Genomic DNA, 115343 nt, shown 5'->3' with positions numbered 1-115343 from the left:
TGCGCAGGCAGGATGGGCCGTGTGGCAAGGAAGGCCCGCCCTGCAGCGCCGCTCAGACATGGGTCAATCCAGCTGGATGCGACCAATGGTGCCCGTGTCGGCCCCGAACCAGATCGTGTTGCTGGGGCCGTGGTAGGTGATGTGGCGCACGATCCCGCCACCATCGGCGAGCTCCAGTGCCGGCAGAAAGGTCTCGGTACTGGGGTCGAACGCGATCAGCCGGTTGGGCGAGTGGGCCGTCTCCGAGAACCAGACCCGCCCCTCGCCGTCGGTGGTGATGGCGTAGGGGGCACCGGCCGCTCCGCCCGGCGTGATCCATTCCTCGATCTCGCCGCTGGCAGGGTCATAGGCGCCGAGGTAGCCATCCGCGAAATCGACATACCAGACGCGGCCGTCGTCGGTCACCGTGGGTCTGCGCGGGCGCGCGTCGTCGCGCGGCAGTTCGATCTCCTCGACGGCTTCGCCAACGCCCGCCACTGTGGCGAGCTTGTGGGTGCCGAACAAGGTGACCCAGGGCTGTTCGTTGCCATCCAGCATGAGTCCATACGGGCGGGAGCCGTCGGTGGGCACCTCGTGCAGCGTGATGTCCCCGCTGGTTACGTCGAGATATCCGATCTGGTTGCCGTGCTGGACCGTGAACCAGATGTTGCCGTCCTCGGTGAAATCCATGGTGTGCGGGTCGCGTCTTCCTTCACCTGGCAATTCGAAGCGTTCGATCTCGCCGGTTTCCGGGTCGATGCGCCCGATGTGGTCGGCGCGGTTTCCGGCATACCAGGCGCCGCTTTCGTTGGTGATGACCGTATGCGGACCCGCGCCGGATTCCAGGTCGAAGCGTTCGAATTCCCCGGTTTCGGGATCGAGGGTCGCGACGTAGTGGCCTGTTTGCCCCACGAACCAGACGCGCCCATCGGGGCCCATCCAGGGGTCGCGCGGGCGCGTATTCGGCCAGGGGACCTCCCATTCCTGAATCGAGCCAATGGGTTCGGCATCGTCCGCCGCCATCGCGGTATGGCCCATGGCCAGGGCCGGAACCGCCAGTGCTGCCGCCACGAATCTGAACATGTTTGCCACTCCTGAACGGCTCACTTGCCGAACGTTGGTTATAGCACCTGGAGGAATCGTCGTTGCCAGGAGCGAAGGGCAGGTCGGCCACGGGAGGCAGACGCCACCAAACCCGGTTACGCGGTAGACGGCCCGCGTGACGGAATGGTTCACCGGGCGATCGCCCGCCCCGTCGCAATGCCGGGGACGGGCCGGGTGGTTGGGGTCAGGCGCGGTCGGCGCGAACGCCCGGGTGGGCGTGTCGGTGGTAATTCGCTCGATCTGGGATCACGTTGCGGATGCCGCCACGGGGGTCTTCCACATCGCCTTCGTAGCGGGGCAGCACAATCACGTGCAGGTGATCGATGCTGCGCCCGGCCATGCGGCCGTCGTTGTTGCCGACGGTGTAGGCATCGGGCCGATTGCCCAGAAAGGGGAGTTCCAGCACGCCCTCGATATGGTCCTTGGGGCGCTCGCTCAGGTCCTCGCGGACCAGCATGCTGCGGTACAGGCTGGCCAGGTCGGTCGACTCGATCACCCGGCGTACGCCATGAACGGCGTCGAAGTAGTCCGACTGCTCGTCCTCGTTGAGTTCGAACAGGGAGACCACGTGCCGCCGCGGGATGACGAGGGCATGTCCGGGGTTGACCGGGTTGGTGTCGAACAGGGCGACGAACGAGCGGTTCTCGTAGATGAGGGGATCGGCCAGTCCGGCCGCGACGCGGCAGAAGTAACAATCCTTGTTGGCTGCTGTGGCACTGGTCATCGAACCGCCTGGTTGATCGGTTTGTTTTGTAAGTCAACGATCTTACTGGATTTTCACTTGTTCGTTCTCCTGCGGCCGATGAAGTTCACCTGGCGGTATGCCCCGGTCGATGCTCTTTAAGGCGCCTTTCGCGCGCGGTTTGCATCCACCGCGCTTGACGCCCTGCAAGTCACCACGTAAGTTCCCTAGCATTGTAAGGGGTTTTTGCGGTCCTTCCTTCGAGCCCATTTGCGGCCAGACCCATCATCCCCCGATACGTTTGTCGAGGCTGTACGCCCCGCGCCAGCGGAGGCCGCGCGCCTTGACCGTCGCGCGGATGCGCGGCGCCAGCACAAACCGGATGCCCGGATTCGCGCCGGGCGGCCGTGTCGTGTCGACAGCCTGCCTGTCGGCCGCCGCGGGTGCCCGACGTTCCGGATGTTTTGTGTCACGACGTATCGAAGGGGGAGTCCATGTCCATGCCATTTTTCGGCCTCGTGTTTGCGCTGCTGTGCGGCGTTGCCGCGCTGGCCTATGGTCTGTTTTCCATCCGCTGGGTGCTCTCGAAGTCGGAGGGGAGCCAGGAGATGCAGCGCATTGCCCGTGCCGTACAGGAAGGCGCATCGGCCTACATGAAGCGGCAGTACACGACCATTGCGGTGGTCGGGGTGGTTCTGTTCGTCGGGTTGTGGCTGGTGATCGGCGTGGGCTCCGCGATCGGGTTCCTGATCGGTGCGGTGCTTTCGGGTGCGGCGGGCTTTATTGGCATGCACGTGGCGGTGCGGGCCAACGTGCGAACCGCGGCGGCCGCGAAGTCGGGGCTGGAAGCGGCGATGGACGTGGCCTTCCGCGGGGGCGCGGTGACCGGCCTGCTGGTGGTCGGGCTCGGGCTGCTGGGAGTGGCAGGCTATTTCGCCGTGCTCTGGTGGCTCACACCCGAGGGCGGCGACGTCGGGCTCTCGCCGCTGGTGGGGCTGGCGCTGGGCGGCTCGCTGATCTCGATTTTCGCGCGTGTCGGCGGTGGTATCTTCACCAAGGGTGCGGATGTCGGCGCGGACCTGGTGGGCAAGGTCGAGGCGGGCATCCCCGAGGATGATCCCCGCAACCCGGCCGTGATCGCGGACAACGTGGGCGATAACGTCGGGGACTGCGCGGGCATGGCCGCGGATCTGTTCGAGACCTACGCGGTGACCATCATCGCGACGATGATCCTGGGGACCCTGCTGATCCCCGAGCTGGGGCTCATGGCCTCGGTGTATCCGCTGGTGCTGGGTGGCGGGGCGATCCTCGCGTCGATCGTGGGCACCTTTGCGGTCAAGGCGCGCGAGGGCTCGGAGATCATCAAGGGGCTGTACAAGGGCCTCATGGTGTCCGGCGGGCTTGCTGCGGTGGCCTTCCTGCCGATTACGCTGGTGCTGGTGCCGGACAACGCGCTGGCCACCAGCATGGGCATCGAGAGTGGCGCGGCGCTGCGACTGTATGGCGCGGCACTGGTGGGCCTGGTACTAACCGGGGTGATCATGGTCGCCACCGACTACTACACCTCCACGGTGTTCCGTCCGGTCCGCCATCTGGCCGAGGCCTCGACCACCGGGCACGCGACCAACATCATCGCCGGTCTGGCGCTGTCGATGAAGGCGACCACCGCGCCGGTGCTGGCGGTCTGCGCGGCGATTCTGGTGGCCTACGCCTTTGGTGGTCTGTACGGCATCGCCATTGCCGCGACCACCATGCTGTCGATGACCGGGATCATCGTGGCGATGGATGCGTACGGCCCGATCACCGACAACGCGGGCGGCATCGCGGAGATGGCCGATCTGCCCTCCGAGGTGCGCGAGACCACCGATGCGCTGGACGCGGTGGGTAACACGACCAAGGCGGTTACCAAGGGGTATGCGATCGGCTCGGCCGGGCTGGCGGCCCTGGTGCTGTTCGCCGACTACACCCACGAGCTGGCGCGCCACACGGGTGGTGTACACAACTTCGAGCTCAGCAATCCGAATGTCATCGTGGGCCTGTTCATTGGGGGGCTGGTCCCGTTCCTGTTCGCCGCGATGACCATGGAGTCCGTGGGCCGGGCGGCTTCGGGGATCGTGAACGAGGTGCGGCGGCAGTTCCGCGAGATCAGCGGGATCATGGAGGGCACCACCAAGCCGGACTACACCCGGGCAGTGGACATGCTGACCAGCGCCGCAATCCGCGAAATGATCCTGCCCTCGCTGCTGCCGGTGCTGGTGCCGGTACTGGTCGGCGTGTTCCTCGGTACCGAGGCGCTGGGCGGGCTGCTGATCGGGACGATCGTGACCGGTCTGTTCGTGGCCATCTCCCAGACCGCCGGGGGCGGGGCCTGGGACAACGCGAAGAAGTACATTGAGGATGGACACCATGGCGGCAAGGGTTCCGAGGCACACCATGCCGCCGTGACCGGCGACACGGTCGGCGACCCGTACAAGGACACCTCGGGCCCGGCAATCAACCCGCTGATCAAGGTCATCAACATCATGGCGCTGCTGCTCGTGCCTGTTCTGTAGGGCGTCACGAACCGGAAGGAGAACCGACATGCCGACAATCCGCGTGCAAATGGCCCCGGATCTGGAGTTCAACATGGAACTCGACGTCGAGGGCGTTGATTGCGACAGCCGCGACTGGGACGTTCAGCAGCACAAGGCCGAGATCTACGCCGAGTTCGAGCGGCGGCTCAAGGCCGCGTTTCCCGAGGGCTTCAAAATCCATACCTTCGAGTTCGGCCTGGCCTGCAAGCCGCGCTAGCGGAGGGGGAGAACACGCACATCGGCGTGTTCTCCCGAACCGCGGGGTGGACCTTGGGGCGAGCGCGCGGCGTGTTGCCCCCTGACACCATGCACAAGAGCCGACTCGGAAACCTCGTGATTGACTGCCGGACGCAGGATCTGGCCGCCCAGGCGCGTTTTTGGGCCAGTGCACTGGGCTTCCCGATGCCCGAGGACTTCGATGCGGCCAGTGGCTTCATCCAGCTCGTCACGCCGCCCGGGGAGGTGCAGGTCATCATCCAGCGCGTGGATCACGATCCGCGCGTGCACCTGGATATCGATTCCGACTCGATCGAGGCCGAAGTCGCGCGTTTGCAGAGTCTGGGCGCGACTGTTGTGTCCCGGCACGAGGCCTGGGTGGTGATGCAGGCACCCAGTGGGCATCGTTTTTGTGTGGGTAGCCCCTATCGGGGCGGCTTCGAGCAGGGAGCCAACACGTGGGAGTAAGGTCAGAGTAGTAGGGCCCGGGCCTTGCGGGAGATACGTGATGGCAACCATTCGGCAGAAACTCGTTCCGCACCTGTGGTTCGACCACCAGGCCAGAGAGGCGGCCGAGTTCTACGCCTCGGTCTTCGAGAACTCGTGGGTCGAGAGCTCGGTCACCCTGGAGGGGACCCCGTCTGGCTCGGTGGAGGTCGTCACCTTCTTCGTACTGGGGCAGGAGTTCCAGGCGATCAGCGCGGGCCCGCTGGTCCCGTTCAACGAATCGATCTCGTTCATGGTCAAGTGCGACACGCAGCAGGAGATCGACTACTACTGGGACAAGCTGACGGCCGATGGCGGGCAGGAGGTGGAATGCGGCTGGCTGAAGGACAAGTTCGGCCTGTCCTGGCAGATCGTCCCCACAGTGATGGACGAGATGATGCAGTCTGGTGATCCGGTGGCGCTGGCGCGGATCACGCAGGCGTTCCTGAAGATGAAGAAGTTCGACATCGCGGCCCTGGTTCGAGCCTTTGAGGGCCGGTGAAATGGACGCCCGCGGGCCCAGGATGGCCGAGGTACTGCACCTGACCGTATCCATCGCGCGCACTCCCGCGGATGTCTATGCCTTTGCCGCCGATCCGAGAAACCTCCCGTTATGGGCCGAAGGGCTCGCCCGCTCGGACGTTCGGCAGCAGGGGGATGCGTGGGTCGTGGAAGGACCCGCTGGGAGGGTGACGGTGCGGTTTGCACCGCCCAACGATTTCGGTGTGATGGATCACGATGTCGAGCTTCCCTCGGGCGTGATTGTTCACAACCCCATGCGCGTCCTGCCGAACGGCGAGGGCAGCGAGCTGGTGTTCAGCCTTTTCCGGCAGCCGGGGATGTCCGACGAACAGTTTGTTGCGGACCGGTCCGCGGTAGAGAAGGACCTGGACCAACTGAAAAGTCTCCTGGAAGAAAACCCGGCCCTTCCTAGTCGGGACGGAGCCAGCGGGTAAACCAGTCCGTTGCCAGATCGGCCGCCTGCTCCAGGGTGCCCGGTTCCTCGAACAGGTGAGTGGTGCCCGGGATGATCGCGAGTCTGCAGGTGGCCTGCATACGGGCCTGCGCCTGACGGTTGAGCTCGATCACCATGGTGTCGTCGCCCCCGACAATCAGCAGGGTGGGCGACGCCACCCGCGGCAGGGCCTCGCCCGCCAGATCCGGTCGCCCGCCGCGGGAGACGACGGCGCGGATGGTATCGGGGGCCGCCCCTGCCGCTTGTAATGCGGCCGCCGCCCCGGTGCTGGCGCCAAACAGGCCCATCGGGAGCCCTGCGAGTCGGGGTTGCGAAGCGGCCCATTCGCAGGCCTGTACGAGCCGTCGGGCCAGTAGCGGGATGTCGAACCGGTTCTCGTAGGTGCGATCCTCGATCTCGGTCAGGAGGTCGAACATCAGCGTGGCAAGATTGGCTGCCTGCAGCACGTGGGCCACCTGATGGTTGCGCCGGCTGAGGCGGCTGCTGCCGCTTCCATGCGCGAACACGACCAGCCCGGCGGGCGCCTCGGGCAGGCCGAGGATCCCCTGATGGGGATGCCCGTCCAGGGCGAGGGTTACATCCTGTTGCTCAGCGCGAGACATCGGGTTTGCGGGTGCGGTGGGCGGTGGCGAGGAGGTCGATCACCTCGTCGTCCGAGGTCTGTTCGAAGGATTCGTAGTAGGAGCCGACCGAGCCCCGGTAGTACACCGGGCGGTCCAGGGTCACCACGTGGTCGACCTCGGCCTCGAGCAGCTCCGCCGTATCGGCCGGGGCCACGGGGATTGCCACGACGATCTGGCTGGGGCGGCGTAGCCGGGCGTCGCGGATGGCTGCGCGCATGGTCAGGCCGGTGGCAATGCCATCATCGACGATGATCGCCAGTTTGCCGGCGACGTCCGGGGCGGGCGTGGTGCAGTACAGTTCGCGCCGTCGCCGGGCCTCGGCACGTGCGCGGGCTTCGGCGTGTTCCAGCCATTCGGGGTCGATGCGTTCCTCCTCGCGGCGGTTGCAGACGCGCTCGCCCTGTTCCGGAACCGCGCAGATCGCGTATTCGGGGTGGAACGGGTGGCCGATCTTGCGCAGGATCAGCAGATCCAGCGGCATGTCCAGGTGACGCGCGACCTCGGCCCCAAGCGGGACACCGCCGCGCGGCAGGGCATACACCACGCCGGGCTGGCCACGGAAGCGGTCCAGCGCCTGCGCGAGCCGCCGGCCGGCGTCGGTACGGTCCCGAAAACGCATGGGCCCTCCGATCAGTACGCAATTGAACTGACCTGAAGTGTAGGCCCGAGAGGGCAGGAATACGGGGAGGTCTGAGCAAAATAGGAGACCTCGGCGCGGCCCCTCTTGCGCTGTTCGGCCTAGCGGATCTCGAGATTGTGGTAGCGGATCACGCGGTCGAGTTCGGCGGGGTGCAGTTCCAGGCTGTAATTCAGGCGCAGGCGTTCGATCAGCTCTACACGGTGGCTGGGCGGTGGGTCCATCTGCTGGATGAACTGGCCGACGTCCTCGACGACCGCCCAGGGATAGAGCAGCCAGCGCCACTCGCGGACGGTGTGGCTGCGGAAGTCGGCCGGACAGGTGGTCGTGGTCTTTTCGTGCAGGACGGCGGTACGCACCGCCTCGGGCTTGAAGGTCTCCAGGTAGGGGCGTGCCGCGGTCAGGGTATCGCCGCTGTCGTTGACGTCGTCCACTAGCAGGACGCGTTCACCGCGGACCTCGCCACTTAGCGGCACCGTCACGGCCGCAGCCTGCTTCTTGCGGGCGCCGGAAGTGTAGTGCTCCACCTTGAGGCTCAGCAGTTTGTGGACCTGCAGGAAGTCGCACAGAAATCGCGCTGGCATGAAGCCGCCACGGGCAATGGCGACGATCGAGTCCGGCCGGAAGCCGCTGTCCAGGACCTGGCGGGCGAGGGTGTCCGAGGCGTCGACCACCGCGTCCACACTGATCAGTTCTACCGGCATCTTGCGGGCTTCAGACATCGCGGGCGCTCTCCATCGCGGCTTCAGCAAGGATGTTATCGGCCGACCAGAAAGAGCAAGCGTGCGATGAAGGCGATGGTCAGGATGATCCATCCGATGGGATAGGGCAGTACGCCGGTAAAGAATGCGGCCAGGCTGGCGACCAGCAGGAGGCCAAGGATAAGTAACGGGGTGTCCATACCGGTAGGATTGGGGGATGCGGCGTTGGTTCGCAGACGAGGCCTTCGAGGGCAAGCGAACGGAACGACGGGCCCTGGCGCCGGACGATTGAGAGAGGCTTGATGACTCAGACTAGTAACAATCCCGTCCACTCCCTGGAGATCGGCACGGTTCGCCTGCCCGGGGGCGGAACGATCGGGATGACGCTTTGCCCCGGCAAGTGCGAGCCGGGTGCGCCCGGTGGCCAGCGGGACCTGGAGGCGGATCTGGCAGCGATCCGGGACTGGGGAGCGACCGCCGTGGTCACGCTGAACCAGGGGCATGAACTGGACGCGCTGGGGGTACCCGAGCTTGGCGAGGCCGTGGATGCGGCGGGGATGGCGTGGCTGCACCTGCCGATCGGTGACATGGCGGCCCCGGATCGCCCATGGGAGTTGCGATGGGGCGAGGTCGGCCCCGAGGTGCACCGGCGGCTGGATGCGGGTGAGGGGGTGATTTTTCACTGCGGTGGCGGGTTTGGCCGCGCGGGGACGATTGCGGCCTTGACGCTGATTGAGCAGGGCCTCGCTCCCGAGGAGGCCATCGCAACCGTGCGCGGGGCGCGCCCCGGCGCGATCGAGAGCCCGGACCAGCAGCGCTATTTGTTGAGCCTGTCCGCTACCGGGGTCTAATGATCCGGGCGTGGACGCTGCCGGTCTGCGGTTTTTCGCGGTGACTTCTGCAGCTTCGCCTCCACGTTGTCGATGATTTCCCGGCTCAGGGTCTGGATCAGCGGTTTGGCCGCCTGGCGGACCGTCTCTTCGAGCAGCGGATTGTCCAGCTCGTACTCCAGACGCAAGTGAATCGTCGTCCCGTCTCTCGCGGGTGTCAGGTAATAGGTGCCGCGATTCTGCACGCCGGTCAGCGATTGCCAGGAAAAGCGCTCCGGTGGTTCCGATTCTGTGATCTCGACATCGAAATTCAGAGGGATGCCAGCGATGCGGACGACCCATCGGTAGCGGCCCTCCCCGACGCGCGCTATGGTTTCGATGGCCTCGCTGTAATGGACGAACTCCTCGACCCGCGTGATCAGGGCGAATACATCGGGTCGGTCCGCGCGGATGTGGGCCTGGTGCTCGATCGTGGGCATGGTCAGAGACGGGGTTCGGAGGAATTCGAGTATGCAGGGAGGCAACCCGGTATGCACCACGTGCCCCGTCCCGGGTGGTAGTGGTTGCGAGGCGCTTTCCGGGAGCTACTGCGCATGAAGGTGCTCGTGATCCTGGGCCACCCGCGTACCGACAGCCTGTGCGGCGCGCTGGCCGCGGCCTACCGTGATGGCGCCCGGTCCTCCGGGGCGGAAGTCCGCTCCCTGGAGCTGGCAAATCTCGAGTTCGATCCGCACGTTCACACGCCTTCGCCGAATGAGCAGGCGCTGGAAGACGACCTGGACGCAGCGCGCGAACTGGTCGCCTGGGCCGATCACCTCGTATTCGTCTTCCCCACCTGGTGGGGCACCATGCCGGCGCTGCTCAAGGGTTTCCTCGATCGGGTGATGACGCCCGAGTTCGCCTTTCGCAGTTGCGAGGGCGGTACCGGATACGAGGGACTGCTGCCGGGCCGATCCGCACAGCTGATCACCACGATGGATACCCCGGTACTGATCCATCGGTTGCTGTATCGCCAGCCGGGGATCAACGCGATGGCGCGGGCTACCCTGGGCTTTTGCGGCATCCGCCCGGTGCGCTCGCTGATGCTGGGCTCGGTGCGCGAGGCTGACGCCCGTCAGCGCGAGGTGTGGCTCGAGCGTGCACGACAGGAAGGGCTGCGCCTGCAGCACGGGCGCGAGAGCCTGCGCGAGCAGGCCGCCTTCAAGCTGGGGGGCTGGCTGCAGGCCCTGCGCCTGCAGTTCTACCCGATGACCTTTGTGGCCTACACCGCAGGGGCCCTGGCAGCGGCCCCGGACGGTGGTGTGCTGCGCAATCCGGCTTTCTGGCTGGGCTATCTGTGCCTGTTCCTGCTCGAGGTGGCGACGGTCCTGGTCAATGAACGGGTGGATTTCGGCTCCGATCGCCAGAACCGTTTCTACAGCCCGTTTACCGGCGGGTCGCGGGTGCTGGTGGAGGGGCGGCTGTCCCTGCGCGAGCTCAACGCCGGTACGGCGGTGGCGCTGGGGGGCTTCGCGGCGGCTTTTGCCGCACTGGTCGCCGTTGCGCCCGGCGATGCCGGTCCCATGCTGTGGGTGACGGGTGTGCTGGCGGTGCTCGCGATCGGGTATACGGCGCCGCCCCTGAAGCTCAGCTATCGCGGGCTGGGGGAGGTGGATGTCGCGCTGACTCACAGCCTGGGCGTGTTGCTGTGCGGGTATGTGTTTCTCGCGGGGGACTGGACGGACCCCTTGCCCTGGTGGCTGAGCCTGCCGCTGTTCCTGGCCATCATCCCGTCGATTACGCTTTCCGGTATACCCGATCGTGAGGCGGACGCCGCCGTGGCCAAACGTACCCTGGCGGTGCGACTGGGGAATGGTGGTGCCCTCGTTGTGGCGCTGGTGTTCACCGTTCTGGCGGCGGTTGCCGGAGCGGCATTCCACCTGACCGGTTGGGCTCAGGGGGCCTATGCAGGGATTGCCTATTTCGTCGTGCCGCATGCGGCGTGGCTGACGTGGCTCCTGTGGCGCGAGCGGCAGCGCGGGGCACCCGGCGGACGTATCGACGGGCTGATGGCGGTATCGCTAGCCTATGTCCTGTGGTTTGGCCTGGTGCCGCTGGTGAATCTCGCCGCGGCTTGAGTAAGTGGATTCCGGCCTCCGGCTGATTCAGAGGCCGGGCGGTGCGGTGTGGAGGATGTGAGCGATGTTGGGACGGCTGTTAGCGGGTATTGCGGTTTTGGGCATGTTGTCGGTGCCGACGGTTGCGGACGAGCGCGAGGCGTTTCATATCGCGGGTGATCAAGACGAGGCGCCGTATGGGTACATCAACCGCGACGGGCGCTTTGTCGGTCACTACGTGCAGTTGATGCAGGAGGCCTTTGCCCACTTGTGGGTGCCACTGCGCCACGAGCCTTACGAATGGGAAGAGGCGCAGCGCCTGGTGAAGGAGGGCAAGGCCGACGCGATCATTACCACCATGACGCCGGAGCGCGAGGAGTATCTGATCGCGAGCGAGGTCGCCCTGGCAGAGCCGGAATGGGTGGCCTTCGTGCGTGAGGATCACCCCGAGCGCGATGTGTTGCTGGCCAAGGAACGCCTGGAGGACTTTGCCGGCTACCGCGTGCTGGACTACGCCGGGAATGGCTGGGGCAAGGCCAACCTGGAGGGCCTGGACGTGCAGCGCGAGGGCACACTGTCGGAGAACCTGCGCCGCCTGGCGGCTGGCGAGGGAGACGTACTGATCAACATGAGCGAGGTGACGGAGCACACGATCCGGGAGCTGAAACGGGCCTACCCCGACGAGGCGAATGCCCTGGATCGACTGGTCGCCTCCTCGAACGTGCTGGATGTGACCTCGATGCGTCTGCTGGTGCGCAAGGACTCGCCACATGTGCATCTGGTGCCGCGTATCGACAAGGTCCTGCGCGAGCTGGGCATCTGACGCCTGCCCGGAAGAGGTGTTAATCCTGAGGGGTGATGCGAGGGGCAGACCGGCTCTCGCCCCGCCAGTCGAACAGGGTCTGCAGAATCGGTTCGATCGCGGGCGGGTATTCCGTCAGCGGACCGGGAACCAGAAGACCTCGATGGGAGGCCTCCAGGATCAAGGGTTCGGGGTGTCCCTCCAGTGACAGGGCATCGATCGGCACGACCCCGTCTCCCAGTCCTTCGCTGGTGCCCTCCCACCAGTCTTCGATGCGTTCGGGCAGATCCTCGATACCGAGCTGCTCGCTCAGGGACTGCAGGCTGGCTTCCATCGCCGGGGTGGGCTCGGGTACCACGCCGCCGATGATCCGCACGGGAATGTCCTCTGGCCAGGGGCGCTGATTCAGGTCCGCCAGAAACTCGCTGCCGGGCCGCAGATCGATCTTGGCCGCGCCCGTGCCGTCGCGCAGGCCAGCGAACAGCGAAAAGCGCTGCTCACGTATGTCGGCCAGCCATTCGCGCACCTCAAGCCAGACACGCAGGCGTGCCCAGTCCGAGCCCTGGTTGGGGGTGGCGACCAGGATCACGCCGACAATCGGTGGTCCTTCGACCCCTGGGTCTTCGCCCGCCGGGTGTCGCCAGCGGGTGACAAAGTCCCGGATCACCAGCCCACCCATGCTGTGCCCCACCAGGATCACGGGCTGGTCGGTCTCCAGCGTTTCCCAGTACTCGGCCAGGAGATCGGCGCTGTGATCAATCGCCTGGTCGTTCGGATAGCGAAACTCCCAGCCGTTGATCCCTGCGGTATCGAGGGCGGACGCCAGCGTGTCCCAGATATCGCCGGGCTCGTCGAGCCCGTGCAGCATCACGACTTCGGGGGGGGCGCTGTCATCGAATACCGTGGATCGCGGGACAAAGCCGCGAAGCTCGTCGGGCAGTTCCATGACCTCCGGAAACCATTCGTGCAGGCGGTCCTGGACCTCCACACGCAGCTCGCGCTCCTGCTCCGGGTGCTGTTCCGTCCAGGTCACCCAGGCGATGAACGCGAGAAGCGGCAAGCCGAACAGGACGGCGGCGGCGTACAGCCGCTTGCGGGAGAGTCTTTGGCGGCGCGGGTGGCGGTTCATATTCCCTAACGATTGAGCATGCGGGGGTGGATCGCAAGCCTGGCGCGGTGTCGGATGTGGCGAACGGGGCACGGGGTATGCGAGGCGTGATGTGTATCATGCCCCGTACGATTTTTGTCGGAGTGTCCGCATGCGTCATTCGCCGCTTTTGTTGTTGCTGTTTCTGCCGTTCTTTCTCTCCGCCTGTGCGGGCCTGGATGTCCGCGACTTTGGCCTGAATGGGGAGGGGAGTGGTGGTGACCGGGCGGAAGACGCGATCCGCGAGGCCCTGCGAGTCGGCACCGAACGGACCGTGGAGCGTACGGGGCAGGAAGACGGCTACTGGGGCAACCAGGCCATCCGGATCGGTCTGCCACAGGAGTTGCGGCAGGCCGGGGATATGCTGCGCAGCGCCGGGCTGGGCAGCCAGGTCGACGATCTCGAGCGGCGCATGAACCGGGCCGCCGAGGCGGCTGCACGGGAGGCAGCCCCGGTGTTCGTGAGCGCGATTCGCGGCATGCAGCCGTCCGATGTTCACGCGGTACTGCGCGGTGATGATGATGCCGCGACTCAGTACCTGCGCGGTGCGTCCGAGTCGGATCTGCGCGAGCGCTATGCGCCCGTGGTCCGCGAGCACATGGAGGGCGCCGGGGTGTACCGGGTGTACCAGCCGCTGCGCGATGCGGCCCGTCGTATCCCCGGCCTGGCCGATCTGGATGTGGATCTGGATCGCTATGTGACCGACCACGCACTGGACGGTCTGTTTACCATCCTGGCGGACGAGGAACGTCGCATTCGCGAGGACCCGGCCGCGCGCACGACGCAACTTCTGCGGGAGTACTTCGGCCCAAGCTAAACCTGACGCCGAGCAGAACGGTGGGCCCCGTGGCATTGCGCCTGGGGCTTTTTTGCAGGTGAAGGACCTTGTCGGTGTTGACCGAGGCGGGGAGTGGGTCGGAGCGACACGGGTCGGGGCGATGCATGTGTCTGAATGACCCACTTCTGGATGTGATGGAGTTCCATTCGGTCAAGGCATCCAAGTGCGGGAACCGCATGAGGGCGCGATATGCAGCATTCAGGACAAGTTGGCACGGAGGCTGCAGCGTTTCAGACCAGACGGCCCGTGCATGGCGACGGGCTATCGCAATCCAACCGATCTGATGAAGCAGGAGGCGCAGCATGGGACACAAGACCGCTACCGCATATTCGATCGCCCTGGCTTTCGGGCTCGCATTGGGTGGCACGGGCATCGTGGCGGCGGATGATCCGAATGTGTTCGAGCAGGAATGGACCGATGATCCCCAGATGTCTGCCGAGGACGTCAGTGAGAGCGACCTGGAAAGCTTTCTGGCCGCCGCGGAAGCCGCCCAGGACATCCGCGCGGAATACGCAGATGACATCGCGGAAGCAGAAGGCGAGGAAGCCCAGGAGCTGCGCGACGAGGCCAATGACGAGATGGTCGCCGCGATTGAGGATGAAGGGCTGACCGTCGAGGAATACCAGGAGATTGCCTACCTGATCGATAACGACAGCGACCTCGGTGAGCAATTCGCCGAGATCGCGGAGGGTTCGTAACCTCCGGGAGTACTACGCCCGATATCTCCCAGGACCCCGGCGGCGCCGCTGTGCCCGCCGGGTTTTTTTACGCGCGTGTTGCCTCCGGCGTTGGGGGATGGTCCGGATCGACGTTGTCGATCATCAGGAGCGAGGGGATCTGGTCTGCGGTCAGCGGCCGCGCAAAATAGAACCCCTGAATCAGATCGAAGCCGAGTTCCTGGCCGCGCTCGACCTGTTCGAGGGTTTCGATGCCCTCGGCGACCATCTTCAGCCCGAGGGAACTGGCCAGCAGTACGATGCCTCGTGCGAGATCTTCGGCCGAAGGGTCATGACCGAGACGGGACACCAGCTGCCGGTCGAGTTTAAGCGTGTCGATCGGGAAGCGGTTGAGGTAGGCGAGGGACGAATACCCAGTGCCGAAATCATCGATGGCAAGATGCACCCCCAGATGTTTCAGGGCCTCGAGGGCGGGCTCGGCATCCTCCAGGGCGAGAACGCTCTCGGTGAGTTCGATGGTTAGCAGTTCAGGCGGCAGGTGGTGGCGATTGAGTGCCGACGCGACGTCGTATGCGAGCTCGGGGCGAACCAGGTCCCGGGCGGAGAGATTGATCGCGGTGTACCAGGGTCCGCGGCCCTGCTCCCGCGCGAGGGTCGCCCATTCCTCGGCCTGCCGGCAGCCTTCGGCGATTACCAGTTCGCCGATGTCATGGATCAGGGAGGAGTCCTCCGCCACGTCGAGAAAGTCCGCTGGAGCGAGTTCGCCGTGTGCGGGGTGCTGCCAGCGAATCAGCGCCTCGACCCCGACAAAACGGCGCTGGCGGAGCGAATAGATCGGCTGGTAGCGCAGAAAGAATTCGTTGTGTTTCAGCCCTCGGCGGATGTCGAACTCCTGGCGCATGCGCCGGAGCTCTTCGGTGACCGGGTGCAGCGCGGGAATGACCAGCCAGGCCATCAATTGCCCGATGCCGACGAAGAAGGCAGTGCGCGTCAGCCAGCGTTCCGTCTCCTGTGCGGTAGCGGCCGCGACATCGACATAGGTCAGCGGACCGGCGAGTACGCCGGCCACCAGTGCCACGATGAGGGCGGCGCCGGGACCAAAGCGCGCGGCGGCAAACAGGATCGGCACGTAGTAGAAGTGCGGCACGATGCTGTCGGCGCCACCCGCCAGGTACGGCATTAACCAGGAGATCAACAGGCCGGCGACGATGATCAGCGTCGCGGATAAAAAGGACATCCCGACCCAGGCGCGAAGCGTGGTTCGAGCCAGATAGTCGGAATACCGGATATTCGCGGCCAACGGTTGTACCGACTCGAACCTGGACATCGCGAGGCATCCTTTGGCCTTCCTGGCCGGCGTTGCGCCCTGTCGGGGCAGAGCAAGTATGGCGGTGCGGTCGCGGATCCTCAGCGATAACCGCCCTGGCCGTTATAGGCAGTTGTAAGCCGTTGTTCTGGAGTGTAGTTCATAGGAACAGGAAAGGGACGCCCTGGCCGCTCAGCGATCGGTCCGGGTGTCCTGGTTTGAGGCCTCGGGGACGCGGCGCGGAGTGGGAGGCCTCGCGCCAAGGCCGCCAGGGACACGCTGGTTGAATCGCGTGTCCGCGCTCGAGTCGCTTTTGCGTGCGTTTAATGCGCGGTGACTGTCGTGCAGTCATTCTGCACAAAGGAGCCGCAACGCCGTTCCCACGCCCGTTTCTGATAACAACGGGCGGCCGAGCCCCTGCTTTCAATGGCGCGCGGGGCTTCGGCCGTCAGGAGCAACCCGCGGCCCGGATGGTTCTGCATGGCGGATGTGCGTGGCCTCGTGCAGGCCGGGTCAGATGCGCGGGATCGAGGAAACCGATTGAACAACATGGCTGGCGCCTTCGCGAATTTCGGCCATGATCTGCTGTACCGACAGGACCTGTTGGCGCCCTTGTTCCGCCACCTTGTTCACAGTGTCGATACGCTCGGCGATCGCCTGGGTGCCTTGCAGGTTGCCATGAATGACCTCGGCGATCTGACTGGTGGCGTCGCGTGTATCGGACGCGAGCTTGCGGACCTCCTGTGCCACCACGGCAAAGCCGCGCCCTTGCTCGCCGGCACGCGCGGCCTCGATAGCGGCATTGAGGGACAGCATCTTGGTGGTCTCCGCCACGCTGCGGATGGTCTCGATGATTGATTCGATGCTGCGCGCCTCGGCATTGAGTCGATCGATCGCCGATTTGGTTTCGGCCACATGCTGGCGGATCTGTTCGGAGTTGGTCGCGTTGGCCTCCAGCGAGGCCTCCCCACGTTGCGCGCCATCCGCCGTTTTCTGGGCCATTTCGCAGGCGATGGCGGAGGCCTCCCGGGTGCGCTCGGCCATGTGCACGCTGGCGGTGATGTCTGTGGCGAACTTGATGACCTTCACGGTGCGGCCCTGGTCATCGAGGATCGGGTTGTAGGTGGCCTCCAGCCAGATCTCCTCGCCGGAGGACTTGAAACGGCGGAATTTGCCGCTCATGAAGCGCCCGCCGGCGAGGTCTCGCCAGAAATTCGGGTTCTCGCGGTAGAAGGCGTCGTCGCAGAACATCCGGTGGTGCTGGCCCTGAATGTGTTCGAGCGGGTAACCGACGGCCTGCAGGAAGTTGTCGTTGGCCTTGAGGATGGTGCCGTCCGGCGTGAACTCAATGACCGCCTGGGAGCGATCCAGCGCCTCGAATACGGCTGCCTGGTCGTGGAGCGTCTCCATCTTGCCGGTCACATTCGATGCGATTTTGACGACCTTGTACACCTCGCCCCGGGCATCGCGTACCGGAAAGTAGGTGGCCTCCAGCCAGATGGTTTCGCCAGCTCGCGTGACCCTGGGGAAGGTGCCGGCGTGGGACTCGCCCGCAGCCAGCTGCTGCCAGAACTGCCGGTATTCCATGGAGCGAACATAGGCCGGGTCGCAGAACATCCGATGGTGCTGGCCGATCACATCCTCGCGGGGGTGACCGACGGTCTCGAGGAAGTGCGAGTTGGCGTCGAGCACCGTACCGTTCGGCGCAAATTCGATATAGGCGACGGCATCGCGGACGGCCGCGAGTATCGCCGTGGCGTCGTCGCGGGAAACCGCAAGGGGTGCCCCCTGGGTGGGGAGCCGGGTGGCATTTGCACACATGGGCACATCCTGAGCGGTTGGTTGATGACGCCCTATTGAACTCCATGTACATACATTGTACAAGATCTGTACATAAAGAAAGTTCGAGGGTGCAGAAATGGAGAAAAAGAACAAGACCACATTGCCGGTGTACCGTGCGAGCGCATGGGTAGCGCCGCTGCTGGTTTTTTCTGTACTGCTGCTGGCGGGTTGCGCCACTACCTTCCCGGATCCTGATGACGACCGGGCTTTCGCGGACGGGATGACGGCCCAGGAACTGTTCGACCGGACCATGGCCGCTCACGGCGGGGACCTTCGCGAGTACGACGGCGACCTGAACCAGGCTACGGACGGGGAGTGGGGGCGAATGGTGCAGCGCGTGCAGCCGCTGGTGGCGGATGGTGGGTACCGTGGCCAGGGCGAGGAGCGCTACCGCCCGGCGGACGAGCTGTATGCGGTGCATTACACGGGGCCGGAGGGCACCAAGACGGTCATCCGCCAGCGTGACGAGATTCGCGTGTACTACAACGGCGAACGCAGCGAAGACGAGGACCGGATTCGTGCCACGGCGATGACGACCGATGCCGGCAAGCTGTTCCACTATGGGCCGACCTTCGTGAAACACCGGGCGACATCGATGACGCGGCTGGAAGATCGCCGTGAGGGTGGCGTGGACTACCGTCGCGTGCTGGCCACGATCCAGCCCGGTTTCGGCAAGGCCGACGAAGACCAGGTGGTGATGTGGATCCACCCCGAAACGGATCGCCTCTACCGGGTGCACATCACCCTGACCGGCTTCGAGCCGACCCGGAATGCCCATGTCGATACCACCTTCCTGGAGTACGAGGAGGTCGGACCGTATACGCTGCCATCGCGCTTCGAGGAGCGCGTGCTCGGGCCGATTCGGCTGTTTGTGCACGAATGGTGGGTGACGGGTCGTGACCAGGACCGTGGCTGGACCGACGATGATGTCCGGGGGGCGGAGTTCTCCGGCGCGGCTGCGCGGCCGGCAGGAGAGTAGGGACGCCTCGCCCCTGGTTACTGGAGCAGGCGCAGGAAGGTCTGCGGTAGCGCGTTGGCCTGAACGAGCACGGCGACTCCGGCCTGTTGCAGGATCTGGGCGCGCACGAGGCGGGTGACCTCGGCCGCGTAATCGGCATCCAGGATACGGCTGCGGGCGGCCGCCAGGTTGTCACTGGTAATGCCCAGGTTGGTAATCGTCGACTCGAAGCGGTTCTGGATGGCCCCGAACTGGCTGCGCCGCGCGTTGACCGCGTCCAGTGCGGCATCCAGACGTGAGAGGGCATCGCTGGCCCCTTGGCGCGTGGTCAGGTCGACATCGTTCAGGCTCCCCCCGGTTTCGGTGGTGGCCGGCAGCCCGAGCGTGTCGATGGCGGTCTCACCCGAGATCGTCAGGGTCTCGCGGGCGATCAGATTCAGCCGGCCGTCGTCGGTCAGGACCGCGCGTCCGGTGGATCCGAGGGCGCGGTCGATCGCGGCCGTCAGTTCCTGGGGCGTGCGATAGTGGCCTGCAGGGATCTCCACCGGGTCGCGCTCGCCCACACGGATGAAGAAATCCTGATCCACCTCCAGCGGATCGCTGGCGAAGGCGGCCTCCAGTTCGCCGGAATAGGCGCTGGCAATGGCACCCACGAAGCGGTTGCGCATGCTGTCGCCGAGGTCGATGGCGAGCGTCTGCCCGGCATTGGGGCCGATCTGGAAGAAAGCGGTGCCCATGGATCCGTCCAGCAGTGAACGGCCGTTAAAGGTTGTCTGGGTCGCGATACGGTCGTTCTCGGCCAGGAGCTGGCGAACCTCGCGGTCGATGGCGCCACGATCCGAGGCCGACAGGGTGGCGTTGGCCGCCTGTACCGCCAGCTGGCGGATACGTTGCAGGTTGCCGGTCATGGAGCCCAGGGCGCCCTCGGCGGTCTGGGCCAGCGAGATGCCGTCCTGCGCGTTGCGCATGGCCTGGTTCAGGCCGCGGATCTGGGTTGTGAAGCGTTCGGAGATGGCCAGCCCGGCGGCGTCGTCGCGCGCCGAATTGATGCGCTGGCCCGAAGCGAGGCGCTGAAAGGCCGTCTGCAGGGCGGCCTGCGACTGGCGCAGGTGGCGCTGGGCATTGAGCGACAGGAGGTTGGTGGCAACACTCAGCACCTGGGCCATTTTGTCGGGTCTCGCGCGCCACAAGGGCGATCCGGCGAAGGGCCAGATTCCGCAGCCGGAAGTTCCCGTCTACAGCTGCTTAACGGCCGCGTTTGAGGAAACTTGAGGGCAGGGGTTCCGGTTAGATACGCCAGGTGGTGGGCCCTGGCGTGCACATCGGCGCGTGTTTGCTTAGGCTGCGCCGATTGGACTGGATTGGAGAAGGGTATGGCCGATACGCAACCCGAACGCAGGCATTCGCTGTTCTGGCGCACGCTGATCGCGATCCTGCTCGGGGTCGGGCTGGGGATCGTCTGGCTGTATGTGACCGCCCTGCTGGGGCTCGGCGGCGGGATCGACTTCATGCCCGGACCGTTGGCCCGGACCTTCGAGTGGGGTACGCCGCTGTTGCTGCTGGGCGGTGTCGTCGGGTTTGCGCTGGGCTGGCGGCGGGTGGCGGCTACGCTGTTCGGCCTGGCGGGGGTACTGCTGCTGGCGGCCCTGGCCTTCGAGGGGGCACGTGTGATCCTGCAGGACCCCGAGGCGCGCAGCTACGAGCACCAAATGGCGCAAACGGCGCGGGAAGGGGCGCTGCAGATCGCCGAGTGCGACAACGGCGAGACGCTACTGGTGCGCGAGGACCGAGTGACGTCGGAGGGGGTCGCCGTACTGCAGATCCAGCGCATCCATGTGGATGGGCGTCTGGACCCGGAGTTGCTGGCGAGCACGGGAGTAGGGTTTACGCCGACTATTAGCGAGGGCATGCGACCGTATCTCGATGGCTCGGTCGAATGTGGCCTGGAAGGCTTTTCCAGTGCTGGCGAGGTGCTTGGCCGGTTGGAGGCGTTTATTCAGGAACATCTGCCGCGGCACTCCAGTGCCGTGGCGCCGGTGGAGCCGGAGTAGCTGCATCGGCATTGGGCTGGCGAACGCGGCAAGTCCAGTAGATACCGTGGAATTCGAGCATGGCGGCTTCGCCCTTGGTCCAGAACACGATCTGCTCGCCGGGGTTGGCGTAGCGCGCCCCGGAGGCCACCTCGGTCGCCTGTAATACGGCCCTGGAGCGGCCAAAACGCAACTCGGCCTCGTTGCCACTGAAGCTCGCCATCAGGTTCGGGCCACGGTCACAGCTGTAGGGCACATCGCGTGCCTGTTCAGCGGTCGGGGGCAGGGTGCCGCAGGCCGCCAGTGCCAGCGTGGCGCTGATGACAATCCAGGTTCTCACGCGCCGGTGCTCCCGCGGGAAGAATGGACTTTTCATCATACGCGTAACAGGCTGGCGCACGTGAAGGAACACTGTGACTCCGGGTTCGAACCGTTATAGTGAGGGCCCGGCCCCGTCAGGCGATTACGCTTTGTTTCCTCGCTGGTTTCTGGTTGTCTACCTGCTGTTTGTCTGCGTCCTGGTGCCGGTCTACGCGGTCCAGTATGGCTGGCTCAATTTCCTCTGGCTGTCCAATCTCGCGCTGATCGCCGGGTGCGCGGCGGCGTGGCTGGAGAGCCGGCGTCTGGCGAGCATGCTGGCGGTAGGCGTGGTGCTGCTGGAGATGGGGTGGGTGATCGACTTCCTGCTGGGGCTTGTGTTGCTGGGCAACCCGCCCTTCGGCTTTGTCGCCTACATGTTCGATCCGGAGATTCCGCTCTACCTGCGGCTGTTTTCCCTTTACCACCTGCCGCTGCCCTTTGTCCTGCTGTGGATGGTCTGGCGCCTGGGGTACGACCCGCTGGCGGGGCGTTTGTGGATACTGGTGGGCTGGGCCGTCTTGCTGGTGTCGTACCTTCTCTCGACCCCTGAGGCGAACGTGAACTGGGTGCTTGGACCGTGGGCGCGCCCTCAGGAGCTGGTGCATCCGTACGTGTGGCTCGCAGCCCTGATGGCCGGCTGCGCCCTGGTCTGGTGGCTGAGCCATCGCATGCTGTGGTGGGGCATGGGTCGTTTCGGGCATGTTCATCCGCGCCGGGAAGATGAGCGCGGTTGATCTGACGCAGTGGGCCCCGGCCCGGGACAGGCGATACTCTCCCGGGAACGCTTTTTCGAGGATCGCGCGCGCATGACGCTTTTCTGGGTGGCCCTGGTGCCGTTCGTGGTGCTGTTTGTCTGGCTGGTGCCGCTGCGTCGGCCGGCCTACGAGGCCGCGCCACTGGCGTATCTGGCGACACTGATCATTGCCCTGTGGGTCTGGCAGATGCCGGGGGCCGTGCTGGGTGCCAGCCTGCTGGATGCGGGGGTGGTGTTTGTCGAGGTCATGCTGATCGTGGCCGTCGCGCTGTTGGTGCTGAACGTGATGATCGCGACGGGCCACATGGATGCGATCCAGTCGGTGATCGCCAGTGTGTCGCGCGACCCGCGCGTGCTGGCGATGTTGCTGGGGTGGGGCCTGGTCGGATTCGTGGAGGGTATCGCCGGGTTCGGGACCCCGGCCGTGCTGGCCGCACCGCTGCTCGTCTATTTCGGGATGAAGCCACTGAAGGCCGTGGCGATCGCGCTGATCGGCAACAGCACGGCCGTGCCGTTTGGCGCGGCGGGCACTCCCGTGGTGATCGGCTTCGCGGGGCTGGGGCTGGACGATGCGGTGGTGCAGGAGGCGGTGGTTCGCACGGCATTCATTCTGGCGCTGCTGGCCGTTTTTATCACCACCTTCATGATCTGGGTCACCACGCTGGGCGAAGAGAAGGGGCGTTTTCGCGAGTTTGTGCCGTTCGCGGTGCTCTCCGCACTCGCGTTCGGTATTCCGTATGCCCTGGTGGCGTGGCTGATTGGCCCGGAACTGCCCTCGATCGTGGGGGGCATCGTCGCGATGGGGGTCATCGCGCTGGCAGCGCACAAGGGCTTTCTGCTTCCCGCTGGGCAGCGCAGCGCCGAGGCCGATCCTGCCCCGATCGGGCGCGTGCTGCTCGCCTTCGTGCCGTTTGCCGTGATGTCGGTGTCACTGATCGCTTCGCGCACGGTGATGCCGCTGCGCGAGGCCCTGCAATCGGTGCGCTGGTCGCTGGGCGAGTTTCAGGGGGTGGAGCTGGGGCAGAGCCTGGCCCCGCTGTACACGCCTTATTTCTACTTTGCCCTGGCGCTGGTCACCGCGCTGATCTTGTTTCGCGTGGGGCGCGCCGCGCTGGGCGAGGCCGTGGTGGCCACCGGGCGCAAGCTGCGGGTGGCCGCGATTGTGCTGATCTTCATCATCGCGCTCACCCAGGTCCTGCTGATGTCCGAGCTTAACGCGGCGGGGCTGCCCTCGATGCCTCAGGTACTGGGGCAGGGCCTGGCGGAGTGGCTGGGGGGTACGTTCGTGCTGTTCAGCGGATTCCTGGGGGCGCTGGGGTCGTTCATGACCGGAAGCGCGACGGTCTCCAATCTGCTCTTTGCTCGTCTGCAGGCGGATACCGCGGAGGCGTTGGCGTTGTCGTTACCGTCGATTCTCGCCCTGCAGTTGATCGGCTCAGGTGTGGGCAACATGATCTCTTTGCACAACATCGCGATGGCGGCCGCCGCCTGCGGCCTCCAGGCGCGCGAAGGGCAGGTGGTGCGGGAGACGATTGTGCCCGTGGTCGTGGTCTGTCTCGGGGCCGGGTTGCTGGCTTTTGTCTGGTAAGCCTCCGGCCCCGAGTACGGTTCAAAAGTTGTAGCCAAGCCCCAGGGTGTACGCGAATGCGCCGTCGCGGAAGGCATCTTCGGCATCGCTCGAGCGGCGGAAGAACCACTGGTATTCCACGCGGCCCAGCACGTTGAAGTGGTCCAATGACAGCGGACACCCCAGTTAAGCCACACTAGATGGGTAACTGGAGGTGAATGTGAGCAAGCAGAGACGAGCGCGATACAGCCGGGAGTTCAAGGCCAACGCGATTGCGATGGTCGAGAGCCAGGGCTATGGCTGCACGGAGGCGGCCCGGCGGCTCGGGATCAACCGGAGCATGCTGTCCCGCTGGCAGCGTGAGGCGCGGCGCAAGGCGGCCGGCGAAGCCGTTACTGAGCCGGCCTCGAACGGTCAGGAACAGGAGTTGCGGCGGCTGCGCGAGGAGAATCGGCGGCTGCGGGAAGAGCGGGCCATCTTAAAAAAGGCGGCGGCCTTCTTCGCCAACGAGTCGGACTGAGATATCGGTTCATTGAGGCGGAGAAGGCGAACCATGCGGTGACCCTGCTGTGCCGGACCCTGCGGGTCTCCCGGAGTGGATTCTACCAATGGCGCCAGCGCGAGGATGCGGCTGATCCGATCCATGCCGAGCTGCTGTGGCATGTGCGTTCGGTGGACCAGCACTTACGCCACCGAGCGGGGAGCCGCCGGATGGCATATGAGCTGCGCCAACGGGACTTTGCCGTGGGACGGCACCGGGCTCGGAGCCTGATGCGGGAAGCCGGTCTCGAGTGTCAGCAGCGCCGTCGGCGGTGGATCTCGACGACCGACAGTCAGCACCGCTTACCGGTGGCCCCGAACGTGCTGCGGCGCCAGTTCCGGGCTGAAGGGCCCAACGAGATCTGGGTGGCCGATATCACGGCGCTGTGGACCTTCGAAGGCTGGGTCTATCTGGCGGCGATCCTGGACCTGTATGACCACCAGGTCATCGGTTATGCCCTGGCCGACGGCATGCCGGTGGAGCTGACCCTGGAGGCGCTGGAGATGGCGGTCCGGCACCGGCGACCGGCGCCGGGGCTCATCCATCACTCGGATCAGGGTAGCCAGTATGCCGCCACGCGCTACCAGGAACGGCTGGATGCGTTGGGCTTCGTGCCCTCCATGAGCCGCAAGGGCAACTGCTGGGACAACGCGGTGATGGAGCGCTTCTTCGGCGCACTGAAAAGCGAGTGGACCGACGCCCGGACCTACCGTACCCGCGAGGCCGCCCGACTGGATGTCGTGGAGTACATCGAAATGCAGTACAACAGCGTCCGACCCCACACGGCCCTGGGCCAACTTACCCCCCGGGAGTGGGAAAAGGCTGTTGCTTAGAATGGGTGTCCGTTCTCACTTGACCAGAACACGTAGGTGTTTTCCAGGACGTAGTACTTGAGTCCGCCCTCCAGACCGGCAAAGCCGCTGTCGCGGACGCCATCACCGTAGATCACGCCGAGACTGCCACCCCCGAATGGGCGCAGGCGGCCGTCGCGGGTCTGCAAATTGGCATAGCCGCGGGTCGATCCGTTCCAGAAATCATCACGCAGCGATTCGCCCTCGATACTGGCGTAATTGACGCTTTGGCGGACCCCGAGGATGAAGTGGTCGCGCAGGTACCATCCCATCTCGCCGGACACGCCGAAATTGGTGTTGTCGAACTTGCGGTCGCTGCTGCCGGTACCGGACAGCGAGAACTCGCGATCGCCCTGAGAAGGACCGAAGTTCGCTGCCGATCCCTGCTGGGCCTGCGCGGCCGCCAAGGGAAGGGCACCGGCCAGGCAGAGCGTGAGCGCCAGTAGTTTTTTCATGATGCAGGCCTCCGTGTTGCACCCCGTCCAGGCTGGATCGCGGGCGTCTCCGGGGACAGGCGCCAGCGAGGCCGACGCTTGTCCCTGCGGACAGATTGCATGCGGATACCGGTATGGTTCTGTACGGCGGCGCACACAGAAGCCGCTCATTGCTAAAGGAAACACTGATCCATGTGCACACTCGCGTTGGCACCCCAGGTTGTCCGAGACAAGGCGCGCTGTGCAGCGGGTAGTGGTTCTACCCGCAAGCGGTGCAGCACAGGATCGGGGCCCCCGGGGTACCAACCCCACAGTCCAATAAACGATGGGGCGCGGCCGCCCGTTGTTATCAAAAACGGGCGCGGGAACGGCGTTGCGGTTCCTTTGTGCAGAATGACTGCGCGGCGGTCACCGCGCCTTGCTCGCACGCAAAAGCGACGAAGCAGCGAGCGTGTACATGGATCAGTTTTTCTTAACGGAAACCGAGAAAGCTCAGGATTACCAGCACAATGACGACAAAGCCGACGATCCAAATGATGTTGTTCATCATGGGTAGATGACCTGACTGGGTGGGTGGAGGCTCCAGTGGGTCACACGAGGGAGTGGGAAGTCTGTGCGTCGTCGCACAGACGCCCCCCGGGCCGTCTGTCTACGCTCGGGAGTGGATCAGCACTGTCGCTGGTCAGCGACTAGACGAGGATTGCAAATGAACTGGGATATCGTTAAAGGGAACTGGAAGCAGTTCAAGGGGAAGGTCAAGGCTCGCTGGGGGAAGTTGACGGACGACGAACTCGACACCGTGGCCGGCAAGCGGGAAGAGCTGGCCGGCCGCATTCAGGAACGCTATGGCGTGACGAAGGACGAAGCGGAGAAGCAGCTGGCGGAATTCGAGAAGAAGATCGACCGGGATGAACACTGATCGAAGTAGCCCTTTGGCGGCGTCGCGGGACTAGTACTGGGACGCCGCCGGTTCGCCAAGGAGTCGCGCATATTCGCTTGCGATCACCCCATAGCACTCGCAGCTGCGATTCTCGAGCCCTGGGCGGTCCAGAATGACCAGGCGGCCCCGGTGGTAGGTGATCAAACCCGATTTTTGCAACCTCCCGGCGGCCTCGGTGACTCCTTCTCGCCGCACCCCCAGCATGCTCGCAATGAGTTCGTGCGTCATTTTAAGTTCCCGGTGTGGCGAGCGGTCGTCGCTTAACAACAGCCAGCGACAAAGCTGCTGCTCCACCGAATGGTGTCGATTGCAGGCGGAGGTCTGTGCGATTTGCGTGAACAAGGCCTGCGTGTAGCGCAGCATGAGTCGTTGCAGTTCGCCCGCTTGGGAAAAGGCCTCGTTGATGATGGTGCTGCGGATTCGATAGGCGTGCCCAGCCATGCGTACCGTGGCTCGGGTCGGTGTTGTGTAGCCGCCCATTAACAGGGAGATTCCAACCAGTCCCTCCCGGCCGGCCACCGCGATCTCGCCCGATTTCCCATCCTCCATCACACACATCAAGGCGATGATGGCTTCGGTGGGAAAGTAGACGTAGTGGGTCTCCGACGGACCCTCATAAAGGCTGGTGCCCAGTGGCAGCAGGACCGAATTCAGATGTGGGTGCAGCGATTCGTATTCACTGTCCGGCAGGGCCGCGAGCAGTCCATTGTCGAGGGGCATTCGCCCGATCGGTCGGGTTAAGGGCACCGGTGGGTCCGTTTGTTGATCGAGAGAGTTCGAAGGTCCGAAAGATTCGGATTATGAATAGCTTAAGGATAGCCCTTCGAGGTGGGTCAAGCCCCGTATCTCCGACTGAAATCTTCCAGACCGGCGGACCATTTTCGCGTTAAGGCACTTGGCGTAGCGACGCCCAACGTTTGGCAACGGTCAGGTCGCGGTGGAGAGGAGCCGACCCGAGGGAGGCGATGTCCCTCGGGTCGGGTATAGCCAGCCCTAGTCGCGTTCGTACTCGGGCGCTTCTTTCAGGGTGTCCTCGTCCATGTCGATGTACAGCTTGACCTCGTCGCCTTCGGTGGAGCGGTCAATCCGGTCCCAGGCGATTGCGATGTCCTTCTCGCCCATACCCAGAACACCGCCGGTGCCGATTACGACGGCGATGATCCGACCATCCTGGTCGATGACGAGGTCGTTGATCTCGCCGATCTCATCATCGTCGGTCCGGCTATGGATTTTCTTGTCCATCAGATCGGAGGCATGCAGTCCCTGCGCCGGCATACGGTCAATATGAGGGGCATCATGACGTTCTTCGGCATCGCGCTCCTCCATTGCGTTGCGGTCATTGCCGTTCATCTCGTGTTCGCCCGCCATGGCGGCGCTCATGCCAAAGGCGAGGACGGGGATCATCGCGGCTGCGAGTTTGAGTGAGGTGCGTTTCTTCATGGTTATGCTCCTTGAAGGGGCCGGCGTTGACGCCGAGTTACTGTCAAAAGTGGTGTACGGGGGGATTGAGGAAGGCGGCGTATCCGGCTGGAATGGAAGTGCGACCAACCAGCCAGCCAGAGGAGATACGCCAACATGGCTCACGATACGACAGAGAACCCGAACGGACCAGAGGACCCGTTGACCGATCTGCTGCGCCGCGGGGCGCGGGATCTGATCCAGCAAGCGGTGGAGGCAGAGTTGCGGACGTTCATGGAGACCTACGCGGAGGATCGCATGCCGGACGGTCGCCGGGCGGTCGTACGCAATGGCTATCAGCCCCAGCGCCGGGTTCAGACCGGCATCGGCGATGTACCGGTGCAGGTGCCGAAGACCCGGGATCGGTCCGGCGGTGGCCGGCACTTCACGTCGAGCCTGCTGCCCCCGTATCTGCGCCGGGCGCGCTCGGTCGAGGAGCTGCTGCCCTGGCTCTATCTCAAGGGGGTGTCCTCGGGCGACTTCCAGGAGGCGCTGAGCGCGCTGCTGGGCGAGCAGGCCCAGGGGCTGTCGGCCTCGACACTGGGCCGCCTCAAGCAGCAGTGGCTGACCGAGCACGCCGAATGGCGCGAGCGTGATCTCCGCGCCTACCGCTACAGCTACTGGTGGGCGGACGGTATCCACTTCAACCTGCGCGGGGAGGACGACGAACGCGCCTGTGTGCTGGTCATCATCGGGGTCCTGCCCGACGGGACCAAGGAGTTTGTTGCCCTCGACGACGGGATGCGCGAGTCCGAGCAGAGCTGGTACGAACTGCTGGTGCGCCTGCGGGATCATCAGGGCCTCGCGAACGGCCCGAAGCTCGCCATCGGCGATGGCGCGCTGGGCTTCTGGAAGGCCCTGGCCCGGGTCTACCCGGACACCCGCCGCCAGCGCTGCTGGGTCCACAAGACCGCCAATGTGCTGAACCGGCTGCCCAAGCGCAGTCAGCCCAAGGCCAAGTCCGCCTTGCAGGCGATCTGGATGGCCGAGACCCGCGCCGACGCCGAACAGGCCTTCGACGCCTTCCTGACCGCCTACGGCGACAAGTACCCGAAAGCCGCCGAGACGCTGGCCAAGGACCGGGAAGACCTGCTCGCGTTCTACGACTTCCCAGCCGCGCACTGGCAGTCGATCCGGACCACCAATCCGATCGAATCGACCTTCGCCACCGTGCGGCTGCGCACCGACAAGACCCGGGGCTGCGTGACCCGCAACACCGTCTTGAGCCTGACGTTCAAGCTCGGTCAGAGCACGCAGAAGCGCTGGCGTCGGCTCCGGGGTTACGAATGGCTCGACAAGCTCGAGCGCGGGGTCAAGTTCATCGACGGCATCGAGCAGACCGAACCGACCAACGACGAGGCATCCTCCATCACCGACCGGAGCGCCGCCTGAACCCGCCATCGCTCATACACCAGACTTGACCATAACTCGTTGACGCCGGAGGTCAGTGTCACGCTCATCGCCAGGGTTTCGCCCCGCACGATGCATACGCGTCCCCGATCATGTGGTCGGTTGCAATGTCGGTCTGTACGCCGGACCACAAATGGCCGCAATAGGGACCAGGAGTGCGATGAACGTTGGGTTATTGGCAGGACGATTCGAGCTGTGCAGGCAACTGGATGTTATCCGCCGGTCGTTTGCCCGACGGGGTGCTAGGCTCAGCAGGAGGGCCGGCACGCAAGCGCCCGTCGATCCGAGAGACGCCGATGACGCTCGTCCAGAACCGTGGCTTTCGTAGCCAATGCTTTTGGCTTGGCTTCGGGGGACTGTTGTGGCTGTTCCTCTCCATCCCCGTTTGCGCCAGCTCGCAGACGTTGTCTCATGCCGGAGTCTTTCTGCAGGGCAGCGATGCCCAGGGTCACCTGGTCCCTTGGCGGCTGCCGGGGTCCGGTGGGCCGGAGCCGCCGTGGGGCAGGGAATCGATTCCGCCCCAGGGGACACGGAATGCGTTTGACCGGTTGGATGATCAGGATGCCGGCCGGCGTGTGCTCTACCAGGACAGGCCAAACCTGCCGAGCGAGCACGCGGCACGCGTGGAACTCGATCAGGCATGGTGGTACCGGATTGCACTGATCGCAGGCGCTACCTTGCTTCTGGTGACTCTGCTTCTGCTGCATTACGTGCGCGTAAGCCGCCGTCTGCGGCAGGAGGCCGCCCTGCGCCAGGAGGTTGAGGCAACACTGCGTCAGCAGCAGGAGGAACTGGTGCGTCTGGCCAGTACGGACGCCTTGACGGGGGTGTGGAACCGCCAGAAGTTCAAGACCGAGGCGGAACACGAGGTGGCTCGGGCGGAGCGTTACAATCTGCCACTTTCGTTGATTTTCCTCGATCTGGACTATTTCAAGGAGGTTAACGACCGCTACGGTCATGCGACGGGGGATGCCATCCTGCGGGAGATGTGTCAGCGGCTGCAGGCGTGCCTGCGCGAATCGGACCGTCTCGGCCGGTGGGGCGGCGAGGAGTTCCTGATTCTCGTGCCGCACGCCGACTCGGACCGTGCAGCGTTGCTGGCGGAAAAACTCCGCCAGGCCATTGCGGACACACCGGCGGCCCATGGCCAGCCGATGTCGATCAGCCTGGGGGTGGTGTCACGCGAGCCCGGAGATGCCCTGGAAGATCTTGTGCGCAAGGCGGATGCGGCGCTCTACCGCGCCAAGGCGCGTGGTCGAAATCGTGTTGAGGTCCACCGCGCGGATGGAACGCCAGACGCTTTGTGAATCAGGTGGCCGTGAGTGGTTCCACGCGTAGCTCCACGCGGCGGTTCAGGGCGCGCCCATGTGGCGTGTCGTTATCGGCAATGGGGCGGTCCGGTCCGTAGCCGATCGCAATGATGCGCGCCTCTCCGACACCATTGTCGTGCAGGTGACGCCCGACCGACAGTGCCCGTTGTTCCGACAGGTGCTGGTTGTAACCGCGTGCACCGGCGGAATCGGTATGCCCGGCGATCGTCACCAGGCTGGCGTCGTACTCTTCGAGCACCTGCCCCAGGGCATCGAGGGTGGATACCATGTCCGGGTGAATCTCCGCGCTGTTGGTCTCGAAGGCCTTGGCGCCCGGAAATATCAGGGTGATGATTCGCCCTTCGCGTTCCATTTCCACGTCGTGACCCGCCAGCTTCTGGCGCAAGCGTGCGGTCAATACGTCCATATAGAAGCCCACCCGATCCAGGGCGACGGATTCATGCCCCTCGTCCAGCAGGTGCTGGCGACGTGCACTGACGGCGTCGTCATCGCGCGCCAGATAGACCGCGTTCCGGGGCGCCGCGTGAGAATCGTCCCGGTGGGCGGTATCGCGAGCGTCGCGCGCCGGCTCGCCGTTGGCGTTGGCGGCTTCGTCAGGCGCGCGTTCTCCCTGGGTGGGAATGACGTTACACCCGGTCAACAACAGTGTCGCGACGATGGCGGCAAGCATGTTGTGGCGAATAATCGCGTTCACTTCGAGTCCCCGGCTTGTTGGCACCAATCACGGAATGCGCGCGCTGAGAGGGGGCGGCTGAAGCGATAACCTTGCCCGAATCCAACCCCTTGCTGGCGCAGCCACTCGACCTGATGCCTGGACTCGATGCCTTCGGCGACGATGTTCAGCTTCAGCGAGCGGGCCATCACGATGATATGGCTAATGATGTTGCTGGTCACCGCTTCGTGGCCAATGGCGTCGGCAAATGTTTTGTCAATCTTGAGGGTGTCCAGTTCGAAGCTCTCGAGGTAGGCCAGGCTGGAGTAGCCAGTGCCAAAATCGTCAATGGCGATGCGATGGCCGCGGGCGCGCAAATCCTGGATTCTCTTGCGAACGTCATCCGTGTTAAGCAGCGAGCGCTCTGTAATCTCGAGTTTGATCGCGCGGGCCGGCACCTTGGCACGCTCCAACTCGCGCTGGAGGGCTTCGCTAAAGCGAGTCGAGGCCAGATCCTGCCCGGTGATGTTCAGGTTGACCGGGCAATCGGGCCGCTCGCGCAGTTGTGGCCCCAGCTCGCGGAGAACACAGCGCAGGATCGCGAGGGTCAAGTCGGTTCCCTGTTCGGTATCTTCGGCCAGGGGCACGAAGACATCCGGGCCAATGGTTTCCCGGTTATCGCGCCGCCAGCGCGCCAGGGCCTCGGCACCCTGGCAGGCGCCTGACTCCAAATGAACGATGGGCTGAAATACCACCTGCAGCTGGTCCTGCGCGATGGCCTGGCGTAGCTCCTGAGCCAGACTGAGCTGGTGGCGGAAATAGCGCAGGATCAGAAACAGCCACAGCCCAACCAGTAATAGGCCAAAGGCCCCGGCCCCGGCCAGCGTGGGCAGATAGCGCTGCCAGAACTGCGCCATCGGCTGCACGGCGATGATGTCGATGGGCAGGATCGTGTCCAGCGACGACCGGCTGACCAGCCGCTGTTCGGCGCGATCCACCGTGAGTCCGGGTGCGAATGACTGGGGATCCGGGACTTCGGCACCCGGGGGATGGGTGATCATCGGCATGGACTCGACCCAGAGCCCGACTTCCTGATCCTCCAGCATGCCCGGGTTCACCAGCAGGCGCGGATCGATGGCCACGTCGTGCTGGCCATAGCGCATCAGGAAGAGTTCTACGCCGCCGATTGCCGTCGTGGGGCCGGGCCACCAGGCCACCAGGCCGCTGTCGTAGATACGGCTCGCCTGGGGGGGGGGTGAGCGCATCGCCCTGGACAAAGCCGGCGCCGCATTCGCGTTCTACCGCTCGCCAGTAACCCACAGCCCGAATATGGGGCCGCGAAATCGCGGCTTCCTGCAACTGGTTGAGGTGCTGCGGCGAGCAGGGAGTCACATCGAGGGCGTTGAGTTCGTCGAGCAGGTCGCGCGCGTCGAGGATCGCCTGCTCGGTTTGCTGGCCGAGCTTCTGCGCGAGTTCATCCAGACGCTGTTCCTCCGCGACCACGGAGCCCTGCCAGAGATACCAGCCCAGGAGGAACAGCGGTAGCAGGAGCCCCAGGACGGTTACGCCAAAGACGGCAAACAGCAGCTTGTCGCGCCGTGTAGCCATGGCGTTCCATCCTCCGCGAGCCCCGAATAGACGGGATTTCAAGAGTGTAGCATGGGGTTATTGGGATCCTGCCGCATCCGGGAGGATGGTGAGAAGGATGGCCACACCGTGAGGAATCACGATGAACAAAAAGGTCGCTGCGAGGGAAAAATCGGGGTTGTCACTCAGCCAGCACGAAGGCGTGTCGGTGGCCTGCGACTGTTGCTCGTGCGAGGCGGAGCCCTATTGGTGGGAGGTTGCCGCGGAAATGGGGATCGATCCGCAGTCGGACAAGCCGGACCGGGCGGCAAGTGCCGCCCGGCCGGGAGGTGATTACTCGACCTCGACGGAGCCTTCGGCACCGCCTTCAGCGCCGGCTTCGGCACCACCGTCGTCGCCTTCGGCTTCACCGCCCGCACCGGCTCCGGCACCTGCATCGGCGCCCACGCCACCACGGGCATCGTCGTCCTGACGAACATCACCGCTGGCGCCGGCACCGCCGCTCGCGCCAGCACCCCCCTCGGCACCCGGGGCCTGGCCTTCGGCCGCCGCACCGCCGGCGCTCCCGCCACTGGCTTCGCTGCCCATTTCGGAGCCGCCGGCGGCTCCACCGCTGGCTTCGGCGCCGGTCTCGGCGGCGCCTTCGGCAGCCGCACCCAGGTTTTGCGCCTGTGCGGTGGCGAGACCACCCAGCGCGAACATCGAGGCGAGGGCAAAGGCAATTGCAGTCTTGCGATAGCTATACATCAGTACAACCTCCTGTTTCGGATTTAGGAACGGTACTTCCGTGCCTCGCGACCGACCGATCGGCCATCGGCTCGTGTCGGTCTGCGTGTACAGGTCTAGCTCCCCGGGCAGGGGAACGAAAGGGGATGGGCGGGAAGGTGCGAACGCCTTCACTGCACAGACGGGAGGAATCGTACGTCGGTCAAATTATTGTCCGGTACGGTCAGTCGGTCGCGCTGGATGCGCAATGGCCAACGGAGCCTGCCGCGCAGATGCGCCCATCAATCCAGATGGCGCGGTCCAGTCGAGCCCCTTCCAGCCGGGCGTCGGTCAGATCCGCGCCGGAAAGGTCGGCATGGCGCAGGTCCGCATCTTCCAGACGGGTGCCCCGGAGTCGAGCGTTCCGCAGGTCGGCACCAGTTAATTGGCCGCGTGAAAGATCGGCCCCGTCCAGGCGGGCTCGGTCGAGGCTTGCGTAGCGCAAATCGGCATCCGCGAGTTGCGCGCGTTCCAGCCGCGCGGCGCTCAGGTGGGCGTCATACAGGCTGGCACCGGCCAGGTCAGCTCCGCGCAGCGCAGCGCCGGCCTTGTTGCAGTAGTTCCAGTTCACCGAGGGCCCGGGTGGCGCATTGCAATCCGGTGCCGGCGTGATTTCCTGTTGCAGCGCAAACCAGACCAGCAGGCCCGTGGCAAGCAAAAGCGCAATGCCAGACAGGATCCAGGGGCGTGGACCCTGTACCCATTGCCGCCAGGGAAATGGCGTACGGTCGAGCAGGGCGGCCCATAGCTGGCGATGGCTCAACGTCTCCAGGTTCTCGGGACAGCGGCGGTCGCCCTTGCGCTGCTCGCGGTAGAACGGTTCCGATGCCCGCGAACGGCGTTCCCGCAGGCGTTCGTCCTCGCGCAGCCGGGCGCGCTCCAGGCGTTCCTTGCCACCCGGGGTGTTGGCCAGACGCACTTCCTCGGGAATCAGGTGGGGGCGTTCGGCGATCCGTACCCAGAACTCCCGGTCCTGGCTGATCTCGTCCTGTTCGGTCAGGCGTCCCAGGATCAGGAAACGGCCGATCTGGCGCGCCGGGTAGGGCCCGCAGACGCCATCCGGGCGGCGCAGGAACCAGCGTTCGTGGCGCACGGCCTCGGGCGAGGAGGCGGGCGGGTCCGTGGACCCGGTGGCCGCGTCCGATGGATCGGAAGGCTGCGTGGTCATTGTCGGGCGCCCTGATCACGCGTGACAGAGTCGCTGGGTAGCCAGTCCTTCAGGTGCTGGCGCAGCTCGGCGGCGCTCGGCTGGGCGGCCTCCAGGATCAGGTGAATGCGGTTGAAGTGGAGCAGCTGCGCGCCGCCGGTATCGGGGGCCAGGTAAAGGTCCGGTTGTTCACGCCGCATCATCTCGCGGATCAGCGATTTCTGCATGATGCTGAAGGTCTTGAACAGGAGGTCGGTCAGCCCGGGGGGTGGCCGGTCGGTGGCATTCCATGCGCCGGATACGTCGACCGCGATCACGATGTCGACCTTGTCGCGGAGTCGGTCGTACGGCAGTGGATTGGAGGCCCCGCCGTCGATCAGCAACCGGCCGTCGTCCGACGGTACGGGCTCGAACAGACCGGGCACCGCCATGCTCGCTGCAATGGCCGGAAAGAGCTCGCCCTCCTGGAGCGTGACCGTCTGGCTGGTCCAGTAGTCGGTCGCCACCACGGTCAGCGGGATGCGCAGTTCGTCGAAGCGGCGGGTCGGGGTGTGCGTGGCGAGAAAACGCAGGAAGGTGTCGGCGTCCAGCAGGGCGTTGCGGCCCAGGCGCAGGGGGATGAGTTCGAACAGCTCGAGATCCGAGCGCGCCAGGCGCGAGAGGGCGTCCATCTCCGATCCGGCGAAGTCGTCAAAGATGTCGAGGATCTCTTCCGCACTGAGACCGGCGGCATACAGGCCGCCGATGATCGCGCCAATGCTGGTCCCCGCGATATGGTCCGGTTGCAGACCCAGGTCATCGAAGGCCTGCAGTATTGCGATGTGGGCCAGACCGCCCGCACCGCCGGAGCCCAGGGCCAGACCAATAGTCGGACGGGTATCGCTGGCTGATTCCGTGTCGTCGGCGTTCGCCGGCATGGCCACCCACGCCAGCAGCATCAGGGCCAGCAGCAGAACCAGGCCAGGGCGGGTCTTCGAGATGCGGCGCTGGAGGGATTTGATCGCGAACACGCGGATGCTCCGGCAGATACTGTTGGCAGTATAGCGGTCGGTGTCGCATGGCGTGGCTTGCTACCCTGAATGTCCTGCATATCCATCCGCATGGCAGATGAATCCGCACCCAACCCCCAATCTCGGCGTGTCGCAGTGTTTGCTCGGCGAACCCGTGCGCTACGACGGCGGCCATCGGCGGGAGGCCTTTCTGGTCGAACGGCTGGCACGCCATGTCACCTGGGTACCTGTCTGCCCGGAGGCGGTGCTGGGCACGCCGCGCGAGCCGATGCACCTGGTTCGTGAAGGGGGACGCCTGGCGCTGCGCGGGAACGAAACGGGTGGTGACTGCACAGGACCCGTGCAGGACTTTGTTCAAGGGCGTGTGCCGGCCCTCGCGGACGCCGGACTGGATGGCTACATATTCAAGGCACGATCGCCCAGTTGCGGGCTGGAGGTTCGGGTGGCGAACGAGGCCGAGCCTGCTGCGGGCCTGTTCGCCGCCGCACTGACCGATGCGCTACCTGACCTGCCCGTCGTCGAGGAGGCCGGGATGGCCATCTCCAATACCCGCGAGGCCTTTGTCGAGCGCATTTTCGCGCATGCGCGGGTGCGCGAGTTGTTTGCCGCGCCGTGGACTCCGGCGGATCTGGTGCGTTTCCATACGCGCGAAAAGATGCTCCTGCTCAGCCACGACCGTGTCGGCTACGACCAGCTGGGGCGCTTTGTCGCGAAAGCCGCCGGGCAACCGCGAAACGAGGTCGCGCACGGATACCTGCAGCGGTTTATGCGGGTGCTGGCCACACCGGTGTCGGTTGGCCAACATGTGAACGTGTTGCAGCATATGGCCGGGCATTTTCGCGAGCATCTCGATCCGTCCCGTCAGGCGAGCCTGCACGGCGCGATCGACGCCTGTCGGCGCGGCGAGTGCCCGCCACGCGACATTTACGCACGGATTCGCGCGATCGCCCGGGAACTGGACATCCAGTGGGTGCGCGAGCAAAGCATCCTGAACCCGTTTCCCCAGGAACTCCTGAACGAAGAGATCCATGACTGACGTCGCCGCCACCCCGATCATCGTACGCCTGGCCCCCGAGATTCACCTGAAGTCGCCCAGCACCCGGCGCCACTTCACGCGGGTCCTGCGGCGGAACCTCAAGCGTGCGCTGACCGGCATCCCGCATGACTTGCGGACCCACCAGGGCCGGCTGGTGCTCTATACGCCCAAGCCGGAGGCGGCGCAGTCGATCCTGCACAAGACCTTCGGGGTCAGCACCTTCTCGCCGGTCGAGGTGGTGCTCAAGGAGGTCTCGGTGGAACGCCTTTGCGAGGTCGTGGGCGCTCATTTCACGGAGGCCGTGCGCGGGCGCCGGTATGCCGTTCGCTGCAAGCGCCATGGCCGCAAGGATATCTCGGCAACGGAGGTCGAGCGGCGGGTGGGTGCGGTTCTGGACGGGCCCGGCCGGGTCGATCTCGACCGCCCCGAGGTCGTCGTCCGCATCGATCTGGACCGCGAACAGGCCTGGGTCTATTCCAGGCGCGAGCAGGGGGGCGGGGGATTGCCGCTGGGGGTGCAGGGGCGCGCCATGGTGCTGATCTCGGGCGGGTTCGATTCGGCGGTCGCGGCCTGGTACATCATGCGCCGCGGGACCGCCGTGGACTTTGTATTCTGCAACCTCGGCGGGACCGTGCACGAGGAGATGGTGCTCGCGGTCTGTCGCCGCCTGGTCAGCGACTGGGGCGCGGGCATTCGCCCCAGGATGTTCAGTGTCGACTTTTCCGGCGTGGTCGATGACCTGCGCGCGAAGGTGCCGGGCGATGCCTGGCAGATCGTGCTGAAACGGCTGATGTATCGGGCCGCCGAGCCGATCGCGCGCGAGCGCGGCGCAGAGGCGCTGGTGACCGGCGAAGCACTCAGCCAGGTCTCTTCGCAGACGTTGTCGAATCTGGAAACAATCGATGCCGCGGCGGATCTCCCGGTGTTGCGGCCACTGATCGGTTTCGACAAGACGGAAATCATGAATCGTGCGCGCGCGATCGGCACATTCGAGCTGTGCGAGAAGGTCCCCGAGTTCTGCGCGATTGCGAACCAGCGGCCGATGGTGACCAGCACGCGCGCTCACATCGAAAAGCTGGAAGCCGTGCTCAGTGACGACTGTCTCGACCGCGCCGTCGCCAAGGCGCGGATGCATGACCTGGGGACGCCGGCGCCATCCGCGGCTCGCGCGAGCCCGGTACTGGTCGAGCGCATCCCCGCGGCGGCGGAGATCATCGATTGTCAGCCGCCCGATCTGTATCGGGACTGGCACCTGCCGGGCGCGGTGAACCACCCGGCCGATGAACTCGCGGCGAGCTTCGAGCAGCTCCCGCGCGACCGCGCGTACGTGCTCTACTGCTTTCGCGGTACGCAGTCCGCGGTACTGGCCGAACGCATGCGTGCGGCGGGCTATGACGCGCGCGCCTTTGCGGGCGACGTGAGCAGGCTGCGCCGGCATTGGGACAGGCAGCCCGCGACCGAGGTGGATGTCTGAGCGCTCTCGTCAGTGGTCGGTTGGACGGACGAGGACCCGTCCGCGGACCTGACCGGCCAGCAGCGCCTCCGCGCGTTCCGGGAGCTGAGACAGGCCGATCTCTTCTGCCAGGCACCGCTCGAGCGTCTCGGTTGAGAGGAGGCGGCCGATGCGTTGCCAGACCCGTTCGCGGTCGTTCGCGGGATACTGCACCGAGTCGATGCCCTGCAGCCGAATGCCGCGCAGCAGGAACGGGATGACCGTGGTCGTCAGCCCCGCACCGCCCGCGAGTCCGCAGGCTGCGACGACGCCGCGGGCCCGCGTTTCGGCGAGTGCGTGGGCCAGGGTGTCGCCCCCCACGCTGTCGATCACGCCCGCCCAGCGTTCGGACAGCAGCGGGCGGTCGGGCCGCTCGGCGAGCTCGCCTCGGGGCACGATCGAACGGGCGCCCAGGGCCTGCAGGTGCTGGGCGTTTTCCGGCCGGCCGGTGGCGGCCGCGACGCGATAGCCCAGCGCGGCAAGGAGTGCGATCGCCAGGTTTCCCACGCCGCCGGAGGCGCCTGTGACCAGGATCTCTCCGCTCTCGGGGGTGATGCCACCGTGCTCCAGCGCCTCGATCGCCAGCATGGCGGTAAACCCGGCCGTGCCCACGATCATCGCGCCACGCGCATCCTGGGTGTCCGGCATCGGGGTCAGCCAGTCGCCCTGGACCCGAGCGTATTCCGCGAAGCCGCCCCAGTGGCGTTCCCCGACATGCCAGCCGGTCAGCAGGACGCGATCCCCCGAACGATAACGTTCGTCGGTCGATTCGCTCACGGTGCCCGCCAGGTCGATCCCCGGCACATGGGGGTACTCCCGTACCAGGCGACCCAGTCCGTTGAGGATCATCGCATCCTTGTAGTTCAGCCCCGAGTACTCAACGGCGACCAGTACTTCCCCTGCCGGGAGATCGGTCGGGTTCAGGGTGGATACCTCGGCGATCGGTCGTGGATCGCCCGCTTGCAACAGCAATGCGTTGAAGGTGTCGTTCGGGGTCATTGGGGGGTGTAATCAGGGTTTGACGATGTGTGGTTCCGCTACGGGGAAAGCAGGCCGGCGCGGAACAACTCGTCATAGGTCGTCAGGCCGCGTTCGGCCTTGTCCATCCCGTTATCAAGGAGCATGCGCTGGCCCTTGTCGGCCAGGCGCTGGCGCAGGCCTCTGTCGTCGTGGTGGTCGAGGATGGCCGCGCTGTCGGACTCGTCCAGGTGCCAGACCTCGAAGATACCGATGCGGCCGTGGTAGCCCAGATTGTTGCAGGCGGAGCAGCCGCGCGCGGCCCAGACCGCCTCGGGCGCCTTGCGCCCGCTGATGCCGAGCCACTGTTGTTCTCGGTCGTTCGGCGCCCGGCGCTCATGGCAATGCGGGCACAGACGCCGCACAAGCCGTTGTGCGATCACCAGCTCGAGTGTCGGCGCGATCTCGAAGTCTTCAAGGCCCATGTTGCGCAGGGAGGCGACGGTACCGACTGCATCACGACTGTGCAGGGTGGCCATCAGGGAACGCCCGCTGGTGGCGATGTTGATCGCGCCGCGGGCGGATGGCCCGTCGCGGACCTCCCCGACCAGTACATAATCCGGATCGAGTCGCAGCAGGGTCTGGGTGCCTTGTTCGAAGTCGAGCCCCTGGTCGGTATTGATCTGGATCTGGTTCACGCCCGGGATGGCGTACTCGACTGGGTCCTCGAGCGTGATGATCTGCTGGGGTGTCTGCCCGATTTCGTGCAGAAGGGCGTACAGGGTCGTGGTCTTTCCGCTGCCGGTGGGGCCGGTCACCAGCAGTACGCCACCGGCTGTCTGTGTCCACTGGCGAATGGCCTCGACTTCCTGTTCCGGCAGCCCCAGGTCGCTGATGTCCTGGAAGGCATCGGGCTCTGCCAGGATGCGCACGGACAGCTTGTCGCCGTTGACGCAGGGTACGGCCGTCACACGCAGATCCATGTGCCCCGTGTCTTCGTCGCGCCAGGCGAAGCTGCCTTCCGCGGAGTTCAGGGTGGGCATTGGATCGAGACTGGCCAGGGTCTTGAGCTGATTGGACAGCAGTTCCCCCAGGCCGGTCTCGAGTGTTGTGGCGTCCACCATCAGGCCATCGATGCGCAACCGAATGCGGTAGCCGTCAGGCTCGGGGTCGAGATGGATGTCGGAGGCGCGTACGGCGACGGCGTCTTCGATCAGGGCATGGGCCTCGAGTCGGCCCTCGGCGTGTTCGTCCTCGTTGAGGTAGTCGCGCAGGCCGGGGACCAGATGGGGTTTCAGTGCGCGCCCGTCACCGGGCGTTGGTCGGAGCGATTCCGGCATTCAGCCCCCGGTGAAAGGGTTGGGGAGGTTGCGATACCGGCCGAAGCCGGCAAGAGCTACCGTTGCGGGCGTTCGCGCAGGTCACTCGCGGAACGGGTGACCTGGGCTTCGCGGTCCAGCATGATCAGGGCCTGCGTCTCCTCAGTCTCCTCGCTCACCATCTGGTCACCTTCGACCCCGGGCGGCGGGCTTTGAGGCCGCATTTCCATGACCTGCGCGAGGGTGGGCAGCTCGACCTTCGAGACCAGCTCGGCAGTGGCGTCCTGGGCCTGCGGATTCTGCATCGTCAGCACGAAGCCGGTCGCCAGCACGAGCAGCGACAGGATAAACGGGTGCTGTTGTTGGGCCGTATGCAGCGGACGGGTATCGAACATCGATGCAGCCTGGGTCAGGTTCCTGATCCATGGACAATACCCGCGGGAGCGGGTTCCTTCAAGCAACCACGCTCCGGCCGAGAGTGCGCGCCTCAGGTCACTCGGCGGCAGACCAGAAAGACCTCGCCGACGTCTTCTGTGGGGATCATGCCCGGGTAGAGCTGGAGCGCCTTTTGCCGCTTCAGGGCCAGCGGCATGAAGTAGCGGTTGTAGTAATGCATGGCCGTATCGCGGTGATGCTGCAGGAACCACATGCCCAGGCGGGTGAGGAGTGACGAGCGTGGTTTCATGCCGAACACGCCGCTTTGGTCGATGGTAAGACCGTGGCGTTCCAGCAACGCGAACAGGCTGTTGGGCGTGTAGCGGCGATAGTGCCCCACGATTTCGTCGAAGCGGGTCCAGTATTCCGGATGGAGGGGCGTCGAGAGCAGGATGCGCGCCCCCGGCGCGGCGACACGCGTCAGTTCGCGCATGGCCTGCTCGTCATTCTCGACGTGCTCGATGATGTCGAGTGCAGAGATCAGGTCGAAGCGGCCGTCTTCGTAGGGAAGGTCGCCGATGACGGCAGATTCCGTGTGACCGCCTTCGGCGCGCAACGTGCGCAGGGCGGGCTCGCTGATATCGGCGAAGTGCGTGCCGGCGATGGGCAGCCGTGGACGCATGCCGGGCCCGACTTCAAGGCGCTCGAAGCCGTCGCGATTCAGCCGACAGACCAGCGGCCAGGTATTGAACTGATCGGGCGACACCAGTTGCGAATCTTTCCACAAGTCATTGTAGAAACGGCGATTGGTGTCGAGCAGCCGATCGTGATCGGCGGTATGCGGGGAGGCTGGATCAGACAAGCAGAATACCGGGAGCGAATATGTGACGAGTATAGGGGTTCTGTCTGGCGCCATGGCGGTTACCCGGGGGCGCATGTGGGAAGCTGTGAACGGGTCCGGGTTTCTAAAGACGCTTGTGCAGCAGCGGGGTGAGGGCATCCGCCGGCATGGCGCGACCAAAGTAATAGCCCTGGCCATAGGTGCAGTCCATCGAGGCCAGCATGCGCGCCGCTTCCGGGTGCTCGATGCCCTCGGCGGTCACTTGCAAATCCAGCGCCTGGGCCAGACCAATGATCGAGCGAACAAGATTGCTGTAGTAGGGGTCCTGGCCGAGTGGCTGAACGAAGCTCTTGTCGATCTTGAGGGTGTCCAGGCGTAGCCATTGCAGGTAGCCGAGGGCCGAGTACCCGGTACCGAAATCGTCGAGCGCGATATGTACCCCGCGCTCGCTGATGGCCGCGATCCGGTCGCGGATGCTGGAGTCGCCCTCCAGATACACATTTTCGGTGACCTCCAGGCAGACGCACTCGGCGGGCAGGCCCGTGTTGGCCAGGGCTTGGTCCAGCACGGTAAGAAAGTGGTCGCGCTTGAGCTGTACCGGCGAGACGTTCACCGAGATGCGCTGAAACTCGTGTCCCGCCGCGCGCCAGTCGGCGGCCTGCTGCATCGCGGTGTGCAACACTTGGTCGCCGACCTCCAGCATCAAGCCGAGTTCTTCCAGTATCGGTACGAACTGATCCGGCCCGGGTGCCCCGGCGCGCTGCCAGCGTAGCAGGGCCTCGGCCCCGATAATGCGCCCACCGGGCAGGGCTACGATCGGCTGAAACCAGGGGGTTAGTTCGCCGTTGCTCACGGCAGCACGGACTTCCTGTTCCAGCTCACGCCGCCGCGCGCTGCGCTCGGCCAGTGCGGGGTCGAATACGGTCAGGCGGGCTCCACCCTCTGTCTTGGAACGCTGCAGGGCGGTTTCCGCACAGCGGGTCAGGGCCTCGGCGTTAGGGGCATCCCCGGGAAATACCGCAACACCCGCACTCAATCGGGGATGGAATTCTTCGGCTGTGTGCATGGAATGGTGGTGATGCAAGGCCTTCAACACGCGCTGACAAAGCCCCTCGACATCCTCTGAGGAGTCGATCCCGTCGAATACCACTACAAACTCGTCGCCGCCGATGCGCGCCGCCGTATCGGTCTCGCGGATGACGTCCTGCAGGCCTTGCGCGAGTGTGATCAGGAGCTGATCGCCGGCCTGCTTCCCGACCATGTCGTTGATGTCGCGGAAGCGGTCGATGTTGAGTGCCAGAACCGCTACGCATTGATCGGCTCGTCGTGCGCGGCGCAGGGCGAGCTCAAGGCGGTCGAAGAACAGGGCGCGGTTACCCAGCCCGGTCAGGCTGTCGAAGTAGGCCATGTGCTCGATCACGCGGCGATCGTGTTCCCGCTTGTACACATGGCCGAGTGCCTGGGCGATCCCCTCGATGACCTCGCGGCTAAGGTCCGGGTCGATATCCGGGGTGTCGGCGAATGCCTCGATCAACCCATAGCAATGACCATGGACATAAATGCTGCAGATGCAGCAGCGTTCCGGGCGGTTGGGGTGTTAGCTGGCGAGCCCAAGCTGGCTCTCGATGCCGCAGGCCGAGTCCAGTAGTGCGCGACCGGCCGGCGTGGGCTCGACCTCGTCATCCCGTGCCGGCAGGTTCAGGTTGGCGATTCGGCGTAGCTGACCCGCCGGGTCGCGGTAAAGGGCGTGAGCGCGCCGCCAGACGGTGTGGTCAGCGAGCTGTTGCAGGCCCTGGGTAGTGGTGTCCTCCAGGCTGTCGCTGGCATTGGCTAGTCGAGTGACTTCCAGGATCGTCTCGAGCTTGACCTGTTCCCGATACAGACGCCGGGTTGCGTCTTCGGCGATTCGCTCGGCTTCCTGGCGAGCTTGGCGCTCGCGTTCCAGGCGGCGGTCGCGCAGTGCTGGCGCCTTGGCACGATCCTGGTGGTAGGAGTCAGCCAACGTTTGGCTCGACGTGGATCTGGAAATGGCAACGGCCGTCGCCTCGATGCTGGCACTCCGGGTGCTCGACGTGGACGGTCTGCCCATAGCGGTCGCCCGTGCCCAGTATCAACCCGTGCGCCAGTGAACAAAGTCCCCGTTCCGAGCGGTAGTCCATCGCCAGCTCTTGCGGCCCCGTCCGCGTGCAGTCAAAAACGGGGACCCGAGCGCCCGGATAGAGCTTCACGACTTCGGGATGGATCACATCGTTCAGGGCCTGGAGCAGCCCAATCGAGTCTGGGTAGTGATCGAAGACGCCTGGATAGGCCTGCTCGAAGCGCGGAAGCATCTCGCGTCCGATCCACTGCAAACAGTCGGCGGTATTGAGGCCCGTAACCTCGCAGGCGGCGCCGACCAGTCGCATCATCTCGTCGTCCTCGTAGTTTCCGAGCGAGGTGTAGGCGCCGGTAACCTGCGCCCGGTCCAGGAGATCCTCCCAGCCTTCCTCGCCGTAGTGTTCCGTCACGATTTCTTCAAGGACGTTGAATACGATGCCTTTCATTCCATTGTTCCCGTTCGCGTGTCCGTCCCGTGACCCTAAAGGATTGAACCCGCGGAAAACAGAGTGGGCGACGCGAGTGGCTCAGCCGTAGTATTCCGCGGCAGAGTTGTGATGCTTTCCGGGTAGGGAGACGACGCAGTTCCGCCCCTGGGCCTTGGCGTTGTAGACCGCCTCGTCGGCTGCGCGGAACAGGTCGTTGAGTTCGGCATCACTCCCGGGCTCTCGGCTGGTGACTCCGAAGGACGCGGTGAGCGGCAGGCCCGCCGGGTGCAGATCCTGGACCCGCTGGCGCAGGTCCTCGGCACGGGTATGGGCATCGAACAAGTCGCTGCCTGGCATTAGCATCAGCAACTCCTCGCCGCCGAAGCGGACGGGGATCTCGCCGGGCGCGGCAACCGCGCGCAGCAGTTGGCCAATGGCCGCGAGGACCTCGTCGCCGACCAGGTGGCCGTGACGGTCATTGATGTCCTTGAAGTGGTCGAGGTCCATCAGGATCAGGGCCAGCGGTTGGTCGTGGCTGCAGGGTTCATCGAAGAATCGGCTGGCGAACTCCGTCAGGGCATTGCGATTGCTCAGACCGGTCAGTGGATCAACCATCGCCATCTCGTAGTGCTTCTGGCGCTGAAGGCGGACCTCTTCCATCAGGCGTTTGTTGTTCAACAGGTTGTACAGGCGCGCCCGAAGTTCATCTCCCTGGAAAGGTTTGGTAACGAAGTCATTGACACCGAGTCGAAAAATTTCCGCCCGTCGATGCTGGTCATCCAGGCCCGACATGGCGACGATTGGCATCTCGGTCATGTCCGGGCATTGCTGCCGGATGCAACCCACAAGCCCCATTCCGCTCAGCTCTCCCTCAACCAGGATGTCGCTCAGGACCAGGTCAAACTGCGAGGGGTCGAAGGCCGCGAGGGCATCGGAGGCACTGGTGTAGTGCACGATATCGAGGCCCATGGGCTCCAGGGCGCGACGCAGGTAGCGTGCGGCAGTGGGGCTGTCCTCCACATACAGAATCCGTCCGCTGAGGAGGCTCTCCAGCGGCTGCGCGTAGCGTTCGGCCTGCTGGAACAGTTCCCCAATGTTGGTTCGGTCATGGACATCGGTCGCGCCCGCGGCGAAGGCGCGTTCGCGAATGCGCATATCAGGGTTGGACGTAAGGATGATCAGCGGGAGCCCGCGGCCGTAACGCCTCTTGCGCGCCGCGCGGCAGAATTCCAGGCCATCCATGTCGGGCAGGCTTAGCGAAACGCAGGCCAGCTCTGCGCGGAAGATGTCCAGACGTGCGAGCCCCTCGGCGCCGGTGCCGGCCATGCTGGCTTCATGCCCGGCGGTGCCCACCATGCGGCTCCACAGTGCCCGGAACACGCGCGAGCGATCGACGACCAGGATCCTCATGATCCCGGCTCCCGTTGGCGATCCGGCCGTGGCCCCCTGTGCCCGCGCATGTCCTTGCTCCCATTCCGTCCAGCAACCGCAGCGTCCGTGCTGCCGCTCCGTATAGTGCGCGTTGCCAGCGTTTGCAACAACTGCGGCACTTTGGCTGTGGTGCCGGGGCATGAATGGCGTGTGGGTCGCCTGACTGCGTAAGCGAACCCACGGTACAGTTCCCTCATGAAAGGAGACGACGCTGGCCAGACCCCGGGAGCGCGCGAGTATCACCAATTGGATGCCTGCGCCTGTGCGGCGGCCGTGCGTGACGGGGAGGTCGTTCCCGAGTCCCTGCTGCGGTGCGCGCTGGGGCGCCTGGATGCGGTGAACCCCGTGCTCAATGCGGTTTGCATCGATGCCCGATCGCGTGCCAAGGCACGAATCGACGAGGGCGTTAAGGGACCATTCGCCGGGGTCCCGTACCTGGTCAAGGACCTCCTGCAGGACGTCAAGGGGCTTCCTTCGACCCTGGGTAGTCGATCCTGCCGTCAGGTGATTGCGCCGGCGAGTGCCGACACCGTAAAACGAGCCGAAGCGGCGGGGCTGGTAATTCTGGGCAAGACCACGACGCCCGAATTCGGGCTCAAGGGGATTACGGAGTCCGCGCTCTGGGGGGCAACCCGCAATCCTTGGGATACCGAGCGCTCGCCCGGCGGTTCCAGTGGTGGCGCGGCGGCGGCCGTGGCGGCCGGGATTGTGCCCATGGCGGGTGCCAATGACGGCGCCGGGTCGATTCGCATACCGGCCTCGTACTGCGGCCTGTTCGGACTGAAACCTTCGCGCGGTCGGGTGCCGGTGACGCCGCTGGCGGGCGAGGCCTGGGAAGGCGCGGTGAGCGAGGGGGTGCTTTCGCGCAGTGTGCGCGACAGTGCTCGAATGCTCGATGTCTTGTCCTCCGGACACAGTGCTTCCGCGCCCTTTCGGGTGGAGCCCCCTCCGGCAAGCTTCGAGGCGCTCGCCCGGCACGAGGCGGGACGCCTGCGGATCGGCTGGAACGTCGATTCGCCCGTGGACGGACGGGTCGATCGCGACTGTGTGGAGGCGGTCGAGCGGACCGCCGGTTTACTGGAAGCCCAAGGGCACGTCGTTGAGCGTGTGACCAACTGGCCGGTGGATGGCCGGCATGTGGCGCGGTCGGTACTGGCGTTGTTGTACGGGCAGGTGGCGGCATTCGTGGCGCGTGCGCGCGAACGGGGTGCGCGCTGGGACGACTTCGAGCTGGATACACGCACACTGGCGCGGCTGGGGCGGGCTTTGACCGCGGGGGAATACGCCCGCGCGCGGCAGGGCTGGCATCGCGTCAGTCTGGCGCTGGCGACGCTATTCGAGCGCCATGACCTCCTGCTACTACCGACCGTGGCGATGCCGCCGCCGCGGATCGGCGAGCTGGAGCCAGCGCCCCTGGTTCGTGCCCTGCAGGAGCTCGCCCTGTACCTGCCGGTGGGGCGCTGGATGCTGAACAGCCGCTTTCTGGAGCGGATGACCTTCGAGAACCTGGAGCGTACCCCGTTCACCCTGACGGCCAACCTGGCCGGGATCCCCGCGATGTCGGTACCGCTGCACTGGGATCGTGCCGGGCTGCCTGTGGGCGTGCAGTTCATGGCGCCCTGGGGCGAGGAAGGGCGGCTGCTGTCGCTGGCGACTCAGCTGGAGGCCGTGCAGCCCTGGTTTGACCGGGTGCCGCCACCCCTGCCGGGCACAGGGCAGGGCTGAAGCATCATCCTTGCGTCCGATTCCGGTCAGGCGACGCTGCGGCGCCAGTCCGTGATTTCGTCGTGCAGGTGCTGGCGGGCCGGATCGTCCAGGAAGGCGGCTTCGACCGCGTTGCGGGCGAGCTGTTCCAGGTCGTCGATCGACAGTGCCAGCGCTTCGGTGGTCGCGCGGAAGTTCTCGCCGATGTAGCCGCCGAAGTAGGCGGGATCATCGGAGTTGATAGTGACCCGCAGCCCGGCATCGAGCAGGCGCTTCAGGTTGTGGTCCTCGAGCCGGTCGAACACGCAGAGTTTGATGTTCGACAGCGGGCAGACGGTCAGCGGGATCTGTTCCTGCGCAAGCCGGCGCAGCAGGGAGGGGTCCTGCTCGGCCTGCACGCCGTGATCAATGCGGTGGACCTGCAGCACGTCCAGGGCCTGGCGGATGTATTCGGGCGGGCCCTCCTCACCGGCGTGGGCGACAACCCGGAAGCCAGCATCGCGCACGCGATCGAACACCGCCCGGAATTTCTCCGGCGGGTGGCCCTGTTCGGCCGAGTCCAGGCCGAATGCCGCAATGCGGTCGCGGTAGGGCCGGGACGCCTCGAAGGTCTCCATCGCGGCCTCGGCGCTCAGGTGGCGCAGAAAGCACAGGATCAGGCGGCTGGAGATGCCCAGCTCGCGTTCGCCATCGTCCAGGGCGCGGGTGATGCCATCGATCACCGTCGCGAACGCCACGCCACGTTCAGTATGCGTCTGGGGATCGAAGAAGATCTCGGTGTGGCGTACGTGATCCTGCTGGCAGCGCTGCAGATAGGCCCACGTCAGGTCGTAGAAGTCCTGCTCGGTCAGCAGGACACAGGCCCCCGCATAGTAGATATCCAGAAACGACTGCAGGTCCTGGAACTGGTAGGCCGCGCGCACCTCGTCGATCGAACGATAGGGCAGATCCACGTCGTTGCGTTCGGCCAGCCGGAACAGGAGTTCCGGCTCCAGGGTGCCCTCGATGTGCAGGTGCAGTTCCACCTTGGGGAGGCGGGCGATCGCGTCTTGCATGCTGGCTTCCTGTAGTCCGCACGTGGGCGAGGAATGGTAACGGCTTGGTCCGAGTGGCGCTCAATGATGCCGCGATTACGGGTCGATACGTGTCTCGCTGGCGCCGCCATGCTCGATCCAGCCGTGGATCATGCGCGGGGTGGTGGTGCCGGCCGCACAGCGCCCCGCGTGGTCGATCACGATCGCCCCGCCGTAGCCGTCCAGTCGGTCGCGCAGCCGCCGCAGGCTCGCGGCCAGGGCCTCGGTGCCACCGAGATCCAGCAGTTCGATACGGTCGGCCAAGTCCTTGGCGAAGACACTGCGCAGGAAATGCTCGCCGAGGCCGGTCGCGGAGATGGCGGCAGTGTGATCGTCCGCGTAGACGCCCGCGCCCGCAATGGGCGAATCCCCGACGCGCCCGGGACGCTGGCCATTCATGCCTCCGGTGGAAGTCGCCGCCGCCAGGTGGCCGCGCTGATCGCGGGCGACGGCGCCGATGGTCCCCGGGGCGGACTCGTCATGGTCCAGCGTGACTGTGCCGCGTCGTAGTGTTCGTTCCAGTTGCTCCCGCCGTTGCGCCGTGATCAGTCGGCTTTCGTCGATCGGGGGCAGCCCGGCCTGCCGGGCAAAGTTTGCGGCCCCCTCCGCAACCAGCAGCACATGCGCGCCGTCCTCCAGGATTGCGCGGGCCAGGCGGATGGGATTGGCGATCCCGCGCACCGCGCCCACGGCCCCCACTCCGAGGGTTGTGCCGTCCATGATCGCGGCGTCCAGCTCGACCGTGCCCGCGCGCGTCAACGCGGCTCCCGTACCGGCGTTGAACAGCGGGTCGTCCTCGAGCAGCGCCGCGCAGTATTCAACGGTATCCAGCGCACGTTCGCCACGGGCCAGGCGCTCGCGGCCGGCCTCCAGTACCCGCAGCATCGCGGCGTGGTACTGCTCGGCAACCAGCGGGTCCTGCACCTCGCGGATGCGTCCGGCCCCGCCGTGGATCATCAACGAAAAGGCCTTCGAGGCCATCAGCGGTCCTGCGCCTGTCCGCGGATCAACAGGATGTCGCTGTGGCTACCGGGGACAAAGCGGCTCTGGGCAATCGCGATCTCGCCAGCCGCGTTGACCGCCATCCGCCGTTTCAGCTGCCCCTGAAGCCCGCCGCTGTAGGGCCGGTCGACGGTCCCCGGGACGGGCTCGACGCGCGCGAACTCCAGGGTGTCCAGTGGGGCGTGGGTAAACGCGAGGCCGTACGGGCGGTCGGTCGGGTGTTGATAGCGCTGCCAGACGAGATAGAGCCGGTCGGCGGAGCGGGCCAGCGTAGGGAAGCCGCCCGCCCAGTCGTCCGCGTCCAGTTTCTTCGCCGAGGTGAACTCCAGGCTGTCGGCATCGGCCTGGGCGAGATGCAGTCGGCGGTGGTAGGGCTGGCGGTAGTCTTCCAGGTCGTTTGCGGGGATCGCGCCGAAGGCGAGGTGCACGGTGCCGTCATCATCCACCACGAGCGAAGGCGCATCGGCATGACCCGGGGTTTCCAGGGCTGTTGTGGGAGCGGAAAAGCCTTGGCCCATCTCCTCCGAGGTGGCAATGCGGAGGTCGGCATACGGATCGTCGCCCTCCGACCAGACCAGCAGGACGCGCCCGGAGGGGGTCTGGGCCAGACTCGGTGCGCGGGCCGGTTTTTCGGCGCCGTCGTTGACCGTCTCGGGTTCCGCGAAGCTCTCGCCGTTGTCGGACGAATAGGTGACGCGCAACGGACCCCGGTATTCGGTCCAGGCCGCGACGACCTGACCCTCCGCGGCCAGCAGCAGATCCAGGCTGCCGTTGTCCCAGCGATGTGCGGTGATGCGTCCCTTGCCGGCCCCGTCGCGCGAGTTCGACAGGTTTTGATGATCCTCGAACGAGCGGCCGCCGTCCCGGGAGCGGGCATAGAGGATCTCCCCGCCGTGGTCGCCACCGGTAAACAGGATCTCCTGCCAGAGCAGGTGAACGGTGAATTCGTCCTCGTCATCCGGCACCGGCTCGATCGCGACGCGCGGCAGCCAGGAGAAGGTGTCGGGCTCGCCGCCGATGCGAGTGGGTTCGTCCAGGACCGCCTGACCGTCGCGGTCGTAGCGTTGCAGCAAGATCGCCTGCTCCACCTGGTCAACCCAGACGACGACCACGTCGCCGTGGTCGTTGATCGCCACCGAGGCATCGTCCACATAGCGAAAGTCGGAGGCATTCATGCGCCAGGGGCCTCGGTAGGCTTCGCCACGGGCGACCTCGACGGGATCCTGCCAGAGGATTCGGGTGTGGGGCTCCTCGTCCGCGAGGGTGGGTGTGGGCCCAAACGCGAGAGCCAACCCGGCAAGGATGCCGAGGGCGGGCCAGGCGTGTATGTACGTGGTTCGAGGCATGCGACCTCCTGTGGCGAAATACGGCCCGGTTTCGTGCAGTGGCGCTTTATGGGACCACCGGGTGCCCGGAAGGATTCACGTCCAGGAGCCTGTCGGATTTTGGCGGTCGTCGCGAGCGTGGGGCAGGAGAGCGGTCCCTTTTCCGCTCTCCCGCACGCGCAGCCGATCAGCCCCAGTCCAACTGGCTCCTAGCCCCCAAGCGGCGACAGGAGTTCCTGCACGAAGCGACCGAACAGGGCCGGCTCGAGTAGAAGCATGAAGCCCACGCCCCAGGCACCGCCCCAGAGGTGGGCGCTGTGATTCACGTTGTCGCGCGCCTGCCGCTGCGCCCAGAACGAATAGGCCACGTAGGCGGCCGCGAACACGATCGCCGGCATCGGGATGAAGAACACGAACAGCATCGACCAGGGCTGAAGCAGGATATAGGCGAACAAAACGGCCGAGACCGCACCCGAGGCCCCCAGGCTGCGATAGAAGCGGTTGTTCCGGTGACGCAGGTGGGTGGGCAGGATCGCCAGCACGATGCCGGCCAGGTAGAACGCCACAAAGCCGAGTACGCCAATCTCTGGGACCAGCACACGCTCCATGGCCATGCCGAAGAAGAACAGCGTAATCATGTTGAACGCGAGATGGGTGCCGTCCGCGTGGATGAACCCGTGGGTGATCAGCCGCCAGTATTCGCCGCGGGCCACCGCCGGTGGCCAGTAGATCATCCGCTCGAGTACGCGCGGGCGCTGCCAGGCCCAGACGGAGGTCGCGACGGTACCCGCGATGATGAACAGCGTGATGTAAAAGTCCTGTTCCATTGATGATCGGCTGCTCCCGAGGGCCGGTTTTTCTCAAGGCTTCGGCCCGGATCTTGAAAACTTCTGTCGACTTCCTACCTATTGGGGTAGGAGCCCTGAATGCAAGTGCTCACGACACACGATACGAGGAGGTGACTGCATGGACCTGCAAAAGCTGAAGCCGTGGAACTGGTTCAAGCGCGAGGAACAGGAACAGCCCGAGGTCCTGCCCGCGCGGCGCGATGACGCCACGGGCGACCCGCTGCTGCGGATGCACCAGGAGATGGACCGGATGTTCGACCAGTTCCTTGGCCGTGTGCCAGGCAGCGCCCTCGCGGGCCGTACCGGCTCGCTGTGGCTGAAGCCCAGCGTGGATATCGCCGAGGGACGCAAGGCCTACCGGATATCGGTGGAGGTGCCCGGGATCTCGGAGGACGAGATCGACCTTTCCATCGATGGGGACGATCTGATCATCTCGGGCGAGAAACGCCAGGAACACGAGGAAGACGAGGAGGGCTACCACCGGATCGAGCGCAGTTACGGGCAGTTTCGTCGGGTCCTGAGCCTTCCCGGTGATGCCGACACGGATCGTATATCGGCCCGCTTCAAGAACGGGGTGCTGGATGTCCAAGTCCCTCGCCGCAAGGATGGTGAGCGCCCCGGGGTGCGGCGAATCGAGATTGAACGTTAGCGTGACCGGAACGAGGCAGTCGGGATATGCGGATCGGCTCGGCGCCGTCTAGGCTGAAGGAAGGGTAGGCGGCAGGGAGGCCGATAATGACGCGTCGTATCGTGATCTGCGCGGACGGGACCTGGAACCGTCCGGAGGAGGACGTCGAATCCGACGTCCCCACCAACGTCTTGCGCCTGGCCCGCGCGGTAGCGCCCGTGGACGCCGCCGGCGATACCCAGCAGGTGTTCTATGACTGGGGTGTGGGGTCGTACCACGCCCGGATCAGTGGCGGCGTGACCGGGCGGGGCATCCACAAGAACATCACCGATGCCTACCGCTACATCGTGCAGAACTACGCCTCGGGGACCGAGCTTTTCCTGTTTGGATTCAGCCGGGGTGCGTACACCGTGCGCAGCCTGTGCGGTCTGATCAACAACTGCGGGATTCTCCGGCGTCCGGATGCGCGTCTGATCGAGGAGGCCTTTCGCCTGTACAAACGCACGGGGGCGGCGTACAAGCCCGAAGGCAAGCACTCGCGCGCCTTTCGCGAGGCGCACAGCCACCCCTCGCGGGAGATCCGTTTCGTGGGTGCCTGGGATACCGTCGGGGCACTGGGCATCCCGTTTTCGGTGCTCGGACTGTTCGACCGCACGGACGAGTTCTACGACACCAAGTTGGGCCCGAACGTCCGCATCGCGCGCCATGCACTGGCCATCGACGAGCGCCGGGCAGATTTCGAACCCACCCTGTGGGAGCCGCGCGAAGGACTGGACCTGGACCAGCAGTGGTTCGCCGGGGTGCACGCGGATATCGGGGGCGGCTATCCACCCGATGCCCAGGGGCTGCGGGTCGCCGATATTGCCCTGGACTGGATGCTGGAGCAGGCATCCGCCGGAGGACTGGAGTTCGAGCCGCACCTTCCGGCCAGCCTGCGCCCCGACTCTCGCGCCGCGATCCACCAGTCGCGGCGTCACATCTATCGCTTGCGCCGCACACTGGTCCGGGACCTCGACCAGGGGGATTCTCCGACGCGGCTGCACCCGTCGGTCGAAGCACGCTACCGGCAGTCCCGCGACTACCGTCCTCCAAACCTCAAGGCCTATCTCGACAAGCGATCCCGCGACAGGTGACCTCACTGGCGCCGGGTCGTGTCATCATGAATGCACCGGCACGAGGGCGTTTGGAGGTATAGCCCCCGGTTTGGCGGGGGTGCCGGACTCGGGACGAAAGGGTAGCAAGGACTCCGTGGAGGGAGCATGGCGAGGTCGCGTGACGCGAGCCAGGAACGCTGGATCGATCGGTTTCGTGTGCTGGAGACACTGGGGGAGAGTGCGCGCGACGGCCTGTATGTCGCGCATGACGGCGTACTGGACCGACGCGTGATGGTACGTACGCTGACGCACCAGGCTCTGGGCGATGCCGAGGCGCGTGATGACCTGATGCGCGCGGCCCGCGCGGTGAGCCGTTTCCGGCATCCCCACAGCGCGGCGATCTTCGAAGCGGGGCCCTGGGACGAGGGTCTCTATCTCGTATGCGAGTACATCGAGGGCGAAACGCTGGATGCCCTGCTCGCCAGGGGACGGCTGCCGCTGGACCGCGCCCTGGCGCTGATGCGCGAGATTGTCGATGCCCTGGCGGCTGCGCACGAGCAGGGGATTGTTCATGGGTCGCTGCAGCCTGCGAACATCACGGTTGGTGCGGACGGTCATGCGCGAGTCACCGGTCTGGGGCTCGCGTTGCCTGAGGGTAGCGAACAGGCCGCGGGGCATCAGACACAGACGCGCCATTACCTGGCCCGGGAGCAGCTGTGTGGAGGGCCGCCGACAGTGGCAGCGGACGTGTTCTCGCTGGGCGCGCTGTTCTACGAACTCCTGGCGGGACGGCGGGCCTTTTCCGGGGACGCCGACCGGGATGCGCCGGGTGAGATGGAAGCCGATGTTCCCGAACCGCCGTCGAAGCACACAGGCGAGGGCGACGAACGCCTGGATGCCATCGCCCTGAGGGCACTGCGCCCCGATCCGCACGAGCGTTACGCATCGGCCCAGGCGCTGCGCGAGGCGTTTCTCGCCGTGACCGAGGGCCGCGAGACCGAGGCGGGGGATCCGGGCGATTTCATCCTTCGCCGGATCCGGCGCAAGCCGGATTTCCCGGGGATCTCGGCCCACATTCGCGAGATTACGCAGTGCTCGGGCGACAGCCAGCAGCGCTCGGTCGCCGAGTTGTCGAATGCGGTGCTGAAGGACTACGCGACCACACAAAAGCTTCTGCGGCTGGCCAATTCCCCTTTCTACAGCAACTTCGGCGGCAACATCCGCACGGTCTCCCGGGCGGTCGTCCTGCTGGGATTCGAGCAGGTGCGCACGGCGGCGCTTGGCCTCGTGCTGCTGGAGAACCTCAAGGGCGGCAGCCAGTCCGCTCGCCTGATGCAGGCGATGGTGCAAACGCTGTTCAGCGCGATGCTGGCACGCACGCTGGCCCGGCAGCTCGGCGGGGTCGAAAGCGAACAGGCGTTTGTCTGCGCACTGTTCCACGACATCGGTCGGATGCTGGCCCTCTACTACCTCCCCGAGGAGGCCGACGAGATTCAGATCCGGCAGACGCAGGGCGTTTCCGAGGGCAGTGCGGCGCGCCAGGTGCTTGGCCTCTCGTACGAGGCACTGGCGCGTGCCGTGCTGGAGGACTGGAACTTCCCGCGCGAGATCGTGCAGGCGGTCGAACGGGCGCCCGAGGGCACGCTGCCGGCCGTACGCGACCCGGACCAGCGTCTGCATCGGATCGTAACCCTGGCCAGCGAGATGGCGGGTCGCATTATCCACCAGGACCCGGCGGAGCAGGATCTCGCCCTGGCCGAACTACGGCGCCGCTACAAGGCGTCGCTGGACGTCGAAGCTACGGGTATGCGGCGGGCCATTCAGGGCGGGCGCGAGCATCTCGAGCAGTTTCTGAGCGTGGTCAAGCTGCCGCGTGAGGGGCAGGAACATCTGCGGCAACTGCGGCGGAATCTGGGGGTTGGCGAGACCGCGCAGGGTGGCGATGTTCCGGACGAGGAGGCCCTGCTGGATGCCAATGGCGGCCTGGCGGCCGACGGCCCGGGTTCCGGGGCGGCGTCACCGGCCGAGCAGGCGGCGGCCCTGATGGAGTCGCTGACGGACATGCTCGATGCGATGGTCGAGGGGTTCGAGCTGAACCCGCTGGTCCAGGCGACGCTGGAGAATATCTACCAGGTGCTCGGACTGCGCCGCGCGATGCTGATGCTGGCGGATCGGGAACGCCGCACGCTGGTGGCCCATACCGCGTTCGGGCATGAGGCGGAATCCCTGTCCGGGCGTCTGCGCCTGTCGCTGAGTGGCTCGGGCAATGTGCTCTCGCTGGCCATGACACAGCGCAAGGACATGGTGATCAGCGACAGTTCGGACCCGGCGATCAGCCGCTACATTCCGGCGGAGTTCCGTGATGCGCTGGATGCGCGCAGTTTTCTCTTGCTGCCTCTGGGTGTGCGTGAGCGCTGTGTGGGGCTGCTGTACCTGGAGTTGGCGCCGGGCAGTACGGAACTGGACCCGCTGGTGCTGCGCGCGCTGAAATCGGTTCGGAATCAGCTGGCCCTGGCGATCTGCGAGGCGCGGTCCTGACGCGATTCAAGGCGACCCCTCGCCGGCGAGTACGCCGATGCGGTAGTCGGGGAGCATGTCGTGGGCACGGCGGCTGTGGGGGCGGCCGGTGCCTTTCGTATCCCATCCGTGCGAGGCATCCGTTCCGCAGTCGTCCTCGATCGGCGTCGGATGGCGCGGCAGGTACTCCGTGAGGTCATAGACCACGCCATGGATTGCCATCCAGCAGTTGTCTTCGCTGGCGTGGCGGGCCAGTTCCTCGTACGTGATGCCCTCGTCGCCCTCCACGACCGGTGGAGTGGTGTCCGGGCCCAGCAGATGCACGGCCAGGAGGGTCAGCAGGCTCGCGATGAAGGCGACTAGGAGCGTATAGACAGTCTGGCCGGTTCTTGTCATGGCGTGCTCACAGTAGATGGAAGGCCTCTGAGTGGATACGCGAGTTCGGCACGCCTTCGGCATGCAGGAGTCCGCGGACGTAACGATCGACAACCCCCGGACCACAGACCCAGAACTCGGCGGATGCGAAATCCGCACCGTGCTGCCGCAGGAAATCGGCGTTGAGCAGGCCGTCCCGTTCGCGCAGGTGCAATGTCAGGTCCAGATCCTCGATCGTGTTGGCGAGACGCTCGAGTTCGTCATGGTAGGCCGCCGCCTCCCGCCGATCGGCCAGCTGGAAAAGGTGCACGGGAGGGTTGGCCGAACGTCCTTCGCGCGCCAGCGCGCGTACCGCGGACACAAAGGGGGTGATACCGACTCCCGCGCCCAGCCAGACCGCCTGCCGCTTGCGGTTATGCCCCTGCAGGAAGGTTCCGTACGGGCCTTCGACCTGGATTGGGCTGCCCGGAGCGATCTCCTGCAACGCGCGCGACCCGTCCCCCAGCGCCTTGATCCCGATGCGCAGGTGCTCCTCGCCCGGTGCGGAGGCAATGGTGAATGGGTGTTCCTCACCCTGGCCGTTGGCCAGTCCCGGGTCGAGCGGTGTCAGATAGACAAACTGCGCCGGGTGGTAATCCAGTGGCTTTTCTTCGGGGCGCAGACACAGCTCGACCATGCTCGAGGTCAGCCGGTCCAGGCGCTCCACGCGATAGGTGTACCGCCCGATTCGGGGTGACAGCAGCTTGCGCCAGAGGTAGGCGGCGAGGGCCAGTAGTCCAAGTACCCACCAGGGCCAGGTGGCCTGAGCCAGAGGCCAGGCATGGACAATCCCCAACAAAAGCGCGAGCCCCGAGAATGCGTGCAGGCGTTTCCAGCGGGCGTAGCCGGGTTCGCCGAAGAACTTGAAGGTTGGCGCCAGCACGATGACCAGCACGATCAGTGCCGCCCAGCCGGCGAGGATGGGCCAGTGATCGGGGCCCGGGAACAGGCGGTGAACGGCGGATGCTACCGAGTGCCCCAGACCCCCGGCGGCGACGAGCCAGACATGGGCGATGGCCAGGAGCAGGGAGGCGGCGCCCAGGGCATGGTGGCGTCTCCAGAGATCGATCAGCCCGCCGAACAGGCGGTCGCTGTGCGGGAGCCGGATGCTCAGGATGCCGGCCAGCAGCATGCTGGTGAGGGCGAGTACCCCGGAGACCTGCGTCAGCCAGCGGATGACCTCGTCGCGCTCCCAGATGATGGGCGCCAGGTGGCCACCGGCCCAGAGTGGGACGAGCAGCGCCAGCAGTAACAGAAAATCGCCCCGGTGGAGTCGGTTCACGGCGGCGCCCTTGAGAATGTCCGTTAAGGAAATCGCTGCAAGTGGGTGTTAGAGCTTGCGCCGGTACCAGTGGATCACGATCCAGTCGTACAGCGCGTGGGTAATGATGACCACCAGCAGGTTGTCCGTCAGATAATAGACGAGCCCCAGATAAAGGCCGATGGCTGTCGCAAAGGCGAAATAGAGCCGCGTGATCGCATGGGCCAGGCCGAAGATCACCCCGGCGATCAGGATGGCCAGGAACGCCGGGAGGTGGGTGTCCAGCCAGGTCTGCAGCACGCCGCGAATCAGGAGCTCCTCGCCGAGCCCGGCCAGCAGCGAGATCAGCAGGATGGCCCCCGGCCAGGCGTTACCGAACAGCCGCGCGATGAAGTCGCGCACCTGGCCCGAAAGGGTGTCATAGGCGGACCCGCCGAAATGCGCGACCAGCCCCAGCATCGCCAGCATCGGCAGGACCGCGATCACCCCGATCAGCGCATGATCCGGATCCCAGTGCAGGTGCTCGCCGAGCGGAATCCCGGCGATTGCGGCCAGGAAGAATGCCAGGGGGATCAGAGCGGCCTGGAACATCAGGCCGATCAAGAGGGGGTGGCTGCGCAGGTTCATGGGCGCAGGGTAGCGCACCATGGGGTGGTTACGTGGTTTCCGTCAGCGCATGCACATGGCTGCGTACGCTGCGTCCCAGCGCCGCGAGATCGTAGCCACCTTCCAGCACCGAGACCAGGCGGCCACCCGCGAGCCGCTCGGCAATCGCGACCAGCTTGCGCGTGATCCACTCGAAGTCACTCTCGAGCAGATTGAGCCCAGCGAGCGGGTCGTCCCGGTGGGCATCGAACCCGGCCGATACCAGGATCAGCTCGGGCCGGAATCGCTCCAGGGCGGACAGCCAGTCGCGTTCGATCGCCATACGAAAGGCGGGGCCGTCTGTCCCCGCCGCAAGCGGTGTATGGACGAGGTGCTCGCGGCGGGACAGCGGGCGGTTCGGATAGAACGGATGCTGGAAGCTGGAGCAGAACAGCACCCGGGGGTCATCGCGAAAGATGTCCTCGGTCCCGTTGCCGTGATGGACGTCGAAGTCCGCGATTGCAACACGGCTCAGGCCGTGTACGTCCAGGGCCCATCGCGCCGCGATCGCGACGTTGTTGAACAGGCAAAAGCCCATCGCCTGGTCCCGCTCCGCGTGGTGTCCCGGAGGGCGAACTGCGCAGAAGGCATTGGTGGACTTGCCATCAAGGACCTGGCGCGTCCCTTCGATTGCCGCGCCGGCTGCATGGTGGGCCGCGCGAATGGAATGTTCGTTGATGTGCGTGTCGGGGTCCACGGCAACGCGAACGCCCGGGTCGGGTTGTGCCGCGTAGATCGCGTCCACATGGGCGCGGGTGTGGGCGCGCAAAAGGTCCTCGTCGGTGGCCGCCGGCGGGTCCTCGATGCGTTCCAGTCCATTCAGGTTTTGCAGTGCCGCATCGATCGCGGCCAGGCGCTGCGGGCACTCCGGGTGTCCGGGCCCGCCATCGTGAAGCCGGCAGGCGGGGTGGGTGATGTACAGGGTGCGGGCCATCGGCATCGACCTCGGCATAGTGGCCGCGGGGAACGGCAGTGTTCAGCGCAACTGGCTGTCCTTGGAGGCGCGCCGGTTGTAGGGGCTGAAGGCCGCGTTCGCCTCGTCATGCGCTTCCTGGCAGGGGACGCACAGGCGTACGCCGGGCAGGGCACGGCGGCGGGCCTCGGGGATCGTGGCCCCGCATTCCTCGCACGTCTCCAGGCTCTCGCCCTCGGGGAGCTGGCTGCGCACACGTGCCAGCGCGTCCTCGACGGTGTTGTCGATCTGCTCCTGTTCCGCGCCGTCTTTGGACCAGCCACCCGCCATCACACCGCTCCGTCAAAACCTGTGGGTGTTAGATACCCAGGCCCTGGGAGGGAGTTCCCGAGGCGTTAGTCGCCGTGGCCGAATTCGCGGGTGACGTAGTCGATGTCCTTGTCGCCCCGGCCGGACAGGTTGGCGAGGATCGTGACGCCGGGATTCTCGCGGCCATATTTCATCGCCCAGGCGACGGCATGGGCACTCTCCAGCGCCGGAATGATGCCCTCGGCGCGCGACAGTCGATAGAAGGCCTCCAGCGTTTCGTCGTCGCTGATCGCATGGTAGGCCACGCGCTCGATGGTCTTCAGGTAGGAGTGCTCCGGGCCGACGCCGGGGTAGTCGAGGCCCGAGGCGATGGAGTGGACCGGGGCCGGGTTGCCTTCCTCGTCGGCCAGCAACATGCACTTGAACCCGTGGATCATGCCGGGCTTGCCGTAGGTCATGGTGGCGGAGTGCTCGCCCAGCGTCGTGCCGCGTCCGAGTGGCTCGACCCCGTTCAGCTGGACGCCGGCGTCCTCGATGAAGCCGGCAAACATGCCCATCGCGTTGGATCCGCCGCCAACGCAGGCGACCACGTGGTCGGGCAGTTCCCCGCCGGTCATCTCCATGAACTGCTCGCGCGCCTTGATGCCGACCACCGACTGGAAGTTGCGCACCATCAGCGGGAAGGGGTGCGGACCCACCACGGAGCCGATCGCGAACAGCGCCTGCTCGGCTTGCGACAGGTAGGACTGGAAGGCGGAGTCCACGGCCTCCTTGAGCGAGCGCCCGCCGAAGGACACCGGCACGACCTGTGCGCCCATGAGCTTCATGCGGGTGACGTTGGGCGCTTCCTTGGCGATGTCGATCTCGCCCATGTGGATCTCGCATTCCATGCCGAAGTAGGCAGCTGCCGTGGCCAGCGCGACCCCGTGCTGGCCGGCGCCGGTCTCGGCGATCAGCTTGCGCTTGCCCATGTGCTTGGCCAGCAGGGCCTCGCCCATGCAGTGGTTCAGCTTGTGTGCTCCGGAGTGGTTCAGGTCTTCGCGCTTGAGATAGATATGTGCGCCGGCCTCGCGGCTCAGGTTGTGGGCGTAGTACACCGGGGTGGGGCGACCCTGATAGTGCTTGCGGATGTAGCGCAGCTCGTTCAGGAAATCGGCCGAGCGGGCGAGGGCGAGGTAGGCCCGGTTGATCTCGGCAAAATGCGGTTCCAGTTCGGGGGGCAGGAACGCACCCCCGAACTCGCCGAAAAAGCCTTCCTGGTTCGGAAAATCCTTCAGGTACGACATCGCCCGCCCTCGTGCATGTTCGAAAGGGCAAATGATCCTGTCCCGGGCGCCCGTTGCCAAGCACGTTTGCTTAAACGCGGCCCTCAGGAACGCGAGAGGCGGTCGCAGACCTGGGCGGTGAGTGCCAGGGAGCGACGACGGGCCTCGTGATCAAAGGTCGTGGTGGTCAGGATCAGTTCGTCGGCCTGAGTGGCCTCGAGAAAGCGGCGCATCTCCCGCTCGACGGTGTCGGGTGCCCCGATCGCGGAGCAGGCCATGGTCTGTTCGACCATCGCCCGCTCGGCGCGGTCGAGCTGCTCGCGGTAGTGCGGAATCGGGGGCTGGATCGGCTCCGGCCGGCCGCGCCGCAGGCTGATGAAGGCCTGCTCCATGGAACTGGCCAGCGTCTGCGCATCGGTATCGGTGTCGGCCACATAGACGTTGTAGCCGGCCATCACCCAGGGTGCGTCCAGCTCCGGGGAGGGCCGGAACTCGCGGCGGTAGATCGCGATCGCGTCATGTAGTTGTCCCGGGGCGAAGTGCGAGGCAAAGGCGTAGGGCAGCCCCAGGTATGCTGCGAGCTGGGCCCCGAAAAGGCTGGACCCGAGGATCCAGACGGGAACGCGCGAACCGGCGCCCGGGATCGCACGAATGGCCTGATCGGGAACGGGATCGGCGAGATAGCTCTGCAGCTCCGCGACATCCCGCGGGAACTGGTCGGGGTCGCTCTCCGCGCTGCGGCGCAGGGCACGGGCTGTCGCCGGGTCCGTGCCCGGCGCCCGTCCGAGCCCGAGGTCGATTCGACCCGGAAACAGAGCATTCAGGGTGCCGAACTGCTCGGCCACGATCAGCGGCGCATGGTTGGGCAGCATGATGCCGCCGGCACCCACGCGGATCCGAGTCGTGGCGGCCGCCACCTGGCCGATTACCACCGCAGTCGCGGCACTGGCGATCCCGGGCATGTTGTGGTGTTCGGCGAGCCAGTAGCGTCCAAATCCGAGTGTCTCCGCCAACTGGGCCAGATCTAGGGTGTTGTGAAGGGCCTGGCCGGCGTCAGCGTGCGCGGTGATCGGAGCGAGATCGAGAACTGAATATTGAGTCATTCGCCCATTATACGCCCGCTGCGGTCCCCTTCCCGGGATCCAGGGTGCGCTTCCTCATTCCCGCGAAACGCGGTAGACGAACTAGTTTTCTAGTTCGTTAATGTGTGATCGAAACTTGCGCATCGAATGTCTGAATAAGCACCTGCTGACGTTCCCATAATATTGGTATGGCCATGTATGTCTGCACCCCTGCTGCCTGACCAGTTCCACTAAGTTTGCTTATGCTGTTCGGCAATTGTTGAAACTGAATCACCCCAGTCTCAACGATTGGATTACTATGGCTTCTCTCATCCATTGGTCACGAGATCCCTGTCAGGGAATGGCCGTGGAGGTTTCCTGTACATGCAGGGTTTTGTATATCGCGTCACAAAAAATCCCCTCTGAAGGGGTGGTGGGTCGTGTAGATTGCTGGCAGGAAATTGGTATTGGCCTCCCTTAACATGGGTTAAGGGTTGTCGCTCACGAATATTAACTTGGGTTAAGGGCGTGGCGTAGCTTTCGCGTCGTGAATCCTCTGCACTGTGAGCGTCGACGGAGCTGGGTGCGGCCCTCGCGAAACACGATATTCGTCGCATCAACAGAAGACCAAGGCCGGTGCGTTTTAGGAGAACGGATGACTGTAAGAACACCGGAAGAAATCGAGAACGAGCGTCGCACTGTGCTCGTGAACATCTTTGCAACGTCAGGTTCATTGATTTTGTTTATCTTTGGCATTCTGTCGATGTCGGCGGGGTTCGTGGTTCTGGGTTCTGTTGTCCTTGGGGCATCGGTATTAAGTTTAGGATTGATGGTATATGGTCGGCTGTCTGGAAGGATCAGAACGGTTAGTTACCTTTTCTCAGCACTTGCGTTCATGTTGGCAATCTTCCTTGTTGTTCATGGTGGTGTGAAAGGTGCCGGAGCCTACTTTTCCTTCCCGCTGGCTATCATCATGGTGATGACAGGATTTACGAGCGTTCGTTTTACATTGACGATTTGTTCCCTGTTTCTATCGGTTGTCGCGCTTGCACTTTTTGGCCCAGTAGACGAGGGATTGGTTTATCCCTATGGCGCCGATGAAAAGATGCACATCATGCTCGGGCTGGCCGTTCTCGTTTTGCTGGCGGTGTTCTCGGAATGGATACGGTTGCGTTCCTACTCCGCAACGCTCAACACCCACGAGCAACTCAGGACGGATGCACGATACGACGCGTTGACCAAACTGCTGAACAGGCGTGGGTTCGAGGAAGCGATGGCAGGTCTCCCCCCCGAACGCTTTCCTGTGGTGCTGGCGATACTGGATCTGGATCATTTCAAGTCAGTGAATGACGAGCACGGGCACGAGGCGGGAGACCATGCACTTCGCGCCTTTGCCCGGCATCTGCGCCCCTGCGTGAGGGGAGGGGATCTGCTTTGCCGCTGGGGGGGGGAAGAGTTCCTCTTGCTGATCACCGAAGCCGGGCCAGACGAGGCCTTGGCCGTCGTGGACGACATTCGAATCGGCTTCGCGAGGACGGTGTTGCCCGTTGGCGAAAACGGCTTGAAGCTGACCTTCAGTGCGGGGTTGTCTTGCTTGCAGAATGCCGGGGGATTTGAACAGGCATTGGTCGAAGCCGATGAAAGCCTCTATCGCGCCAAGGACAGGGGGCGCAACCATCTAGAGTTGTCTGAAGCGGAAAATACGGCGGGGGAACCTGACGATGCCGGGCTTCAGCCTGTGTCTGCCGCGGTACCCCGGAACAAAGACCAGGAACCTCCAGATATTCTCCCGGCTTGAGCCCGTAATGCAGGGTTCCTTCATGGAATCCATCAGGGCCTCTGGGCATCGTCGGTCGGCTTCCTTCAACGGTGCCATTCTGGTGCCGACGTCTCCCCTGATGGCCGTCTCTCGATCGCCTGGCGAACGCATTAAAGGCTTCTTCAACGGCCGTTCGCCGTTCGGCCAACGGGCGGGAAGGCTCTCGGAATAGCGGCCAGCAGAACGGCCGATTGAGGGCCTCCCACGAGGCAGTTCGTGCCAGGGGAACCTTGGATCAGGGCCTGCGTTCAGTCGGTGCATGGTTCGGGAGCGAGGAACCTAACCAGGGGGTACATCGCGGCGAACGGAAGGTTTGCGTCATCTGGGCCGTCTCCTGTTCAACAGGGGCGCAATACTCGTGGGCTTTATTTTATTCAATCCATTGGCGGCCGATGGCGGCCTTTCTGTCTACGCCTCTGTACACGGCTGCTGCCGCGGTGGGCGATGGTTGCGGCCCATCCGGTGTCAGGGCGGTTTGTTGCCGAGCGTGGCGGTCCGCACTCGACACGGCTGGCCTCCCGTGTGGGGCGGCGAATGGCAGTGCGGGAAGGGCTGCCGCTGGGCAGCAGGGAGTTTGACGAGCGCGACAGGATGCTTGCGCTGACCAGGGCCAGGAGGGCGAGCCCGGCGTTTCCGGCGGAGGGGGCGGATGGCTGGAAGGACACCCGAGGCGATCGAGGCCGAGCGTCGCGTACTGCTCGTATCGCTGTTTGCGACCGTCGGTTCGACGATCCTCGTGATATTCGGGACATTGGCCGTGATGGCCGGGCGCTCCGGCCTGGCGCTGGTGCTACTGGTGACGGCGGTCCTGTGTCTGGCGTTCATGTTGTACAGCCGCCTGACGGGACGAGCTCGGGATGTGAGCTACTTCCTTTCGGCGCTCGCCTTTCTACTGGGGGTCTTTCTGATCCTGCACGGGGGTGTGGAAGGCACTGGCGTCTATTTCGCGTTTCCGGTGGCGATCATCATGGTGATGGCCGGGTTCACCAGTGTGCGTTTCACCATGTGGGTTTGCGCGCTGTTCATCGCGGTCGTGGCGCTGGGGCTGTACGGGCCCTATAGCCAGGAATGGGTCTACCCCTACAGCCTGGTGGAGAAGAGCCGGATCATGGTGGCCCTCGCGGCGCTGGTTCTGCTGGCCGTGCTTGCCGAGTGGATGCGGGTGCGCTCGTACTCCGCGACGGTCGATACCCATGAACAACTGAGCGTCGACGCGCGCCGGGACCCCCTGACAGGGTTGTTGAACCGGTGAGGCTTCGAGGAAGCGATCGCCGAGTTTCCATCGGAACGTTTTCCCGCGGTGCTTTCGTTGATGGATCTCGATCATTTCAAGACCGTCAATGACGTGCATGGCCACGAGGCAGGCGATGAAGTGATCCGTGCCTTTGCCGAGCATCTTCGCCGCAATCTCAAGGGCCGCGATCTCCTTTGCCGCTGGGGTGGCGAGGAGTTTGTGGTGCTCCTGGGCCATGCGCAGCCGGATGAGGGATGGGCCGTACTCGACGACATTCGACGGGCCTTCGCCGGCACGACGCTCCCGATTGGCGGCAATGGACTGCGAGTAACGTTCAGCGCGGGGCTGGCCAGTATGCGCGATGCACGAGATTTCGAGACGGCCCTCGCCCGGGCGGACCAGTGCCTCTACCACGCCAAGGACGCCGGACGTAATCGCCTTCAAATCGCGGAGACCGAGGACAAGCAGCGAGTTGTCCAGCCGGTTGGATGATGCGGGTCTATAGTCCGAGGATGAGGACGGCAAGAGGGCCACAGCATGGGCATCGCGAGAACCCTGAGTGATTATCTGGCGGCGCAGGGCGTCTCCTTTGAATTGGTCCGGCATCCGTATGCCAGCAGTGCTACTCGCACGGCGGAGGCCGCGCATGTGCCAGGGGACCGGTTGGCGAAGGCTGTTCTCGTCGAGGATGCGGGGCATTACATGCTGGCCATCCTGCCGGCATCACGGCGCCTGCATCTTGGACAACTCCACCACCTGATCGGAGAACATGTCGGCCTGGCCACAGAGCAGGAGGTGGCGGAACGCTTCCCCGACTGTGCCCTGGGGGCGATTCCGGCCCTGGCCGCGCCGTATGGTCTCGAGCCCATCCTGGACGAACATGCCCCCACCGAAGGGGATGTCTACCTGGAGGGTGGTGACCACGAGACCCTGGTCAAGCTGCCCGCCCTGGCCTGGAGAGACCTGCTGGGAGCGGCTCGGCACGGACTGTTCAGCCGGCATTTGTAACGTCATCCGGTTGCGCCACCGGCTGGGGCGGTGAATGCTGCGTACATGAAAATCGCGATTCGCTTGCAGGGACTGGTACGCAGCTATAACGGCACTCGCGCCGTCGATGGTGTCGATCTGGAAGTCCCAACCGGGAGTATCCTGGGTCTGTTGGGGCCGAATGGTGCTGGAAAGACCACGATCGTTCGCATGCTCGCCACCCTGATCGCTCCGGATGCGGGGACGGCGGAGGTCGGCGGCTTCGATGTGGTGCACGATGCAGCGCGGGTGCGCGAGATCATCGGCCTGACCGGGCAGTACGCCTCGGTCGACGAGAAGCTGACGGGGCGCGAGAACCTGTTGTTGATTTCACGACTACTGGGTCTGGGCCGTCGCGATGCGCGTCGGCGTGCGGACGAGCTGCTGGGGCAGTTTCATCTTCTCAATGCGGCGAATCGTCCGGCACAGACCTATTCCGGTGGCATGCGGCGCCGTCTGGATCTGGCGGCGAGCCTGGTGGGGAATCCCGCCATACTCTTTCTCGACGAGCCGACCACGGGGCTCGACCCGCGGGCGCGACGTGACCTGTGGCGCCTGGTAAGGGAACTGCGGGCGCAGGGCACCACCGTCCTGCTCACGACGCAGTACCTCGACGAAGCGGACGCCCTGGCGGATCGAATCGTGGTGCTGGATCGCGGACGGATTATCGCCGAGGGGACCGCCTCGGAGCTGAAGGAACGCGTGGGTGGACGCTCCCTGTTCGTGGTGCTGGCGGATGTCACCCGGATAGACGATGCGGCCGAGGTGATCGCGCGGACGGTCGGGGAACGGCCGCAGGCGAGGGACAACACCCTGAGTGTGGCCGTGACGACCAGTGCCGTAGTGCCGAAGGTGCTGCGGGCTCTGGACCAGGCGGGCATTGAGGTTGTCGAGGTCGGCTTGCGCACCGCGAGCCTTGATGATGTCTTTCTGGCCCTTACCGGTCATGCCGCCGAGGCAACGGCGGAGCCGGCGGAGGAGGGCACATGAAGGTACTCGACCAGACCCTGGCTCTGGCGTGGCGAAGTCTCGTGCAGGTGCGCCGCAATCCGTGGGAGCTGGGGGATTATTCCATCCAGCCGATCCTGTTTCTGGTGCTTTTCCTGTATGTGTTCGGCGGAGCGGTCGCGGGCTCGACCGAAGCCTACCTGCCGTTTGTGCTGCCGGGCGTGATCGCGATGAACATGCTGTTTGTCACCGTCTATGTCGGGCATGGCCTGAACACCGATCTGACGCGTGGGGTGTTCGACCGCTTTCGCGCCCTGCCGATTCCGCGCTGGGCGCCGCTGGCGGGGCGGATCCTGGCCGATCTTCTGAAACAGGCGCTTTGTATCGCGCTGCTGCTGGTCGTGGGGGTGTTGCTGGGCTTCCGGATCGAGACGTCGGTTTGGGAGGTGCTGGCGATGGTGGCGCTGGTGCTGGTCTTCGCGTCGGCCGCATCCTGGATGATGGTGCTGGTCGGCGTATTGTCGCGTGATCCGGAGCATGTCCAGCTGTTCGGTTTTACGGCGTTGTTCCCGGTCACGTTCGTCTCCACCGCCTTTGTCCCGCTGGAGACGATGCCTGCCGTCCTGCAGCCCTTTGTGCAGGCCAACCCCGTCTCGTTGCTGGCGGAGGCCTCGCGTGCCCTGCTGAGTGGGGGGCATGCGCTGGAGCCCGCTTTGTGGACCCTTGTGTGGGCTGCCGTGATAGCGGTGATCTTTGCACCGCTGTCCGTCTGGGCCCTGAATCGGCGTCTGGCTCGGGGCTAAGGGGCAGGAGAAACAAGGGTCCGGAACTACATACGCAGGTCCACGCGTTCAGAGCCCGGCGCGTCGATGCCGCGGTGCAGCAGTAGCGTACCACTTGCGTTCAGGAGTTCGGTGGTCAGCTGGCGAAAGCGCACGACGGTCTCGGTCAGGCGCAGACGGCTCTCGAGCAAGTCACGCTGGGCCTGGGCCACGGCCAGTGCCGTCCCTGCGCCGACGCGATAGCGGGTCTGTTCCACGCGCAAGAGTTCTTCCTGGAGCTCGATGGTCTCTTCCTGGGCGCGAATCTGCTCCCGAACGCGGGCGGCGTCGAACCAGACGGCGCGCACGTCTTCGATCGCCAACTGCTCCAGATTGGCGAGGGTTTCGCTGATTTGCTGGCGCGTCAGGCGCGCGCGTGTGTGTTCCGCCTCGGCGGCACGGTTGCCGATCGGCATCTCGAACCGCAGTCCGGCGGCGAGGTCGTAGCCGTCGCCCTGGGTGTCGCGGAAGGTACGCCCGAAGCTGTCCGCATAGCCCGATTGTCCAAGCGTGACAAAGAAGTCCAGGCGGGGGAGGAGGCCATTGCGGGTGCGAATGACCTCCAGCTCGTCGCGCTGGACCCGCAGGCGGGTCTCGTTGAGGTCGGCGCGATGGTCGCGCGCCAGTGCCACGTAGGTATCGAGTGGTTCGATCTCGTAGCGGTCGAGGGCCGGCTCGGAACTCGTCAGCAGCCGGGTGTCCCACAGGCCTCCATCACCCTGAATCAGGCGCGCGAGGGTGTCTTGCGCGCGCGCACGCTCGCTGCGCGCGTCGATGAGCCCCTGGCGCCGCAGGGCGACCTCGGCGCGTGCAGAGACGGCTTCGGTTTCCGGGCGATCGCCGGCATCGATGCGGCGCTGGGTCTCGTCGAGTTGCTGGCTCGCGACGGCCAGGGCCTCCTCGAAAATCTCGATCTGCTCGCCGGCCAGCACCAGATCCCAGTAGGCGGTCTCCACGTCGGTTATGAGCTGTTCGACGAACGCGCGGACTTCGTATTCGGTTGCCTCGACGTCCAGGCCGGCCTGTTGCAGGCGCACCAGATTGGATTCGATGCGCCCACCTCGCAGCAGGGCCTGGGTGAGCGTCAGGCCGGCGCGGGACGAGAACTGGGTTTGATCGACGCGCGAACTGGTCGCGCGCTGGCTGCGCACGGACAGGCTCAGGTCGGTACCCGTCGGCAGCGACTGACGAACACCGGCCTCGCCAAAACGCTGGGTCGAGGTGACCTCGTCGGTGTCTTCCTCGGCCTCCTCCAGCAGGCGTACGCTCTGGTCCCGGGTGACCTCGACCTCGGCAAACAGCTCGGGATCGAATACGGCGCGCTCCTGTGCTTCGAAGGTACCGGCAATCGCGGTCTGCAGGCGCTCCGCGCGCAGGCCACGGTTCCCTTCCAGCGCCCGTGCGACAGCTTCTTCGAGGGACAGGGTCTCCTCGCCCACGGGCTCACGGCCAAACGGATCGATGGCCATGAGTTGCTCTGCCGGCAACGATAGGCGCAACCCGTTGCCTGTCGGCTCGTCATCCTCTGCAGTGGCGGGAATGGCCAGGGCCAGCGAGGCCAGCAGTGGCAGGGCGGCACGGTAACGCCTAGGCATTTTCGGCTCCGACTCGGTAGACGGGTTGGGGATGCTTGCCGCGACGGTGGAACAGCAGGTAGAGCGTCGGGATCAGCACCAGGGTGATCAGCGTAGACGACAGCAGTCCGCCGATCACTACGCGTGCCATCGGGGCCTGGGCCTCGCCGCCATCACCCATTCCGATGGCCAGGGGTGAGAGCGCGAGAATCGTGGTCAGCGTGGTCATCAGGATCGGACGCAGGCGCTCGCCGGCGGCGGCCACGACCGCCTCGTGCAGTTCCATTCCGTCATCGCGGTGCCGCCGGGCCATACGGTCCACCAGCAGGATCGCGTTGTTGACGACGATGCCGACCAGCAGCAGGACGCCGATCAGTGACTGCACATTCAACGTGGTGTCGGTGACCAGCAGCGCGCCGGTGACCCCGATGATCGCGAGCGGGATCGAGAACATCACGATCAGGGGATCGCGCAGGGATTCATACAGGCTGGCCATGACCATGTACACGAGCAGGGTGGCCAGCATCGTACCCAGCAGCAGCTCCGAGAATGCGGCTTCCTGTTCTTCGATGTCGCCCGTGACGGAGTAGTCGATCTCCTCGGGCAGCGGGATGTCTGCCAGGGCCTCGCGGACCGAGGCCGCCACTTCGCCCAGCGAGCGATCCCCCAGATTGATGAATAGCGTACGTACGCGGGCCTGTTCACGTCGTTCGATGCTGTCGGGCCCGATCTCGGTGTCGAAGGAAATCAGGCTGCGCAAGGCGACGCGTTCGCCGTCCTCGCTGCGCACGGTCAGGTTGAGCAGGTCCTCCAGTGAGCTCTGATCCGCGTCGCGCAACTGGACCCAGATCCGGGTCTCGTCGCCCCCCGCACGCAGCTGGCCGGCGCTGGAGCCGCCCAGCGCGGTTTCCAGCGTCTGGGCAATAGTGCGTACATCCACGCCGAGATCTGCAGCGCGATCGCGATGGATGCGAGTGGCGAACTCGGGCTGGCCGCCATCGGTTCCCACCCGCGTGTCGGTAATGCCGGGGACATCGGCCAGCGCCTCCTCGAACCGCTCGAGCACCGCATTCATGGTCGACAGCTCGAAGCCGCGCACTTCGACCGACAGGCGTTCCTCGTCATCGCCGCGGCCGAATCCGCGGAAGAAGATGTTGCTGGAGGCGCGGACACGGATCTCGGTTCCCGGTGGGGTACCCAGGGCCTCGCGCAGGGCAGCGGCAATCTCCTCCGAAGAACGGCTGCGACTGTCGCGCGAGCCGACCATTACGCGCATGTTGCCGGAGGCGGGCGACGATGCCCTGAAGGCAGAGGCGCCAGAGCTGGACACCAGGTTCTGGAGCTCAGGCACCTCGTCGCGAATCACCTCTTCCAGGCTGGCCATGGTGGAGTACAGTTCGTCGAGTGGTGTCCCCGGTTCCATGGAGACATGCACGCGCAGTTCGCCCTCGTCGGTGGCCGGTAGAAATTCGGTGCCGACGCCCCGCAGACCGGCCAGTGCGATGACCATCAGCAAGGCACTGACCCCGATCACCATCCAGGGATGCGCCAGCGTGCCGCGCAAAAGGCCCTGGTAGCGCCGTTCCATGCGGGCGAGGGCGCTGGTGTCGCGCCTGGGCATCGGGGCGCGTGCCATCAGCATCGGCACCACGGTCAGGGCCACGATCAGCGAGGCGGCCAGCGCGAAGGCCACCACAGCGGCGAGTGGTTTGAACAGCTGCCCGGCCAGTTCCTGGGCGAAGAACAACGGCAGGAAGATGGCGACGGTGGTCAGCGTACTGGCGATGATTGCGGGTGCCACACGCCCCGTACCAGTGACGGCCGCCTCGATGGCGCTTTGCTCCGCGTGTTCCTCTCGCCTTCGGGCGATGCTCTCGATCACTACGATCGCGTTGTCGACCATCAGTCCCACACCCAATGCGATCCCGCCCATGGTCATCAGGTTGAGCGAGTGCCCGCCGAAGTAGACGAGGCCAAACGTCGAGATGACCGCGAGAGGAATCGCGGTGGCCGCCACCAGCGTGTAACGAATGTTGCGCAGGAAGACCAGCAGGACCAAAACGGCCAGTGCGCTCCCGTAGAGGATGGACTGCCCGACATTGGTAATGGAGCTGCGGATGAAGCCCGCCTCGTCCGTTACCGCGCGGATGTCGATCTGCGGGAAGTCGCGGTTGAGACGGACCAGTTCGGCGTGGACCGCCTCGGACACCTCGACGGTATTGGCGTCCGCCAATTTGCGCACGGCCAGCTGGACACCTTCTTCCTGGTTGACCCGGAAACGACGGGTGACGCGCTGGTGGGTATCGCGGACCTCGGCGACTTGATGCAGGTAGGTGACGCCATCTTCGCTGCGCTGGACCACGGTATCGCGTATCTCGCCCACCGAGCGGAACTCGGCTGGTGTACGCAGCCGGTATTCACGGCGACCGTCCATGATCGGGCCACCAGGGGTAATCACGTTGGCATCGCGAATCCGGTTGCGCAGGTCGTCCAGCCCCAGGTCGATCGCCTGTATCCGGTCTGGGTCGACCTCGACGCGCACTTCCCTTTCCAGTCCCCCAAACGTATCCACCGCGGCCACGCCGGGGATGCGCTCCAGGCGGGGGGCAATGCGGTTGTCGATCAGGGTGCGCAGATGGATGGCGTCGAGCTGCGAGCCGACGCCCAGGCGCATGATGGGCGAGTCCTGGGTGTCGAACTGGCGCACCAGGGGCCGGTCTGCCTCATCCGGCAGCTGACCTTCAATGCGCGCCAGGCGATCGCGCAGGTCATCAACGGCCTGTCGGATATCGGTGCCCCAGGCAAAGTTGACGCGCACATTGCTGTTGCCTTCGGCCGAAGTGGACCGGATCTCCTGGGCCCCGGTGATTGCGGCCGCTGCCTGTTCCACCGGGCGGGTCACCAGTTGCTCGACCTCCTCGGCCCCGGCGTTGGGGTAGGAGGTCATCACCGTGACCACCGGATAGGTGATGTCGGGCAGGAGATCGACCGGGAGGCGGGTCAGCGCGGTCAGGCCCAGGATTACCACGATCAGGGCCACCATGCTGGTCAGCACGGGGCGGTGGACGGTAAGTCGAGCCGGATTCACGGCTCTTCGGTCTCCGACAGGCCCGGGGCGAAGTCCGCCCCGGGCACACTGCGCGGGTCGGTCAGGCGAAGCGGGGTGCCATCGGCGAGCAGGTGCTGCCCGAGCACCACCACTTCGGTGCCCTCGGGCAGCTCGGGCTCCAGCAGTTCGATCCAGTTGCCGTCCCGCACGCCGGTAACGGCCATGTGGCGGCGCGCCGTGGGCCGTTCGCCGCTACGGTCTACGCTGAACAGGGTGGGGCCCGCTTCACGCTGAATGATGGCATCCCGAGGGATCGCCAGGGTGTCCGAGCGCTGGCCAAGGGTGATCGCGGTCTCGACAAACATCCCGGGCCGCAGCCGTTCATCATCGTTCGGTACCTCGACCTCGATCCGCGCCTGGCGCGAACCCGGGCGAAACTCGGGGGAGATCCGCGTGATGGTGCCTTCGAATAACGCGTCGGGGTACGAGGAGGTGCGCACGGTGGCTTCCTGGCCGCGCGAGATCCTCGAATAATCCGCCTCGGTGACGGCCAGGATCGCGCGCACCGGCTGCAGGGTGACGAGTGCCAGCGCGGGTTCGTTGGCGCTGATCACTGAACCGGGGTCGACCAGGCGCTCGGCCACCCAGCGGGTGGTGCTTCCCGGGTCGGCATCGATACGCGTGTAGCCCAGCTGGATCTCGCGGGTACGCAGGGCAGAGCGGCGTTGTCGGATCTGCGACTCGGCCAGGGCGACCCGGGTCTGGGCCAGGGCGAGCTCGGTCTCGGCGGCCTCCAGTTCCGAGCGAGAGGCGATCCCCTGGTCCCGCAACTCGCGGGTGCGCTGCAGGTCGCGCTGGGCGGCGTTGCGGCTGGCGACGGCCTCCGCCAGGCTGGCTTCGGCCACTTCAAGTTCCGCTTCGGCCTGGGTGACGTCCTGCTCGAATTCCTCGGTATCCAGCTGCAGCAGGGGGTCGCCCGGCTCGACTCGGTCGCCCAGGTTCACGAAGACCTCGGCCACACGGCCCCCGACGCGCGGAGTGATCACAATGCGGTCGCCACCCTCGATACTGCCGGTGAAACGGCGGCGTTCCACCAGATCCTGCTGTTGCACGCTGGCCACGGCGACGGCCACGGGCCGTGTCTCGCCGCCACCCGCGCGCGCGGAAGAGGCCTGTTCGTCGTCCGGGCCCCAAAAGAGCCATGCGAGTACACCGCCCGCCAACAGGAACAGGACCAAGGTGATCAGGGTGGAGAGCTTGGGCATGCACGCGGGCTCGAAATGGGTGAACGGGATCACGGTATGCTGCGAGTGTGCCGCAAGCGGCTGAATCGCGCATGAACCTCGTTCATTTTGCTGATTTCCGTTCAAATGGCGCGGACAGGTGCCTAAAAACAACGATGGGCGAGGTGTGAGAGGAGGGGCGATGATCAATACAAGGGATGGGGTCGGACTGGTGGGCTGGGTGGCCCTTGTGTTCCTGGTGGCTTCTGCGGGTGGCTATGCCACCAGCCTGTCGGTACAGGACTGGTACCAGACGCTGGAGCGACCCGAGCTGAATCCGCCCGATGCCCTATTCGGTCCGGTCTGGACCGTCCTGTTTGCGCTGATGGCCGTGGCCGCCTGGCGGGTATGGCGTCGCACCGGCTTCGCGGGTCCACCGCTCGCGATCGGGCTGTTCCTTGCCCAGCTGGTGTTGAACCTTGGCTGGTCCGTACTGTTCTTCGGCATGCAACGACCCGATCTGGCATTGATCGAGATCCTGATCCTGTGGCCCCTGATTCTGGCGACCCTGATCGCCTTCTGGCGCCATGACCGGATCGCGAGCGCGCTGCTGGTGCCTTACCTGCTGTGGGTGGGCTTTGCGATCTACCTGAACGCGGCAATCGTCCTGCTGAACTAGGGAAACACGGGTCCGCCTGTAATGCGGTCGTCATGTTCGGGGGGTATCCTGACGCGATTTTTCGCGGGAGGGCGTCATGGCCGTACGGGTTGGCATCAACGGGATGGGACGGATCGGTCGGCTCGCGCTGCGCGCGGCCTGGGATCGTGATGATCTCGAGATCGTGCACCTGAACGAGGTCGCGGCCGATGGTACGGTCACCGGGCACCTCCTGGAGTTCGATTCGGTGCATGGGCGCTGGGATCACGGCATCCAGGCCGAGCCGGATGCTCTGCGGATCGACGGCCGCAGCCTGCGCCACACGCAGCTGGGTGAACCGGGGCAGGTGCCCTGGGCCGAGTCCGGGGTGGATATCGTGGTCGATGCCAGCGGCGCCTTCCGCACCATGGAGACCCTGCAGCCGCACCTCGATCGCGGGGCACGGCGTGTAGTCGTCGCGGCGCCGGTGAAGGATGAGCGTGCGCTGAACGTGGTGATGGGTGTCAACGATGCCGCCTATGATCCGGCGCGGCACCGTGTGGTCACCGCCGCCTCCTGCACCACCAACTGCCTGGCGCCGCTGGTGAAGGTGCTGCACCCGGCGCTGTCGATCCGGCACGGGACGATTCTGACGGTACATGACATGACCGCCACGCAGTCGCCGGTGGACCTGCCACGCGACAACCTGCGCCGGGCCCGTGCGGCCGGGTTGAACCTGATTCCGACCACCACCGGCTCGGCGAAGGCGATCGGCGACATCTTCCCCGAGCTGAACGGGCGGCTGAACGGCCACGCGGTGCGTGTGCCGCTGATGAATGCCTCGCTGACGGACTTCACCTTCGAGGCGGCGCGCGAAACCTCCGCGGAAGAGGTCAACGCCCTGCTGCGGGAGGCCGCGAACGGCGATCTCAACGGCATCCTCGGCTACGAGGAACGCCCGCTGGTCTCCAGCGACTTCCGCACTGACCCCCATTCGTCCATTGTCGATGCGCAGTCGACGATGGTGGTGGATGGCACACAGGTGAAGGTGCTGGCCTGGTACGACAACGAATGGGGTTACGCCAACCGGCTGGTCGAACTGGTCGCGCGCGTGGCCGAGCAGGGCGTGTAGGACGGATGGGCAGCCCGGCCGAAACGCCGAACGCACCGCCCAGCCTGGGCCTGGGCGCCTACGCGCGCATCACCGCGAACTACTGGGCATTCACCGTCACCGACGGCGCGATCCGCATGCTGGTCGTGCTGTTCTTTCACCAGTTGGGCTACAGCCCGCTGGAGATCGCCTTCCTGTTCCTGTTCTACGAGCTGTTCGGGGTGATCACCAACCTCACCGGCGGCTGGCTGGCTGCGCGGCTGGGGGTGAACACGACGATGATCGCCGGGACGCTGCTGCAGGTCGCGGCGTTGCTGATGCTCACGGTGCCGGAGGCGTGGCTGGGTGTGGCCTACGTGATGTTTGCGCAGGCCCTGTCGGGCATTGCCAAGGATCTGAACAAGATGAGTGCGAAGTCCGGCGTGAAGCTGGTCGCCGGGGACGGGGAGGGGCGGCTGTTTCGCTGGGTCGCGGTGCTCACCGGCTCGAAGAACGCGCTGAAGGGGGTGGGCTTCTTCGTCGGCGGCGCACTTCTGTACACCGTCGGGTTCCAGATGGCGCTGGTGATCCTGGCCGGGATGCTGGCCGTGGTGATGCTGTTCTCCATCGTCGGGCTGCCACGCGGGCTGGGCAAGGTCGGCGGCAAGCCGAAATTCACCCAGATGTTCTCGAATTCCACCGCGATCAACGTGCTCTCGGCCGCGCGCTTCTTCCTGTTCGGTGCGCGCGATGTCTGGTTCGTGGTCGCGTTGCCGGTGTTTCTGAGCGCGACCCTGGACTGGAACCACATGCAGGTGGGTGCGTTTCTGGCGCTGTGGGTGATCGGCTACGGGATCGTGCAGGCCTCGGTGCCGCGCTTGCTGGGCCGTGGCGGGCTGCATCCGACCGGGCTGACCGCGCGGTTGTGGGCGTTCATCCTGATGCTGCTGCCCATCGGCATCGTGATCGGCCTGGAGACGGGCCTGGACCCGGCCTGGGTGCTGATGGTCGGGCTGGGCGTGTTCGGCGTGGTCTTTGCGATCAACTCCGCCGTGCACTCCTTCCTGATCCTCGACTATGCGGAGACCGACCGGGTCGCGATGAAGGTCGGCTTCTACTACATGGCCAACGCCGGTGGGCGTCTGGTCGGCACCGTTGCCTCCGGTGCCATCTTCATGGTCTGGGGCCTGGAGGGCGTGCTGATCGCCTCCACACTGTTCATCTTCGCCACCTGGATGATCTCCTCCCTGCTCCCCCGCGAGGCGGCGCGCGTCTGAGACGGTGGTTCGACCGCGGTTTTCAACTCACGGTAATTCCTCGATGACTGCCTCGAGGGTTCGCGAGCGGTAGCGGTCCGCGTGGCGAACCCAGCCGAGCTGGCGGGTGATGGGTGGGGCGGGCCATTCGAGGATGGTCAGGTCGTCGGTGGCCATGGTGCGGGGCAGGAAGCCGATGCCGAGGCCGGCGGCGATCATCATGCGGATGACCTCCAGGTACGGGCTTTCCTGAGCCGCGGCGGCGTGCAGGCCCTGTGCGGCCAGGGCCTGGTCGATCTGGCGGCGGGTGGTGGAGCCCGCCGGCGGCAGGATCGCCGGCCAGTCATGCAGCCGTTGCAGCGTCTCCAGCGGGGCATCCTGGGCGCGGCCGCGGGCGATCATTGGAACAAGCTCATCGGTCCAGACGGTGTGTGCGTCGGCGGCCTTCGGCAGATCCTCGGGCAGGGTGGCCAGGGCCAGATCGGCGTCGCCGTGCATGACGGCCTCGATGCCGGCCTCGGAGTCCATGAACGCGAGTTCCAGCTCCAGCTCGGGGTAGCGGGTGCGCAGAGCGGCCAGCGGGGCGGGCAGGCGGTGCAGGGCGATGTGGTGCGAGGTGGCGAGGCGGATGCGGCCGCGCACGACGTGGTCGAGGTCCGCCACCTGCTGCTCGATGGCGTGCAGGCGGGCCAGGATCTCGCGGGCCTCGGGTAGCAGGCGTTCGGCGACCTCGGTGGGCCGCACGCGGCGCCCCTGGCGCTCGAACAGCGGGCGTTGCAGCGTCGCCTCCAGCGACTGGATGCGCTTGCTGATCGCCGGCTGGGTCAGGTACAGCCGCTCGGCCGCGGCGGAGAAGGCGCCGGTATCGACCACCGCCACGAAGGCCTGCAGGGACTCGATGCTGAGCTGTTCCGGGCGCATCTGCCGCCTCCGTGGGATAATGACCGGCTGACTGATGCGGTGCCGGATCGTCCATCTATAACCAGGTGGAATGGTAAAGATAATAAATCGGATTTGAAAGAATAGAAGAGCGGCCGCAGACTGGCAATGCGGTGGTACCGCTCGTCTGTAGGAGGCCAGCCCTCTGGCCGATCCGGCGTCGTGGCCCATCGGCCAGAGGGCTGGCCTCCTACAGGGGGCTTTGGCGGGCACTCACCTAGTGTTCTTTAACAAAAGTTCGTATTTTTATCGAGGCGATCGGTTAGACGGGCGATCGACGCGATAATTTGATCGGCTGTTTTGCGCCAGATGAACGGTCGAGGCTCATCGTTGTACGTCTTCAGGTATTCGCGGATGGAGTCTTCCAGTTCGCGAGTACTGCGATGCGATTGACGCTTGATCCAGCGCTGCGAGATGAGCGCGAAGAAGCGTTCGACCAGGTTGATCCAGGACGCCGAGGTCGGCGTGAAGTGCACGTGGTAGCGCGGTCGTGCAGCGAACCAGGCCCGAACCTTTTCGGTCTTGTGGGTGCCGTAGTTGTCCAGGATGAGGTGGACGTCGAGATCGTCGGGGACCTGGCGATCGATCTCGTTGAGAAACGCCAGGAACTCCTTGGCGCGATGCCTTCTATGGAGTTTGCCGATGACCTCGCCGGTGGCCACATCCAGTGCCGCGAACAGGGTGGTCGTGCCATGGCGCAGGTAGTCATGGGTGCGGGTCTCGGGATGGCCGAACGACAACGGCAACGCCGGCTGGGACCGGTTCAGGGCCTGGATCTGGCTCTTTTCGTCGACGCACAGCACCAGGGCTCGGTCCGGTGGGTGCATGTACAGGCCCACGATATCGTGCACCTTGGCCACGAAGTGCGGATCCGTGGACAACTTGAAGGTCTCGAGCCGATGCGGCTTGAGACCGAAGGCCCGCCAAATCCGGCTGATGGCCATCGCATTGAGCCCGGTCTCCTTGGCCATCAGCGTGGTCGACCAGTGCGTCGCGTTATCCGGCTTCGACTGCAGCGTCTTGTTGATGACTTCGGTCACCTTGTCGTCATCGATCGTACGGGGACGTCCGCTTCTCGGGGCATCCGTGAGCCCCCCGATGCGTGCCTGCTCGAAGCGCTTGCGCCACTTGCTCACCGTCTCCGCCGAGACGCCAACCCGCGCGCCAATCTCCGAAGCCTTCAGGCCTCGCGTGCTCAGCAGAATCATGCGCGCGCGCTGTTGTTCCGCCGCGGGCATCTGGCGCCGCCGCAGCCAGCTCTCGAGCTCGTCGCGTTCGGCTTCACTGATCGTCAACGTCTTGATCGGTCGTCCCATTCCGGTCGCCTCCCGAGTGCCTGTTGTCAGGATACAGGGGGACAGTCACGGAGTCGATGAACTTTTGTTAAACGACACTAGGGAGACGCTGATTTAATCGCGCGACCGCGTTGGTGCCCCCTGTTTTCCGAGGCAAGGCGCGTCGTGCAGCGGGTAGTGGTTCTACCCGCAAGCGGCGCAACGCAGGATCGGGGAACAGGGGGCACCAACCCGACAAGTGATTGAAAGATCGGGCTCGGCCGCTTTTGCGCGCGCACGGCGTTGCGGTTCCCTTGTGCAGGGTGACTGCACGGCAGTCACCGCGCCTTGTTCGCACGCAAAAGCGACTCGAGCGCGGGCGTGCGATTAAATCAGCGTCTCCCTAGAATATGGCAGGAACATCGCGGCGTGTCCGCGGGAGCAGGTAATGGCAGGCAAGACACTGTACGACAAGCTGTGGGAGGCGCATGTGGTGCGCGAAGAGCCGGATGGCTCGACGCTGCTCTACATCGACCGCCATCTGGTGCACGAGGTGACCAGCCCGCAGGCCTTCGAGGGTCTGCGTCTGGCCGGGCGCAAGCCCTGGCGCGGCGATTCCGTGCTGGCGGTGCCGGACCATAACGTGCCTACCGCCAATCGCGACCGCGGGATCGAGGATCCGGTGTCGCGCACCCAGGTGGAGACGCTGGAGAGCAACGTCACCAGCCTGGGGCTGAAGTTCTTCCCGATGGCCGATGTTCGCCAGGGCATCGTGCATGTGATCGGCCCCGAGCAGGGGGCGACCCTGCCGGGCATGACGGTCGTCTGCGGTGACTCGCACACCTCGACCCACGGCGCGCTGGGTGCGCTGGCCTTCGGCATCGGCACCTCCGAGGTGGAGCATGTGCTGGCCACGCAGTGCCTGTGGCAGAAGAAGACCAAGGCCATGCAGGTCCGCGTGGAGGGCGAGCTGCGCCCGGGCGTGACCGCCAAGGATGTGGTGCTGGCGATCATCGGCCGCATTGGCACCGCTGGCGGCACCGGCTATGCGATCGAGTTCGCCGGCTCGGCGATCCGCAGCCTGTCGATCGAGGGCCGCATGAGCGTGTGCAATATGTCCATCGAGGCCGGGGCCCGGGCGGGCATGGTCGCGGTGGACGAGAAGACCATCGAATACGTGCGTGGCAAGCCACAGGCGCCGACGGGCGAACGGTTCGAGCAGGCCGCCGCCTACTGGCGCACGCTGGTCTCCGACCCGGATGCCGAATTCGACGCGGTGGTGGAGATGGATGCCGCCGAGATCGCCCCGCAGGTGAGCTGGGGTACCTCGCCGGAGATGGTCGCGCCGATCGACGGCCGCGTGCCGGACCCGGCGGCCGAGTCCGATCCGGTGCGTGCCGAGGGTATGAAGCGGGCGCTGGAGTACATGGACCTGCAGCCGAACACGCCGATGACCGAGATCCGTCCGGACAAGGTATTCATCGGCTCCTGTACGAACTCTAGGATCGAGGACCTGCGCGCCGCCGCCGAGGTGGTCAAGGGCCGCCGGAAGGCCGAGAACATCAAGCTGGCGATGGTGGTGCCGGGCTCCGGGCTGGTGAAGCAGCAGGCGGAGCAGGAAGGGCTGGACCGCATCTTCCTGGACGCCGGCTTCGAGTGGCGCGAGCCGGGCTGTTCCATGTGTCTGGCGATGAATGCGGACCGACTGGAGCCGGGCGAGCGCTGCGCCTCGACCTCGAACCGCAACTTTGAGGGCCGTCAGGGACAGGGCGGGCGTACCCATCTGGTCAGCCCGGCGCTGGCCGCGGCGGCCGCCGTGGCCGGGCACTTTGTCGAGCCGTCGGCACTGAAGGAGGCGTAAGCGATGCAGGCCTTTACCGTACACCGTGGGATTGTCGCGCCGCTGGATCGCTCCAATGTCGATACCGACGCGATTATCCCGAAGCAGTACCTGAAATCGGTCAAGCGCACGGGCTTCGGGCCCAATGCCTTCGACGACTGGCGCTACCTGGACCCGGGCGAGCCCGGCATGGACAGCTCGCAGCGCCGCATCAACCCGGACTTCGTGCTCAACCAGGCGCCGTTCGACCAGGCGACGATCCTGCTGGCGCGCAAGAACTTCGGCTGCGGCTCCTCGCGCGAGCACGCGGTGTGGGCGCTGACGGACTTCGGTTTTCGCGCGGTGATCGCGCCATCGTTTGCGGACATCTTCTTCTCCAACAGCTGCAAGAACGGGCTGCTGCCGGTGGTGCTGGCCGAGGACGAGGTGCAGGCGCTGTTCGAGCAGGTCGAGGCGAACCCGGGCGCGCAGGTCGAGGTGAACCTGGAAGAGATGACCGTAACGGCGCCGGACGGTACCGTGTTTCGTTTCACGCTCGACGAGGACCGGCGCCACCGCCTGCTGAACGGCCTGGATGATATCGCCCTGACGTTGCAGTACGCCGATGACATCCGCGCCTTTGAGGAGCGCCAGCGCCACGAGTGGCCCTGGATGGCGGAGCACTCGCAGGGCTGAGTCGTGCCCCTTTGTAGGAGGCCAGCCCTCTGGCCGATAGGGCGCCAGGACAGGCCCATCGGCCAGAGGGCTGGCCTTCTACAGGTAGAGAAGAAATTCGATGGATCTGATGGTTAGGAGAGGTTTGTGAGCCGAATTCTGGTATTGCCCGGGGACGGGATCGGGCCCGAGATCGTGGCCGAGGCGCTGAAAGTGCTGGAGCGCGTCGGCGAGATCGGAGGGCTGGATCTGGAGATCGAACAGGGCCTGATCGGGGGCGCGGCGCACGATGCGGCCGGGCACCCCTACCCAGAGGCCACTCGCGAGGCGGCGCGCCGCGCCGACGCCATCCTGCTGGGCGCGGTCGGCGGCCCGCAGTACGAATCGCTGGAACGTGATCTGCGCCCCGAGCGCGGGCTGCTGGGCATCCGTTCGGATTTGGGGCTGTTCGCAAACCTGCGCCCGGCGATCCTGTATCCGCAGCTGGCCTCGGCCTCCACGCTGAAGCCGGAGGTGGTCAGCGGGCTGGATATCCTGATCGTGCGCGAGCTGACCGGCGGGATCTACTTCGGCCAGCCGCGCGGGATCGAGGAGCGTAACGGCGAGCGCTACGGCTTCAATACGGCCGCCTACAGCGAATCGGAGATCGAACGTATCGCCCGCGTCGGCTTCGAGGCCGCGATGAAGCGGGGCAAGCGCCTGTGCTCGGTGGACAAGGCCAACGTGCTCGAGGTCTCCGAGCTGTGGCGCGAGGTCGTCGAGCGCGTCGGCAAGGAATTCCCCGAGGTCGAGCTGTCTCACATGTATGTGGACAACGCGGCGATGCAGTTGGTGCGGGATCCCAAGCAGTTCGACGTGATGGTCACCGGCAACATGTTTGGCGACATCCTGTCCGACGCCGCAGCCATGCTGACCGGCTCTATTGGCATGCTGCCCTCGGCCTCGCTGAACAGCGAGGGGGTTGGTCTGTACGAGCCGATCCACGGCTCCGCACCGGATATTGCGGGGCAGGGCAAGGCCAATCCGATGGCAACCGTGCTGTCCGTCGCGATGCTGCTGCGCCACAGCCTGAACCGCAATGACCTGGCCGAGCGCATCGAGCAGGCCGTGGGACGGGTGCTGGATCAGGGCCTGCGCACGCCGGACATCTTCGGCGAGGGTATGACGCTGGTGGGTACCCAGGGGATGGGGGATGCCCTGGTGGCCGCGCTGGAGAGCTAGGCGTGGTCGTGAATGATGCGATTCGCAGCGCTCGTCGCATCCTACGAACGGGTCAAAATATCAATAGCTTGAAGATTATAATTAAACCGGGAATGAACGATGAGTGACCGCAAGTTTGACGTGGCCGTGGTGGGCGCAACCGGCGCCGTCGGCGAAACCCTGCTCTCCATCCTGGCGGAGCGCGACCTGCCGTTGGGCCGTGTGCATGCGCTGGCCAGCTCGCGCTCGGTCGGCAAGACGGTCGCCTTCGGCCGCCGCGAGCTGGAGGTGGAGGATCTGGCCGCCTTCGATTTCTCCACCGTGCAGATCGGGCTGTTCTCGCCGGGGGCCTCGGTGTCCGCGGAGTACGCGCCCAAGGCGGCCGCGGCCGGTTGCGTGGTGATCGACAACACCTCGCAGTTTCGCTACGACCCGGAGATCCCGCTGGTGGTACCGGAGGTCAATCCCGAGGCCGTTGCGGGTTACAAGAAGCACGGGATCATCGCGAACCCGAACTGCTCCACCATCCAGATGCTGGTGGCGCTGAAGCCGCTGCATGACGCGGTCGGCGTCGAGCGCATCAACGTCGCCACCTACCAGGCCGTCTCCGGCACCGGCAAGGATGCAATCGAGGAACTGGCGCACCAGACGGCGGCGCTGCTGAACGGCCGCCCGGTCGAGTGCAACGTCTATCCCAAGCAGATCGCCTTCAACGCGCTGCCGCACATCGATGTCTTCCAGGACAACGGCTACACCAAGGAAGAGATGAAGATGGTCTGGGAGACCCGCAAGATCATGGGCGACGAGTCCATCCTGGTGAACCCGACCGCCGTACGCATCCCGGTGTTCTACGGCCATTCCGAGGCCCTGCACATCGAGACCCGCGAGAAGATCAGTGCGGAAAAGGCCCGCGAGATCCTGTCCGCTGCACCCGGGGTGACGGTGCTGGACAAGCACGAGGACGGGGGCTATCCGACTGCCGTGACCGAGGGTTCGGGCAAGGATGCGGTCTTCGTCGGACGCATCCGCGAGGACATCTCGCACCCGCGCGGGCTGGACCTGTGGGTGGTGTCGGACAACGTGCGCAAGGGGGCCGCGCTGAACACAATCCAGATTGCCGAGGTTTTGATCCGGGATTACCTGTGATTTAATCCGGTAAAAGTCCGGGAAAATTCATACCCGGCAACACGCGGTCAGGGGGCGCTGGGGCTTTTATTTAAGCCCCATGCGATGACAGGCCGCGCGGCACATTCAGGGGGGATTCGTGCACAAGTTACTACTCGGGCTACTGCTCTTGCTGCTGGTTGCACCGGCATCATCGAATTCGGTGAGTTTTGGTGAGGTCAACCTGCAATCCCATCTGAACCAGACCTTGCGGGCGGAGATTCCGCTGCGAGGCGGTGCCGCGGCCAGTGATTCGCTACAGGTGCGTCAGGCTTCGGAAAACGAATACCGGCGCGCCGGCATGAGCCGCGGCAGCGTGCCGGGCGACCTGAACATCCAGGTTCAGGGTGAGGGGGCGGATCGCCGGGTGATGCTGACCACGCGCCAGCCGGTGCGCGAGCCGTATGTGGGCATCCTCCTCGAGGCCCGCTGGGATGGCGGGCGCTCAATGCGTGAAGTCTCCCTGTTGCTTGATCCGCCGGACACCATGCCTTCCGGGGCGGCCGCTCCGGTCCCGCGTGACACCGCCCGGGAGGCGCCGCGTCGACAAGAGGCGCCAATGCCGCGTGAAGGTGAGGCCTACACCGTGCGTAGTGGCGATACCCTTTATCGCATCGTGGAGCGCGCGGGTCTGGCCGGCATGGCGGATCAGGCGATGCTGGCGTTCCTGGAGGCCAACCCCGACGCGTTTTCTGACGAGAACATCAACAGCCTGCGCGCGGGCGCTGAACTGACCGTCCCGTCGCGCTCGGAGCTGGAGTCGCGTAGTGCGGCCGAGGCGCGCCAGGAAGTGCAGCGACAGGTTCAGGCCTGGCGCGAGGGAACGGTGACCGCAGCTCGCGAGGAACCCCAGCCTGAGGAAGCCGCCGAGGCCGAGCCGGAAGTCGAGGCGGTCCCGGAAGAGGATGAGGCGGTAGCGGAGGACGATGAGGCCGTGTCCGAGGACGACGAGGCCGCCGCGGATGATGCCGTGGCCGCGACGGACGAGGACGATGAAGCGGCGGCGGCCGACGACCGCCTGGAGATCGTGACAGAACTCCTGCCGGAGGCGGATGAAGGGGCGGCGGCCGCGGCCGATCCCCCCGATCTGCTCCAGGAAGCCATGCTGTCCCAGCGCGCCGAGATGGAGGGGATGCGCGAGCAGATCACCGAACTGCGCGAGGAACTGGGTGAGCGTGGCCGCCTTGCGGAGCTTTCGAGCGAGAACATGGCGGAGCTTGAGGAGCAGCTGAGCCAGCTGCGGGCGGAACGCAATGAACTGATGGCACGGCTCGATCGGGCAGATGCCGAACGCAATGCGCCGCTGCACGAGCGGATCATGAATGATCCGCTGCTGCTGATGATGGCGATTGCGCTGGTAATCCTGCTGCTGCTCGTGTTGCTGGCCTTTGCGCGTGGTGGTCGGCGCGAAGTGGTGGTTGAAGAGCGTGCTTCCGGCATGCCGGCGCGGGCGGACAACAGCGGTGTGTGGGCCGCGGCGGCGGATCCCGCCGGCTACGAGGCACGTGAGATCGATAGTGCCGGCGCGGGATCGGGCGGCGCCACTACTACAGCCGTAGCCGGCGGGGCTGCTGCGGGCCTGGCGGCCGGAGCTGTGGCGGGCAAGGACGATGATCGCGAACCGCTGGCGGATTCGGACGAGCCAGAGGAGTCGGTGAGTGAGCCTGTAGTGGTGAGCTCCAGTGGCGATGCCTCGGTGGACGACGTGCTGGCCGAAGTGGATGTTTGCCTGGCCTACGGGATGAATGATCAGGCCGAGGAGACCCTGACCCAGGCCATCGAGGGCGACCCGGACAATACCCAGTATCGTCTGAAGCTCGTCGAGGCGCGCGTGGCGCTGGGCGACGAAGAAGGCGCCCGCGAGGCGGCATCCAACCTGCGCGAACGCCTCCCGGCGGACGATGTTGAAACGCGCAATCATCTGGCGGAGCTGGAATCGCGCATCGGTGGTGCTGGTGATGACAGCGCAGGGCCCGCGGGCGCTCCGGCGGGGGTAGAAGGTCTGGGCGCTGCGGTGGAGCCGCAGGCGGCAGATGACGGCGAAGCACCGAACGAGATCGATTTCTCCGGCCTGGATCTCCCGGATGTGCAATCCGAAGCCGAAGATCTCGGTAACACCGCCGAGCCGCAGGAAGAGACGGACTCCGGGCTGACCTTTGATTTTGACGAGACCTTCGATGAAGGGGCTTCGACGCCAGCGGAGCAGACCCCTTCGGAGACGGACGAAGCGCGCAGCGATGACCTGAATGACTTGTCGTTCGATATCGACGACAGCGACCTGCCGAACCTGGATGAAGAAACCCGGGAGGATGCGGCCGGGAGTGATATCCCGGCACTGGATCTGGGCGACGAGGACCTGCCGGCTGCGGGCCAGGAAGATGCCTTGCCGCGAGAGGACGGAGAGTCCTCGCCCATCGGCGCCGACGAAGACAATGAAACGCGCCTGAGCCTGGCGCAGGCCTATGCGGACATGGGCGATGACGAAGGTGCTCGCGAACTGATCGACGAGATCGTGGCCACCGGGTCGGAGGATCAGAAGGCGAAGGCTGAGGCGATTCGTCAGCAGCTGGAGAGCTCCTGAGCCGCCAAACTGTGTTGTGAAGCAGTATCCTGTCGCGATGATGCGGCAGGGCTTCGACAGGGAACAAGAAACGGCCGGGTTGGCGTCCCTCTGGGCGCTCCCGGCCGTTTTGCTGGTGTCGGTGGCTTTGGCGACCGCAAAGCCGGCCGTGGTCCTGGCAGTACTGGTCGGGGCGGCGGGGCTGGTATGGCTCGGGCCGTTCGCCTGGCGTCGCTGCGGGCGCCTGCTCTGGCGGTTGAAATGGTTCTATCTCTCGTTGCTGGTGTTCTTCGGCGTATGGCCAGTCGAGGCGCAAGGCGGTTCGGCACTGGCCGGCCTGAGCGAGGCCGCGTGGCGCATCGGGGCGCTGGCGCTGGTGGTGGTTCTGGTGGTCTGGCTGACCGAGCGTTTCTCGCGAGAGGAACTGGCCTCGGCGCTGTCGTCGTTGTTGGCGGGCCCTCGGGGTTGTTTTGGCCCGTGGGGCACACGCTTCTCGCAGCGGCTTTTTCTGGCTCTGGCGCTGTTCGAGTCGGATCGGGTCAACACCGAATGCGAACGTGAGCAGCTCCGTGGTGGTTGGCGTGAACGACTGCAGGCGGCGCGCGACTGGCTGATTGTTCGGCTGGACCGTGCCTTGAGTGGGGAGGTGCCCGCGCCAGCGGGGGGCGAGTTCAATCAGGGCATGGCTGGAGTCCGGAAAGGGGGCGCGGGGGCCGTGGTGTGGTTGTGGATGGTTGCGGTCGCAGGTGGCTGGATTGCCTGGTGGTGGTGATCGGGTGATGACAAATACGACGTCGACAATGCGTGATGCAGACCGGGTGCCTCGAGTGGTACGGCAGCGATGGGCGTTGGGGGTCGAGTACGACGGGCGCGGGCTCCTGGGCTGGCAGCGCCAGAAAGACGGCCCCAGCGTGCAGGGGCATCTGGAAGCGGCGCTGAGTTTCGTGGCCAATGATGGGGTCGAGCTCACCTGCGCGGGCCGCACGGACGCGGGAGTGCATGCGACCGCTCAAGTGGCGCACTTTGACACTTCGGCGGTGCGTGAACGGCACTCCTGGGTGCTGGGAGTGAACAGTCGCCTGCCGGACGGGATAGCCCTGCGCTGGGCCGAGCCGGTCAATGACGACTTTCATGCGCGCTTCAAGGCCTGCGGTCGCCGCTATCGCTATGTGATCGCGAATCGAGCGGTGCGGCCCGCGCTGGAGGCGGGGCGGGTGGCCTGGTGGCGACGCCCGCTGGATACCGCGCGGATGCATGACGCGGCTCAGACGTTTGTAGGCGAACACGATTTTTCCAGCCTGCGTGCCGCCGGGTGCCAGGCGAAATCGCCGATTCGGGAGGTGCATTCCATTGCGGTCCAGCGGCGCGGTTCGTACGTGGTCCTGGATATCCATGCCAATGCCTTCCTGCATCACATGGTGCGCAACATCGCCGGGGTGCTGCTGGCGATCGGGGACGGGCGCGAAGAGCCGGGCTGGGCTGCGCAGATTCTCGCGGCCCGCGACCGGCGGGTCTCGGGCATCACGGCTCCGGCCGGGGGGCTTTATTTCGTGCATGTCGACTATCCACCCGAGTTCGCTCTCCCCAGTGCCGAGGGGCCGGTGCTGGAGGGGATCCCCGGCAATGGGGCGATCTGATTGCGGGAAAGCCGGGGCGGCGCCCGGGTTCTGGTAGGCTTGCGACTGCGTTTTTCGAGATGGCGGGCATGCGCTACAGGGTCAAGATCTGCGGAATCAAGACGCCGGAGCAGGCGGTGGCCGCGGCGCGTGCCGGGGCCGACGCGATCGGCCTGGTGTTCCACCCGCCCAGCCGCCGTTATGTCGAGCCTGACCAGGCGGCGGAGATCGTGGCGGCGCTGCCCCCGTTCGTGACGACGGTGGGGCTGTTCGTGGACCCGGACCCGGCACGCGTCGAGCAGGTCCTGGCCGGTGTGCGCCTGGACTGCCTGCAGTTTCACGGTCATGAGTCGGCAGCGGAATGTACGCGTTTCGGGCATCCCTACCTCAAGGCTGTGTCGATGAACGAGGCCGATGATCCGCGGCCGGTGATGGATGCCCACCCCCGGGCGCAGGGCTTTTTGCTGGACAGCCATGGAGGCGGGCGTAGCGGCGGATCCGGCCACCGCTTCGACTGGGACACAGTGCCCGAGGCGCTGGATCGGCCCTGGCTGCTGGCCGGTGGGCTGGACGAGGATTCGGTACGCGAGGCGCTTGAACACCTGCGCCCGTACGGAGTCGACGTAAGCTCCGGGGTCGAGAGTGCCCCGGGGATCAAGGATGCACGGCGCATGGAGGCCTTCGTGAAGGCCGTGCGCCAATGCGAGGTGAATGAATGAGCAAGATCGACTGGGCGGCGTTCCCGGATGCCCGCGGGCATTTCGGGCCTTATGGCGGGCGCTTTGTGTCCGAGACGCTGATGGGCGCGCTGGACGAACTGCAAAAGGCGCAGGGCTTTTTGCTGGACAGCCATGGAGGCGGGCGTAGCGGCGGATCCGGCCACCGCTTCGACTGGGACACAGTGCCCGAGGCGCTGGATCGGCCCTGGCTGCTGGCCGGTGGGCTGGACGAGGATTCGGTACGCGAGGCGCTTGAACACCTGCGCCCGTACGGAGTCGACGTAAGCTCCGGGGTCGAGAGTGCCCCGGGGATCAAGGATGCACGGCGCATGGAGGCCTTCGTGAAGGCCGTGCGCCAATGCGAGGTGAATGAATGAGCAAGATCGACTGGGCGGCGTTCCCGGATGCCCGCGGGCATTTCGGGCCTTATGGCGGGCGCTTTGTGTCCGAGACGCTGATGGGCGCGCTGGACGAACTGCAAAAGGCGTACGAGCAGTACATGGGCGATGCCGATTTCATGGCGGAGTTGGACCATGACCTGAAGCAGTTCGTCGGGCGCCCCAATCCGCTGTATCACGCCGAGCGCCTGTCGAAGGAGCTCGGCGGGGCGCAGGTGTACTTCAAGCGGGAAGACCTGAACCACACCGGTGCGCACAAGGTGAACAACACCATCGGCCAGGCCCTGCTGGCCAAGCGCCTGGGCAAGACCCGGATCATCGCGGAGACCGGGGCCGGCCAGCATGGCGTGGCGACCGCGACCGTGGCCGCGCGTCTGGGCCTGGAATGCGTGATCTATATGGGCGAGGAGGACACGCGCCGGCAGACCCCGAACGTCTATCGGATGCGTCTGCTCGGGGCCGAGGTCGTGGCGGTGAAATCGGGCACGCGCACGCTGAAGGACGCCCTGAACGAGGCGATGCGCGACTGGGTTACCAACGTGGACGACACCTTCTACATCATCGGCACCGTTGCAGGGCCACATCCTTATCCGGCCATGGTGCGGGACTTCCAGGCGGTGATCGGCCGCGAGGCGCGTGCGCAGCACCTGGAGATGACCGGGAAGCTTCCGGACGCGCTAGTAGCTTGTGTGGGTGGAGGATCCAACGCCATCGGGTTGTTCCATCCGTTCCTGGACGACGAATCGGTGGAAATGATCGGCGTCGAGGCCGCGGGTGCCGGGATCGAGTCCGGCCGGCACTCCGCGCCGCTTTGTGCCGGCCAGCCAGGGGTGCTGCATGGCAACCGCACCTATCTGATGGAGGACGAGCACGGGCAGATCATCGGGACGCACTCGGTCTCCGCCGGGCTCGATTATCCCGGAGTCGGGCCGGAACACGCCTGGCTGAAGGATACGGGCCGTGCGCGCTACGTCGCCGTGACCGACGATCAGGCGCTGGAGGGCTTTCATCGGCTCACCCGTACCGAGGGGATCATCCCGGCACTGGAGACCTCCCACGCGATCGCGCATGTCCTGGAGCTGGCCCCGACCATGCGTCCGGACCAGAGCATCATCGTCAATCTGTCGGGCCGGGGGGACAAGGACCTCAACACCGTGGCGGAACGCGAAGGAATCACGCTATGACCCGGATTGAGCAACGCTTTGCCGAACTACGCGCGCAGAATCGCGCCGCGCTGGTGCCGTATGTGACCGCGGGTGACCCGGAGCCGGCCGCCACCGTCCCGCTGATGCATGCGCTGGTGAAGGCGGGTGCCGACCTGATCGAGCTGGGGGTCCCGTTCTCCGATCCGATGGCGGATGGGCCGGTGATCCAGAAGGCCTGCGAGCGGGCACTGCGCTATGGCACCAGCTTGCGGGATGTGCTGGGCATGGTCGCCGAGTTTCGCAAGACCGACGCCGAGACGCCGGTGGTGCTGATGGGGTACCTGAATCCGGTCGAGCGGATGGGTTACGAGACCTTTGCTGAAAAGGCCCGCGAGGCGGGGCTGGATGGGCTGCTGACCGTGGATCTGCCGCCCGAGGAATGCGACGAGGTCGCGGGGCTGCTGGAGAACGCCCAGATCGCCCCGATCTTCCTGGTGGCGCCGACAACCTCCGACGAGCGCATCGCGCATGTGGCGCGCGCGGCGCGGGGCTTCATCTACTACGTGTCGCTCAAGGGCGTGACCGGCTCGCAGACGCTGGATACCTCGGCGCTGGCCGCGCGCCTTGAGGCCATTCGTCATCACACGGACCTGCCGCTGGGTGTGGGTTTTGGTATCCGCGATGCCGAGACGGCCGGGCAGGTCGCGCGCGTGGCTGATGCCGTGGTCGTGGGCAGCGCGATCGTGCGCCTCGCCGAGGAATTCGACGGGGATCCGGTCGGCTTCGCTCATGCCGCGTCCGAAGTCGTCGCGGGGATGCGCGTGGAAATGGACCGCGTGCGCGCATCCGGCGTCGAGGCGTCGGTGTAGTAGAATGCGGCGCTCGCAGGACTAAGGGATTCAGGATGAGCTGGTTTGAAAAACTGATGCCTTCGCGCATCCGTACCGACAACAGCAGCAAGCGGGGCGTGCCCGAGGGGCTGTGGGTGCGCTGCGAGGGCTGCGACGCCACGCTGTATCGCCCCGAGGTGGAACGCAATCTGGATGTCTGCCCGAAATGCGGGCATCACCGACGCATGAGTGCGCGGCGTCGGCTGGAGACCTTCCTCGACGAGGAGGGGCGCGAGGAAATCGCCGCCCAGATCGAATCTTCCGATGTCCTGAAGTTCCGCGACTCCAAGAAATACAAGGACCGTCTGGTTGCCGCGCAGAAGGCGACCGGCGAACGTGACGCGCTGGTCGTCATGCAGGGCCGGCTGATGGGGCGCCCGCTGGTGGCCTCCGCCTTTGATTTCCGCTTCATGGGCGGATCCATGGGTTCTGCGGTGGGCGAGCGCTTTGTCCGCGGCGCCAACCGTTCCCTGGAGCAGCGTATCCCGCTGGTCTGCTTCAGTGCCTCCGGCGGGGCGCGGATGCAGGAGGCCTTGTTCTCGCTGCTGCAGATGTCCAAGACCAGCGCGGTGCTGGCGCGGATGCGCGAGGAGCGTATCCCGTTCATCTCGGTGATGACCGACCCCACGATGGGTGGCGTCTCCGCGAGCCTCGCGATGCTGGGTGATGTGAATGTTGCGGAGCCCAACGCCCTGATCGGTTTCGCCGGTCCGCGCGTGATCCAGCAGACCGTGCGCGAGACGCTGCCCGAGGGGTTCCAGCGGTCCGAGTTCCTGCTCGAGCACGGGGCGGTCGACATGATCATTGAACGCGGCGAGATGCGTCGTCGTCTGGCCTCCGTGCTCGGCATGCTGACGCACGGGCCGGCCCCGGCCCCCGAGGCACCTCCCGTCGAGGAAGAAGAGCCGGAGGTGGAAGTGATTCGCGCGGAGGACACCGGCGAATCGGCGGACGCCCCGCGCTCTACCTGATTCCACCCGTGCGCTACGCCACCCTGGCTGAATGGCTGGCCTTCCAGGAGCGATTGCACCCGGTGGGGATGGACCTCACCCTGGAGCGCATCGCCCTCGTCGCCGATCGGCTGGGCCTGCGGGGTCCGGGAACGCCCCGCACCGTCATGGTCGCGGGGACCAACGGCAAGGGCACGGTTACTACGCGCACGGCGGCGCTGTTGCAGGCACAGGGTCTGAAGGTCGGGCTGTTCACCTCTCCGCATTTGCTTCAGTACAACGAGCGCATTCGCCTGAACGGCATGACGGCCTCGGACGAAGATCTTTGCCGGGCATTCGAGGCGATTGATCAGGCCCGGGGTGACGATTCGCTGACCTATTTCGAGTTTGCGGCCCTGGCAGCGGCCTGGCTTTTCCGCGAGGCACGGGTCGATGTGCAGGTGCTGGAGGTCGGGCTCGGCGGGCGGCTGGATGCCGTGAACATCTGGGATGCGGATGTGGCGGCGGTTACCGCCGTGGACCTCGACCACCAGGCCTGGCTGGGTGATTCGCGCGAGGTGATCGGGCGCGAGAAGGCCGGCATCATGCGCGCGGGGCGCCCCGTGGTGCTCGGCGAGCTGTCGCCTCCGCAGAGCGTGCTGGACCATGCCCGGGCGCTTGGGTGTCGTACCGTCCGCCTGGGGCGCGATTTCGACTTGCTGGTCGAACAGGAACGGCTCGTCTGGCGCTGGAATGGCGTGCAGGTCGAATGGAATGTCCCGCTGGCGCGCGGGCTGAGCGGTGCAGCCCTGGCGAACACCGCCACCGCGCTGGCCGTGGTCGAGTCGCTTGGCATGAGCGCCGGGCTGAGTGCGGTCACAATGGAGCAGGGCCTGAAGGTGCGCCCGCCGGGACGCCTGCAGCGCCTGAGTGGCCCGCCGGAGTGGTTGCTGGACGTGGCGCACAATGCCCAGGCCGTCGCCGAACTCGCCCGCTGGCTGCGCGAGAACCCGTTGGTCGGCCCGACCGTTGCGCTGGTCGCGGTGATGGCCGACAAGGATCGCAGTGCCATGTGGCGTGACCTGGATGGCCTGGTCGATATCTGGATTCCTGTACCGCTCGATCTCCCGCGTGCGCTTCCTGCACCCGATCTGGCGGCGGAGCTGGAACAGGCGGGTCAGGCCGACGTCCGTCCGGCTGCCGGTATCCGGCAAGCGCTGCAACAGGCCACCGACTCGGCGGGTATTCAGGGGCGGTGCGTGGTGTTTGGTTCCTTTCACACGGTGGCGGCGGTTTTTGAACAAGCCCCGGATCTGGCCGCCGCGGCCTTGCGGGAAGCTGTACCGGACATGGCCGTAGTGGAAGAAGTCCCCCATGGCTAGGGCGATGCCGACGGATTCCCCCGTTTGCCTTGCCCGGGCAGGCGCCTGCGGCGTAAGGTCGCGGGGAAGACCCGATGCACGGGACGCCAATGCGCATATGGCATGACCACTGATAATCCCATTCGTTTTCGCCTCACGGGCGCGGTAATCCTGATCGTGATTGCCGTGATCTTTCTGCCGTGGCTGTTCGATGGCGCGGGCTACGAATATATGAGCGGTATCGATGACCCGGTGCCCGATACCCCCACCTTTGCCGCCCCGGATATCGCGCTCCCGTCCGAGCGCGAGGCGGCGCCTGCGCGGCCCGAACGCGAGGGGGACGGCGACAGCCGGATCGCCGATCTGCAGGGGGTGGAGAATGGCGGTGCCGAGGGGGACGAGGACGAGAGCGAGCCGAGTGATGTGGTGAGTCCCGAGCCGGTGCGGCAGGCTCCGGAATCGCGCGCGATTGACGCGGGCTGGGCTGTTCAGGTGGGGAGCTACCGCGACGGAGACAATGCGCGCGAGGAAGAGGCGCGCCTGCGCGATGCGGGGCTGCCGGCATTTATCGACGAGTCCGAGGCCGAGGGACGCAGTATCTACCGGGTGAAGGTGGGCCCCGTGGCGCAACGCGACGAGGCCCAGAAGCTGGGCGATCAGCTGAAGGACGAGCTCGATATTACTGGCATCGTGGTGACTTTCCCGTGAGGCTCCGGCGCTACACAAGCGTGGGCGAGCCCCTGCGAATTCCCGGTCGCTGCGGTACACTACGCAGCCTTTTCGCACCCGAAGTCCGCCGCGCGTGAACTGGATCGACCTGGTCATCATTGCCCTGATCGTTGTCTCGGGGCTCATCAGTCTGTTTCGTGGCTTCGTGCGCGAGTCGTTCTCGCTCGCGACCTGGATTGTGGGCATCTGGCTGGGTATTCGACATGCCGCCGAGGTCGCCGAAGTCCTGCCGCAGGCGCTGTCGGATGCGACACTGCGCCTGGGGGTCGGCTTTGCCCTGATCTTTATCGCGGTGCTGATCGTGGGCGGCATCCTTGGAGTGCTGGCCAATCGGCTGGTGCGCGGTAGTGGCCTGACGGGTACGGACCGCTCTCTGGGCGTGATCTTTGGCCTGCTGCGCGGCGTGCTCCTGGTGGCGGTGCTGGTGTTTGCCGCCTCGCTGACGTTGATGCCGGAGGAGGGCTGGTGGGAGAACAGCCGCCTGATCCCCGAATTCGAACGTCTGGTGGACTGGATGATCGCGCAATTGCCCGACAGCTGGCAGGAACAGATCGGCAGTCTGCTGGCCGATGATCCTGTCGAACCCCCCGTGGATGAGCCGGCCGCTGAACCACCGGCACCGGAAACCGAACCCCCCGCCGACCAACGCTAGTCGATCGCCTTGCTGGAGTCCTGAACCGTATGTGTGGAGTAGTCGGAATCGTCGGGCGTGGCCCGGTGAATCAGCCGCTTTATGATGCCTTGTTGGTATTGCAGCACCGTGGGCAGGATGCCGCCGGCATCGTGACCTGTGACGACGAGGGGCGGCTGCACCTGCGCAAGGACAACGGCCTGGTGCGGGACGTATTCAACGACCAGCACATGCAGGGGCTGATCGGCAACATGGGCATTGGCCATGTGCGCTATCCGACGGCGGGCAGTTCCAGTTCCGCCGAGGCCCAGCCGTTCTACGTGAACTCCCCGTTCGGCATCACGCTCGGACATAACGGCAACCTGATCAATGCCCGCGAACTGAAACAGGCCCTGTTTGCGACCGACCGCAGGCATATCAACACGGATTCCGACTCCGAGATCCTGCTGAACGTCTTCGCGCAGGAGCTCCTGCGCTATCTGGATAACGGCCTGACCGCCGACTCCGTGTTCAACGCGGTCGAACGTGTGCACGAGCGCGCCAAGGGCGCGTATGGCGTGGTCGCGATGATCGCCGGGCGCGGTCTGCTGGCCTTTCGTGACCCGAACGGGATCCGCCCCATCGTCTATGGCTCGCGAGAAGCCGAGGAGGGCGGGCGCGAATGGATGGTCGCCTCCGAGAGCGCTGCGCTGGAGTCCCAGGGCTTCGAGCTGGAACGCGACCTGGCGCCGGGGGAGGCGGTGTTCATTACGCCCGAGGGCGAGGTCTCGACACGCGTCTGCGCCGAGGACACTCAGCTCAACCCCTGTATCTTCGAGCATGTGTACTTTGCCCGGCCTGATTCGGTGATCGACAACGTGTTCGTGCACCGGGCGCGTATGCGCATGGGCACCGCGCTGGGCGAGAAGATCCGCCGCATCTGGCCGGATCACGACATCGACGTCATCGTGCCGATCCCCGATACCGGCCGCACTGTGGCGCTGGAGATGGCGCACGAACTGAACATCAAGTACCGCGAAGGCTTCATCAAGAACCGATACATCGGCCGTACGTTCATCATGCCGGGGCAGACCAAGCGACGAAAATCCGTGCGCCAGAAGCTCAACGCGATCTCGCTGGAGTTTCGTGGCAAGAACGTGATGCTGGTGGACGACTCGATCGTCCGCGGCACCACGTCGCGCGAGATCGTGATGATGGCGCGCGAGGCCGGTGCGAAGAAGGTCTACTTCGCCTCCGCAGCACCCCCGGTGCGCTACCCGAATGTCTATGGCATCGACATGCCCGCGGCGCATGAACTCATCGCCCACGGCAGAGACGAACAGGAAGTATGCGAGGCGATCGCCGCCGACCGCCTGATCTACCAGGACCTGGAAGACCTGCAAAAGGCCGTGCGGCGGGGGAACCGGAACATCGAGACCTTCGATTGCTCCGTGTTTACCGGCGAGTACGTGACCGGACTGCCCCCGGATTACCTCGAGTACCTGGCCTCGCTGCGGGGCGAGGGACTGGTGAACACGCCCGTGGCGGGCGAGGTGCTGGATCTGGCCAACAAGAAGTGACGAGAGAGTAGTGACCTTGCCGAGTTTGCAGTGGATCGAACCGGTCGTTGAAGCGGCGCGGGCACAAGCGGGAACCGCCGATGGCCTTCCGGTCGTCGTGGTGCGCGTGGACCAGCAGCGCCTGTACGTCTGGGAAGATGGCAAGGTCACGGAAATCTTCGATGTCTCGACCTCCGAACGCGGTATCGGGAACGAGAACGGCACGTACAAGACACCCCTGGGGCTGCATCGCATTGCCGAGCGCTTCGGCGATGGGGCCGAGCGCGGTACTGTGTTCCGTGCGCGCGCGAACACGGGCGAGATCGCGGAGATCCTGACCGGCGAGGGCGAGCGCAGCCAGCGTGACAACATTACCTCGCGGATTCTCTGGCTCGAAGGCCTGGAGCCTGGCCTGAATCGCGGGGGCAGCATCGACTCCTACCACCGCTACATCTACATTCACGGTACGGATGAAGAAGGGCGCATCGGCCAGCCGGCCTCCGAAGGCTGCGTGCGCATGCGCAACGACGAGGTCATCGAACTGTTTCCCCGCCTCCCGGTGGGGACCCTCGTCGTGATCCTGAACGGCCCGGATTACGAAACCGGCCGCATCCTTCCGGTCTAGCGCACGTCCGACGGGCCAGCGCGGGCCAAGATCGACGTCATTCATAAATCCCTAATTCTCTAATAAATTCCGTGGGAACTCGGTCAGTATCGGACGGCTCTCACAATAACCTGCGTCTGGCGTACGTGAATTCCCGGCAATCGCCTGATATAATCAGGGAATTATTCCTGACCAACACTGTCAGGTAGAAAGGGAATTATTCCTGACTCTGGTTGTCAGGAAAGGTGAACGGATTCGATTCTGTGAATGGATGTCGACCTCGACACGCACAATCACGGTTTCTCGGAGGCTTTAAGACATGAAACTCTCAACCAAGGGCCGCTACGCGGTGACCGCCATGATGGATCTTGCGATCCATGATCGGGTGGGACCGGTGACCCTGGCCGACATCTCGCAGTGCCAGGGCATCTCGTTGTCCTATCTGGAACAACTGTTTGCGAAACTGCGCAAGGCCGACCTGGTGGAAGGCGTGCGGGGTCCGGGCGGCGGTTATCGCCTGGCCAAACGTGCCGACCAGATCAGCATTGCCAACATCATCACGGCGGTTGATGAATCGGTGGACGTGACCCGCTGCAAGGGCCACAAGGACTGCCAGGATGGCGAACGCTGCCTGACGCACGAGCTGTGGGATGATCTGAGCCAGCAGCTGTACGACTTCCTCGACGGCATCACGCTGGCGCAGTTTGCCAACCGCCCGGAAGTGCAGAAGGTGGCTCGCCGTCAGGACGAGCGCCGTGGCGCGCGTCACCACTTCATCTTCCGTAACGACGCGGCCTGATAGCGGCCAGACGATCTGGCGGCCTGGGGCTCCCTGCGCCGCTTCGGAAGACCTGGAGGCTCGGTCGGATGCTGAATCCGGCCGGGCCTTTTTTGCTTTGAACGAATCCTAGGTTGTCCGCGGCAAGGGCGGGTCGGCGGCGGGTTTGCGAAGGTCGGATGCAGCGAGGCGGCGCAGGGTTGTCAGGTGTCTGGCCCGGTCGTCGGGCCGGGCGGGCGCGAAGCGGACCCGGTTGTAGTGCTCGGCGAAGGCATCGACGAGGGGCGCGAGATCCGGCCGTGCAACCTTGACGCGTCGGGTCCAGGTGATGACGGGCTCGTGCGGGCGCCGTCCCAGTCCTGTCTGTTGGCGTTCGATCCGCCGGGAAAGTCGGTGCAGGAGGCGATCCGGCACCTCCAGCTGGCGACGAGGCCTGCGCCAGCCGCTCCAGACCAGGGCCACGGCAGCCAGCAGGCCAAAGCCGACGCCCAGTGCCGTGACAATGTCACGCCAGTCCGTCGCGTCGAGCCCGAAACGGGCAAACAGTTCCCGCTGGCGCTCGGGATCGAATGCCAGCACCCAGCTCTCCCAGCGGAACCGGGCGAAATCGCGCCAGTCTTCGAAGCCAAATCGAAGTTGCTGCACCCAGCCCAGCCCGTCACGACGCAGGAAATCGGGCATGGGTTCGCCGTCGCCACCGGTGAGGCCGCCGATGCCGGCCTCGATCCGCTCCGGCGCGATCGCCGCGGTGGGGTCGACGCGAATCCAGCCCTCGCCATCCAGCCAGACCTCGTTCCAGGCGTGCGCGTCGGCATTGCGCAGGCGCAGGTATTCGCCCCGCTGCATCCATTCGCCCCCCTGGTAGCCCGTAACCACGCGGGTCGGGATCCCCGCCGAGCGCATCAGCACGGCGAACGCGGAGGCATAGTGCTCGCAGTAACCGGCCTGGGTCTCGAACAGGAACTGGTCGGTGACATCCCCCTCGAGCGTTGGGGGCTGCAAGGTGTAACGATAGGGGGCGGCGGCGAAGCGATCCAGGGCGGCCTGGATGATCGCGCGGTCATCGTCACCATGCGTGGCGCGCCAGAGAGCGACCTCGGCACGTGCGCGAGGGGCTGCGCTGGGTGGGAGCTCAAGAGCGCGTTCACGGGCGGACCTGCTCAGGGCTTCGCCGGCGCCTGGCGGACGTGTCAGGTCGGCCTCGGCGTCGTACTGGATGCGGTTCACGATCCGTCGGTCGCGGACGACCTGGTGGTTGTCGCGGTACTCGGCGTTGTCGGGCAGCGCCACGGGGTAGTCGAGTACCGGCAGGTAGCGCATGCGGGTGGGCTCCAGCGTCGCGGTGTAGGCCACCACGCGGTCCGAGTCTCCGGGCTGTGGCAGCTCGATGCTGGATTGTCCCCCTTCGGCCTGCCAGCGGCGGCCGTCAAAGTCCGTCATCACCAGTGCCCGCCAGTATTGCGCCCGGGGCGGCGGGACGGAGCCGTGAAACTGGACGCGCATGGTGGTGGTTTCGTCCTGCAGCAGTTCCGCGATGTCGCCAGGGTTCAGTTCGCCGGAAAGGGCCGTGGTAGCCACCTCGTCGCGTTGCGGGTCGCCCCACAGTGGTCCCTGTACGCGCGGGAAGGCGACGAACAGGATCAGCATGAACGGGAAGGCATGGACCATCATCCAGCCGGAATGCTTCGCCAGGCGCCGCCGTTCGAGGGGGCGCCCGGCATGCACCTGGACCAGGGCGGCGGTGAGCAGCCAGGCAGACAGCAGAGACCAGGCGGCGATCAGCATCGACTGGTCGAAGAAATAGGTGGTGACGACCACGAAATAGCCGAGGAACAGCCCGATCACGATATCGCGCCGGTTGCGGGTCTCGAGCAGTTTGAGCGCCATCATGACCAGCAGCAGGGCGGTGCCTGCCTCCTGCCCGAACAGGGTGCCGTACTGCAGGAACGTCAGCCCGCCCGCGAAAGCGGCGAGCAGGGCCATCAGTCCGATGGAAGGGGGCTTGCGGTCGCGCAGATGGAGCCAGCTGCGCAGCAGGATGGCGGCCGCTACGAGCAGCGTGACCCACAGTGGCTGGTGCCAGGCATGTGGCAGCGCGGCCACTGGCAGGGCGAGCAGCGCGAGTTCCAGGCCCCGCAACTCCGGTAAATGCTGCCGGCTCGAACGGTTCACTTCTTGGTTCCCCTAGCCGTTTCCGCGACCGGCAAGGGGATCGGCTCGAAGCGGAATTCGGCGAGGGCGCGCAGGCCTCGCTCCCGCTGCGCCGGGCCCTGCCCGGGCGGGAGGGTCTGGTCGGGCAGGCGCAGACCCCAGGCGCGGCCTTCGGCCTCGGCGGTCAGGATCTGATGGCACAGCATGGAGAGGCGCGCTTCGGTGTCGCTGGCCGGCATGGAGGACCAGTCGATCCAGAGCGTGTCACGGCCTCCTGCGACCGTTTCGCGGATGTGCAGCTTGCCGGTGCGAGCCAGGGCCTTCCACAGGATCCGGCCGGGCGGGTCTCCGGGGCGGTACGGGCGGATGTGATCCGGTGTGGAGGCATCCTGACGCCGGTGGGCGCCGGCTTGGTCTCCGAGCCCGGTATGGGCGGCGCCCGGGTCCACGGGTTGCGGATACACGAGGATCTCGCTGGTCAGCCCCAGCCAGCTCCAGGCGTTCAGGATGCCGAGCGGGTACTGGGTGCCCAGGTGTTGGCGGGGCAGTCGATACACCCCGCGGCCGGGGGCCGGCAGAGACAGGCAGGCCACTTGCTGCCCACGGCCCGGTATCGCAACGGGTTCGCTCGTGTATTCGCCGATGCTCAGATGCAGGGCCTCGCGGTCGCGCCCGCACGTATCCTCCAGGCGCAGGGAGACGGACAACGGCTGGTTGGCGAATACCGGTGTGGTGGGCAGCGCCGACGCCTTGAGCCCGAGCAGGTTTCGATGGGTGTACCAGATGGCGTTATGGCCGATCCCGATCAGGAGAAAGGTCAGCAGGAAGGCCATGTTGTTGGAGTAGTTGATGGCCCCCAGCAGCATCACGCCCAGGATCGCCAGCAACGTGTAGCCGGCGCGGGTCGGCAGGATGTAGATGCGGTCGCGGCCAAGGGTGGTCTGTGCCCCATCGTCGCGATGGCGCCGCGCGACCCAGCGGATAACGCCTTCACGCAGGCGCCGCCCCTGGGATCGGAGCCGCTCAGCGGGCCCTAGCGAACTGGCACGCATTCCAGCAGCCGTTCCACCGTGCGTGCGGGGCTGTCCGGGTCCCGAGCCCGGACACGATGGCCGGCCACGGCCGGAAGGACGTCCGCCAGGTCGTCCGGGGTCACGTAGTCGCGCCCGTCGAGGAAGGCATGCGCCCGCGCGGCGCGCAGCAGCCCGAGCCCCGCGCGTGGCGAGAGTCCGTGGGCAAAGCGTGCGCGGTCACGGCTCGCCTGGATCAGGTCCTGCAGATAGTCCAGCACGACCGGTTCGGCGTGCACCTTGGCAATCCGGGACTGCCAGTCCTGCAGGTCCTTGGGTGTGACGATCGCGCTCGGGGCAGGGTGGGCCACGGGCGCCGGCGCGGCACCGCCGCGTTCGAGCAACGCGCGCTCGGCCCGGGCATCGGGATAGCCGAGTTCGATGCGCATCAGGAATCGATCCATCTGGGATTCCGGCAGGGGATGCGTGCCGACCTGTTCCTCCGGGTTCTGTGTGGCGATCACGAAGAACGGTTCGGGCAGGGGGCGGGTCGCGCCCTCCACACTGGCCTGGCGCTCTTCCATCGCCTCGAGCAGGGCGCTCTGGGTCTTGGGAGGCGCGCGATTGATCTCGTCGGCCAGCAGGACCTGGGTAAAGATCGGCCCGGGATGAAAGCGGAACTCGCCGGAGCCCTGCTCGAACACCGACACCCCGAGGACATCGCCGGGGAGAAGGTCGCTGGTGAACTGCACGCGGCGGTAATCGAGGTTCATCGCCGCGGCCAGGGCATGGGCGAGGGTCGTCTTGCCAACGCCCGGCTGATCTTCGATCAGCAGATGGCCGTTGGCGAGCAGGCAGGTCAAGGCCAGCCGAACCCGATCGGGTTTGCCCAGCAGGATGTCGTTCAGCGCGCTTTCGACCTGGTGTAGAGCTTCATTGGCCGCAGGCATGGGGCTCCTCGTGGTGGATGGTGTCGGGCGAAAAAGAGGGCGACCGATCAGCGTGCTGCGTGCGAGATATTAAAGCCCCGCTTCGCGTGTCGGGTGAGTTTGCGGCTACCATGGCCGCAATTGCCCCATGAGCGACAGTATGGACAAGCAGGCCGCCGATTCGGGCCAGACGTTTCGCTATGATGCCACAGCCTCGCCGGATGCCTGCCTGCAGCTGTCGGGTCGGCTGGATGTGCATGCGGTGGAGCGTGTGTGGTCGCCTCTGCGCCGCCGCGCCCGCGAGCTGGCCGAGGGTACGCAGGCCGCTGTAACACTGGATGTCGGTGGCCTCGAATACTGTGATGGTGCCGGGGCGGCGTTACTCCATGCCCTGGAGCGCGATATCGAGCGGGCGGGGCGCCAGGTGGAACTGGTGGGTGTCCAGGGCCTGGTGGAGGAGCAGCTGACCCCGTACCGCGAGCTGGAAACCGTAGAGCCGGCGCGTCACGAGACTCGCGGGGGACTGCTGGCCCAGTCATTCGAGGCCGTGTCACGCGTTGGGCAGGCGGCGTATTCGCAGTTCGGGTTCATTGGCGAACTGACGCGGGCCCTGGGGTCGGCGCTGCTGAATCCCCGCCAGGTTCGCTGGGGGGATACCTTTCGGGTCGCCGAGGCGGCCGGGTTCCAGGCGCTGCCCATCGTCTCCCTGATTGCCTTCCTGCTGGGGGTGATCCTGGCGTTCCAGTCCGCGATCGCGATGCGGCAGTTCGGTGGCGAGATCTTCGTCGCCAATCTGGTCGCGGTCTCGTTGTTCCGCGAGCTGGGGCCCCTGATGATGGCGATCCTGCTGGCCGGACGCTCCGGGGCCGCGTTCGCGGCCGAGATCGGCACGATGAAGGTCAACGAGGAGGTCAACGCCCTGAAGACCATGGGGCTCGACCCGGTGCGTTTTCTGGTGCTGCCGAAGGTGCTCGCCGGCATCCTGGTCGCGCCGCTGCTGGCGCTGTACGCGAACATGATCGGCCTGCTGGGTGCTGCGGTGGTAATGCAGGGCTTCGGGATCCCCTGGACGGCGTTCTTCAATCAGGTGACCGTCGCGCTCAGCCTGTCGGATCTGTTTTCGGGGCTGTTCAAGGCCGTGATCTTTGGTCTGCTGATCGCCGGCGTGGGCTGCCTGCGCGGGCTGCAAACGGCCAGCGGCGCGGCGGCCGTAGGGATCTCCACGACCAGCGCGGTGGTGACGTCGATCATCCTGATCGTGGTGTTCGACGGACTGTTTGCCGTCCTCTTCTATCACATGGGGGTCTGACGGGTGGCGAGCGCGGAGCCGGTGATCAAGGTGCGCGACCTCACCATGGGGTTTGGTGACTTTGTGCTGATGCGGGATCTCAACTTCGACGTCCAGCGTGGGGAGATCTTCGTCATCCTCGGCGGGTCCGGGAGCGGCAAGAGCACGCTGCTCAAGCACATGATCGGACTGTATACGCCACAGAAGGGAAACATCTGGGTGGCCGGTGCCGATATCACGACTGCCGATGGCGAAGAGCGCGAGGCGATCCTGCGCCGGGTGGGTGTGATGTACCAGATGGGGGCGCTGTTTGGCTCCATGACGCTGATCGAGAACGTGCGTCTGCCGCTGGAGGTCCATACCGACCTGCCACGCGAGGCGATGGACGCGATCGCCAAGGCGCGCCTGCAGCTTGTCGGACTGGGCGAGTTCGCGGACTTCATGCCCTCGGAGATCAGTGGTGGCATGCAGAAGCGTGCGGCGATCGCGCGTGCGATGGTGCTGGACCCGGAAGTGCTGTTCCTGGACGAACCTTCAGCCGGGCTGGACCCGATCACCTCGGCGGAGCTCGACCAGTTGATTCTGCGGCTGGCCCGCAGCCTGGACATGACCATCGTGATCGTCAGCCACGAGCTGGCCAGTATTTTTGCGATTGCCGACCGGGTCATTATGCTCGACAAGGAAAGCAAGGGCATCGTTGCCGAAGGGAATCCGGCGACTCTGCGTGACACATCCGATCACCCGTGGGTACAGCGGTTCCTGCAGCGGGCCGATTCGGCCGACTCCGAAGAGAGATCTACATGAGTGCCCGACAACATTTTCGCCTGGGATTGTTCATCGTCGGTGGCCTGGTGGCGCTGGTGACCGCCCTGTTCATCATGACCGCGGGCAATATCTTTCGCGCCTCGATCCCGATCGAGACCTACATCGATTCATCCGTGCAGGGGTTGGAGATCGGAGCGCCGGTCAAGTTTCGAGGTGTGACCATTGGCGAGATCACGAACCTGGGTTTTACCTCGGTGGAATACCAGCAGGACGTGGACCCTCGTGAGCGCAAACGCTATGTGATGGTCGAGGCCCGGCTCTGGCCGGACCGCTTCGCGGCGAGCGCCCGCGAGCAGGATTTCGAGGCGGATGTCCTGAAGAACCTGGTGGATGCGGGCCTGCGAGTGCGCATTGCCGCACAGGGCATTACCGGTATGAACTATCTGGAAGCGGACTTCTCCGATCCGGACGAACACCCGCCGCTGGAGCACGACTGGGAACCGCGGTCGATCTACATCCCGTCGTCCCCGAGTATCGCCGTGCAATTCATGGAGTACGCCGAGAATCTGCTTAAGCGGATCGACGGGCTGGACATCGAGGGTGTGATCGAGAATCTGAATTCTTTGCTGGTGACCGTCGACGATACCGTGTCCAGTCTCGATACCGGAGGACTGAACCAGCGAGCGGATGATCTGATCTCGGAACTCGAGCAGACCATGCGCACGGCCGATCGGGTGATGCAATCGGTCGAGGCCCTGGTCGAGCATCCGGACACGCAGGCCCTTCCGAGCGAAACCCGCAAAGCGATCCAGGAGCTGCGTCGAACGGCCGAGGCAGCCGATGTCGCGGGCCTGGTCGACCGCATGGACTCGATGGTTGAACGACTCGATCGGGGGATGGATGTCAGCGAGTCGAAACTGCTGGAAACCCTGGACGAGCTGCAGGGCGCGATCTCGGGCCTGCGCAGCCTGTCGGATGATGTACGCCGCAACCCCGGTGGTGCGCTGTTCGGTGCCCCGCCACCGCGCAGCCGCATGGACGAGGAGTAAGTATGAATTGGTGGAAAGGGCCGATCCTGATGCTCGCCGCGCTGGTCCTGGGCGGCTGCACGCTGTTGCCGGAGCGCGAGCCGCTCGATCGCTCCTGGTATCTGCTGGAGTTGCCGGACGAGCCGGCCGCACGTACGGCGGACCAGCCGGTGGCCGTCGAACTGGGGTCGGTCCGGGTCGCTCCGGCCTATGCGGGTAATGGGCTGGTATACCGGCTGGGGAATCACCAGTACGAGTCGGACTACTACAACGAGTGGTTCCTGAAGCCGTCCGAGCAGCTTGAACAACTGCTGCGGGAACGCTGGACGCGCAACGGCGCCGCGCTGGAGTTGGTCGACAACGCATCGGCGGTGCGCGAACAGGGGCGCCCGGCTGTGCGTGTCCATGTCCTGATTACCGCGCTGTATGGTGATCTGGAAGGGGCTGAAGCCGTCGAATCCAATGGGCTGCCCGTGACGGGGGCCGGGCACATGGGTCTGCGCGCCCAGCTGAGCCAGGGCGATCGCAGCCGTCTGGTCCATCTGGAATCCGAGCAGGCGCTGGAACGGCGCTCTGCCTCACAGTTGGTGTCGGCCCTTTCGCGTGCGACTGCCGAGGTTCTGGCGGATCTGGAGGATGCGATTCTGGAAGATGTAGAGGCTGCGCGCGATGACTGATGTCTTCGACTTCTCGGTACCGGCGGCGGATGGCACTGAACAGCCCCTGGGAGCCTATTGCGGGGATGTCCTGCTGATCGTCAATGTGGCCAGCGAGTGCGGGTTCACCCCGCAGTACGAGGGGCTGCAGGCGCTGCAGGAACAGTTCGCCGGACGCGGCTTTCAAGTGCTCGGCTTCCCCTGCAACCAGTTTGGCGGGCAGGAGCCGGGTGATGCGGAGGCCATTCGAGCCTGCGGTGCGCGTTTCGGGGTCGAGTTTCCGGTGTTTGCCAAGATCGAGGTGAACGGCGAGGACGCGCACCCGTTGTACCAGCACCTCAAGCAGCAGGCCCCCGGCGCATTGGGCACGCAGGGGATCAAGTGGAACTTCACCAAGTTTCTGGTCGGCCGTGATGGCTCCGTACTCGACCGATTCGCCCCCCAGCGCAAGCCGCAGGATCTGGTCGACGCGATCGAACGCGCACTCGCCGCACCGCGCCCGGACGATGGCGGCTGAGGTCGCGCCCGACGCGCGGAACCTGGAACCCGGCGAGCGCGGTCCGGCGCCCACGGAACCCGGTGCGCATGCCTACTGGATGGATGTCGCCCTTGCGCAGGCCGAGCGGGCCGCGGAGGTCGGCGAGGTGCCGGTGGGCGCTGTTCTGGTGGATGCGGAGGGTTATTGTCTGGCCGTCGCCCACAACGCACCGATCGGCGAGCATGACGCCACTGCGCACGCCGAGATTAGAGTCCTCCGTAGAGCCGGAAAGCGGTGTTCCAACTATCGGCTGACCGGTACCACGCTCTACGTAACCCTCGAGCCGTGTTCGATGTGTGCGGGGGCGATGATCCACGCCCGGGTGGAGCGGCTGGTGTTTGCCGCTTCGGACCCTCGCACAGGGGCCGCCGGAGGCGCCATCGACCTGCTTCATCACCCCGCTCATAACCACCGTCTGGAATGCATCGAAGGCGTGGCGGCGAAGCGTTCTGCCGAGCTGTTGCGCAATTTCTTTCGTCTACGCCGAAAGCGTTAGATCCCCGTGATGTAAAGGCGTTGCCCGGCGGTACGTTGGGGCGCAGAATCAAGCAAATATGAGAAGGCGTTCACGTTCTGCACATCAACAGTGCGCGCGGATGCCGAGATTCTGTGTCCGGCCACAGGGGTGTACCGATTAGCCAGCCTCCTTCCAATGACGATCGCGGGGATCCCGTACTGGACCCGGCCACGGGCACACCCGAGTCGGGGTCCATGGGCGATGTGGATGACCGCGAGCCGGAGTTCCCGATCGTGGATGGGGAGGGCCGTTCGGACAGCCTTCTCGGTGGATTGATCCTGATCGCCCGCATGCACGGGCTGCGTCTGACGCCGGATTCCGCGCTTGCGGGTCTTCCTCTGGACGACGGGCGGCTGTGCCCCTCCCTGGTCCCGCGTGCGGCACAGCGTGCCGGACTGACCACACGCACCGTCACCCGCGACGCCCGCGGACTGAAGGACGACCTGCTGCCCGCGCTGCTGCTGCTGGACCAGAACGAAGCCTGGGTGTTGGTCGGCTGGAACGAAGACAAGAGCGTGGCCCGAGTAATCGATCCCGAGCTGGGTGATGCGGTCATCGATGTGCCGCTGAAACGGCTGAAAGAGCGCTACGTAGGGCGGGCCATCTACGTGCGGCCCGAGTTTCGCATGGATGCCCGCGCACCGCGGGTCTCGAAGGAGAGCAAGGGGCACTGGTTCTGGCGGGTGATTCGCGAGAACCGGCCGCTGTATCGCGATGTGCTGATCGCAGCGGTGATGATCAACCTGTTCGCGCTGGCGATGCCGCTGTTCGTGCTGAACGTGTACGACCGCGTGGTCCCGAACCACGCGACCGAGACGCTGTTCATGTTCGCGGCGGGTGTTGTGATCGTGCTGATCGCGGACCTGATCCTGCGCACCATGCGCAGCCACTTCGTCGACAAGGCGGCGATGCGCGCGGACGTAAAGCTCTCATCGCACATCATGGAGCGTGTGCTGGGACTGCGCATGGAGAACCGGCCGGCCTCGGTGGGTTCGTTTGCGTCGAACATTGGCGCGTTCGAGTCGGTCCGCAGCTTCATATCGTCGGCGACGATCATCGCCTTCGTGGATCTGCCGTTTGCGTTCATGTTCATCGCCATCATCGCGTTGATCGCCTGGCCGCTGGCGATCCCCGTGGCCATTGGCGCGCTGCTGCTGCTGTTTTATGCCACCGCGATCCATCGCAAGCTGCACGGACTCGCCGAAGAGAGCTATCGCGTGGCGGCGCAGCGCAACTCGACGCTGGTCGAGAGCCTCACCGGTGCCGAGACGCTCAAGGCCCTTGGGGCGGAGGGACGGGTGCAGGCGACCTGGGAACGCGCCACGACGCACCTGGCCCGGACCAATGCGCAGAACCGACTGCTGACCGCAAGCGTGACGCACACGGCAATGTGGGCGCAGCACACGGTCGGCGTTGCCATCATCGTGCTCGGTGTGTTCCTGCTGATGGAGGGAGATCTCTCCATGGGTGGGCTGATTGCCGCCTACCTGATCTCCTCGCGCGCGATGGCGCCCATCAGCCAGACCGCCGGGTTGCTGATGCAGTATCACCAGGCCTCGACCGCGCTCGGTTCGCTGAACGAGATCATGGCGCTGCCGGTCGAGCGCCCGGCGGACTCGCACTTCCTGAGTCGTGATCGCTTCGAGGGCGCGATCGAGTTTCGCAATGTCGGCTTCGCCTATCCCGAGTCCGCCACACCGGCGTTGCAGGGGGTTTCGCTGAAGATCGAGGCGGGCGAACACGTCGCCGTGCTGGGTCGCGTGGGCTCGGGCAAGAGCACGCTGGCCAAGCTGATCATGGGCCTTTATCAGCCGACCTCCGGGGCGGTACTGGTGGACGGGATTGACGTACGCCAGCTGGACCCGGCTGAGCTGAGGCGGTCGCTGGGCTATGTGGGCCAGGAAGTCACGCTGTTCTACGGGAGCCTGCGCGAGAATCTGGTGGCGGCCGATCCTCTGGCCAGCGACGAGGCGATCCGCAAGGCGATCGCGATCTCCGGGATCGAGGACCTGATTAACACCCACCCAGAAGGTGTCGATCTGCAGGTCGGGGAGCGCGGGGGCCGGCTTTCGGGAGGGCAGAAGCAGAGTGTTGGTGTGGCGCGGGCCGTGTTGCACGAGCCCAGCATGCTGTTGATGGACGAGCCGACAAGCTCCATGGATAACTCCACCGAGCAGGGCATGAAGCGCCGTCTGGCGGAATTCATCCAGGGGCGGACGACCGTGATCGTCACGCACCGCACCTCGCTGCTAGAGCTGGTGGACCGGATCATCGTGCTGGATCAGGGCCGTGTGGTGGCCGACGGGCCGAAGGAGCAGGTGATCCAGGCGCTGCGGGAAGGCCGCGTGGGCAAGGCGCAGGCATGAGCAAGCGCACGCGCAGGGACGGCCAGGGATTCGAGGCGCTTGGCCGCGGTATGGATCAGACCGGAAAGGTTGGTGCACCGATGGTGGACCGCATCTTTCGCCCGTGGCTGACCAAGGGTGGTGGCGACCACCGCAACTGGGCATCGGACGCCGACTGGACGCAGATACAGGAGCGTCCGATCCGCGCCCGCGCGCTCCTCTACGGGATCCTGATTACGCTGGGCCTGCTGGTTTATTGGGCCTCCGTTGCTGAGATTGACGAGGTGGCCCGCGCGGATGGGCGGGTGATCCCGTCGCAGAACCTTCAGGTGCTGCAGTCGATGGACGGGGGCGTGGTCTCCGAGGTCCTGGTGCGCGAGGGGGATGTCGTGGAACAGGGCGACGTGCTCGTGCGTGTGGACCCGACGCGGTTTTTGTCCGACCTGGGCGAGGCGAGGGCGAGCGAGTTCGCGTTGAAGGCGCGCCGGGCGCGCCTTATGGCGCTGCTGACGGAAACCCCGTTCCTGATCACACCAGACCTGCAGGAAGGGCCGCAGGCCATCGTCGAGCAGGAACAGCAGCTTTACGAAGAAAGCCTGGATGAGCTGCGCTCGCGAATTCGCATTGCCGAAGAGCAGATGCGGCAAAGGCGCGAGGAGCTGAACGAGGTAAGGGCGCGCCGCAGCCAGGCCATCCGTGCCCTGGAGCTGGCCAGTCGAGAGCTGGAGGTGACCGAACCGCTGGTGCAAAGCGGGGCGGTATCCGAAGTGGAGATCCTGCGCTTGCGCCGCGAGGTCTCCAACGCCCGCGGCGATCGTGATCAGGCAACGGCGCAGATTGCCCGTCTGGACGCCGCGATCGAGGAAGCGGAAGAGAAGATCCGCGAGGTGCGGCTGAATTTCCGCAATCAGTGGCGTTCGGAGCTCGCCGACACCCTTGGGCGGCTGCAGGAGCTGGCCGAGGGCACCGAGGGCCTGGAGGATCGCGTGCGGCTGTCCGAGGTGCGATCACCCATGGCGGGGATTGTGCAGCGGATGTTCATCACCACGCGCGGTGGCGTGATCTCGCCTGGGCGCGAGGTGGCCGAGGTGGTGCCGCTGGAGGACGAATTGCTGATCGAGGCGCGGGTATCGCCCCGTGATATTGCCTATCTGCGCCCGGGGCTTAACGCCAAGGTGAAGTTTACCGCCTATGACTTCGCCATCTACGGCGGCCTGGATGCCACCGTGGAGCACATCAGTCCGGACACGATTACCGACGACGACGGCAACACCTATTACAAGGTCCGCGTACGAACTGAGGAAACCGGGTTCGACGAGGAGCATCCGATCATGACCGGGATGGTCACGCAGGTGGATATCATCACCGGGCGTCGCACCATCCTGCAGTACCTGCTGAAGCCGATCCTCCGCGCGGGCGAGCTGGCTTTTACGGAGCGCTGAGCAACATGCAGATCTTTATGATGGACCGAGCGTCGCGGCCGTCGTCGCGCTGGGTAGAGGCCTTTCCGGATGCCCAGGTGCTGCGCCCGCCATTTCCGTCGACCCTGCCGGAGGGCACCGAAGCCTGCTGGATTGGTACGGATCTGGCCGACTGGGAGGAGTACGTCAAACAAAGGACTCTGGTGCATCGGGTGATTGTGCAGTCGCGACACCCGAATGACGAAGAAGGCATCCGTGCATTCGACGCGGGGGCCCACGGCTACTGCCATACACTGGCCAACGTCGCCCAGCTGCGAACGATCGCGGCCACCGTCACCGGGGGTGGCTTATGGGTGGGTCCCGACCTGATGACCCGGATGATTCGCACAGTCCGCAGCGCCCAGCCCCGCGATCCGGAAACACCGCCGGAGGGGTTCGAGAACCTTACGCCCCGCGAGCGGGAAGTGGCCCTGGCCGTGACCACGGGAGCGCACAACAAGGAGATTGCACGCCAGCTCGGCATGACCGAACGCACCGTCAAGATGCACCTCGGCTCCGTCTTCAAGAAGCTCAACGTGGACGACCGTGTCCAGCTCGTGCTCCACCTGACTCGCCTGCGCGAATCGCACCCGACTGTCTGATTCTCGGGCCACGCGCGTCAGCCGCCGCCAGCGGCGGTGATGCGATTCGCTGAGCTCATCAGCATCCTACGTGACGCTAGCCCCCTCGTTTTGCGAGGGTCATAGGATGCGATGAGCCCCGCGAATCGCATCAACCCGGCCCCCGCATCCCGCAGCTTCGATACGTTTTCATCCAGCCGATCCTCACACCGGTTCTCCCATAACCCCACAAACCCTGTACTTCGGTACACCTGTCGTGCCAGTGCCGACTCCCCTAGGCTCATACCCATCAAAAACTGTGAACTGATTCCGTATCCGGGGAGATCGTCATGTCTGAAGTCGTCGTAGCTACCGTCGAATCCGTTGTCGGCACCGTGATCGCCCGAGACGAGGACGGCAACACCCGCGTCCTGCAACCGGGCGACGAGATCTTCTACGGCGAGGAGGTCATCGCCGAGGATGGCGCCTTCATCGAGATGGCCTTCGAGGACGGCTCCACCATGTCCCTGGCGGGTAACGAGTCCGCCACCATCACCGACGACCTGGCGGAATCCGCCGAGCCCGCGCCGGAAGAAGGCGAGATCGCCGATGCCACCGTCGAAGAGATCATCGCCGCCCTGGATCGCGGTGAAGACATCACCGACATCATCGAAGCCCCGGCCGCCGGTGCCGACGGCGGCGCAGCCGGCGAAGGCGGCGGCTTCGTCCGGATCGCTCGTGGCTCCGAAGAGGTCGGCCAGATCGAGTACGCCTATGACCCCAACACCTTGGGCGGCCCCGGCGACGCCGGCAATGGTGGGGGTACGTTCGCGGACAGCGGCGAAACCACCGAAGACGTGGTTCCGGAACCCAGTCTCGTCATCTCCGTTACACCGCTCAGTGAGCTGATTGAACGGATGGGCTCGGATCTTCGTCCCCAGATGCAGGACTCGGGGGTCGTCCTGCCCCAACAGGTCGACATGCTGCCGTCTGAACAGCCTGGCACGGGCATGGTGGTGTTTAGTCTCGACAGCACGCTGGACCTCGATGGACTGCCGGATTCCGCCGCTGGCCCGATCGAATACGAAATCGTTGGTGGGGACTCGGACTATTTGGCAATTGGCGCGGATGCCGATGGGAATCCGGCCATCGTCCTGACCGAACAAGGCGCATGGGCGCTTCAGAATGGTCAGGTTCCTAACAACGAATTCTCCGTAGACGTTCAGGGAACGGTCGAGATCGAAGGGATCGGTCCAGTGTCAGCCACTGAGAGCTCAATGGTCGCGGTTGAGGTGCCTGAACCGACATTTGAATTTCAGCTATGGCCGGGAGAAGTCTTCCCGATGGCCCCGCAGGGCGAACTGCCCGGGAAGGAAGGGGTCGGCCTGCAGGCACTGAGCGAGGAGGTAAATGCCCCATTCCCCGGGGACTTTGGCTTCCCCTCCTCGGAGGTCGAGGCTGGCATGCTGGTATTCGGAATTAGTCCGCAGCCGGACTTTGATGGCATTGACCCCTCGCTCGGCGAGTTCGTCTACGAGATCGTCGGTGGTGACAGCGAATACCTCGAACTCTCGCAGAGCGACTGGGGTGACTGGTCGGTTGTGCTGACTGAGGCGGGCGCCGAAGCGATTCAGAACGGGCAGGTTTCCGGTAACGATCTCAATGTCACCATCGAGGGGACGCTGATCATCGGCGAAGATCTCGTTAACACTTTCACGCTAGAAGCCAGTGCCGAAGGTGGCGTCATGGTGCCGGTGCCGAATCCGGAGCTGACGGTGGATCTTGCCCTGGCGGATGGTGCTACCGAGGGGTGGCCGCAGTCGGCGGGCGAGGGTGACGTGGTGTTCGAAGTCACCACGGATCTGGACCTGGACGGCATCGACGGCGACCTGGCGGGCGAGATCGAGCTGAGTCTGACCGAGGACAGCAACGGTTATCTGGCGCTGGACGGTACCAATGTGGTGCTGACCGAGGACGGTGCGGCGGCCATCCGTAATGGCCAGGTCGGACTGGATGGTCTGATGGCGGCGGTTGAAGGCACGGTGACGATCGCCGAGGACGGTGTGAACCCGTTCGTGCTGAGCGATGACGCGCAAGCCGGTATCGAGGTGCCGATGCCGGAGCCGACTCTGGACGTGACGGTGACCGCGGCACTGGATCTGGAGAGCAGTGACCAGGCCTCGGAAGGCCAGCTGGCGTTCACGCTGAGCAGCGAGACCGACTACGCCGGGATCGATCCGGAGTTGGGCGGAGAGGTGAGCTACGAGATCACCGGTGGCAACGACGGAGGCTATTTCGAGCTGAACGAGGCGGGCGACGCCATCGTCTTGACGGACGTTGGTGCCCAGGCGATCCGCAATGGCCAGTTCGACCCGGCGGGTGCCAGTGTGATGGTGACCGGCACGCAGGAGATCGGTGAGGGTGAAAACACCTTCACGGTTACCGGCGTGGATGATGCATCGGTGGAAGTGCCGGTGCCGAATCCGGAGCTGACGGTGGATCTTGCCCTGGCGGATGGTGCCACCGATGGTTGGCCGCAGTCGGCGGGCGAGGGTGAAGTGGTGTTCGAAGTCACTGCGGATCTGGACCTGGACGGCATCGACGGCGACCTGGCGGGCGAGATCGAGCTGAGTCTGACCGAGGACAGCAACGGTTATCTGGCGCTGGACGGTACCAATGTGGTGCTGACCGAGGACGGTGCGGCGGCCATCCGTAATGGCCAGGTCGGACTGGATGGTCTGATGGCGGCGGTTGAAGGCACGGTGACGATCGCCGAGGACGGTGTGAACCCGTTCGTGCTGAGCGATGACGCGCAAGCCGGTATCGAGGTGCCGATGCCGGAGCCGACTCTGGACGTGACGGTGACCGCGGCACTGGATCTGGAGAGCAGTGACCAGGCCTCGGAAGGCCAGCTGGCATTCACGCTGAACAGCGAGACCGACTACGCCGGGATCGATCCGGAGTTGGGCGGAGAGGTGAGCTACGAGATCACCGGTGGCAACGACGGAGGCTATTTCGAGCTGAACGAGGCGGGCGACGCCATCGTCTTGACGGACGTTGGTGCCCAGGCGATCCGCAATGGCCAGTTCGACCCGGCGGGTGCCAGTGTGATGGTGACCGGCACGCAGGAGATCGGTGAGGGTGAAAACACCTTCACGGTTACCGGCGTGGATGATGCATCGGTGGAAGTGCCGGTGCCGAATCCGGAGCTGACGGTGGATCTTGCCCTGGCGGATGGTGCCACCGATGGTTGGCCGCAGTCGGCGGGCGAGGGTGAAGTGGTGTTCGAAGTCACTGCGGATCTGGACCTGGACGGCATCGACGGCGACCTGGCGGGCGAGATCGAGCTGAGTCTGACCGAGGACAGCAACGGTTATCTGGCGCTGGACGGTACCAATGTGGTGCTGACCGAGGACGGTGCGGCGGCCATCCGCGACGGCCAGGTCTCGGGCAACGAGCTCGCGGCGACTGTTGAAGGCTCGGTGACCATCGCCGAGGACGGGGTAAATCCGTTCGAGCTGAGTGACCATGCGTCGGCAGTCACTGGGGTTCCGGTCCCTGGGCCGGAAATCACGGGCTTGGGCGAGAAGGATTTCTTCTTCGACGAGAAGCATCTGGAGAACGGCACAAGTCCAGATCCCGCCCAGTTGGTGAAGTCAGGCAGCTTCGCACTCAATGCGCCGGCGGGTATCGCCAGCTTGGCAATCGCAGGAACCTTGAGCGGGAGCAACGCTGCCGGGGCCACAGATGAAAATGGCTCTGTGCTCCTGACACTCGATCAACTCGAAGCGCTTGATGACTCCAACACGGTCGATATCGAAACCGACAATGGCAATTTGCTGATCCTTAATGGTTTTGACAGCGACACCGGGGAGGTCAGTTTCGATCTGGAGTTCCGTGAACCGATCGAGCATCCCGATGGCCAGGGGCGCAACCTGGACTGGAAGGACTCGATTGCGGTCACGCTGACCGACGATAACGGCCAGGTTGCTGATGACACCATCGACGTGTTGATCCGCGACGATGCGCCGGTATTCAAGGACGGTGAAGGAATCACCCTTACCGGTGAAATAACCGAAAGCCCAATAGAAGGCAACAACGGCCTCAACATCGGTGCGGACGAGGATGGAGCATTCATTCAGGACATCGAACTATCCGTTGATGACGACGGGTATCTCGTGGCGCTGCTCGATGGGGATGAAGTCCTTCTGACCTCCCGAGGCGATAAGCTAACGTTCAGTTTCGATGCCGATACGGCGACACTGACCGCTAACAATTCAAATGGAGACCCGGTCTTCACGATTCAGGCGGATATTGATGGTAGCTACATCGTCAATGTGCTGGAACCGCTCGACCCGGTGGCGCGGGGCAGCTTCGACGAGGAAAGCCTGACCTCTGGTGGCGGGATCGATGATGACCTGTTTGTGTTCGATAACGGTCTGGAGGTCCAGTTCTCATCAGAAAATGGTGCAGTCAATTGGTCTGGAAGTGGTATTGGCGTCGCAAATAACCTGATCAATGGCGGGCAAACCCTGTCTGCGAGCTTTAATCAGTACGTCACGGATCTGGATTTCACGATGGGGAACCAGGGTTCGCCGAGCTGGGAAATCTACCGCGATGGTGACCTTGTAGGGTCCGGTGACAGTCTGTCGATCAGTGAACCAGGTGGATTTGACGAGATCCGTTTCCTGGGTTCCTCGGGGCAGGGGAGCCATTACAACATCAAGGGTATGTCCGGGACTTACATGGATGCGTCGGAAAGCTTCGAGCTTCCGGTGACCTTCCATGCGGAAGATGGTGATGGTGATGCCGCCAGCTATGAGATTCCGATCATCTTTGATCCTGCGCTGGTCGATTTGCCTGAGGTCGAGACCCTGTTGATTCCGACGGTTTCGGTTTCGGTCGATTCCGAGGAGGGCCAAGAGACTGTCCTCAAGGATGGTTTCGCGGACCTGGGTGTCGGCGGTTCCGGTGATGGGAATATTAACGATCCCAATCCGCCGGCGGATACCGAGACACTGATGTTCGACTTTGGGCAGGCCAATGCCGGGCAAACCTTCAACCTCAGCTGGACGCAGCAAGCGAAAGGTGGCTGGGAAGATGGA

102 protein-coding genes and 6 pseudogenes (1 of these 108 running past the window's edge) are annotated in these 115343 nt (G+C 65.3%); 60 read left to right on the top strand and 48 right to left on the bottom strand.

Features of this window, described 5'->3' with window-relative positions; all coding sequences use genetic code 11:
• Positions 1-63 precede the first annotated feature (63 nt).
• Both TK90_RS07150 and TK90_RS07145 read right to left on the bottom strand, forming a co-directional pair.
• Entirely contained in the window at positions 64-1062 is a 999-nt protein-coding gene (locus TK90_RS07150; RefSeq protein WP_012982812.1) for a lyase, read from the bottom strand.
• Between the two features lie 205 nt (positions 1063-1267).
• A complete protein-coding gene (locus TK90_RS07145) occupies positions 1268-1807 on the bottom strand; it encodes an HIT family protein (RefSeq protein ID WP_012982811.1) in 540 nt (179 codons plus the stop codon).
• Positions 1808-2259: 452 nt separating this feature from the next.
• On the opposite strand from TK90_RS07145, the gene TK90_RS07140 reads away from it, so the two are divergent.
• The 5 genes from TK90_RS07140 (at position 2260) to TK90_RS07120 (ending at position 5996) form a co-directional block, all read left to right on the top strand.
• A complete protein-coding gene (locus tag TK90_RS07140) occupies positions 2260-4317 on the top strand; it encodes a sodium-translocating pyrophosphatase (RefSeq protein ID WP_017926076.1) in 2058 nt (685 codons plus the stop codon).
• A 49-nt stretch (positions 4318-4366) separates the two neighbouring features.
• Positions 4367-4555, top strand: a complete 189-nt coding sequence (locus TK90_RS07135; protein ID WP_026148190.1) for a hypothetical protein — start codon at positions 4367-4369, stop codon at positions 4553-4555.
• Positions 4556-4644: 89 nt separating this feature from the next.
• Positions 4645-5022 (top strand): VOC family protein, encoded by a 378-nt coding sequence (locus tag TK90_RS07130; protein WP_012982808.1) that lies wholly within the window; start codon positions 4645-4647, stop codon positions 5020-5022.
• Between the two features lie 40 nt (positions 5023-5062).
• Complete coding sequence (locus TK90_RS07125; RefSeq protein ID WP_012982807.1) at positions 5063-5542, top strand: VOC family protein; 480 nt, start codon at positions 5063-5065, stop codon at positions 5540-5542.
• A 1-nt stretch (position 5543) separates the two neighbouring features.
• Positions 5544-5996, top strand: a complete 453-nt coding sequence (locus TK90_RS07120) for an SRPBCC family protein (protein ID WP_012982806.1) — start codon at positions 5544-5546, stop codon at positions 5994-5996.
• Here TK90_RS07120 and TK90_RS07115 read toward each other — a convergent pair.
• The 4 genes from TK90_RS07115 to TK90_RS15250 form a co-directional block, all read right to left on the bottom strand.
• Positions 5971-6618 (bottom strand): dienelactone hydrolase family protein, encoded by a 648-nt coding sequence (locus tag TK90_RS07115; RefSeq protein WP_012982805.1) that lies wholly within the window; start codon positions 6616-6618, stop codon positions 5971-5973. The two genes, TK90_RS07120 and TK90_RS07115, sit on opposite strands and share 26 nt — an antisense overlap.
• Positions 6605-7258, bottom strand: coding sequence for a phosphoribosyltransferase (locus TK90_RS07110; RefSeq protein ID WP_012982804.1), 654 nt, complete (start codon positions 7256-7258; stop codon positions 6605-6607). Before TK90_RS07110 ends, TK90_RS07115 begins: the two co-directional genes overlap by 14 nt.
• Before the next feature lie 119 nt (positions 7259-7377).
• Positions 7378-7998 carry a phosphoribosyltransferase gene (locus TK90_RS07105; RefSeq protein WP_012982803.1) on the bottom strand — a complete coding sequence of 207 codons (621 nt, stop codon included), beginning with the start codon at positions 7996-7998 and terminating at the stop codon, positions 7378-7380.
• Between the two features lie 35 nt (positions 7999-8033).
• Positions 8034-8177, bottom strand: a complete 144-nt coding sequence (locus TK90_RS15250) for a hypothetical protein (RefSeq protein WP_012982802.1) — start codon at positions 8175-8177, stop codon at positions 8034-8036.
• 102 nt (positions 8178-8279) lie between these two features.
• Here TK90_RS15250 and TK90_RS07100 point away from each other — a divergent pair, with 102 nt between their 5' ends.
• Positions 8280-8828, top strand: coding sequence for a cyclin-dependent kinase inhibitor 3 family protein (locus TK90_RS07100; RefSeq protein ID WP_012982801.1), 549 nt, complete (start codon positions 8280-8282; stop codon positions 8826-8828).
• Here TK90_RS07100 and TK90_RS07095 read toward each other — a convergent pair.
• On the bottom strand, positions 8825-9286 hold the full coding sequence (locus tag TK90_RS07095; protein ID WP_012982800.1) for an SRPBCC family protein: 462 nt from the start codon (positions 9284-9286) through the stop codon (positions 8825-8827). The two genes, TK90_RS07100 and TK90_RS07095, sit on opposite strands and share 4 nt — an antisense overlap.
• A gap of 114 nt (positions 9287-9400) precedes the next feature.
• Here TK90_RS07095 and TK90_RS07090 point away from each other — a divergent pair, with 114 nt between their 5' ends.
• Together TK90_RS07090 and TK90_RS07085 are read left to right on the top strand one after the other, a co-directional pair.
• Complete coding sequence (locus tag TK90_RS07090; protein WP_012982799.1) at positions 9401-10924, top strand: NAD(P)H-dependent oxidoreductase; 1524 nt, start codon at positions 9401-9403, stop codon at positions 10922-10924.
• Between the two features lie 64 nt (positions 10925-10988).
• Positions 10989-11726: an ABC transporter substrate-binding protein gene (locus TK90_RS07085; protein ID WP_012982798.1), complete on the top strand. Its 738-nt coding sequence runs from the start codon at positions 10989-10991 to the stop codon at positions 11724-11726.
• 19 nt (positions 11727-11745) lie between these two features.
• Here TK90_RS07085 and TK90_RS07080 read toward each other — a convergent pair whose 3' ends face one another.
• On the bottom strand, positions 11746-12834 hold the full coding sequence (locus TK90_RS07080; protein ID WP_012982797.1) for a triacylglycerol lipase: 1089 nt from the start codon (positions 12832-12834) through the stop codon (positions 11746-11748).
• Between the two features lie 130 nt (positions 12835-12964).
• Here TK90_RS07080 and TK90_RS07075 point away from each other — a divergent pair, with 130 nt between their 5' ends.
• Together TK90_RS07075 and TK90_RS07070 are read left to right on the top strand one after the other, a co-directional pair.
• Positions 12965-13669 (top strand): DUF4197 domain-containing protein, encoded by a 705-nt coding sequence (locus tag TK90_RS07075; protein ID WP_012982796.1) that lies wholly within the window; start codon positions 12965-12967, stop codon positions 13667-13669.
• A gap of 323 nt (positions 13670-13992) precedes the next feature.
• Positions 13993-14388 (top strand): DUF4168 domain-containing protein, encoded by a 396-nt coding sequence (locus TK90_RS07070; protein ID WP_012982795.1) that lies wholly within the window; start codon positions 13993-13995, stop codon positions 14386-14388.
• 67 nt (positions 14389-14455) lie between these two features.
• Here the strand turns inward: TK90_RS07070 and TK90_RS07065 are convergent, their stop codons facing one another.
• Together TK90_RS07065 and TK90_RS07060 are read right to left on the bottom strand one after the other, a co-directional pair.
• A complete protein-coding gene (locus tag TK90_RS07065; protein WP_012982794.1) occupies positions 14456-15694 on the bottom strand; it encodes a bifunctional diguanylate cyclase/phosphodiesterase in 1239 nt (412 codons plus the stop codon).
• A 492-nt stretch (positions 15695-16186) separates the two neighbouring features.
• Positions 16187-17494 carry a PAS domain-containing methyl-accepting chemotaxis protein gene (locus TK90_RS07060; protein WP_012982793.1) on the bottom strand — a complete coding sequence of 436 codons (1308 nt, stop codon included), beginning with the start codon at positions 17492-17494 and terminating at the stop codon, positions 16187-16189.
• Positions 17495-17735: 241 nt separating this feature from the next.
• Between TK90_RS07060 and TK90_RS07055 the strand changes: the two genes are divergently transcribed.
• Positions 17736-18494, top strand: a complete 759-nt coding sequence (locus TK90_RS07055) for a hypothetical protein (protein WP_041444337.1) — start codon at positions 17736-17738, stop codon at positions 18492-18494.
• A 17-nt stretch (positions 18495-18511) separates the two neighbouring features.
• On the opposite strand, the gene TK90_RS07050 is transcribed toward TK90_RS07055, so the two are convergent.
• Positions 18512-19639, bottom strand: coding sequence for a flagellin (locus tag TK90_RS07050; RefSeq protein WP_012982791.1), 1128 nt, complete (start codon positions 19637-19639; stop codon positions 18512-18514).
• 207 nt (positions 19640-19846) lie between these two features.
• Here TK90_RS07050 and TK90_RS07045 point away from each other — a divergent pair, with 207 nt between their 5' ends.
• Entirely contained in the window at positions 19847-20524 is a 678-nt protein-coding gene (locus TK90_RS07045) for a hypothetical protein (RefSeq protein WP_012982790.1), read from the top strand.
• Here the strand turns inward: TK90_RS07045 and TK90_RS07040 are convergent.
• Entirely contained in the window at positions 20466-20843 is a 378-nt protein-coding gene (locus TK90_RS07040; protein ID WP_041444234.1) for an MliC family protein, read from the bottom strand. The two genes, TK90_RS07045 and TK90_RS07040, sit on opposite strands and share 59 nt — an antisense overlap.
• 130 nt (positions 20844-20973) lie before the next feature.
• On the opposite strand from TK90_RS07040, the gene TK90_RS07035 reads away from it, so the two are divergent.
• Together TK90_RS07035 and TK90_RS07030 are read left to right on the top strand one after the other, a co-directional pair.
• Positions 20974-21597: a hypothetical protein gene (locus tag TK90_RS07035; RefSeq protein ID WP_017926091.1), complete on the top strand. Its 624-nt coding sequence runs from the start codon at positions 20974-20976 to the stop codon at positions 21595-21597.
• A gap of 72 nt (positions 21598-21669) precedes the next feature.
• A complete protein-coding gene (locus tag TK90_RS07030; protein WP_012982787.1) occupies positions 21670-23205 on the top strand; it encodes an L-lactate permease in 1536 nt (511 codons plus the stop codon).
• A 21-nt stretch (positions 23206-23226) separates the two neighbouring features.
• Here TK90_RS07030 and TK90_RS15450 read toward each other — a convergent pair.
• Positions 23227-23352: pseudogene (locus TK90_RS15450) on the bottom strand (hypothetical protein); the annotation flags it as partial.
• Positions 23353-23404: 52 nt separating this feature from the next.
• On the opposite strand from TK90_RS15450, the pseudogene TK90_RS07020 reads away from it, so the two are divergent.
• A pseudogene (locus tag TK90_RS07020) lies at positions 23405-24558 on the top strand (IS3 family transposase).
• Positions 24559-24587: 29 nt separating this feature from the next.
• Here TK90_RS07020 and TK90_RS07015 read toward each other — a convergent pair.
• Positions 24588-25031, bottom strand: a pseudogene (locus tag TK90_RS07015) (hypothetical protein); the annotation flags it as partial.
• Between the two features lie 685 nt (positions 25032-25716).
• On the opposite strand from TK90_RS07015, the gene TK90_RS07010 reads away from it, so the two are divergent.
• On the top strand, positions 25717-25929 hold the full coding sequence (locus TK90_RS07010; RefSeq protein ID WP_012982783.1) for a CsbD family protein: 213 nt from the start codon (positions 25717-25719) through the stop codon (positions 25927-25929).
• A 30-nt stretch (positions 25930-25959) separates the two neighbouring features.
• Here TK90_RS07010 and TK90_RS07005 read toward each other — a convergent pair whose 3' ends face one another.
• Both TK90_RS07005 and TK90_RS07000 read right to left on the bottom strand, forming a co-directional pair.
• A complete protein-coding gene (locus TK90_RS07005; protein WP_026148194.1) occupies positions 25960-26697 on the bottom strand; it encodes a Crp/Fnr family transcriptional regulator in 738 nt (245 codons plus the stop codon).
• A gap of 246 nt (positions 26698-26943) precedes the next feature.
• Entirely contained in the window at positions 26944-27390 is a 447-nt protein-coding gene (locus tag TK90_RS07000) for a PRC-barrel domain-containing protein (protein ID WP_012982781.1), read from the bottom strand.
• Between the two features lie 135 nt (positions 27391-27525).
• Between TK90_RS07000 and TK90_RS06995 the strand changes: the two genes are divergently transcribed.
• Together TK90_RS06995 and TK90_RS06990 are read left to right on the top strand one after the other, a co-directional pair.
• On the top strand, positions 27526-28800 hold the full coding sequence (locus TK90_RS06995) for an IS256 family transposase (RefSeq protein WP_012981820.1): 1275 nt from the start codon (positions 27526-27528) through the stop codon (positions 28798-28800).
• A gap of 566 nt (positions 28801-29366) precedes the next feature.
• A complete protein-coding gene (locus TK90_RS06990; protein WP_017926094.1) occupies positions 29367-30125 on the top strand; it encodes a GGDEF domain-containing protein in 759 nt (252 codons plus the stop codon).
• Position 30126: 1 nt separating this feature from the next.
• On the opposite strand, the gene TK90_RS06985 is transcribed toward TK90_RS06990, so the two are convergent.
• From TK90_RS06985 to TK90_RS06965, 5 genes and pseudogenes are all read right to left on the bottom strand, one after another.
• On the bottom strand, positions 30127-30843 hold the full coding sequence (locus TK90_RS06985) for an OmpA family protein (protein ID WP_012982779.1): 717 nt from the start codon (positions 30841-30843) through the stop codon (positions 30127-30129).
• Positions 30840-32409 (bottom strand): annotated as a pseudogene (locus tag TK90_RS06980) (EAL domain-containing protein). The gene TK90_RS06985 and the pseudogene TK90_RS06980 overlap by 4 nt, the downstream one beginning before the upstream one ends.
• A 312-nt stretch (positions 32410-32721) precedes the next feature.
• Positions 32722-33135, bottom strand: coding sequence for a hypothetical protein (locus TK90_RS06975; RefSeq protein ID WP_012982777.1), 414 nt, complete (start codon positions 33133-33135; stop codon positions 32722-32724).
• Positions 33136-33337: 202 nt separating this feature from the next.
• Positions 33338-34321 carry a pentapeptide repeat-containing protein gene (locus tag TK90_RS06970; RefSeq protein ID WP_012982776.1) on the bottom strand — a complete coding sequence of 328 codons (984 nt, stop codon included), beginning with the start codon at positions 34319-34321 and terminating at the stop codon, positions 33338-33340.
• Positions 34318-35310 carry a patatin-like phospholipase family protein gene (locus tag TK90_RS06965; protein ID WP_012982775.1) on the bottom strand — a complete coding sequence of 331 codons (993 nt, stop codon included), beginning with the start codon at positions 35308-35310 and terminating at the stop codon, positions 34318-34320. The genes TK90_RS06970 and TK90_RS06965 overlap by 4 nt, the downstream gene beginning before the upstream one ends.
• A 97-nt stretch (positions 35311-35407) precedes the next feature.
• Here TK90_RS06965 and TK90_RS06960 point away from each other — a divergent pair, with 97 nt between their 5' ends.
• Entirely contained in the window at positions 35408-36346 is a 939-nt protein-coding gene (locus tag TK90_RS06960; protein ID WP_012982774.1) for a DUF523 and DUF1722 domain-containing protein, read from the top strand.
• Entirely contained in the window at positions 36339-37820 is a 1482-nt protein-coding gene (gene thiI / locus TK90_RS06955; protein ID WP_012982773.1) for a tRNA uracil 4-sulfurtransferase ThiI, read from the top strand. The genes TK90_RS06960 and thiI overlap by 8 nt, the downstream gene beginning before the upstream one ends.
• 9 nt (positions 37821-37829) lie before the next feature.
• On the opposite strand, the gene TK90_RS06950 is transcribed toward thiI, so the two are convergent.
• The 8 genes from TK90_RS06950 to TK90_RS06920 all read right to left on the bottom strand — a co-directional run bounded on the left by TK90_RS06950 (position 37830) and on the right by TK90_RS06920 (position 45265).
• On the bottom strand, positions 37830-38837 hold the full coding sequence (locus tag TK90_RS06950) for an MDR family oxidoreductase (RefSeq protein WP_012982772.1): 1008 nt from the start codon (positions 38835-38837) through the stop codon (positions 37830-37832).
• A gap of 38 nt (positions 38838-38875) precedes the next feature.
• Entirely contained in the window at positions 38876-40135 is a 1260-nt protein-coding gene (locus tag TK90_RS06945; RefSeq protein WP_012982771.1) for a GspE/PulE family protein, read from the bottom strand.
• Between the two features lie 56 nt (positions 40136-40191).
• On the bottom strand, positions 40192-40509 hold the full coding sequence (locus tag TK90_RS06940; RefSeq protein WP_012982770.1) for a hypothetical protein: 318 nt from the start codon (positions 40507-40509) through the stop codon (positions 40192-40194).
• A gap of 92 nt (positions 40510-40601) precedes the next feature.
• Positions 40602-41351: a methyltransferase domain-containing protein gene (locus tag TK90_RS06935; protein WP_041444229.1), complete on the bottom strand. Its 750-nt coding sequence runs from the start codon at positions 41349-41351 to the stop codon at positions 40602-40604.
• Between the two features lie 103 nt (positions 41352-41454).
• A complete protein-coding gene (locus TK90_RS06930) occupies positions 41455-42864 on the bottom strand; it encodes a bifunctional diguanylate cyclase/phosphodiesterase (protein WP_012982768.1) in 1410 nt (469 codons plus the stop codon).
• A gap of 63 nt (positions 42865-42927) precedes the next feature.
• Positions 42928-43332, bottom strand: a complete 405-nt coding sequence (locus TK90_RS15380) for a hypothetical protein (protein WP_012982767.1) — start codon at positions 43330-43332, stop codon at positions 42928-42930.
• On the bottom strand, positions 43325-43873 hold the full coding sequence (locus TK90_RS06925; RefSeq protein WP_012982766.1) for a heme NO-binding domain-containing protein: 549 nt from the start codon (positions 43871-43873) through the stop codon (positions 43325-43327). The genes TK90_RS15380 and TK90_RS06925 overlap by 8 nt, the downstream gene beginning before the upstream one ends.
• A gap of 81 nt (positions 43874-43954) precedes the next feature.
• Positions 43955-45265, bottom strand: coding sequence for a diguanylate cyclase (locus tag TK90_RS06920; RefSeq protein ID WP_012982765.1), 1311 nt, complete (start codon positions 45263-45265; stop codon positions 43955-43957).
• A gap of 216 nt (positions 45266-45481) precedes the next feature.
• Between TK90_RS06920 and TK90_RS06915 the strand changes: the two genes are divergently transcribed.
• Complete coding sequence (locus tag TK90_RS06915; protein ID WP_012982764.1) at positions 45482-47011, top strand: amidase; 1530 nt, start codon at positions 45482-45484, stop codon at positions 47009-47011.
• 26 nt (positions 47012-47037) lie between these two features.
• Here the strand turns inward: TK90_RS06915 and TK90_RS06910 are convergent, their stop codons facing one another.
• The 4 genes from TK90_RS06910 to TK90_RS06895 form a co-directional block, all read right to left on the bottom strand.
• Positions 47038-48045: an adenosine deaminase gene (locus TK90_RS06910; RefSeq protein WP_012982763.1), complete on the bottom strand. Its 1008-nt coding sequence runs from the start codon at positions 48043-48045 to the stop codon at positions 47038-47040.
• Between the two features lie 75 nt (positions 48046-48120).
• Positions 48121-49044 carry an isoaspartyl peptidase/L-asparaginase family protein gene (locus tag TK90_RS06905; protein ID WP_012982762.1) on the bottom strand — a complete coding sequence of 308 codons (924 nt, stop codon included), beginning with the start codon at positions 49042-49044 and terminating at the stop codon, positions 48121-48123.
• Positions 49044-50411 (bottom strand): sialidase family protein, encoded by a 1368-nt coding sequence (locus TK90_RS06900; protein WP_012982761.1) that lies wholly within the window; start codon positions 50409-50411, stop codon positions 49044-49046. The genes TK90_RS06905 and TK90_RS06900 overlap by 1 nt, the downstream gene beginning before the upstream one ends.
• A gap of 188 nt (positions 50412-50599) precedes the next feature.
• Positions 50600-51217: a rhomboid family intramembrane serine protease gene (locus TK90_RS06895; protein WP_012982760.1), complete on the bottom strand. Its 618-nt coding sequence runs from the start codon at positions 51215-51217 to the stop codon at positions 50600-50602.
• Between the two features lie 139 nt (positions 51218-51356).
• On the opposite strand from TK90_RS06895, the gene TK90_RS06890 reads away from it, so the two are divergent.
• From TK90_RS06890 to TK90_RS06880, 3 genes are all read left to right on the top strand, one after another.
• A complete protein-coding gene (locus TK90_RS06890) occupies positions 51357-51887 on the top strand; it encodes an Hsp20/alpha crystallin family protein (protein WP_012982759.1) in 531 nt (176 codons plus the stop codon).
• Between the two features lie 86 nt (positions 51888-51973).
• Entirely contained in the window at positions 51974-52999 is a 1026-nt protein-coding gene (locus TK90_RS06885) for a DUF2235 domain-containing protein (RefSeq protein ID WP_012982758.1), read from the top strand.
• 126 nt (positions 53000-53125) lie between these two features.
• Positions 53126-55498, top strand: coding sequence for an HDOD domain-containing protein (locus TK90_RS06880; protein ID WP_012982757.1), 2373 nt, complete (start codon positions 53126-53128; stop codon positions 55496-55498).
• 6 nt (positions 55499-55504) lie between these two features.
• On the opposite strand, the gene TK90_RS06875 is transcribed toward TK90_RS06880, so the two are convergent.
• The 7 genes from TK90_RS06875 to TK90_RS06845 all read right to left on the bottom strand — a co-directional run bounded on the left by TK90_RS06875 (position 55505) and on the right by TK90_RS06845 (position 61387).
• Entirely contained in the window at positions 55505-55873 is a 369-nt protein-coding gene (locus TK90_RS06875; protein WP_012982756.1) for a cytochrome b5-like heme/steroid binding domain-containing protein, read from the bottom strand.
• A 7-nt stretch (positions 55874-55880) separates the two neighbouring features.
• Positions 55881-57173, bottom strand: a complete 1293-nt coding sequence (locus TK90_RS06870) for a ferric reductase-like transmembrane domain-containing protein (protein WP_012982755.1) — start codon at positions 57171-57173, stop codon at positions 55881-55883.
• Between the two features lie 48 nt (positions 57174-57221).
• Complete coding sequence (locus TK90_RS06865) at positions 57222-57779, bottom strand: CPBP family intramembrane glutamic endopeptidase (protein ID WP_026148197.1); 558 nt, start codon at positions 57777-57779, stop codon at positions 57222-57224.
• 28 nt (positions 57780-57807) lie between these two features.
• Positions 57808-58737: a histone deacetylase family protein gene (locus tag TK90_RS06860; RefSeq protein ID WP_083767893.1), complete on the bottom strand. Its 930-nt coding sequence runs from the start codon at positions 58735-58737 to the stop codon at positions 57808-57810.
• Between the two features lie 36 nt (positions 58738-58773).
• Positions 58774-59040: a DksA/TraR family C4-type zinc finger protein gene (locus TK90_RS06855; protein WP_012982752.1), complete on the bottom strand. Its 267-nt coding sequence runs from the start codon at positions 59038-59040 to the stop codon at positions 58774-58776.
• 65 nt (positions 59041-59105) lie between these two features.
• A complete protein-coding gene (gene trpB / locus TK90_RS06850; RefSeq protein WP_012982751.1) occupies positions 59106-60305 on the bottom strand; it encodes a tryptophan synthase subunit beta in 1200 nt (399 codons plus the stop codon).
• 83 nt (positions 60306-60388) lie between these two features.
• The gene (locus TK90_RS06845; RefSeq protein WP_012982750.1) at positions 60389-61387 is read right to left on the bottom strand and encodes an LLM class flavin-dependent oxidoreductase; all 999 of its coding nucleotides are present in this window, start codon (positions 61385-61387) and stop codon (positions 60389-60391) included.
• Between the two features lie 613 nt (positions 61388-62000).
• On the opposite strand from TK90_RS06845, the gene TK90_RS06840 reads away from it, so the two are divergent.
• The 5 genes and pseudogenes from TK90_RS06840 to TK90_RS06820 all read left to right on the top strand — a co-directional run bounded on the left by TK90_RS06840 (position 62001) and on the right by TK90_RS06820 (position 67175).
• Positions 62001-63143: a GGDEF domain-containing protein gene (locus TK90_RS06840; RefSeq protein WP_012982749.1), complete on the top strand. Its 1143-nt coding sequence runs from the start codon at positions 62001-62003 to the stop codon at positions 63141-63143.
• Between the two features lie 670 nt (positions 63144-63813).
• Positions 63814-64890 (top strand): annotated as a pseudogene (locus TK90_RS15500) (diguanylate cyclase domain-containing protein).
• A 45-nt stretch (positions 64891-64935) separates the two neighbouring features.
• A complete protein-coding gene (locus TK90_RS06830; RefSeq protein ID WP_012982748.1) occupies positions 64936-65406 on the top strand; it encodes an aminoacyl-tRNA deacylase in 471 nt (156 codons plus the stop codon).
• A gap of 45 nt (positions 65407-65451) precedes the next feature.
• Positions 65452-66414 carry a daunorubicin resistance protein DrrA family ABC transporter ATP-binding protein gene (locus tag TK90_RS06825; RefSeq protein ID WP_012982747.1) on the top strand — a complete coding sequence of 321 codons (963 nt, stop codon included), beginning with the start codon at positions 65452-65454 and terminating at the stop codon, positions 66412-66414.
• Positions 66411-67175, top strand: coding sequence for an ABC transporter permease (locus TK90_RS06820; protein ID WP_012982746.1), 765 nt, complete (start codon positions 66411-66413; stop codon positions 67173-67175). The genes TK90_RS06825 and TK90_RS06820 overlap by 4 nt, the downstream gene beginning before the upstream one ends.
• A 26-nt stretch (positions 67176-67201) precedes the next feature.
• Here the strand turns inward: TK90_RS06820 and TK90_RS06815 are convergent, their stop codons facing one another.
• Genes TK90_RS06815 through TK90_RS06805 form a run of 3 tightly spaced genes read right to left on the bottom strand, consistent with a single transcriptional unit; the run spans position 67202 to position 73081 of the window.
• A complete protein-coding gene (locus tag TK90_RS06815; RefSeq protein WP_012982745.1) occupies positions 67202-68788 on the bottom strand; it encodes a TolC family protein in 1587 nt (528 codons plus the stop codon).
• The gene (locus tag TK90_RS06810) at positions 68781-71855 is read right to left on the bottom strand and encodes an efflux RND transporter permease subunit (RefSeq protein WP_012982744.1); all 3075 of its coding nucleotides are present in this window, start codon (positions 71853-71855) and stop codon (positions 68781-68783) included. Before TK90_RS06810 ends, TK90_RS06815 begins: the two co-directional genes overlap by 8 nt.
• Complete coding sequence (locus TK90_RS06805) at positions 71852-73081, bottom strand: efflux RND transporter periplasmic adaptor subunit (RefSeq protein WP_012982743.1); 1230 nt, start codon at positions 73079-73081, stop codon at positions 71852-71854. The genes TK90_RS06810 and TK90_RS06805 overlap by 4 nt, the downstream gene beginning before the upstream one ends.
• 160 nt (positions 73082-73241) lie before the next feature.
• Here TK90_RS06805 and TK90_RS06800 point away from each other — a divergent pair, with 160 nt between their 5' ends.
• The 3 genes from TK90_RS06800 to arsJ all read left to right on the top strand — a co-directional run bounded on the left by TK90_RS06800 (position 73242) and on the right by arsJ (position 76043).
• On the top strand, positions 73242-73718 hold the full coding sequence (locus tag TK90_RS06800; protein WP_012982742.1) for a TspO/MBR family protein: 477 nt from the start codon (positions 73242-73244) through the stop codon (positions 73716-73718).
• Positions 73719-73794: 76 nt separating this feature from the next.
• Positions 73795-74808: an ArsJ-associated glyceraldehyde-3-phosphate dehydrogenase gene (locus TK90_RS06795; protein WP_012982741.1), complete on the top strand. Its 1014-nt coding sequence runs from the start codon at positions 73795-73797 to the stop codon at positions 74806-74808.
• 5 nt (positions 74809-74813) lie between these two features.
• The gene (gene arsJ, locus TK90_RS06790) at positions 74814-76043 is read left to right on the top strand and encodes an organoarsenical effux MFS transporter ArsJ (protein ID WP_012982740.1); all 1230 of its coding nucleotides are present in this window, start codon (positions 74814-74816) and stop codon (positions 76041-76043) included.
• A gap of 27 nt (positions 76044-76070) precedes the next feature.
• Here the strand turns inward: arsJ and TK90_RS06785 are convergent, their stop codons facing one another.
• Together TK90_RS06785 and TK90_RS06780 are read right to left on the bottom strand one after the other, a co-directional pair.
• Positions 76071-76943 (bottom strand): LysR family transcriptional regulator, encoded by an 873-nt coding sequence (locus tag TK90_RS06785; protein ID WP_012982739.1) that lies wholly within the window; start codon positions 76941-76943, stop codon positions 76071-76073.
• A gap of 245 nt (positions 76944-77188) precedes the next feature.
• Positions 77189-78277: an IS630 family transposase gene (locus TK90_RS06780; protein WP_012981522.1), complete on the bottom strand. Its 1089-nt coding sequence runs from the start codon at positions 78275-78277 to the stop codon at positions 77189-77191.
• A 406-nt stretch (positions 78278-78683) separates the two neighbouring features.
• Between TK90_RS06780 and leuC the strand changes: the two genes are divergently transcribed.
• The 18 genes and pseudogenes from leuC (at position 78684) to iscR (ending at position 97012) form a co-directional block, all read left to right on the top strand.
• Complete coding sequence (gene leuC / locus TK90_RS06775) at positions 78684-80096, top strand: 3-isopropylmalate dehydratase large subunit (RefSeq protein ID WP_012982738.1); 1413 nt, start codon at positions 78684-78686, stop codon at positions 80094-80096.
• Positions 80097-80099: 3 nt separating this feature from the next.
• Positions 80100-80750 carry a 3-isopropylmalate dehydratase small subunit gene (gene leuD / locus TK90_RS06770; protein ID WP_012982737.1) on the top strand — a complete coding sequence of 217 codons (651 nt, stop codon included), beginning with the start codon at positions 80100-80102 and terminating at the stop codon, positions 80748-80750.
• Between the two features lie 126 nt (positions 80751-80876).
• Positions 80877-81950, top strand: a complete 1074-nt coding sequence (gene leuB, locus TK90_RS06765; protein WP_012982736.1) for a 3-isopropylmalate dehydrogenase — start codon at positions 80877-80879, stop codon at positions 81948-81950.
• A gap of 99 nt (positions 81951-82049) precedes the next feature.
• Positions 82050-83075: an aspartate-semialdehyde dehydrogenase gene (locus TK90_RS06760; protein ID WP_012982735.1), complete on the top strand. Its 1026-nt coding sequence runs from the start codon at positions 82050-82052 to the stop codon at positions 83073-83075.
• 181 nt (positions 83076-83256) lie between these two features.
• Positions 83257-85674, top strand: a complete 2418-nt coding sequence (locus TK90_RS06755; RefSeq protein ID WP_041444227.1) for a FimV/HubP family polar landmark protein — start codon at positions 83257-83259, stop codon at positions 85672-85674.
• 37 nt (positions 85675-85711) lie between these two features.
• Complete coding sequence (locus TK90_RS06750; RefSeq protein ID WP_012982733.1) at positions 85712-86425, top strand: hypothetical protein; 714 nt, start codon at positions 85712-85714, stop codon at positions 86423-86425.
• A 76-nt stretch (positions 86426-86501) separates the two neighbouring features.
• Positions 86502-87290 (top strand): tRNA pseudouridine(38-40) synthase TruA, encoded by a 789-nt coding sequence (gene truA, locus TK90_RS06745; protein ID WP_017926127.1) that lies wholly within the window; start codon positions 86502-86504, stop codon positions 87288-87290.
• Between the two features lie 68 nt (positions 87291-87358).
• Positions 87359-87988, top strand: coding sequence for a phosphoribosylanthranilate isomerase (locus TK90_RS06740; RefSeq protein WP_012982731.1), 630 nt, complete (start codon positions 87359-87361; stop codon positions 87986-87988).
• Positions 87989-88092: 104 nt separating this feature from the next.
• Positions 88093-88356 (top strand): annotated as a pseudogene (locus TK90_RS06735) (N-(5'-phosphoribosyl)anthranilate isomerase); the annotation flags it as partial.
• A 5-nt stretch (positions 88357-88361) separates the two neighbouring features.
• Positions 88362-89570, top strand: coding sequence for a tryptophan synthase subunit beta (gene trpB / locus TK90_RS06730; RefSeq protein ID WP_012982730.1), 1209 nt, complete (start codon positions 88362-88364; stop codon positions 89568-89570).
• Entirely contained in the window at positions 89567-90400 is an 834-nt protein-coding gene (gene trpA, locus TK90_RS06725; protein WP_012982729.1) for a tryptophan synthase subunit alpha, read from the top strand. Before trpB (TK90_RS06730) ends, trpA begins: the two co-directional genes overlap by 4 nt.
• A 35-nt stretch (positions 90401-90435) precedes the next feature.
• Positions 90436-91392: an acetyl-CoA carboxylase, carboxyltransferase subunit beta gene (gene accD, locus TK90_RS06720; RefSeq protein WP_012982728.1), complete on the top strand. Its 957-nt coding sequence runs from the start codon at positions 90436-90438 to the stop codon at positions 91390-91392.
• An 8-nt stretch (positions 91393-91400) separates the two neighbouring features.
• Entirely contained in the window at positions 91401-92732 is a 1332-nt protein-coding gene (locus TK90_RS06715; protein WP_012982727.1) for a folylpolyglutamate synthase/dihydrofolate synthase family protein, read from the top strand.
• A gap of 102 nt (positions 92733-92834) precedes the next feature.
• Entirely contained in the window at positions 92835-93419 is a 585-nt protein-coding gene (locus TK90_RS06710) for an SPOR domain-containing protein (RefSeq protein ID WP_012982726.1), read from the top strand.
• 94 nt (positions 93420-93513) lie between these two features.
• Entirely contained in the window at positions 93514-94092 is a 579-nt protein-coding gene (locus TK90_RS06705) for a CvpA family protein (protein ID WP_012982725.1), read from the top strand.
• Between the two features lie 29 nt (positions 94093-94121).
• Positions 94122-95630 carry an amidophosphoribosyltransferase gene (gene purF, locus TK90_RS06700; RefSeq protein ID WP_012982724.1) on the top strand — a complete coding sequence of 503 codons (1509 nt, stop codon included), beginning with the start codon at positions 94122-94124 and terminating at the stop codon, positions 95628-95630.
• 10 nt (positions 95631-95640) lie between these two features.
• The gene (locus TK90_RS06695) at positions 95641-96234 is read left to right on the top strand and encodes a L,D-transpeptidase (protein ID WP_012982723.1); all 594 of its coding nucleotides are present in this window, start codon (positions 95641-95643) and stop codon (positions 96232-96234) included.
• Positions 96235-96532: 298 nt separating this feature from the next.
• Entirely contained in the window at positions 96533-97012 is a 480-nt protein-coding gene (iscR, locus tag TK90_RS06690) for a Fe-S cluster assembly transcriptional regulator IscR (RefSeq protein ID WP_012982722.1), read from the top strand.
• A 108-nt stretch (positions 97013-97120) separates the two neighbouring features.
• Here iscR and TK90_RS06685 read toward each other — a convergent pair whose 3' ends face one another.
• From TK90_RS06685 to TK90_RS06675, 3 genes are read right to left on the bottom strand one after another with little or no spacing between them, the layout of a single operon-like run.
• Entirely contained in the window at positions 97121-99163 is a 2043-nt protein-coding gene (locus TK90_RS06685; RefSeq protein ID WP_012982721.1) for a DUF3488 and transglutaminase-like domain-containing protein, read from the bottom strand.
• The gene (locus TK90_RS06680; RefSeq protein WP_012982720.1) at positions 99160-100194 is read right to left on the bottom strand and encodes a DUF58 domain-containing protein; all 1035 of its coding nucleotides are present in this window, start codon (positions 100192-100194) and stop codon (positions 99160-99162) included. The genes TK90_RS06685 and TK90_RS06680 overlap by 4 nt, the downstream gene beginning before the upstream one ends.
• Positions 100176-101102 (bottom strand): MoxR family ATPase, encoded by a 927-nt coding sequence (locus TK90_RS06675; RefSeq protein ID WP_012982719.1) that lies wholly within the window; start codon positions 101100-101102, stop codon positions 100176-100178. Before TK90_RS06675 ends, TK90_RS06680 begins: the two co-directional genes overlap by 19 nt.
• 139 nt (positions 101103-101241) lie before the next feature.
• Here TK90_RS06675 and TK90_RS06670 point away from each other — a divergent pair, with 139 nt between their 5' ends.
• The 10 genes from TK90_RS06670 to TK90_RS06625 form a co-directional block, all read left to right on the top strand.
• Positions 101242-102390 carry an ABC transporter permease gene (locus TK90_RS06670; protein ID WP_012982718.1) on the top strand — a complete coding sequence of 383 codons (1149 nt, stop codon included), beginning with the start codon at positions 101242-101244 and terminating at the stop codon, positions 102388-102390.
• A 3-nt stretch (positions 102391-102393) separates the two neighbouring features.
• Positions 102394-103173, top strand: a complete 780-nt coding sequence (locus TK90_RS06665) for an ABC transporter ATP-binding protein (RefSeq protein WP_012982717.1) — start codon at positions 102394-102396, stop codon at positions 103171-103173.
• A complete protein-coding gene (locus TK90_RS06660; RefSeq protein WP_012982716.1) occupies positions 103170-104183 on the top strand; it encodes an MlaD family protein in 1014 nt (337 codons plus the stop codon). The genes TK90_RS06665 and TK90_RS06660 overlap by 4 nt, the downstream gene beginning before the upstream one ends.
• 2 nt (positions 104184-104185) lie before the next feature.
• Positions 104186-104839 (top strand): ABC-type transport auxiliary lipoprotein family protein, encoded by a 654-nt coding sequence (locus tag TK90_RS06655; protein ID WP_012982715.1) that lies wholly within the window; start codon positions 104186-104188, stop codon positions 104837-104839.
• Complete coding sequence (locus TK90_RS06650) at positions 104832-105335, top strand: glutathione peroxidase (RefSeq protein ID WP_012982714.1); 504 nt, start codon at positions 104832-104834, stop codon at positions 105333-105335. Before TK90_RS06655 ends, TK90_RS06650 begins: the two co-directional genes overlap by 8 nt.
• Positions 105325-105852, top strand: coding sequence for a tRNA adenosine(34) deaminase TadA (tadA, locus tag TK90_RS06645; protein ID WP_012982713.1), 528 nt, complete (start codon positions 105325-105327; stop codon positions 105850-105852). Before TK90_RS06650 ends, tadA begins: the two co-directional genes overlap by 11 nt.
• 215 nt (positions 105853-106067) lie before the next feature.
• Complete coding sequence (locus TK90_RS06640; protein WP_012982712.1) at positions 106068-108239, top strand: type I secretion system permease/ATPase; 2172 nt, start codon at positions 106068-106070, stop codon at positions 108237-108239.
• A complete protein-coding gene (locus TK90_RS06635; RefSeq protein ID WP_012982711.1) occupies positions 108236-109660 on the top strand; it encodes an HlyD family type I secretion periplasmic adaptor subunit in 1425 nt (474 codons plus the stop codon). The genes TK90_RS06640 and TK90_RS06635 overlap by 4 nt, the downstream gene beginning before the upstream one ends.
• Before the next feature lie 5 nt (positions 109661-109665).
• Positions 109666-110280 carry a response regulator transcription factor gene (locus TK90_RS06630; protein ID WP_012982710.1) on the top strand — a complete coding sequence of 205 codons (615 nt, stop codon included), beginning with the start codon at positions 109666-109668 and terminating at the stop codon, positions 110278-110280.
• Positions 110281-110588: 308 nt separating this feature from the next.
• Positions 110589-115343, top strand: the 5' portion of a protein-coding gene (locus TK90_RS06625; protein WP_012982709.1) for a retention module-containing protein. 1854 nt of this gene lie beyond the right edge of the window; only the first 4755 of its 6609 coding nucleotides appear in the window; it begins with the start codon at positions 110589-110591; its stop codon lies beyond the right edge, outside the window.

Source organism: Thioalkalivibrio sp. K90mix, from assembly GCF_000025545.1.
Taxonomy (GTDB): Bacteria; Pseudomonadota; Gammaproteobacteria; order Ectothiorhodospirales; family Ectothiorhodospiraceae; genus Thioalkalivibrio.
Note: the sequence above shows the minus strand (reverse complement) of the source record. Positions and strands in the feature narration are given on the sequence as shown.

Coding starts and splice junctions, on each gene's coding strand:
- TK90_RS07050 (WP_012982791.1), bottom strand. CDS start 19,639: ATGGCCCAGGTGCTGAGTGTTGCCACCAACCTCCTGTCGCTCAATGCC.
- TK90_RS06960 (WP_012982774.1), top strand. CDS start 35,408: ATGAATCCGCACCCAACCCCCAATCTCGGCGTGTCGCAGTGTTTGCTC.
- TK90_RS06940 (WP_012982770.1), bottom strand. CDS start 40,509: ATGTTCGATACCCGTCCGCTGCATACGGCCCAACAACAGCACCCGTTT.
- iscR (WP_012982722.1), top strand. CDS start 96,533: ATGAAACTCTCAACCAAGGGCCGCTACGCGGTGACCGCCATGATGGAT.
- TK90_RS06800 (WP_012982742.1), top strand. CDS start 73,242: ATGATCAATACAAGGGATGGGGTCGGACTGGTGGGCTGGGTGGCCCTT.
- TK90_RS06895 (WP_012982760.1), bottom strand. CDS start 51,217: ATGGAACAGGACTTTTACATCACGCTGTTCATCATCGCGGGTACCGTC.
- TK90_RS07140 (WP_017926076.1), top strand. CDS start 2,260: ATGTCCATGCCATTTTTCGGCCTCGTGTTTGCGCTGCTGTGCGGCGTT.
- TK90_RS06740 (WP_012982731.1), top strand. CDS start 87,359: ATGCGCTACAGGGTCAAGATCTGCGGAATCAAGACGCCGGAGCAGGCG.
- TK90_RS06860 (WP_083767893.1), bottom strand. CDS start 58,737: ATGCCGATGGCCCGCACCCTGTACATCACCCACCCCGCCTGCCGGCTT.
- TK90_RS06925 (WP_012982766.1), bottom strand. CDS start 43,873: ATGAAAGGCATCGTATTCAACGTCCTTGAAGAAATCGTGACGGAACAC.
- TK90_RS06670 (WP_012982718.1), top strand. CDS start 101,242: ATGGACAAGCAGGCCGCCGATTCGGGCCAGACGTTTCGCTATGATGCC.
- TK90_RS06830 (WP_012982748.1), top strand. CDS start 64,936: ATGGGCATCGCGAGAACCCTGAGTGATTATCTGGCGGCGCAGGGCGTC.
- TK90_RS07060 (WP_012982793.1), bottom strand. CDS start 17,494: ATGTGTGCAAATGCCACCCGGCTCCCCACCCAGGGGGCACCCCTTGCG.
- TK90_RS06920 (WP_012982765.1), bottom strand. CDS start 45,265: ATGAGGATCCTGGTCGTCGATCGCTCGCGCGTGTTCCGGGCACTGTGG.
- TK90_RS06805 (WP_012982743.1), bottom strand. CDS start 73,081: ATGCCCAAGCTCTCCACCCTGATCACCTTGGTCCTGTTCCTGTTGGCG.
- TK90_RS07125 (WP_012982807.1), top strand. CDS start 5,063: ATGGCAACCATTCGGCAGAAACTCGTTCCGCACCTGTGGTTCGACCAC.
- TK90_RS06945 (WP_012982771.1), bottom strand. CDS start 40,135: ATGCCGGAATCGCTCCGACCAACGCCCGGTGACGGGCGCGCACTGAAA.
- TK90_RS06630 (WP_012982710.1), top strand. CDS start 109,666: ATGCAGATCTTTATGATGGACCGAGCGTCGCGGCCGTCGTCGCGCTGG.
- TK90_RS07090 (WP_012982799.1), top strand. CDS start 9,401: ATGAAGGTGCTCGTGATCCTGGGCCACCCGCGTACCGACAGCCTGTGC.
- TK90_RS06890 (WP_012982759.1), top strand. CDS start 51,357: ATGGACCTGCAAAAGCTGAAGCCGTGGAACTGGTTCAAGCGCGAGGAA.
- TK90_RS06875 (WP_012982756.1), bottom strand. CDS start 55,873: ATGACAAGAACCGGCCAGACTGTCTATACGCTCCTAGTCGCCTTCATC.
- TK90_RS07030 (WP_012982787.1), top strand. CDS start 21,670: ATGACGCTTTTCTGGGTGGCCCTGGTGCCGTTCGTGGTGCTGTTTGTC.
- TK90_RS07130 (WP_012982808.1), top strand. CDS start 4,645: ATGCACAAGAGCCGACTCGGAAACCTCGTGATTGACTGCCGGACGCAG.
- TK90_RS06660 (WP_012982716.1), top strand. CDS start 103,170: ATGAGTGCCCGACAACATTTTCGCCTGGGATTGTTCATCGTCGGTGGC.
- leuC (WP_012982738.1), top strand. CDS start 78,684: ATGGCAGGCAAGACACTGTACGACAAGCTGTGGGAGGCGCATGTGGTG.
- TK90_RS06970 (WP_012982776.1), bottom strand. CDS start 34,321: ATGACCACGCAGCCTTCCGATCCATCGGACGCGGCCACCGGGTCCACG.
- TK90_RS06760 (WP_012982735.1), top strand. CDS start 82,050: ATGAGTGACCGCAAGTTTGACGTGGCCGTGGTGGGCGCAACCGGCGCC.
- TK90_RS06650 (WP_012982714.1), top strand. CDS start 104,832: ATGACTGATGTCTTCGACTTCTCGGTACCGGCGGCGGATGGCACTGAA.
- TK90_RS06710 (WP_012982726.1), top strand. CDS start 92,835: ATGACCACTGATAATCCCATTCGTTTTCGCCTCACGGGCGCGGTAATC.
- TK90_RS06780 (WP_012981522.1), bottom strand. CDS start 78,277: ATGGGACGACCGATCAAGACGTTGACGATCAGTGAAGCCGAACGCGAC.
- TK90_RS07120 (WP_012982806.1), top strand. CDS start 5,544: ATGGACGCCCGCGGGCCCAGGATGGCCGAGGTACTGCACCTGACCGTA.
- TK90_RS06840 (WP_012982749.1), top strand. CDS start 62,001: ATGACTGTAAGAACACCGGAAGAAATCGAGAACGAGCGTCGCACTGTG.
- TK90_RS06845 (WP_012982750.1), bottom strand. CDS start 61,387: ATGACTCAATATTCAGTTCTCGATCTCGCTCCGATCACCGCGCACGCT.
- TK90_RS06750 (WP_012982733.1), top strand. CDS start 85,712: ATGATGCGGCAGGGCTTCGACAGGGAACAAGAAACGGCCGGGTTGGCG.
- TK90_RS07065 (WP_012982794.1), bottom strand. CDS start 15,694: ATGTCCAGGTTCGAGTCGGTACAACCGTTGGCCGCGAATATCCGGTAT.
- TK90_RS06795 (WP_012982741.1), top strand. CDS start 73,795: ATGGCCGTACGGGTTGGCATCAACGGGATGGGACGGATCGGTCGGCTC.
- TK90_RS15250 (WP_012982802.1), bottom strand. CDS start 8,177: ATGGACACCCCGTTACTTATCCTTGGCCTCCTGCTGGTCGCCAGCCTG.
- TK90_RS07000 (WP_012982781.1), bottom strand. CDS start 27,390: ATGAAGAAACGCACCTCACTCAAACTCGCAGCCGCGATGATCCCCGTC.
- TK90_RS07105 (WP_012982803.1), bottom strand. CDS start 7,998: ATGTCTGAAGCCCGCAAGATGCCGGTAGAACTGATCAGTGTGGACGCG.
- TK90_RS07135 (WP_026148190.1), top strand. CDS start 4,367: ATGGCCCCGGATCTGGAGTTCAACATGGAACTCGACGTCGAGGGCGTT.
- purF (WP_012982724.1), top strand. CDS start 94,122: ATGTGTGGAGTAGTCGGAATCGTCGGGCGTGGCCCGGTGAATCAGCCG.
- TK90_RS07150 (WP_012982812.1), bottom strand. CDS start 1,062: ATGTTCAGATTCGTGGCGGCAGCACTGGCGGTTCCGGCCCTGGCCATG.
- TK90_RS06815 (WP_012982745.1), bottom strand. CDS start 68,788: ATGCCTAGGCGTTACCGTGCCGCCCTGCCACTGCTGGCCTCGCTGGCC.
- TK90_RS06905 (WP_012982762.1), bottom strand. CDS start 49,044: ATGGCCTCGAAGGCCTTTTCGTTGATGATCCACGGCGGGGCCGGACGC.
- TK90_RS06820 (WP_012982746.1), top strand. CDS start 66,411: ATGAAGGTACTCGACCAGACCCTGGCTCTGGCGTGGCGAAGTCTCGTG.
- TK90_RS06865 (WP_026148197.1), bottom strand. CDS start 57,779: ATGAACCTGCGCAGCCACCCCCTCTTGATCGGCCTGATGTTCCAGGCC.
- TK90_RS07145 (WP_012982811.1), bottom strand. CDS start 1,807: ATGACCAGTGCCACAGCAGCCAACAAGGATTGTTACTTCTGCCGCGTC.
- arsJ (WP_012982740.1), top strand. CDS start 74,814: ATGGGCAGCCCGGCCGAAACGCCGAACGCACCGCCCAGCCTGGGCCTG.
- trpB (WP_012982751.1), bottom strand. CDS start 60,305: ATGTCGTACCTGAAGGATTTTCCGAACCAGGAAGGCTTTTTCGGCGAG.
- TK90_RS06680 (WP_012982720.1), bottom strand. CDS start 100,194: ATGCGTGCCAGTTCGCTAGGGCCCGCTGAGCGGCTCCGATCCCAGGGG.
- TK90_RS07085 (WP_012982798.1), top strand. CDS start 10,989: ATGTTGGGACGGCTGTTAGCGGGTATTGCGGTTTTGGGCATGTTGTCG.
- TK90_RS07070 (WP_012982795.1), top strand. CDS start 13,993: ATGGGACACAAGACCGCTACCGCATATTCGATCGCCCTGGCTTTCGGG.
- leuD (WP_012982737.1), top strand. CDS start 80,100: ATGCAGGCCTTTACCGTACACCGTGGGATTGTCGCGCCGCTGGATCGC.
- TK90_RS06640 (WP_012982712.1), top strand. CDS start 106,068: ATGGGCGATGTGGATGACCGCGAGCCGGAGTTCCCGATCGTGGATGGG.
- TK90_RS06655 (WP_012982715.1), top strand. CDS start 104,186: ATGAATTGGTGGAAAGGGCCGATCCTGATGCTCGCCGCGCTGGTCCTG.
- TK90_RS07110 (WP_012982804.1), bottom strand. CDS start 7,258: ATGCGTTTTCGGGACCGTACCGACGCCGGCCGGCGGCTCGCGCAGGCG.
- TK90_RS06635 (WP_012982711.1), top strand. CDS start 108,236: ATGAGCAAGCGCACGCGCAGGGACGGCCAGGGATTCGAGGCGCTTGGC.
- TK90_RS07100 (WP_012982801.1), top strand. CDS start 8,280: ATGACTCAGACTAGTAACAATCCCGTCCACTCCCTGGAGATCGGCACG.
- TK90_RS06900 (WP_012982761.1), bottom strand. CDS start 50,411: ATGCCTCGAACCACGTACATACACGCCTGGCCCGCCCTCGGCATCCTT.
- TK90_RS07010 (WP_012982783.1), top strand. CDS start 25,717: ATGAACTGGGATATCGTTAAAGGGAACTGGAAGCAGTTCAAGGGGAAG.
- TK90_RS06915 (WP_012982764.1), top strand. CDS start 45,482: ATGAAAGGAGACGACGCTGGCCAGACCCCGGGAGCGCGCGAGTATCAC.
- TK90_RS06950 (WP_012982772.1), bottom strand. CDS start 38,837: ATGACCCCGAACGACACCTTCAACGCATTGCTGTTGCAAGCGGGCGAT.
- TK90_RS07075 (WP_012982796.1), top strand. CDS start 12,965: ATGCGTCATTCGCCGCTTTTGTTGTTGCTGTTTCTGCCGTTCTTTCTC.
- TK90_RS06675 (WP_012982719.1), bottom strand. CDS start 101,102: ATGCCTGCGGCCAATGAAGCTCTACACCAGGTCGAAAGCGCGCTGAAC.
- TK90_RS07080 (WP_012982797.1), bottom strand. CDS start 12,834: ATGAACCGCCACCCGCGCCGCCAAAGACTCTCCCGCAAGCGGCTGTAC.
- TK90_RS06785 (WP_012982739.1), bottom strand. CDS start 76,943: ATGCGCCCGGAACAGCTCAGCATCGAGTCCCTGCAGGCCTTCGTGGCG.
- TK90_RS06910 (WP_012982763.1), bottom strand. CDS start 48,045: ATGCAAGACGCGATCGCCCGCCTCCCCAAGGTGGAACTGCACCTGCAC.
- TK90_RS06825 (WP_012982747.1), top strand. CDS start 65,452: ATGAAAATCGCGATTCGCTTGCAGGGACTGGTACGCAGCTATAACGGC.
- TK90_RS06885 (WP_012982758.1), top strand. CDS start 51,974: ATGACGCGTCGTATCGTGATCTGCGCGGACGGGACCTGGAACCGTCCG.
- trpA (WP_012982729.1), top strand. CDS start 89,567: ATGACCCGGATTGAGCAACGCTTTGCCGAACTACGCGCGCAGAATCGC.
- TK90_RS07115 (WP_012982805.1), bottom strand. CDS start 6,618: ATGTCTCGCGCTGAGCAACAGGATGTAACCCTCGCCCTGGACGGGCAT.
- TK90_RS06975 (WP_012982777.1), bottom strand. CDS start 33,135: ATGTATAGCTATCGCAAGACTGCAATTGCCTTTGCCCTCGCCTCGATG.
- TK90_RS07055 (WP_041444337.1), top strand. CDS start 17,736: ATGACGGCCCAGGAACTGTTCGACCGGACCATGGCCGCTCACGGCGGG.
- TK90_RS06995 (WP_012981820.1), top strand. CDS start 27,526: ATGGCTCACGATACGACAGAGAACCCGAACGGACCAGAGGACCCGTTG.
- trpB (WP_012982730.1), top strand. CDS start 88,362: ATGAGCAAGATCGACTGGGCGGCGTTCCCGGATGCCCGCGGGCATTTC.
- TK90_RS07095 (WP_012982800.1), bottom strand. CDS start 9,286: ATGCCCACGATCGAGCACCAGGCCCACATCCGCGCGGACCGACCCGAT.
- thiI (WP_012982773.1), top strand. CDS start 36,339: ATGACTGACGTCGCCGCCACCCCGATCATCGTACGCCTGGCCCCCGAG.
- tadA (WP_012982713.1), top strand. CDS start 105,325: ATGGCGGCTGAGGTCGCGCCCGACGCGCGGAACCTGGAACCCGGCGAG.
- TK90_RS06880 (WP_012982757.1), top strand. CDS start 53,126: ATGGCGAGGTCGCGTGACGCGAGCCAGGAACGCTGGATCGATCGGTTT.
- accD (WP_012982728.1), top strand. CDS start 90,436: ATGAGCTGGTTTGAAAAACTGATGCCTTCGCGCATCCGTACCGACAAC.
- TK90_RS07045 (WP_012982790.1), top strand. CDS start 19,847: ATGGCCGATACGCAACCCGAACGCAGGCATTCGCTGTTCTGGCGCACG.
- TK90_RS06855 (WP_012982752.1), bottom strand. CDS start 59,040: ATGGCGGGTGGCTGGTCCAAAGACGGCGCGGAACAGGAGCAGATCGAC.